Below are 115,343 nucleotides of genomic sequence, written 5' to 3' on the forward strand. Positions count from 1 at the left end.
CCTTAAGCCAGAGCCTAAGCCAGAGCCTAAGCCAGAGCCTAAGCCAGAGCCTAAGCCAGAGCCTAAGCCAGAGCCTAAGCCAGAGCCTAAGCCAGAGCCTAAGCCAGAGCCTAAGCCAGAGCCTAAGCCAGAGCCTAAACCAGAGCCTAAGCCAGAGCCTAAGCCAGAGCCTAAACCAGAGCCTAAACAAGAATACTTTAAGAATTGTACAGAGCTAAGAAAGGTGTACCCTAGTGGAGTTCCTGCTGGACATCCTGCATATCAGCTTAAGATGGATAGAGATAAAGACGATTACGCATGTGAGACATAAACGCATAATCTAAACTAAAAGACCGTCATCTTGATGGTCTTTTTACTATTAACAGGTAGCGAACAAGGGTAGGAGCAGCAAAGAGAATAGGACTATTAAAATAGCAAAATCAATACCACTGTGCAGTTCTTCAAAATTCCTTTTAAAGTAGAAAAAAGGACACATACTTGAAAAGAATGTCTATTAAACTTAGGAGGCATCAAATGAATAGATTAGAGGTATTAGGAGTAAGACTGAAAAAATTAAGGCATGAAAAAGGTATTACACAGGACAAAATTGCTACTAAAATGAATACCCCACGATCTTCTTACTCGAAGTTAGAAACGGGTAAACAAGAACCTTCTGTTGAGCAACTAGTGCAACTATCTCAAATCTTCAGTGTTGATATTAACTATCTCATAGGAAGAAAAGAAGAAGTTGAGCAAAAGAGATATATCGATGTGATGGATGACGAATTAGAATGTTTTTTTCGTGAGCTAAGAGTAGCCTCACAAGAGAGTAGAAAGAAATTAATGAACATCTGGAATATAATAAAAGAGTAATTTAGTTTCATTTGAGTACACCCTAGCTACTTAATATACTGGGGGTAGGTAGGAGAGTCTCATACAATATTTGTTTTAAGACGGTCCAACAAATAGCCTTACAGAGTGTAAAGTAACTTTGAAAGGAAAACATGATAGGAGGCACAACAGAAAAAAAATATTTCCCCGATCTTGTTACGGCTTCCAGTGTTGCTACAGCTCTTCCCCTCTGTACACCCTAATAAGCACTCAAATTTGCTAGTGTTTTATATTATACTTTAATGAAGGGGCTCTAAAGGAATTTACTAATCTCCTTATTGGAGATTATGAGAAATACATTCTGCCAGACACTTTGAAGAAATTTATGTGAAAAAACGAAAACATATGGTGAATTGTTAATTTTGACTTTCAGTTTGTAAACTTCTTGCCTCTTCTTTTGTTCACTATATAAACTTTTTATCATATTATTTTAATATCAATAAGTAAAAGGGGACTGCTAATGTTTAGACGATTAACTTGGCTTGAATTTGCAATTGATTTAGAAAACGATAACTTTAAAAATTATATTGAATTTATGGAAGACAACATACTAAGAGAACAAGAAAAATTAGAACAATCTTTTAGTGAGTCTGTAAAAGATTATCCTCAAGAAGACCATGATCAAATCTTTGAATATTTGTATGAGGAAGATTTTTATAATGTTAGAGAGGTCTTTCCAAAAATAATGAGAACATCAGCATTAATAGCTCAATATTCATACCTTGAAAAAACACTTAATACAATCTCCAAAGAATGCGAAAGAAAATATAATTTATTATTAAGTCCTGAAGATATAAGACATAACGGAGTGAAAAAATATATATTCTACTTGAATAGAGTTGTTGGATTAAATATAAACGAGAACGAAATATTATGGCAAAAAATTTATGCCTATAATCAAATAAGAAATCGTTTCGTACATTCGCCAGATGAAAACTATACGACAAAAGAAAAGAGTACCTTCGAACAAAAAGTAAAGGGGTTGACTTTTGTACAAAACCCACTTCATACAAATAATCACAAATTGAAAACTATTGAAAAAGAAATTAATATAGATTTTTTAAGTTTACTCACTCAAGCACTTCAAGTTGTAAGTGGTGAAATTAAAAAGAAAGATGAAACACTGGGGCAGTAATTTTTACTTATTGAGAGTATTTTTTAGAAAATACGATATTGATTTGTTGTGTGTATTTTGAATAGAATGAAAAAAATGGTAAAATGAAATTACTAGTAGTATAAGCTTGGAGGTGTAGTATGAGCTTAAAGAGAAAACCAACTGTAATTAAATTTAGTCAAGAAGAAGAAAAACAGAAATTCTATAATTGGGCTGTAGGACCGAGCGAACCATCTAAAGGAATTAATAAAGCTAGAGATGCAATGCGTTTAGCACAAAGGAATAACCAATTCAGATCTAAAAGAATAAATAGAGGAAGTTTTGGCAAAAAAGTGGAAATTGAATTACCAGAGAATTTATTAACTAAAATCTCCTCTTCCCCATTGGGTCTGAGGACAATTAAGAAGCAGAAATATATTGTTAAATCATATTTAAAGATAAAGAAAAAAAGGGATGGAGAATAGATGCCTCATTTGATGCCAGTCACTGACGTGGATTCGGAGATTATTAATCAGTTTACTTGCAAATTTGACAAATATGGCGAAGGACAGGAAGAGCTCTTAAACGATCATACAAAAATTGACTATTTTCTAAAAGAGGAAGCATTATCACACCACTTGAATCAATTTGTTAGAACCTATTTACTTGTGAGTGACCAAGAAGACAAAGTAATTGGGTTCTTTTCTTTGTATAATGAAGAAATTGCTATTAGTAATGGTCAAAAGAAAAGGTTTACATTTAAGGGTGTAACGATTTATAAATCAATGGAAGTTGAGGTTTATCCTGCCATTCGTCTTCATCAATTTGCAATTAATAAAGATTTTCAAGGAGTAAATTTTATAGATAACCAAAAGTATAGTGATTATCTTATGGGTACTGTATTTGAGACGGTCAGACAGGTAGCGGAGAAGTCAGGATGCATGTTTATTGGATTAGAAGCAACAGATAACTCAGTTGGTTTTTACGAGGGATATGAATTTAAGACCCTTAAAAAAAAGAATGGGAAAATTCTTCCTTATTTAATATTTAAAGTGGCTGACCTTTTAATAGAAGACTTGGGCTGAACCTTCCATTCTTATGAATGTTAAACCAACTAGTTTAAAAATCTTTTTTTGTAAAAGAAAATCAAATAACCCCTAAAGCCTTAAATTCTATGTATAATTAATAATAAGAACTAGCTGGTCACATCACTCTCTACACAAAGGGTGATGAAGATGTCAAACATAAAAAAAGACAAGCAAACGGGAAGGTATTTCTTTGTTTTAGATGCAGGAAAAGATCAAATAACAGGTAAAAGAAAACAATTGCGTAGAAGAGGTTTTGCAACTAGGAGAGAGGCGCAGATTGCATTAGCAAACCTTCAACTACAATTAAATCAATCAAAGGAAACAAATTTTCACAAAGCTAAGTTTAATGTCATTCTTAACCAGTGGTTTGAAGCTAAAACTATTAAGCTTAAACCAAGCACAAGAAAGAATTACGAAGAACAGATTTATTACAATATCCTTCCGTATCTTGGTGATCGAAAAATGGATGAAATAAGCGGGACGGTTCTTCAGAATTTCATCAATGCATTACATAAGGATAGAGGACTAGCAGCTGCTACAATAAGGACCACATATGGTATTGTTTCAGAAGTATTATACAAAGCCTCACGTAAAGGAATAATCAATGGGGAGATTTTAGATGATGTAGTGCTGCCAAGAGAAAGCTCCAAATGTCGTGTGTGGACTTCAGAACAAATAGAAGCTTTTTTGAAAGCTCCAAGTCAAATATTAAACTTAACTAGACATTTTATTGGCTTTAACATTTCTGTTCAAACAGGCATGAGAATGGGCGAAGTTCTAGGGTTGACATGGGATAATATTGACTTTGAAAATCAGATTATTACTGTAAGCCAGACTCTAAGTAAGATTGAAACAGGAGATGAATATGGGCTTGTTGATGGAGGTAAAACTAAATCAGCTATTAGAACAATTTATATTTCTGATTCATTAGTTGAGAGCCTTAAAGAACACAAACATCTTATTGAAAAAGAGCGGGACATTCAAGGCAGTGGTTATTCTAAATTGAATCTTGTTGTATGTACTCAGAATGGTAATTGGGTACATCCGAACAACTTCAGAAGAGCCTTTAAGGCAACTATCAACCAGTTAGATATACCCAAGATAAGGTTACATGATTTAAGACACACTCATGCAACATTCTTACTTGAGCAAAAAGTAAATCCAAAGATTATTCAGGAGCGGCTGGGACATAAAAATGTTAACATTACTCTAAATACTTACAGTCACTCTTTACCTTCTATGCAACTCGAAGCGGCTCATAAATTTGATGTTTTTTCATAGTTTTGTGACCATTATTGTGACCAATATAGATAAGGGACTGTCTAACCCTTGCTACTATAGGCTTCTCTCATGGAGATTTCCACGAGGACTGCATGAACATCATTATGAACGATTTGATTGAACTGATGGACCCACGTTATATCGAAGTATGGGGTAAATTCACCCCACGCGGTGGAATCTCCATTGATCCTTATACCAACTACGGAAAACCAGGCACGAAATACGAGGAAATGGCACAGTACCGCTTGATGAACCATGACCTATACCCAGAAAAAATCGATAACAGATAATCCATTTAAGCAAACACAGCCCCGGTTGTGTTTGCTTTTTTAGTAGAGAGTATATAACACAGTTCATTTCCGTTCCAGGCGCTTCGCATGCCTGTGGGCGGTGCGTGAGCCTCCACACTCCGTAGGAAGCCACTGAAAATGTAATTGATTTAAGATGTTGCTAAGACACCGCTGTTGATTTCCGCAAACGGCTTCGCTTTCCTAGGGCCCTGCTGGAGCCTCCTCGGCCTGCGGGGTCTCCACCTAGCGCTATCTCCCTCAGGAGTCTTCGCCTTTTGCTCTAATCAACAGCGGCGCTAAACAAACAATTTAAGTTATTAAATTGGATCTAAAAGAACCAAAACTCATACTAAAAACCCTCCAAATTGAAAATAATAACAGTAAAATAGGAGGGGACAAAATGACAAATCATACAACAGAGTGGTCCTGCGCAGAAACCAGCACACTATGGACACTATACCTAAACAATTCCATGTCAGCATGTGTCTTAAGATACTTCCTCGAAACTGTAGAGGACAAGCAAATCCGAGAAATAATCGCTAAAGCATACGACGTAGCATCTACAAATGAAAGTGAACTAAAGGCGGTGTTTTGGAAAGGAAAATATCCTCTACCAATCGCCTTTTCGGAAAATGACATCAACCTTAAAGCACCTAGACTTTTTTCAGACACCTTCCAACTTTCTTACGTACTCCAAATGTCCAAAATCGGAATGGTTACATATAGTGCAAGTTTGAGTGCAGTATCTAGAAAAGAGATCAGAACGCTTTATACAGCATTCCTGCAGCGCACCATCGAAGTATTCGATATGACATCAGATCTGTTACTTGAAAGAGGTTTATATATTCAAAAACCTTATACGGTTATTCCGGATAGAGTTTATTTGGTGGAAGACAAAAAATATTTTAGCGGGTTAAATCCTCTGGTGAACAAACGTACATTAAATACTATCGAAGTAACCCATCTAAGTATGAATATCGAAACCAATCAGATTGGAATGCTGCTGTGTACTGCATTTTCCCAGACAGCTGTCAGTAAGGAAGTTCGGGAATTTATGGTAAAGGCTAAACAGATGGCACATTCTCATATCAAAACTTTCGTAGATATATTGTTAAAGGATGATGTTCAAGCACCTATGGCTGCAGATTATTCCGTAACTGCTTCTCACATTCCTCCGTTTTCAGATAAGCTGATGATGTATCATAACAGTATGATGGTTGCAGCGGGTATAGGAAATTATGCAACGGCATCATCAGCAAGTCAGCGTACAGACCTAGCGATGAAATACGAAAAGCTTTCTTCAGAGTCGGCCTTACTTGCAAAATCCGGTGCAGACATTATGGTTACAAATCGTTGGATGGAACAACCACCTTCCACTGCTGACAGAGAAGAATTGTCTAAAGAGCGTGAATAGTTGTAGGAAAGTGGTAATTCTGTTATAAAGTAAGTAACAAAGGTAGAGGAGAACCAGTCATGAACTCAAATAGAAGCGCTCTTTTAATTGGAGCAACCGGCTTGGTAGGTGCGTACGTAAAAGAAGAAATTTTTCAAAATTCAGATTACAAAAACCTTACGATATTTGTAAGGAACCAAACGAATGAGAATCATCCAAAACTAAAAGAAGTAATAATTGACTTTGATAAAATGTCTGATTATAAGGAACATTTCAAAGTGGATGATCTGTTCATTTGCTTAGGGACAACTAAGAAAAAAGCAGGCTCTCAAGAGAAATTCCGTAAAGTGGACTATGACTATGTAGTGGAGGCAGCCCGCCTTGCCAAAGAAAATGGTGTGTCTAAAATAGCTGTGGTATCAGCAATTGGAGCTGATGAAAATTCTAGATTTTTTTACAATCAGGTAAAAGGTGAGATGGAGCAGGCAGTATCTGCAATTGGTATTACTTCTACGTATTTCTTTAGGCCATCCTTACTTCTCGGAGAAAGAAAGGAATTCAGACTGGGAGAAAGGGCTGGGGAAGTGTTGGGCACTGTCATTCAACCTCTATTGCGCGGAAAGTTGCAAAAATATCGATCTGTTCATGGACAAACAGTTGCAAAAGCAATGGTTAAATTTTTAAAGGATGGTAGAGATGGTGTTCATACTGTGGAATCGGATCTTATTGCTAAAATAGGCGAGCTCTGACAATAATTATATCTTTATAGGGAAAGTTCGTTTTCATTTAAGCGTAGAAGGGAATAAGAAATAAAAAATAGGAGTGTCCACTATGAGCCAAACGAAAGAGCTTAGAAGAATTCGTAAATCTGGCCATTTAACCATTCCCAAGTCAATTAGAGAACAACTTGAAATTTCCGACGGCGATGTCTTGATGATTATGGAACAACCTCTAGGATTAGTAATGAAACCGATAAATGAAGAACATATCTATAATGAATCCATTGTTTCCAATAACGGGAAGGTAAACATTCCTATTGAGATTAGACGAAATCTAAATATTAATGAAGAAACACATTTTTCTGTTCGACTTGACAAAGAAAGGTCGGCCGTTATATTGGAGATTTTAGAAGAGGAAACTGGCTAGCGGCAAAAAGACTTCCCCGCCCCTTTTTTGGGAAGTCTCTTTTTTGATTCTTGAAGAAAAAGCAAGTATATATCCCAAACGTAATTTCTAGCTATGGATTGGAGCAAATGGCGGAGACTCCAGCGGGGGAGTAACGGTAGGTTGAGACCCCTGAAGCGTTGCGAGGAGGCTCAAGCACGGTCCCGCGGAAAGCGAAGTCATTTGCGGAAAGGAATAGCGGGGCATAACCAAACATAAAAAAACCAGACAGCTTTTGCCCGGTTTTTCTTAGCTAATATCTATAAGGCCTTTACAATTTTATAGTTTTTATGATTAACCACTGTTCGTTGTTCCAACTCTAAATCACGATAATTATTCATATAAGTAAGGTCTACTATGACAGAGTTTTCATTTACTTTCTCTACTACCCCTTGAAGACCTTCACGAAATTCTATGATGTTTCCCACTTCTGCTTTTTTCAACGATATCTCCCCCTAAATATAGTTCGCCGTCAGATGCTGACTCTGACTGACTTTTTATTTTTGTGAAATAGTGGATTAAAAAAGTGTTACATACATTTTGCATTATTTTTGCAGAAACGTAAATAGTTTCATGATATTTTTTCTAAATTTTCTTTTAATTTATATCATTTTGCTCTACTTTGTGACCAATACCCTTCAAAGTGCATATATAATCATAGGGCTACCTAATTGCCCCATTCATTTTATTCCTTATCCCCCATGGAATCCCTTCATTCGAAGGGGTTTTTTAGTGGATTATTAACTAATTCGAAGTGTGTATGAATAATTGTTAGAGAAATTCTAAATCTGATCGTCTTGATGAAGACCTCAGTAACGAGGAAAAAGGAGTAGAGAAGTCTTCATAGAGGAGATGAAAACCTCGGTGACAATGATTTTCATTGATTCAGCTAAGGATGAAGTGTTAAGGCAAGATCCGGCCAATATTTCAAAGCATCTGAGACCATTTTTCCATTATGACAGTTATCCGAGGATAAGTGCTTTTTTAAGCTTATTTTCACATCAGATTAATAGTGATAAAATAAACAGTAGTATTTCGACAGATGGAGTGATGATGGTGAACGAAAATTTAGCAGTAGAAATATTGGATAAGCTTAAAAATGGAGAGCTTCATGAATATAGAATTCAAAAAGAGGATTTTATGATTTTTCGTAAAGTCCTGGTTGCCCGCGAAGACTTTAAACACTATAGAGGCATAGCCAAACACAAAGGGGAAGTAGTATATCAATATATGTCAGAAGCAAGAAGCTAGTTGAATACAAAAACCAAGTTGATCGCAGTGGAAGGCACGAAGACTCCTATGGGAGGAAGGGACAGGGGAGACCCCGCAACGAAGTGAGGAGGCTCCCGGACCACCCATGGAAAGCGAAGTGCCTGAAACGAAGATCAACTGTTAAGGCTAATCTTATCGTTACACCGAATTACTATCCGCCTGAGTTTCTTCAACGCCTCTGCCCGCCAAGACTTAACTGCACTCACCGTAACCCCTTCCTGCAGAGCAACTTCATCCAACTTCTTTCCATTAATGATGCACTCTTCCACCCATTTCCGCTGCTTAACCGTTAAATGACGGGTATATTCTTCCAAACGCACATCTACAAAGTCTCCAGTCAAATCCAATGCCTCTTCCGGTATTTCCTCCACAAACGTGTGCGTATTTTCCCACTTCACCTCTTTTTTCAGGTGATTAAGCAATTTTCCACGTATTGATGAATAAGCATAAGAAGTAAATGAACCCTTTCTGCAATCTTGTAAACAGAAGGCTTCCCATAATGCGATAGTTGCTTCATGAACATAACGATCATTCTCTTTGTATATATTTAAAGTCTTTATAATATGGTGTATCATAGGAGTGTATTGATCTAATACTTCTTCAAAAGTTGGTTTCATTAGGAGTTCCTAACGAAAAGCTAGCTTTTCTGTATTCCCGGTATCTTTACTATAAGGGACGGGTATTTAGTTGACATGTCAGGGTATGAGGAATAAACTGTGTAGTAGCAGTGGCATATGACTTATACAATTATGAGTTATGAAGAGTATGGAGGTTACCTGTAAGAGAGTATCAACGATAATGTGAAAAAGGGGTAATTGCCATGGAACATAAGAAAGAGGATAAGTTAGCGAATCAATCCATGTATCTATGGAAAAATGACGCCGACCGGACTGTACAAGGATTTTTATTGTACCCGGAAAACATTCCGGATATTCAATATATAAAAAAATTATTACGTCATATGTATATGGCAAAGGAAATTTTCAAGATGTCCATCTGGTTTGAAGGGGACGTCATCCAAATCACTGGTCGTATACAATCTTTCCGTTATAAAGCAAACAAACTTACCATCAAAGATGTGGATAAGAACATTTATCATATTCGTATTTTTGATGTGGTCGAGATTATTAGAAAACCGCAAAAATAGCAGTAAAAAAAGAGTCCAAATGGGGCTCTTTTTTTTATGTCCATCATTATTACCTCCATTTAACAGTTGGTATATTACATAACTTTATAGGAAAAATAAAAAAAGAATTGTGATTACCATTGTTTCCATAGAGAGGGGGGAGCTCAATGAAAAACCTATTTAAAAAACTGTTTACATCTCGCAACAGTCAAGAATCCCATAAGGTAGAGGATATGTCTGTAACACAATTATTATTACAAATGGAAAAGTCTGTAGATTTTTTGAGATTTACTAATGAGACCAATCATGGAAATAGAAAGGTTTGGATTAACTATTACTATACATTAGTGGATACTGATTTCCTGCATCGTGACATATTACATAGGATTTCTACTAGTCCATGGAGTAATTTGCAAGAATTAAAAAATATTTTACCTATAGAAGTAGTGACCATTAGCTCCGATCCGAAGGAAATAAGAGAAAAGCTATTAACAGGCTTTATTTTTGTTCAAATTGGAGAGAAGGACAAAAAGGGTTTGTTGGTCCGTTCTGAATTTGTTCAGACCCGTGCTGTATCCTTGCCAGAGGTTGAGTTCAGCGTTATCGGACCGAAGGAATCATTTATTGAAAATATAGATTCTAATATGAATCTTATAAGAAGACGTTTAAGCACTCCGATGTTGACGGTTGAACAGAAACTGTTAGGTACCATTTCAAGGACGAGAGTTGCTGTCATGTATTTAGATGGAATTGTGGATAAAGAAAATGTGCAAACAGTCACCCAAAGACTTGATGAAGTGGAGTTTGATCATATTAATGACAGTTCCTATATTACACAACTAATATCGGATAACGGAAACACAATCTTTCCGCTACTCCTAGATACAGAGAGGCCAGACCGGATTGTGTCGGCATTAACGGAAGGAAAGGTAGTAATCATGGTGGACGGATCTCCTCATGGTCTTATTGGTCCTACTACTCTGGTTGAATTCTTCTCTTCCTTTGAAGATTATTATTTAAGCTATTGGCTTTCATCATTTTTTCGTTTAATCCGGTTGTTTGGTGTTGCCTTTTCGATTTTGGTAACTCCAGTTTATGTAGCAGTTCTAAGCTATCATTACGAATTGATTCCTAAAGATCTATTGAGTACGTTGATATCTTCAAGGCGTGAGGTTCCGTTGCCACCTATTCTAGAAGCGATTTTTCTTGAATTGACTATTGAATTGCTTAGGGAAGCTGGAGCAAGACTTCCCACAAAGGTAGGTCAGACTATCGGTATCGTGGGTGGAATTGTTATTGGGACGGCTTCGGTTGAAGCTGGTCTGACGAGTAACGTACTTTTGATTATCGTTGCACTTGCCGCACTCGCATCCTTCACGACACCAGTTTATAAGATGGGTAATACAATCCGACTATTAAGATTCCCTTTTCTATTGTTTGCAGAATTATGGGGATTGCTCGGCATTGTTTTTTGCTTCTGTATTTTGTCCGCGCACTTGTTAAGGCTGACATCTCTCGGAAGGCCATACTTGGAACCAATTTATCCTCCTAGGGTAAAGGACATGAAGGATGCTTTGTTACGTTTGCCGTTCTCCATGCAAACAGAGAGACCTGGTCAATTAAGAACAAATAAACCCCAAAGAACGACAAAAGTTAGATCGAAACCCAAAAAAGATATCGATGAATGATGGCATAAGAAGGGAGGTATGACATTGCAAAAAGTTCCTAAGAAGTTCCAAGTTTCACCTTTTTTAGTGTTTTACTTAATTCATAGCACACAGTTTGGTGTTGGGGCGCTTGGCTATCAACGGGTTATTGCAATGTCTGCCGGCTACGATGCTTGGATGGGTATTATCCTTTTTGCTGGTATTACACATATCGTAATTTATATGATATATAAAATATGTGAAAAAAGCAGCGGAGATCTGGCCAGTGCTCATCGAATGGCGTTCGGTAAATGGTTAGGTAACCTTTTGAACCTGTTTTTTGTAATCTATTTTAGTATGACAGCTGTAACGGTACTCAGAACATATATTGAGGTCGTACAAGTTTGGCTTTTTCCAGATTTGAGCACGTGGTTTTTTGCATTGATATTTCTACTGCTTGTGTATTACATCATTTCTGGTGGCTTTCGAGTAATTACAGGGATAGCCTTTTTAGGTGTCATGCTACCCGCTTATTTGTTCTTAACTATTGTCCTCCCGTTGGAGTATGCAAATTTTCGCAATTTGTTACCAATATTCGACCATTCATTTAAAGATATTTTTCTGTCAGGCAGGGATATGACTTTAAGTATGCTGGGCTTTGAGACGCTTTTAATGTTTTATCCATTTATAAGTAAACCTCAACAATCCAAGAAATGGGCTCATTTAGGAGTGTTTGTCACCTCATCCATCTACCTGATATTTGCGCTGATCACGTTTGCTTATTTCAGTGAGGGAAAGCTGCAAAAGAACATTTGGGCAACGCTTTCCATCTGGAAAATCATTGAGTTGCCATTCGTTGAACGTGTAGAATATATCGGAATTGCCAACTGGTGTCTCATTATCCTCCCTAATGTGTGTCTGTTTCTATGGTGTTCTAGCAGGCTTGCCAAAAGAATGACAAAATTAAAACATAGAACCGCATTATTGTTCATAACAATTGTAGTCTTTACTATCGTGAATCAATTTGAAGATAGAAAATTAATCAATGATTTAAACTCCTATATGGGACAAGTCGGGTTTTATATGGGGTATGTCTATATTCCCTTGTTATTTTTAGTTATTACATTTGTGCATTGGAGAAAGGGGAAAAAAGAAGATGAGAAAACATAAGATCATCGGTGGTATTTCAATCTCAGTCTGTCTCTTTCTTACAGGATGCTTGGAAAAGGAAATTGTGGATGATATTAATATTGAATCAGTAGAAGGTTTTGATTTAATCGGAGAGAAAGAAGTAATGGGTACTTTCGTGGTGCCGGTATATAAAGCAGATAAAACCATTGTAAATGAAACATTCACTGCAACTTCCCATTTGAATAAAGATATTTTAAGAAGTGCACAGAAAGAATCTTCGGCTCCGATTGTGAACGGAAGTTTAGAGTTGGTTCTGTTTAACAAAGCGATGGCAGAAAAAGGAATCATCCAACTTGTTGATGGATTACAAAGGGATGCAAGCATTGGGACAGGTTTATATTTGGCCATTGTGGATGGGGAGACAAAGGAACTTTTAGAGCAAAACCTTGGGACAAGGGGGACCGGGGACCATCTTTTTAACCTACTAAAACACAATATTGAAAGACGGGACGTTCCTAAAACCAACATGCATATTTTCCTATCAGATTATTTTCAAAAAGGAAAGGATTCAAACTTACCTATATTAAAAAAAACTGAAGATAGTGCAGAAATTGTTGGAGTGGCAGTAATGAAAGAAGATAAATATGAAATGACCATTCCAAATGAAAAATTGTTTTATTTTAAAACGCTCGTTGACAAGCATGCGGATGGTACCGTTTCTTTAGGGGTAGACGGGAAAGGGGAATTCGTTTCTATACGCAGCATTAAGACAGGTAGAAAATTCAAGGTGAAATGGGATGGTGACACCCCATCTATTAAAATAATAGTAAGTTTGGATGGTGTGGTGAGAGAGTACACTGGTAACAAAGTAACTCCTAAGGAACTGGAGAAGTTTCAAAAGTTGTTGGTAGAAAAAATAATCATAGAATCAGAATCGATGATAAAAGAATTTCAAGAAAAAGGCGTAGATCCAATTGGCTTAGGATATCAAGCAAAATCTCGAAAAAGAGGCTTTGATTTTAAGAAATGGAAAGATGAGACATATCCAACTTTAAGTGTACAAGTGGAGGCAGAAGTGAGACTTATCAGTACAGGAATTACCGAATAGGTCAGATATCCGTTTGGGTTGAATATAATAGGATAACATCAAATAAGGGGGGCTATATATGCCTCAGAAGATTCTGTTGTATTGTGATCCCGGTATAGATGATTCGTTAGCCATCATTTATGCGTTGTTAAATCCGGAAATTGAAATAGTTGGTATTGTGACAAGCTATGGAAATGTTGATCAAGAACAAGCAACGCAAAATGTGGCCTATCTTCTGGAACTTGGAGGAAAAAAAGATATAGTATTGATTGGCGGCGCGAAAACACCACTATCTGGGGAATTTACTCCCTATTATCCAGAGATCCATGGGGAAGAGGGATTAGGTCCAATAAAACCCCCGGCCACAATAAAAGGCGAATTGTTAAATTTTGATGCAATCTTTAAAATAATTGAGGACTATGGAGAAGACTTAGTAATTGTGGACGTAGGGAGATCCACGTCTCTAGCCATATCCTTTAATCTAGCTGGTGAAGAAACGATGAATGGAATCAAGGGTTTTTACTTAATGGGAGGTGCTTTTCTTACTCCAGGAAATGTAACTGCAGGTGCGGAAGCAAATTTCTATGGAGATCCGATTGCTTCAGGGATTGTAATGGAAAAAGCGAAAAATGCTGTCCTCTATCCATTGAATGTCACAAAAGAAGCGGTCATTACGCCGGCAATGATAGGGGAAATTATTAAGGAAGAAAACAACCCATATCAAAGTATAATCAAAGAGATATTTGATTATTATTTTGAAGCCTACCAGAAACTAGTGCCAGGTATAGAAGGAAGTCCATTACATGATGTCATGACATTGTTTGCAGTGACAACGCCGCAAGCTTTCAAATATGTTGAGAAAGTAGTTACTGTGGGGTTGGACGAAGGGAATTTAAGAGGAGTTAGTATAGCAGATTTTCGGCCAAAACCAGATGAAATAGGGAATAAATTGACCATTGCACTAGAGGTGAATCCAGAGGAATTCGCGCAAAAATTCGTCAAGGTCATGTCCTCTCCTATTTCAAACGATGAGTAATTTTTGAAATATTTGGTATTAGATAGTTCTATATACTCACCACAGTACGTACTATAGGAGTGTATGAAGTTATAGAACTGGAGGAATGATTATGGGAGTTAGGTTGATCAAAATTTCCGTTATCTATTTTTTGATAGGAGTTGGGATCGGTTATTATATGTCAACGTCACATGCATATAATTTGACGCCTGTACACGTTCATATTAACTTGCTTGGATGGACCGCTCTGACACTTGCTGGTATCATTTATATTTTATTTCCTGCAGCTGGAAAAACGAAACTTGCTACATGGCATTTTTGGTTACACAATATAGGATTGCCTATAATGATGGTTGGTTTGGCTTTTATGGTATATGGTAATGAATCGTTATTAATTTTGACAATTGTTGGGGCAAATTTAACAACTCTAGGTGTGTTATTATTTGTGATAAATGTATTAAAGAACGTGAAGCAGCCTGTTGAAAGTGGATGATATAGTACGATAATCCAGTGCACTAATTTGTGTGCTGGATTTTTTTTTGTATTTTGCAACTATTCCATTTAAGATGCTTTTGATATGATGAAATATAAGATTATTTATTAAGAAAGGGATCGATAACATGTCATTTCACCAGTGTCCAAACTGTCAAGAAGATGTAAAATATAAAACCAAGTTAACCTCTGTTTTTTTTGGGTATCGCCCGATTAAGTGTGAGGGGTGCCAAACTGTATACGAAGTAGATGAAAAATTCCGTTTCATCCTATCCCTTTATACAGTACTGATACCGATTCTTATTGCTTATATGCTAAGTGCGATGATGGGGTTTTTACATACAAGATGGAGTCAAGTGCTCATTGTCTTGGTCTTTGGATCAGCAGGGGTGTTCTATGCAGCAACCAAAGTGCGTTATAGAAAATCGTTGCAACAGCCTAATGAGGAAAAGAAAGAAGAAAAGGCTAAATAAAAAACGAGAAGGATTTCGATTCCTTCTCGTTTTTTATTTTGTTTTACACCTGATCTAGTACCCAAATCAGGAAAGCAGCCACAATGACCAGTGAAATAGCATGAAGTACAAAAGAACCGATAAAATCTTTTAAGACAATTAAGTAGTGGAATTGACTTTTCTTGTTATTGCGTACAATTCTTCTCGCTCTCGTATCCATCACTTCACTCCTACACACATGAAGAAATTTGTAAGTATATTATACAAAATATTCTAACAAATAATAAGTAATTAAGTAGAATTTTGTAAAAAAAACTAAATATATGTACACAAGTGTCATTTTACCACATAAAAGAAAAGTGGGTATTTATTTTATCGGAATAATGATAAGGATGTTTAGGGTTAATTCGGTAAACTATATTTTGTAAAATAATTGAAAAAAGATTGACGTTCCAATTTGTCTTAGTGTACTATCTAACTAGAACACTAAAACAGAAAGGGGACTTTTCATGCAAACGAATGCTTTTAAAGGGTTGATTAGAAAAGAATGGCTGCTATCTAAAAACACTTTTGTCCTTCTGCTATGTTTCAAGCTCTTTATTTGGGCTGTTGTATTGGGGGGGAGTGTGTTCACCAAGAACCATGAACTTTTGTATATTGCGACATCCATGATTATCGGTATTCATGTTATATATATCACCATGATGGTAGGTTCAGGACTGAGCTTGGAGGAAAAGTCGCAAATGTGGCTACATAATCCACGTTCCACATCCTTGATTTTAGGGAGCAAACTTCTTACCGGAATATGGCTTCAAATCACTAGTTTATGTATGGCTTTTCTGTTGTTAGGGATAACAGTAATTTTCTTTGATCCGGGGGGAACTACGGTAAACCTCATAACGGCAGAATCTATTTTTCAAATGATTGTCCTAATAACAGTTAGTGGATTAGAACTCGCAATGTTCTATACATTTTATTGGGCAATCTACCATTCAATGGGGAAGTTCAATTATTTAGCAAAGTTTAAAGTAGTCCTTTTCACGTTATTTGTCATTGTTAGCCTCCTTTTGATTCTATTTGTAGAAAAGCAATTGTTGGCAGGGCTCCATTCGATATTACCCTTTCCAATTGAGATGACAAAATTCTTGAATGTCTATATAGGAGAAGATGGCTTATGGATAAGTTCTGGTGGAGAAGAGATTTCTTGGGTAGGTCTGCTTTTCTCTACATTGAAAATAACTGGTCTCTTTTTCCTATCAAGTTGGCTTTTAAATAAGGCGGTGGAAGTTAAATGACGGCAAAATATGATGCTGATAAACCAATTTATCTGCAGATCATTGATCGTATAAGTAAAGAAATCGTTCGCGGTGTGTTAAAACCTGGAGATAAACTACCTTCCGTCCGGGAAATGGCCATTCAGTCAGGTGTAAATCCAAATACCATTCAACGAACATACAGTGAAATGGAGAGGATGGAAATCGTGGAAACCAAGAGAGGTCAGGGAACATTTGTTACAGAAAATGAGGGGATGCTCATGAGTTTAAAAAAAGGCATGGAAACCAGAGTCGTAGAAAGTTTTGTTCAAAGCATGAGAGAGATTGGTGCTTCAGAAAAAGAGATTGTTGAGAGTGTAGAAAGATTTTTGGAGGAGGGGGAGAATCAGAAATGATCAAATTCGAACAAGTTAGTAAAAAATACGGCAAAGATATCGCGGTGGAGAATGGGGATTTGTCCTTTGAAAAAGGAAAAATCATAGGTTTGCTTGGACCAAACGGAAGCGGAAAATCTACCAGTCTGAAAATGATAGCCGGTTTGGTTAGACCAGATAAAGGTAAAGTGACGGTGGATGGCGAGATAGCCACCCGCCAGATTGCCAGAAAGGTAGCCTATATGACGGAACTTGACGTATTTTATGATGCCCTATCGGTAGAGGACATGGTTAAGTTCTATGCATCCCAATTCCGTGATTTCGATAAGGAGAAGGCAGAAGAGCTTTTGGTGTTCATGAAACTTGAGCCATCCAAAAAGATAAGAGCGTTGTCCAAGGGTAATAGAGGGAGACTGAAGCTTGTGCTAGCCCTGTCCAGGCAAGCGGATTACATTCTGCTTGATGAACCGTTTTCAGGATTAGATCCCATGGTGAGGGATTCGATTGTTAAAGGGCTTCTAACCTACCTCGATTTCGGGAAACAGACGATTATCATTGCCACCCATGAAATTGATGAAATTGAATCACTGCTAGATGAAGTGGTGTTAATAAAAAATGGAAACTTTATTGCCCATCAAAACGTAGAACAGATTAGGGAATTGGATGGACTGTCGGTTAAAGACTGGATGATTGCTAATTTACAGGAGTAAGGGGGGAGTAGAATGGGCTATTTCACGGGGCTGTTATTAAAAGATTGGAAGCTTTCTATGAAGGCACAACTGCAGAATTATCTTATTATTTTAGCGTTGTGGATGATAGGTGTAGGTGTATCGTTAAGTGTAGATGAACCAGAAGTTTCTATCGCTGTTGGCCTGACATTAATAAGCATCCATATTTTCTACATGGGAACCGATATGATGATGAGTCTTGTAAAAGAGCACAAACTAAAGATGTGGTTATATAATCCTAATCCTGCTCGTTCTCTGATTTCTAGTAAATTGTTAATCTCGTTGTTCAATTGCTTGCTTTCCATTACTTTTGCTATCGCATTGTATGCCATTTCCTGTTTCATCAGTGGTCAGCCCTTCTTACAAGGCAAGGAATTTATAGAGGCCTTGGCATTAGTAGGTACCATTTTAGGTGTTGGCATGTATCTAGCAATTTGGGCCATTTTTTTCTGGTCCCAATTTGCTGCTGCTAAAGGAAAGCCCTTTGAATATGTGCGCATCTCACTCAGCGGGTTTATTGCCTACTTTATTTTTCAGATACATGAAGGTTTCGTGCTCAGTTCTTTATATGATCGACTTAAGGATGTCGGCAGTTTTCCTTCCGTATCATTAGGTACTTTAGTCACAAATAAAACGAGTGATGGGTATCAGGAAATTTCGATGGGGGTTAGTTTGTCAGAGTTTTCTTTTGGTCTGTTTGCAGTTTTTCTAGCGGTAAGTGTATTTGTGTTTTTCCTTTCAGTCAACAATGTGAAGAAAATAGAAGTATAAAAGGAGCTAGGTAGCATGAATGATGTGGCAGTAAAGCTTACAAATGTTTGTAAGGACATCGGCAGCAAGGAAATCATTAAAGGTGTATCTTTTGAAGTGTATAAGGGAGAAGTATTCGGTTTTCTTGGACCAAACGGCGCCGGGAAAACGACAACTATTCGTATGATGGTTGGATTGATGAGTATTACCTCAGGTGATATACACATCGACGGAGCTAGCATTAAGACCGATTATGAGAAGGCGGTCCGCCAAGTAGGAGCAATAGTCGAGAATCCGGAAATGTATAAGTTTCTGACGGGGTATCAGAACTTAAAACAATATGCCAGGATGATGCCCGGGATAACTTCGGAACGACTGGATGAAGTAATAGAATTGGTCGGACTGACCGGTCGGATTAAGGAAAAAGTGAAGACATATTCTTTGGGGATGAGGCAGCGTTTGGGAATAGCGCAAGCCTTACTACATAAACCTAAAGTATTAATTCTTGACGAGCCAACAAATGGACTGGATCCTGCAGGCATCAGGGAAATACGAGATTACTTAAGAAGTCTTGCTAGAGAAGAAGGAATGGCGATTGTGGTTTCAAGTCATCTTTTATCTGAAATGGAACTGATGTGTGATAGAGTCGGTATCATTCAAAAGGGTGAACTAATTGATATTCAAAGTATCAGGGATTTTATCAACGACGGCGGTAAAACCTTGTATCAGTTGGAGTGTGAACCGGTGGAAGAGGCGATGGCATTGATGCGTGAAATGGATATGCCGCATAATCTTGCAGAGGGCAGATTGCAAGTGGAGATGGATCGTGCAGTTGTTCCAATGTTTATCAAAAGTTTAGTAGAACGAGAGATTGCTGTTTTTGAAGTGAAGGAAGTAACAAAAACCCTTGAAGATAAATTCTTAGAAAAAACGTCACAGGAGCGAGGTGTCTAACTATGAAAAATTTAATTCAAAATGAACTGATTAAATGGTTTAGAAGGCCAAGCTTTTATGTAATGAGTGCGATATTGGTGTTGTTGTCGGCCGTTGGAGTCATTTTTACCATCATGATGGGCTCGATGCTTGACGATGCAAGAAGTGAAGGTGGGATGAATGGTCAAGAGCTTAGCTGGGAGGAATCATTGGAGCAGGAAAATCAGTACCTGGAAACGACTATTAAAGAGTCAGAGGACGGGGATAGAGCCACGCTTGAGCGACAGTTGGCAATTAATGAACATCGCTTAGAAAATGATATGGAACCAACAACTGGCAATACAGTTTGGACTTATATGGATGAAAACCTTGGATTGACGAGTCTAGTTACTTTATTTGTTGTCATCATAGCTGCGGGGATGATAGCGAGTGAATTTACTTGGGGGACCATCAAACTCTTAATGATCAGGCCGATTAGCAGAAGTAAGATCTTGCTAGCAAAATACATCAGCGTACTTTTGTTTATGGTCATTTTTTACACAATTCTTTTTGTGAGTACATTTGTAACGGGTGCAATTGCGTTTGGTTTTGATAGTACGCCATCTCTATTGTATGCTGGTGGTGAAGTGATTGAGGTTCATCCCTTCTTATACTTACTATTGAAACTGGCATTGAGCAGTTTAGGAGTAGTCATGTTTGGTACCATTGCCTTCATGATATCGAGTGTATTCCGGAATAACTCACTTGCAATTGGGATTTCGCTATTTCTTTTATTTACAGGAACCCAAATTACAACGCTTATTGCCATGAAGTTTGAGTGGGCCAAGTATTCTCCGTTTGCCAACATTCACTTTGAAGCATTGCTTGAAGGCGTGCAAATTGTCCCAGGCGTTAGTTTTGGCTTCTCTACTGTCATGTTTTTAATATATTTTGTGTTGCTGCATGTAGTTAGTTTCTGGACATTTGTGAAACGAGATATTGCTGCTTAACTTTTTAGCTTTTGGAACGGAAACTGGTTGAATAGTATAGCCAACAGTTAAAATGGTGTATTTAACGTGTATATGTGGTATTACAACTATAAGTCCCTTTACCTTTAATTCGACCTATCCTTTAAACAAGTAGGTGATGTTAATGGAACTGGTGAATATTTCGTATATGAAAAAAGGGCAGATACAAGGTTTTTTTGATAAGTTTCCGCATTCCAAGGTACTCTTTTCTCCCATCCGCAAGTATTATTTTGTCTCTTATGTGTATTGGGATGAACGGGACCCGGTAGTGTTGCAGGAAGATTTGGAGAAAATGGAACTGCTTTTTAACAGCTATATGGGGAGAGAAGCGTTTTATCGGAAAAGGAAAAGAGCGGATACTGGAGTGGGAGGTGCCTGAGATTATGGGTGCCTCTTTTTTTGAGGGTATAAAGTAAGTACTGTTGATTTCCGTTCCTGTCCCTTCCTCCCGCGGAAAGCGCAGCCATTTGTGGAAAGAAACAGCGGCTATTAAAATACCACGCGCTTTTTTAAATTTTATTTTGAGTAATTTCAGGAAAACACACTGGTTTTAGAGAGGTCTATGCTGGAAAAATGCTGTTTTATCAAAAAATTTACCTCTTTTAGGTGGTGAAAAAATGGTTCGGACACTTTTCTTATTTCTTCGGTCAAATAAACGAAGGAATTGGGGAGGGTTCGGACATAGTATCTGAGGGTTCAGCCAACTTTTAGGGGGTGTTTGGACAATTGATTTTTAGGTTCGGTCAACTACCACAAAACTTCGGCCAACTATTGGAAAACTTCGGTCAACTTTTCGAAATCTTCGGTCAAAAACATGAAATCTTCGGACATTTGGAACTAAACAAGGTATCTCCAACGATTATCCACCTAACAACGCTAGTCAAAACCTGCATCAACAGCATCCAGCGAAAAAGTTCGCTTAATCAATATAGGCCAACACCTCCGCCTTATCAAGCACAATAACTAATTCTTGCATTTGCAAAGGAGATGACCTATAGATCAAGATGGTTTGATAATCATTAGGATAAAGATGAGAAATCCCAGAATGCAGGTTAACCAGTAGAGATTACTGATTTTGTGGAGAGTGGCGTCCTGCTGGGCTGGCAGTTGAGTAGAGGCTCTGTTTTCAGGGTGTAGTAACCAACGCTGAAGTTCACTAAGGGCAGGCGAGATAAATCCAATTACAATAACTTGGATGGAAAGGTAAACAACGAGAGATCCAAAAAGCCAAACTTGGAGAATAGAACCATAGTTGCCAAAGAGTACAAGTAGTATACCAGTTATCACGGCAAGTGTTCCGCAAATTTTAGGGAAGTAATCGAGTTTGTGTTGTAATAGGATGTTGTGTCGAAGATCTGAAATGGTCTGATGCTTTCTAAGGAGTATATTTCCAAAAAATGTGGGACCAATTCCGATGACTGCAACTAAGACATGAATCAGTACAAGCCATTTCATAGGCATCCCCCCAATACTATTGATACTTTAATATATGAGGGGAATGCTGGATTCATGTTCTTAATACCAATATCTGTTACATTTCTTGAGGAGCCTGAATGCCAAGTAAACGCAGAGACTCTTTAATGACGATTGCAGTAGCAGATACCAAGGCTAGTCTAGCACTTTTTTCTGCGTCCTCTTGAAGGAATTTTACATTACCATACCAACTGTTAAAAGCTTGGCATACATCAACAATATGCTTTGCGACCAATGAGGGATCGTAGGCCATATTTGCATTTGCAATAACATCTGGATATTCTTGCAGAAGTTTTGTCACTTCCCACGAATAGTTATCTCCTAATCCTATGTGAATTTCTTCCTCAGTCCAATGGCCTTTTTTCAAAATGGAGTTTGCCCGGGCGTAAGTGTATTGAACATAAGGCCCTGTTTCTCCTTCAAACTTCAACATATCTTCTAGAGAAAATTCCACAGAGTTCACACGGTAGTTTTTTAAATCATGAAAAATGACTGCACCCACACCAACCTGGCGGGCTATTTCCACTTTATCAGGAAGATTTGGATTTTTGGATTCTATATTTCGTTCAGCAAGTTGAATTGCTTCTTGCAGCACTTCTTCTAATAAAACGACCTTCCCTTTACGTGTGGACATTTTCTTGCCATCTTTCAAAAGAAGACCGAATGAAATATGGTGCATTTCAGCTGCCCAGTCAAAGCCGGCTCTTTTCAAAACTTCCTTCACTTGTTGAAAATGGATAGATTGCTCCTGACCAACCACATAAAGTGCCTTAGAGAATTGATACACCTTTTTTCTATAAAGTGCTGCAGCGAGATCACGAGTTGCATAAAGGGTAGCACCATCGGATTTTTTTATTAGGCATGGTGGGAGAGAAGGGTCATCAATGTCCACTACTTGCGCACCATCGGATTCCTTTAACAAATTTTGTTCTTCCAGCATAGTTACGACTGAGTCCATCTTATCGTTATAAAACGCTTCTCCTTGATAGGAATCAAATGTGACGTCAAGAAGCGCGTAAATTTTATTAAATTCTTTTAATGATTCCTCCCTGAACCATTTCCATAAAGAAACTGCTTGCTCATTTCCTTCTTCAAGTTGCTTGAACCATCTGCGTCCTTCATCATTTAGATCAGTGTTTACTGTTGCTTCTTCATGAAATTTAACATAAAGCTTTAACAGTTCAGGAATTGGATTATGGCGGATTTTTTCTTCTTCTCCCCATTTTAAATAGGCGGCAATCAATTTACCGAATTGTGTGCCCCAATCTCCTAGATAATTTATTCGGACGGTCTCAAAGCCTGCCTTTTCCAAGATGTTGGCGATGGCATTCCCAATCACTGTCGAACGTAGATGCCCCATAGAAAAAGGCTTTGCAATATTAGGAGAGGACAGATCTAAGACGATGGTTTCTTTAATCCCTCTATGAAGCGTGCCATATTGACCTTTTTCTTTAAGGATTTTGTGAACTACCTTTTGTTGGATTATGTCCTTTTTGAAAAAAATATTAACGTAAGGACCGACTGCCTCTGTTTTTTCAATCATGGAGTTACTGAGTTTTGTTGCAATGTCTGCTGCTAAAGCGGGAGGGGCGGTTCTTTTAATTTTTGCTAATTCGAAACAAGGGAAAGCCAGGTCCCCGTGTTGTGCATGTTTCGGTTTTTCTAAAAGATTTGTTATTTTATCAAATTGGATTTCAGGGATAACACTATACAGAGCTTCTGCTGCAAGATCAGTCAGTTTCATTTAGATCATCTCCTTGTTAAATAAATATAAAAAAGCCCGCCTCTTCAATATGTTGAAGAGACGAGCTTGTTATCTTGTGCCCGCGGTACCACTCTAATTGCTTTTCTCCTATTAATCTGAAAAGCCGCTTATCATCGTTATAGGGGATGGGCCCTTTTCATTTCAAAAGTGCGCTTCATACCATAGACTTGTATCAGGCTTCCACCGTCCCTGATTCGCTATATTTGCCATCTATAGACTACTCTCTTTTTCATCAATGAATATTTATAGAAGTTTGATGTAATTATACTCAATTTTTAAAATGATGCAACTATAATTTTTTCTTATAATCAAGAGATTTTGAATGTTGTTCTTCAAGATGCGGAGGAATAAAGACATTTAACATTTCATCAAGCTCTTGACTTAGCCTAACGGTTTCAACAGATGTTAGTCCAGTTTTAATGGCAGTCTTCATCATTTGGTTACGCTTTTTCTCTACGGCAAGTTCTACGAGTCTCATCTTTATCACTCCCTCTTCACAATTTCCTATATTATAGTCTAAAAAACTTTGTAAGAAAATAGGTTATGTGTAAAAAGTAGGTATTATCGTGAAAAACTTCGGAATTCGAAAAGTTGCATCTCCTTTACTACTTTAAATTCGAGGTTTTAGTTGTATTTTCGCAAAGATATTTGTTCCATTGGGAAGGGATTAGGTCGAAACTTTTGTAAGTGTGACTTGTTTTGTCGAAGAGAAGGAATTAGCCAATTATCATAGAATAATATAGGCAAAGGTCATATTAGATGTAAAAGCATGCTTTATCGCTTTCACTCATATTAATTAATAAAATGATTCTATAGGAGGAGTACATCATGAATCAGAAGGTAGAAGCTGTGGAGAAGATGAATGTCTATGCTAATGAGTTGGTGAAAATGATTGTGAAAGACGGGAATTCCCTCCAAAACGAAAAGCTTCGTATTGCTTTTGAAAATGTTGTGAGAGCGATGGTGGATATGACAAATATCCAATTAGACAAAGAAAAAGATGCAAATGATACGCTAAAAACCACGTTAAGTCGTATGAAAATCGCACACAATTGCATGAATCAGAACTCCGCTAAACCTGTTAAAAATGATAATAAAACCACTACTATATCATAGTTCTAGTCTAGGGAGTTGATGGACTCCCTTTTGTTTTTTCAACTATCATTTGATTCTGGATAAACTTCTTCATAATCATATTTAACACGGTAGGATGCTTAGTAGGTATTTGATGTCTAGCCCCACTAATGTAGACAACCTTTGTATTGTGATGACTGGTCATAAATTTATACTGATAATGATGAACATAATAATCCCTTTGACCATAGATAAGAACGATCGGACACTTAATAGATGCAAGGCTATTCGTACAATTGTAAGAAAGCCCCTCTACGTACATTTGATGAAGGGTGTCTGCATCTGTATGTAAGTAATAATTAGCCATTTCCTTACCGAAATCCTTGGAATATGCATGTGCGTTTGCAATCACATTTGCTAGCAGATGTTTCAGGTTCATTTTGGATGCTAGTATACCCAATAGAAATTCGCTTCCTAACAAGAATGAATCTACCTCAGAAAAAGCCCCGATTAAAAATAGCCCATCTACTAATTCCGGGTATCTCATTGAAATTTCCATAGCAATGGAGGCCCCGTTTGAATAGCCACATATAAACACCTTATCTATTCCTAATTCATGACATGCATCATAAAGGTCTCGAGCTAAAAGTGAGAACCGAATGGGTACATTTCCTTTGTGACTTTTCCCATTTCCTCTCAAATCTACATAAAGCAGTTGAAAATCTTCGGACAAGGGAAGTTGCTGTTTGAATGTGATATGGCCCATTCCCGGTGGATGAATGAAGAGTATGGTAATAGGTCCTTTGCCGATTAAGCGATAAAAGATCCTTACATTATCTCTTGTAAGAATATGCCTCATCATAATCACCCTCCTTGATCTTGCCTATTAGTGAAAAAAAGTAGTATTCCCTGCACAAGAAAACCGACAGCCAAACCAGGGATGACAAATATCATAGGCATCCAAACAGGACCTACAAGTATGCCAAATAACTTTATTTTTCCTGATAGCATAAGGCCGACTGTAACAAAATAAGCACAACTAACGAAAGGGAGAAAGGAATAAGGAGATTTCCCACCGCCTGCATCTTTAAAAGCATCCCACATTGCAAAAAAATACAAACAAGGATAAAACATGAGCCACAAATAATTTGCTTCTGTTATTGCCCGGTCAATCTCGCCATTAAAGCTATACATGATAATAGAGTTGAAGTTGGCTTGAACATTAATTAAGAACTCTAAGAAGATAAAGGTAAGTCCTTTAATATATCTTTTGTTGAGTAATTGGCCAAATCCAGGAAGCGCTATGCTCCATAGCAAACGCTCAAGGGGATTGTGCATAAAAGAAGGGCCCTTTATTAGTATGTAAGTCCATATGTTGATAGCATTTTTCTTGCATAAAGATTCCTCCAGCCATTACTCTCTCCTTAGCTTGACCTATCAATTGTGAATTATGTTCCATACCCACAAATTCCTCATGAAAAAAACGCAGGGAGATCAGTGCCTGCGTTTAACGGTTGATCTTCGTTCCAGGCGCTTCGCTTTCCATGGGCAGTCCGGGAGCCTTCTGCGAGGTCTCCCCTGTCCCTTCCTCCCATATGAGTCTGCGCCTTCCACTGCGATCAACTTCTTTTTACGTTATATTAACATCTATTTTAATAAGCGTTTTGGTTTTTAGGTTTAATATATATAAGCCGCTCCGATGATGATAAGAAGAATAAATAAGATAATGAAAAGTGTGAAGCCTGCTCCACAGCCTGCGTCTTTGCCCATTTAAACATCTCTCCTTTTAACGTTGATAACATACCTTATGTTACAAACACCCAAAGTGTATAGGCGAATGTCCTGTATCCATGATAAAAGCCTCTAGTGGGTTATAGGACAATTCCGAAAAATCATACAAGTAAATAGAGTCTTTTTGATTGGTTAGAGGAGGGTGAGAGAAGATGTTCTGTCGTACAAATCGATTGCTGATACCGTTGCCGAAACCGAAAAATCCAGATCCCAATGGGGCAGCGGCTGTTCAAGAATTGCTTGGCGGGAAATTTGGGGAAATGTCCACACTCAATAACTATATGTTTCAATCCTTTAATTTTCGCAATAAGAAAAAGTTAAAACCGTTTTTTGATCTGGTGGCAAGCATTACAGCAGAGGAGTTTGGGCATGTTGAACTCGTTACTACGACGATAAACCTGATGCTTGAAGGTGTTACATATCCTGCTCCACCGGATGCGACGCCGTTAAGGGACACCAAAGACTTTCGCAACACGTATCAGTATATTGCGACTGCTCAAACGGCACTTCCAGGAGATTCAATGGGCAGGGCATGGACAGGTGATAATGTATTCAACAGTGGAAACTTGATATTGGATCTGTTGCATAATTTTTTTCTGGAGTGCGGGGCAAGAACCCATAAGATGAGGGTATATCAGATGACAGACAACCCAGTTGCCAGAGAAATGATCGGTTACCTTCTCGTGCGTGGGGGAGTGCATGTGGTGGCATATGCGAAAGCTTTGGAGATTGCAACAGGAGTAGACATTACTAAGCTTGTTCCGATACCAAGCTTGGAAAACAAGGCGTTTGAGACGACCAGAAAGTTTGAAGCAGAAGGAGCGCATCGAAAGCTATACACCTTCAGTCCAAACGATTATAAGGATGTAGCTATGATTTGGAAAGGAAGTCACCCACAAGATGGCGGAAAGCTTGAAGTCATCCAAGGTTCTCCACCTGGTGCCCCGATGCCTGACCTGCAAGGTGTCCCAGAAGAATTTGCACCAGGAATCTCCCAAGAAGACTTCATGGAAATAGCCAAAAGACTCCAACGTTCTGCCGGCATATAAACAAAGAATGTGTTATATGAGGATTTCTAGCGGTTGATTGGAGCAAAAGGCGAAGACTCCTCGAAAATGCTACGCATTTTCTTCGTGCGATGTATCGCTGTCGAAGCCTTCCTTGTCCTGAGGGAGATAGCGCTAGGTGGTGACTCCGCAGGCGAAGCCGAGGAGGCTCTCGTCAGCCCTTAGGAAAGCGAAGCCATTTGCGGAAATCAACAGCGGTGTAGCATCAGACAGCTTGTAGAGACTATAGTCCTGCAAGCTTTTTGTCGTTTTTAAGATAAATGTGAAGAAAATTCTATATTATTGTTGAAAAATTCATGCTACTATAAAATATACATAGAAAAAAGTGACAAAAGAGGAGAATCGAACAATAATGAAAAAGAAAGTAATGGCAGGTGCTCTCGTAACTTCCATCATGTTTTCTGGACAAGCTTATGCTTCCGATTATGTTGTAAAATCTGGTGATTCCTTATGGAAGATAGCTAGCAACAATCAAGTTTCTATTAGTAATATCAAGTCGTGGAATAACCTTAACAGTGATCTTATCTATCCAGGTCAAAAGTTAATTTTAAATGCAGGTGGCTCCACATCTCAACCAGCCCCAGCTCCAGTTCCGAGCCAACCTACATCTATTACGTACACGATTAAAGCAGGAGATTCTTTGTCCATCATTGCAAGGGAACATCAAACTACCTTAGCCAATCTTTTGAAGCTAAATCCCTCCATTAAAGACGTGAACAGAATCTATATAGGCCAGAAAATAAGTGTGGCAGCTCCAAGTAACACGGCACCGATCCAACCTGTTGCACCTACTCCTAGTCCAAGCAACCCTGCGCCTAAGGCTAGTACATACATAATCAAGAGTGGGGATAACCTTTCATCTGTCGCAAACAGGCATGGTGTAACACTTAATGCTTTATTGTCCGCCAATCCTTCTATCCAAAATGCAAACCGTATTTATGTTGGTCAAGTTATCAATATCCCAGGAGATGTAACTGCTAATCCTGGTAATGATGCTTCATGGGAAGCGAAAGCGGATGCAATTATTGAAACAGGAAAAAAATATTTGGGTGCTAAATACTTGTACGGTGCTTCCACAAACCGAACCGATGCATTCGATTGTTCTTCTTATACAGTAAAAGTATTTGCTGAAAACGGGATTAATCTACCAAGAACTTCTGCCCAACAAGCGAATGTAGGGAACGAAATACCATTAAGTGATATCCGTAAAGGGGACTTGGTATTTTTTGATACAGATGGAGATGGTGTCATCAACCATGTTTCCATCGTGACGGATTCAAACACGCTGCTTCATGCTGCAACAAGTACAGGAGTTGCTTTCACTTCTTATAATACTTATTGGAAACCGAGAGCGGTCAAGGCGGTTCGTGTTCTTTAAGTTTTACAAAATGTTAATACTACCAACAAATCAATTTAACATTTGAGTAATATAATTACTACTGTAAGGTTGTTTCACACTTTTAGCCGTAACAAGCTGTTGCTTTGTCTGACATGTCATGAATTACTCCCCTTTTTCATAATGAATAGATGCAACGGAACAACCTTTACCCTTTACCCTTTATCATTAAAATTAGGCTACTTTCCCAAACTTGATGCCAGGAAGAAAGAGATGAGTCGGATACATCTCTTTTTTTCGTGGGCTTTTTTATAGAGATAAGAAAGTTTATAATGCGGTTGATTTCCGTTCCAGCAGCGCCCCTAGGAAAGCGAAGCCATTTGCGGAAATCAACAGCGGAGCATAACTAAGCAAGCTCATCTCCTCCTCAAGACTTAGTATCATTCGGTATAAAGCTGGAAATGACTGTAGGTAAAAGAATGAAACAAAACCATTCTGCAGTATGTTATCGAAAACAGCGTAGAAATCTATACTAAGAGTGAGAACAATACAAAGGAATGATGGAGGATGAAAACAATGTTAACATTACTATTCGGAAGAAAAAATGAGGATTTAGCAAAAAGGCATGAAGCATCTATGGATGAAAGAAGAATAGAAATATACCTAAAAAGTGATTTTGTTCGAAGATTTTAATGGGAGCTACTGAAAATGGTGGCTTCTTTTTTTATGTACATGTGCTTGAATACATTCATTTTTCTGAAAATATACCTTTTAAATGGTATAATTGTAGATATAAGACAAAAGATTCATAAAAAGGGTGAAAAAGGATTTGGTTGAAGAAAGTATAGAAATCAAAGAGATATTAGCTGGCAACAAAGATAAATATTTTCAAATAATTGATTGCTATAAGGACAAGCTTTTTGCAGTAGCCTTTCAAATGTCTGCAAGTGAAGCAGAAGCAGAAAAATTAATAGAAAAAGGTTTCATTGAGGTATATCAAAACCTAGAAAAGTACAATGATTCCGTGTTTTTTTCTGATTGGCTTTATGAACAATTTATTCCAATAATAGGTGTCAAGAGAGCTGACGAAAGTGCAAGACATGCTAAACTGCCCTTTCATAATCCTCATTACATCGAGATGGAAGAAGCCCTTCATTCTTTAGCACCAGAAGCGAAATTTCAATTCCTGCTAATCAAGTTATTGGATACCGCACCTGTTAGACTATCCGAATTAATTGGCAAAAGCAAGGAAGAAATAGAAGAGAATTATTCCAACTCTTTAAATCAAATCAGACGATCCACTTTATCAAATGATATCAAAAACGAAGGTGACGACTGTCATAGTGAGGAAGAACTTTCTTTATATTTTGATGAGAAAGTAAGTGATGAAAAGGAACAAAAGATGAATGATCATTTAGAATTCTGCCCGGATTGTAGAGAAGTATTACATTTTCTTAAACAAGAGGAATCTACTTTAGAGAAGGTGTTGGAGTATCCAAAACTCAATGAATCATTTAATGAGAAAGTATTGAGGAAGCTAGACCCCTATGTACCGGCAAAACCAAAGCACCGCACATGGAAATATCAACTTAGTGCAGTAGGAATATTAGGAGCAATCTTTTTATTCAGTGTCGTTATTTTACCAACTCTTAAGCCTCTTGCGTCCATGGTTTCCACTTATATGGAGCATGGGACCATTTATAATGTTTGGACGGAAGGTACATATGCAATAACTGATGAAGAAATCACGTTAGAGATCACAAAAGTGGAAATCGATTCCGTATTTATGGCAGTTTACTATGAGATTAGTAGAGAAGGGAAAAAACCACCTAAGACATTTCCTTTTGAAGAAGTGGATTTTTATAACTATAACCCACTCAAGATAGTAGATGAAGAGGGAAAGCAATATCCTATTGAAGCAACATTTCCAGATCATCTAAGATACGAGAGACATGACAAAGAGGAAGGGCAGGGAAAAGAAAGGCCCTATTATCTTGTGAAGATGCCTGAAGACTTGCCTGACCAATTTAATTTAGAAATAAAATTTGCAAAACTTCAAGGACAACTTGGGAAATGGAACCTAGAAATACCGATAAGATACGACAAAGTAGAGGATACAGCTGTGACGGTTAATCTAAACAAAAAAATGAACATTGACGATAAAGCAGTCGTTGAAATAATGGATGCCACCTTTAGTGAAATCGGCAGCAGAATAAGGTATAAAGTCAACCATACAGAAGAAGAGAAAGCTAGATTAAGGAAGCTCCTGAAAGAACATGATCAGGAATATAGGATGGAAGAAATACTTCAGGGACGTCATGTAGGTCTGCATGTAACAACGGAAGAAGAACATTTGGTGTTGCCTATCTACTTTAATTATATGGATCCTTATAATCCGAATAAACCGATAGAATTATATTTTTCAAATTATTATCTTGGCAATGAGGAACAGATACAAATGGGGGGGCATCAAATAGAGGGTAAAATAGAAAACCCTAAGGAAGAACTTTATATAAAAATGTTGGGAGCTTCTTTTCAAGAGCCGACATTCTTTTCTATGGAAGTACCACTTGAAGAAACAGAGACTACTCCTTTAGAGGGTAACATCAGTAACTACAAGTTATTGGATTACAGTTTAACTCCTGTTAAAGACGGAGAAGGGAATATTACGAAGTATGCGCTAATCATAAATGGAGAGAACCAACAAAAGGGAGCAAGTGGAGATATTGGTTGGGAACTATCCGATCAAACTGGTAATTACATTCCAACAGAAGGCTGGTATCATTATGAAGACATGCAAAAAGAAGGTCCAAAAAAGTTGCTGCATGTTGATATCGTCACGCATAATACTGAAGATGAATTTCCTGAAACTTTGGTGATAAAAGCGGACTACATTTATTCGCATTACGATGAAAGTACGTGGGAAAAGCTTTCTTTGTTTGATAAAGGCGAGAAGAATGACAGTGAGTCAGAATGATGGATGAAAAAATATATATTGAGAAAGTGCTGGCTGGTGACTTGGAAGCTTTTGATCCAATCATTGAAAAATATAAGAACAGTGTTTATAGAGTGGGATATTGGCTATCAGGTAGTCTGGAACTTGCAGAAGAATTTACAAATAAATCCTTTGTAAAAGTGTTTGGGAATCTACCAAGCTATGATGAAAAGGCACTGTTCTCGTTTTGGTTGTATCAGGAGGTAATACCTCTCCTGAAAGAGTTGCCAATATTGGAGGACGGAAATGACATTGAAAACTGGCTTTCTGACAAACCACATTATATGCATTTGCAAGAAGAGATCCTTTCTTTAAGGAAGGAAACGAGAGTTCCCCTGTTGTATTATTATTTACTCATCGAATTGACTGATGAACAGAAATCGGCTCTTTCCGATAATAGTTTGGGAGAATTCACTGGATATCTTTTGAAAGCGAAAAATATAATCCTGCAGAACTTTGTTTCTCGAAGTGACAAGCCTACTGAAGCATGCTTTAGTGTGGAAGATCTAGTTGCCTATCAGGGAGAAGTACTGGAAAGTCCGAAAAAGATGCGGATGAACGACCACCTGGAATTTTGCCCAGTATGCAGAGATTTGCTTCATCTAATAGAGAAAGAAGAGGGCATGCTACAGCAAGTGCTACAAGCTCCGTCACTAGATACTGACTTTAATGTAAAGGTCTTAGAACAGTTGACGCCATATACAGTCAAGAGACCGAAACAACGTAGCATCGCATATCAGTTCGGGGTTATTGGTGTGATGATTGCTGTAATTGTTGGTGGGTTTGTAGTTCTGCCAACTATTATCCCTTGGACCAAAATGGCAAGTAATTATCTAATGTACGGAAGTTTTTATAATGTGTGGGCAGAGGGGACTTATACAGCAGAGGACAATGATATAACTGTTGAAATAACAGGCGTTGATGTAGATCCCTTGCATATGGTGGTTCACTATGAAGTTTCAAGCTATAAAAAGGAATCTGGTGCAGGTGGAGTTGACAGGTATACCGTTTATGCCGTAGATGAAGAAGGTAAAACGTATCCGATGGAGGCTACCTCCGCGAAGGATAGTCTTATGGGAGATACCGGAGCAAGCCAGGAAAGTTTAGTCGATGCAAATTTTTATGTAAGAGCACTGAACGAAACAGCACTGCCGGATAACTTTACGCTTATCATCCGATTCCATATGTTGGAAAGTAGGGGAGGAGATTGGGAGATTGAGGTTCCAATAGAATATGATAAAGCAATGGGAGAAGTTGAAGTGCTGGAATTGAATGAAATAATAGTTGTTGATGATAAAATTGAACTTGAAATCCTTTCTATAGAGAAAGGAAAGTATGGCAGCAGATTGAAATATGATGTAAGGCTGAAGGAAGAGGAAATTAAACGAATTGATACGAATTTGAAACGGACAAATCAGAAGTATGATGAACAGTTTTTTATGAGTTATCACGATGTGTTTGCCTCTGTGGTACTGGTCAATAATGAAAATGAGTACCTGATTCCTATCGGTTATCCGTCTCTAAATAATTTGAGTTCCATAAGTCAAATTGATTTTTCAAATGTTTACGCTGATCAGGACTTAATGGGAATTAAAGGTGTAGGTACAGGGGATGAAGAGCTGTTTGCAGAAATTAAGGCCATTTACTATCATGAACCGGGGTTTTATTCTCTTACCGTTCCGCTGGATGAAACAATGAAGCAACCATTGGATATTGATCTAGATGGATACACATTGGATGAGCTTTCTGTAAAAAGGCAGGAAGGTGAACTGACCAACGTGCTAATTACAGGTCAACGAACACAAAATTATAAATCTCGGACCTTCCATTGGGAGTTTTTTGATGATAACGGACAAAGGATGAATGTATACAATATACCTGACTATGATTGGTATGATCGACAGAAAGTTAACAGTCAAATAGAATTGATAAACGTGGATATAGATGCTGATGAAACACAACTAATGATACAAGCCACTCAAATCTCCAATGATTATTTTTTTGAAAAAAAGGAACATAGAATTCCACTAAATTAATGTGTTGGGGTATGAATGTCCCAATTCTTCTACTTTCTTGGTATAATGGGGAAAAGATGAAGTGGACGATGAAGGAGTATTTTTTATGAATGATAAAGCGATCCAAACATTTCGAGATTGTATCCCGTTATTCCAAGTACTGGCGGATGAAGCAAGACAGGATATAATTCTGCTATTGGCAGAAAAAGAAGCGTTGACTGTAACAGAAATCGCAGAAACATCCAGGCTTTCAAGGCCAGCCATTTCCCACCACCTGAAAATTTTACGTGATAATAAATTGGTGGAAATTGAGCAAAAAGGGACCCAACGAATCTATTCGCTAAGTTTGGAACCATCCGTTGCCATGCTTAAGGATTTGATTGGGATTGTAGAGAGTGAGTGTTTATAGTTTTTAGGGGAAGCAGCCATCAGAGTGTGGCTGTTTTTTCTTAGGGTTTCATTCGTTACAACGCAAATAGTAAACGGTATAATAGAAGTATTATGGAAGGAAGGGCGTGGAGTTTGGTGGATATGAACCTTAAAGGAAAAACGGCTTTAGTTTTGGCTTCTAGTCAAGGTCTTGGAAGGGCGATTGCCTCTTCTCTCATTGGTGAAGGTGTCAATGTTGTTCTTGCGAGCAGAAATGAGGAAAAGTTAGCTGATGTTCAACGTGAATTAGCTGGAAAAGAAGGTGGTCAAGCTACTTATATTCCAACGGATATAACAGACCCTACTCAAATTAAACGTGCCGTTCAACATGCGGTGGATACATATGGTCAACTAGACATTTTGGTGAACAATGCTGGAGGTCCTCCTGCCGGCTCCTTTGAACAGATAACAGATGAGCAATGGCAGCAGGCTTTTGAATTAAATCTATTAAGTTATATTAGAACCATCCGGGAAGCACTTCCTCACCTAAAGAAAAACGGAGGGAAAATTATCAATATCGCATCTTCCTCCATCAAGGAACCAATTCCTGGTTTACTTTTATCCAATACATTCCGCACAGGTATTGTTGGATTGACCAAGACGCTGGCTAGTGAACTTGCGGGAGATAATATTTTAATTAATACGGTCGCACCGGGTAGAATTGCTACAGACAGAGTGGCGTTTTTGGATGAAGTCAATGCAGAGAAACAGGGTATCACGAAAACGGAGATGGAAGAGAAAGTAAAAACGGGAATACCGCTTGGTCGTTACGGTGAGCCGGAGGAATTTGCCAAAGTAGTAACATTTCTTGTGTCAGATGCAAACAGCTATATGACGGGTAGCTCGTTTTTAGTGGATGGCGGGATGGTCAAATCTATATAATATTCTGGTTATTGTTAGAGAGAAGGGAAGCTAGGGAGTTATGAAGAATTTATTGTTGTTAATACTTGGAGGATTTGCAATAGGCATAATCTTGGGCGTTTTGAATGTCCAATTTAACTTTTGGATCTTTGTTGGCCTCCTGGTTTTAGCATTTATCGCCTTATCCTACAGGGATGTTAAATATATGTTTTTATCCCGGGATGTGGAGAAAATAGAAAAATATTTAGAAAAAAAGCGTCATGAGCCGTACTATGGGTTTGTTTTAGAATTGGCCGATGGGAACCTGACTGGTGCCAAAAAAGAGTTGGAGGAGCTTGAACGGAAGTGGAAGGGGAAAAAGACCGCAGTTTTTTGGGCTCAGTATTACTTAAGAGTCGGCAATTACACAAAGGCGAAAGAGCAAGTTGTAAAAGTCGATCAGCCGGAAATTAAGACGTATATAACGGCTGGAATTGCAGTAGCAGAAAAAGATTACAAGAAGGCGGAAGAGCTTAGAGGCGAAGTGAGAAAAGATTGGATGAAGTTTGCCATCGATACGGAGCTTGCGCTAAGTCGCAAAAACTATACGCTCGCTAAGGAAAAGAAGGAACAGGCATTAGCGTCCACAAAGGGTTTGCAATATTATATGATGTCCAAGGAGTTTCAAGAAATATAAAAGAAGAAACTCCTTGACAGAAAGGCACGGACAAATTTACACTTGAGGTAGACATTAGTTATTAGAAAATTTTTAGTATTGAGGTAATGCATATGGTACTAGCGATAGATCGACGAATTGGCAAATATGCAATACTTCTTGCGATGAACGGCGACCAGGAAGAATTTCCGGTGGCAACACCGCCACAATGGATAAGCTGTATGGGGAAAGTCGGTTCCATGGATTCGCAAAAAGTGGTAGCAGCCATTGAAACTGCCGCCAAGCGGGAAGGTATCATCAAATCCGATGGTTACCGGGAAACACATGCACTATATCATGCCATCATGGATGCCCTAAGTGGAGTGACACGCGGTCAAGTACAACTCGGGTCTGTTATGAGAACCGTAGGATTGCGTTTTGCCGTCGTAAGGGGAAATCCTTATGAAGATCTAGAAGAAGGCGACTGGATTGCAGTTGCGCTGTATGGGACGATTGGCGCTCCTGTCAGGGGATCGGAGCATGAAACTATCGGTCTCGGAATCAATCACATTTAAATATTTTTGCCCATAGTTGCTGATAAATAGGGGGCTGTACTTTGAACATATTACATGGTCGAAGTATGGCCTCTTTTTGTGTGGGAAAAGGAGGAAACCGTCTATGGAGAAACAGCGGGAAAAGGGGAGAGTCGCAATGATTACATTAAACGGAGAATCGTTGACGCTTGAAAAATTGAATGGAATTTTATTTAAAAATGATCAAGTAGACGCGTGTAAGGATGCAATGGTGAAGGTAGTCGCTAGTCGGGCAGCGGTAGAGAATATTGTGCATAAGGGGGAAGTGGTTTATGGGATTACAACTGGTTTTGGGAAATTCAGCGATGTGTTGATTCCATTTGATGAGACGGCAGATTTGCAACGAAATCTCATTCACTCTCATGCCTGTGGAGTGGGTGATGCATTTGCTGAGGTGATAGGCCGTGCGATGTTGGTATTACGTGCCAATGCCCTTTTGAAAGGCTATTCCGGTGTCCGTCCAATAGTTATTGAACGGCTTTTACAATATGTAAATGAGAGAATACATCCTGTTGTTCCACAACAAGGTTCGCTTGGAGCAAGCGGAGATCTTGCACCGTTATCCCATTTAGTATTGACCTTGCTTGGCGAGGGTGAGGTCTTTTATGAAGGGAAAAGACGAGATACTGCAAGTGTTCTAGCGGAAAAAGGGATTACCCCGATTGAATTGAAAGCTAAAGAAGGTCTTGCATTAATAAATGGTACACAGGCAATGACGGCTGTAGGGGTAGTCGCATACCTAGAAGCGGAGAAGATGGCTTTTCAAGCGGAATCAATTGCAGCGATGACCTTTGAAGGGCTTGAGGGGATTGTGGATGCACTGGACCATGATGTCCACAGTGTTCGCGGGTACAAGGAGCAAGTGGAAGTCGCGGAGCGGTTCCGGAAGTTGTTGGATGGAAGCAAGCTTGTGACAAGGCAGGGAGAGAAGCGTGTACAGGATGCCTATTCATTAAGGTGCATTCCACAAGTGCATGGGGCGTCTTGGCAGGTGCTGGGTTATGTAAAAGAAAAGCTGGAAATAGAGATCAATGCGGCGACAGACAATCCATTGATTTTCGATGATGGAGGCAAGGTTATTTCTGGAGGCAATTTCCACGGCCAGCCTATTGCCTTTGCGATGGATTTTCTGAAGCTTGGTGTTGCGGAACTTGCAAATATTTCAGAGCGCAGAATCGAACGGTTGGTTAATCCACAGCTGAATGATTTGCCCCCTTTCTTAAGTCCAAAGCCAGGCCTTCAGTCAGGTGCGATGATTATGCAATATTGTGCGGCATCACTAGTTTCTGAGAATAAGACGTTGGCGCATCCGGCAAGTGTAGATTCCATTCCGTCCTCTGCCAACCAAGAGGATCATGTGAGTATGGGAACGATTGGTGCAAGGCATGCCTATCAAATAGTGGCCAATGTACGAAGGGTACTTGCCATCGAATGGATGTGTGCGATGCAAGCCCTTGAATTCCGCGGAGTCTTCCTATCCGCACCACTCATGCAAAAATGGTACCAAGAAGGACGCACCATCGTCCCAAGCATCACCGAAGACCGCATCTTCTCCAAAGACATCGAAGCTTTGGCCGCGTGGATGAAGGATGAGGGCAGCGTTCTATGTAGAGCGTGAAATTCCTAGGGGGGTCTGACCCCCCTCAGAAATTTAATATTCACGCAACAATTCTGTAACATTATCAAAAACCAAAAATTTATGATTCTATCAAAGGGGATGAATGGATATGGAAAAGGAAATGGTGAAGGTTATTCGTGCTCCAAGGGGCAGTGAGTTAAATACGAAGGGGTGGGTGCAGGAGGCTGCATTGCGTATGTTGATGAACAATTTAGACCCGGAAGTGGCAGAAATTCCAGAAGAGTTGGTGGTGTACGGCGGAATCGGGAAAGCAGCGAGAAACTGGGAGAGCTTTGATGCCATTGTGGAATCTCTTAAAAACTTGGAAGAAGATGAAACATTACTTGTTCAATCAGGTAAGCCGGTTGCAGTGTTCCGCAGTCATGCAGATGCGCCACGTGTATTATTGGCAAACTCCAATCTAGTGCCAAAATGGGCAAATTGGGACCATTTCCATGAGTTAGATCAAAAAGGACTGATGATGTATGGCCAAATGACTGCAGGATCTTGGATTTATATTGGCACTCAAGGTATTTTACAGGGGACTTATGAAACGTTTGCGGAAGCAGCAAAACAATCCTTTAACAATACACTGAAGGGCACAATTACTGTTACGGCTGGACTTGGAGGTATGGGTGGTGCACAGCCCCTTGCTGTTACCATGAACGGCGGGGTGTGTATTGCCATTGAAGTGGATGAACATCGTATTGACCGCCGCATTGAAACGAGATATTGCGACGTGAAGGTCAAAACTGTAGACGAAGCCATTGAAAAAGCGGAGGAATACAAGAAACTAGGAAAACCTTTATCTATCGGACTTTTAGGAAATGCTGCCGAGATCCTTCCGCAGCTGGTTGAAAGAGGATTTACACCGGACCTTTTAACAGACCAAACTTCTGCACATGATCCATTGAACGGTTATATTCCGATTGGAATGAAACTTGAAGAAGCCGCAAAACTCAGAAAAGAAGAACCGGCACAATATGTGAAGCTGGCAAAAGAAAGCATGGCAGAGCATGTGAAAGCAATGCTTCAACTGCAACTAAAAGGTGCTATCACCTTTGATTACGGTAACAACATCCGCCAAGTAGCTCTTGATGAGGGAGTGGAAAATGCTTTTGATTTTCCTGGATTTGTTCCAGCATTCATCCGTCCACAATTTTGCGAAGGGAAAGGACCTTTCCGTTGGGTAGCACTATCGGGTGATCCAGAAGATATTTATAAAACAGACGAAGTTATCTTAAGAGAGTTTTCCGATAACAAGCATCTTTGCAATTGGATCAAGATGGCAAGAGAGAAAGTAGCATTCCAAGGGTTGCCTTCAAGAATCTGCTGGCTCGGTTATGGCGAACGTGCCCGTTTCGGAAAAATTATCAATGAAATGGTTGCAAGTGGGGAATTATCTGCACCAATCGTTATCGGTCGTGATCATCTGGACTGTGGATCTGTAGCATCTCCTAATCGTGAGACAGAAGCAATGCTCGATGGAAGCGATGCGGTAGCTGATTGGCCGATTCTGAATGCCTTGATCAATGGTGTGAATGGTGCGAGCTGGGTTTCTGTTCACCACGGTGGAGGTGTTGGTATGGGGTACTCCCTTCACGCTGGTATGGTCATCGTTGCTGATGGAACTGAAGCAGCTGGAAAGCGGTTGGAGCGAGTGCTGACTTCAGACCCTGGAATGGGTGTAGTTAGACATGCGGATGCAGGCTATGACCTTGCAAAGAAAGTGGCCAAAGAAAAAGGCGTGCACATTCCTTTACTAAAGGAGAGTGAGTAAACCTTGCAATTGGATACTTTACTGATCAACTGCGGGCAACTACTTACGATGGATCATGAAACAGAAATGGTGAAAGGCGAGCAAATGAAAGTTCTTCCGCATATAGAAGATGGAGCTATCGGCTGGAAGAACGGAGTAATTACGTTTATTGGCACCACGGAAGAAGCGAAGAATTTACCATGCGACAATGTGATAGATTGCAAAGGAAAGCTTGTGACACCAGGACTCGTAGACCCTCATACCCACCTTGTTTTTGGTGGGTCCAGGGAACATGAAATCGCGTTAAAACAACAAGGTGTCCCGTATCTAGAAATTTTGAAACAAGGTGGAGGCATCCATTCGACTGTTAAAGCGACACAAGAAGCAAGTTTTGAAGAACTTTTGGAAAAAGCCGAGTTCCATCTAAAACGTATTCTCAGTTATGGAGTGACTGCAGTTGAGGCGAAAAGTGGCTACGGATTAAACTCGGAAACCGAACTGAAACAATTAAGAGTGGTCAAGGAACTCCAGAATAAGTATCCCATGACTATGGCATCGACTTTCTTGGGTGCCCATGCAATCCCAAAGGATTTTGAGGCGGATTCCGATCGATTCTTAGAAGAAATGGCAGATTTATTTTCCACGCTAAAAGAAGAAAATTTGGCAGAGTTTGTGGACATTTTCTGTGAAGAAGGTGTCTTTACGATAGAACAATCGAAGGACTATTTAATAAAAGCAAAAGAAGCGGGATTTGCGGTGAAGATCCATGCTGATGAAATTGTTTCTTTAGGAGGAACAGAGCTTGCCATGGTACTTGGAGCTGCATCTGCTGACCATCTCATTGCAGCGTCAGATGAAGCGGTCCATATGTTCGGTTCTTCCGATACGATTGCGGTTCTTTTACCTGGAACGACCTTTTATTTAAACAAAGAAACCTATGCAAATGCGCGCGGAATGATTGACGGGGGCGGAGCAGTGGCCCTTGCAACGGATTTCAATCCGGGTAGTTCGCCAACAGAGAACATCCAATTTATTATGAACCTGGCCATGTTAAAGCTGAAAATGACTTGTGAAGAGATCTGGAATGCAGTTACAGTCAACTCTGCAAAAGCCATTCATAAGGAGGAAGTTAGCGGAAGACTTCAAATTGGCCGTCAAGCAGATGTGGTCATCTGGGATGCGCCTAATTATCAGTACGTTCCATATCATTACGGTGTAAATCATGTGCACAGTGTATTTTTAAAAGGGGAGAAAGTGGCAAAAGGGGGAGCTTTTCTTGAGTAAACCGCCCTTTTTGCAAACTTCCGGCGCTCCTCCCTTTGTAGACAGACATTATCCAAAGGCAACTGAGCTTTTGCAACTTTGGGACGGGGAGAAGAAACTCGGTGGGACGACCATTATAGGCGTCCCTCTTTCCAAACCCTCCATTAGTCATTCCGGAGCGAGTTTTACTCCCGGCGTTGTCAGGAAACTCATGCAATCCTACTCCACTTATGCTGTGGAAGTAGAGGTGGATTTAAGAGATTCGACGGTGCTTTTGGATGCCGGGGATATTCATATGCATGCAACAGATATAAAGGAATCTTATCGGAGGATTGAAGAGACGGTAACGACTATTTTAAGGGAAAATAAAGAGTGCATCCCCCTTTTCATCGGTGGCGATCATTCTATCTCCTATTCAACTTTGAAGGCAATGAATGAAGTGAAATCTGGTGAAATTGGCGTCATTCAATTTGATGCTCATCATGACTTAAGGAACACAGAAGACGGCGGCCCAACGAATGGGACTCCTTTTCGCAGGCTCCTTGAGGCTGGTGTGTTAAAAGGCGAGCATCTCGTTCAAGTGGGAATTCGAAACTACTCGAACAGTGCCTACTATCATCAATATGCAATGGAAAATGGCATCAAGGTTTATACGATGGCTGATGTAAAGAAACAGGGGATTGTGGAGGTTATTCGTGAGACTGTTGAATATTTAAAAGATAAGGTGGAGCATATTTATCTTTCCATTGATATCGATGTTCTAGATCAGGCTTATGCCCCAGGTTGTCCTGCGATCGGACCTGGTGGAATGACAAGTGAGCAACTTCTTGAAGCTATCTTCTTGTTAGGGAAAGAGCACTCGGTATGCGGGTTGGACATTGTCGAAATAGATCCAACGATTGATTTCCGAGACATGACGAGTAGGGTGGCCGTGCATTGTCTATTGGAGTTTTTAAGGGGTAGAAGTATGCTTAACAGGTGATGCGAAAATAAAGGGGACTGCAGTTTTTGAATGCAGTCCCCTTTTTGTTTTATTCAGCTGGATGTTTTTGAAAAAGCTTATAAAGTGCTTGCGTTCCGCTATTTTCCTCTCCACTTGCAGAAAGCTTCACATACATTTCACGGGCCAAGGAGAGACCTGGAACTTCAAGTCCCATTTTGTCCGCTTCATCAAGAGCGATTTCCATATCTTTAATGAAATGTTTAACGAAAAAGCCAGGTTCATAGTTTCCTGCGATAATGCGAGGAGCTAGATTTGATAGAGACCAGCTTCCGGCCGCTCCGCTCGAAATACTTTTTAGGACATCTTCAGGATCAAGTCCTGCTGTCTCTGCGTAAGCCAAAGCCTCGCAAACACCAATCATGTTAGTGGCAATTGCAATCTGGTTGCACATTTTCGTGTGCTGTCCGGCTCCTGCTTCACCTTGATAAATGACATTTGTTCCTAATGTTTGAAAGATAGGCTGGCATGCTTGGAAAGCTTCTTTGTCACCGCCGACCATTATTGTTAGGCGAGCTTCCCGTGCTCCTATATCGCCACCAGAAACAGGGGCATCCAAGCTATGTAAGCCGCGTTCCTTTGCTTGCAGGTGAATTTGTTTGGCAAGTGTCGGAGTGGAGGTGGTCATATCAATCAGATATGTACCTTTTTCAGCATTGGTTATTATGCCGTTGTCTCCCATATAAATTTCTTCCACATCTTTAGGGTAACCGACCATGGTGATCACAACATCCGCACCGCGAGCTGCCTCACCAGCACTGGCCTTCCACACCGCACCGCGCGACACCAACCCCTCAGCCTTCTCCCGCGTCCGCGTATACACACTTACCTCAAACCCCTGGTCCAACAAATGCCCAGCCATACTACTGCCCATCACACCCGTACCAACAAAAGCAACCTTATGTAATTCTCTATTCATGTGTAAATACCTCCTGGGGTCTGACCCCTTTTCTTAATTTTTTTCTTTTATTCTTTCTTTCTCTTTTTTATTCCCCTATTATACAGGTTTCTTTTGTGTGTTGGTAGATTAGGAGGTGGTTAGGAGGGAATCTATTATTTTGAAGGAAAGAACTAGGGTAATTAGTTATAATATTTAGAAAAATAAAGAAATTTGTAGTATAATAGGGGATATTGGAAGTTAAGGACGATTGCTTATATAAAAGTATGCTGATAGATAAAAGATCACGATAGATTACGAAGGGAGGAACGTGTAATGAGTACCCCTGACTCTTTGTTAAAGAAGGAGAACGCACAATCTGTTGAATCCATTTCTAAGATCCAGCTTATCATTGTCGTTTCCGATGAAGGAGATATACAATATGTCTCTTCCACATGCCAAGCGTTATTAGGATATGCCAAGAAAGACTTGATAGATACGAGGCTAGAGAACTGGATTAATTCGGAAGACCTATATTTAATAGAGAGCTTAATCTACCAGCCCTCCCATCAAACTCACTGTTATTTTCGCATGAAAAGGAAGGATGGAGCTCTTGTTTGGATGGAAGCGGTACTGTCTGAAGTCAAATCATCTACAGGAGAAGAAAAAGAAATCATTTTAATGCTCTCCCCAACAGCGGATTATCAGAATTCCACTAACCAAGATAGAGGGACGGCCATCAATATGCCTACTAGCGAAAGAAGAAAAAATCAAGAACTGCAAGTAGACGAGGATTATTCTGCCTATGACCTTATCGAATACCTCCCGAACGGGGTGTTCATTTTCGTTAATGGAGTTATTAAGTATGTTAATGAAGCAGGGATATCTATGCTTGGGGCATGCCAGAAAGAACAAATTCTCGAAACCTCTGTTTATGAATACATAGAAGAAAATTACCATGAAATTGTGAAAAAAAGAATCAAGTCAGTTCAAGAAGGATACCGAGTGGGCCAAATGGAACAACGATGGAAGAGGTTTGACGGCCGGGCCATCGATGTGGAGATTACTTCAAATTATACTACTTTCCAGGGGAAACCTGCTTCTTTTGTCATGCTGGTGGATATTTCGCATCGAAAGAGCTTTCATAAAATTTTGCAAAACAGTCGAGAACGGTTTCGAAAGCTGGTGCAAAATTCAATTGATACAATCGGCGTAATTTGTGAAGAAAAATGGACATTTATTAATGAATCCGGACTAAAAATGCTTGAAGTCGAAAATTATGGGGAGATATTTGGGAAAAGCATATATGACAATCTTCCTAAAGAAGATTTCGAAAAAATATGGCAAGAAGTGCATGAACAACAAAATGGAACGAAATTGCCGACATTTGAACAAGAATGGAAGACGATGAAAGGGAATGCCATTCATACCGAGCTCGTTGGTATACCAACGACATATCTAGGAAAAGACGCCATGCAAGTCATTATCCGTGACATAACTGAACGGAAGCAAGCAGAAGTGTTGATGCTGCAATCGGAAAAGCTTACCGTCGCAGGTCAGTTGGCTGCCGGTATTGCGCATGAAATCCGCAATCCTCTTACGGCTATAAAGGGCTTTTTCAAACTCCTAGAAAGGGAGATGGAAGAAAAGAAAGAGTACTTTGACATTATTGAGTCGGAACTAAGCAGAATTGAACTTATTCTTAGTGAGTTACTTTTGCTTGCAAAACCGCACCAAGTATATGTTCATCCGGTTTCCGTTCAATCCTTGCTTAAGGATGTGACGACCCTTTTAGAAACACAGGCAATCATGAACAATGTATGGTTTGATTTGAAATTAAAGGCAAATTCTCCAATCATAAATTGCGACGAAAATCAGATGAAACAGGTGTTTATCAATTTAATTAAAAATGGAATAGAAGCTATGCCAAGTGGAGGAACTATTTATATTGATACAGAGGATTCTGGTGACGAAGTACTCATTACGCTTCGGGATGAAGGGACAGGCATATCCGAAGATGTCATCAAGAGGCTTGGTGAACCATTTTTTACTACCAAAACAACTGGAACTGGCTTGGGATTGATGATTACGTTTAATATCATTAAAAATCACCATGGAACGATAAACGTAACAAGTGAAGTTAATAGAGGCACCAAAATAGAAGTTCGATTTCAAAAGTCGTCAAATTTAACATTAACTTGAGGTAAAGGAATATCCTGTGCCGAAAGTGAGAATCCTTACAATGTATAAAGTTAGACAATGTTGCACTTTACAGAAAATTCCCTATACAATTTTTGAAAAGGATAGTATTATAGGAGACTAATCTTGAAATAGGAGTTTAAGTATATGAAACAGCATGAGCAATGGACGTCAAAGATTGGCTTTATTTTAGCAGCTGCAGGGTCCGCTATCGGTCTTGGAGCGATATGGAAATTTCCGTATATGGCAGGGACAAATGGTGGAGGGATTTTCTTCTTGTTGTTTATTCTCTTCACGCTCGTTATTGCTACACCAATGTTATTAGCTGAGTTTATCATAGGAAGGTCTACACAAAAGGATGCGATCACAGCTTATAAGACCTTGGCAAAGGGGTCTAAATGGCACTATATCGGAATCCTTGGAGTCGTTGCCTCCTTCATTCTATTATCCTTTTACAGTGTGGTAGGAGGATGGATTGTTACTTACTTAGGTAAAAGTATTACAGGAGGACTTTCACAATTTTCACTTGAGGAGTACGGTGGACTTTTTGAACAGACAATAGCTAATCCTACTCAAGTCTTAATTGCCCAGTTTATCTTCCTTGCCATCACGATATGGGTGGTACAGGCCGGGGTGCAGAGTGGAATCGAAAAAGCCAGCAAAGTATTAATGCCTTTATTATTTATTATTTTTATAGTTTTGCTGGTAAGATCGCTGACACTAGAAGGTGCATCAGAAGGGATACTTTACTTCTTACAACCGGATATTTCTCTTATCACCCCCAACACATTATTAATGGCGCTGGGACAGGCACTGTTTTCATTAAGTGTGGGGATATCCATCATGGTGACCTATAGTTCTTATTTAGAAAAAGGTGAAAATCTTGTTCGGTCTGCGGGTTCAGTGGTTTGGTTGAATATCATTATCTCTCTTTTATCAGGTCTAGTTATTTTCCCGGCGGTATTTGCTTTAGGGCTACAACCTGATGAAGGGCCAGGTCTTGTATTTGTCGTATTGCCGGCAGTTTTTGATCAGTTGCCACTTGGTGGAATCTTCTTGACTATGTTCTTGATTTTGTTATTATTTGCAACCTTAACATCTGCTTTTTCGATATTGGAGATAATAGTTGCAGTTATTGTAAAAGACAATCAGGAGAAGAGAAGAAAGATTGCAGTTATAGGTGGTATGATCATTTTCATTCTAGGCATACCTTCCGCCTTGTCATTTGGTGTCCTATCTGGTATTACCATAGGAGACCTTATCATATTTGATGTAGCGGATTTTCTCGTCAGTAATATTGCCTTGCCCGTAGGTGCGTTCCTTATTTCCATTTTTGTTGGATACCGAATCCCTAAAAACATCTTGGAAGATGAATTTTTCCAAGGATCTACTGTAAAAAAAGGGTTATTCCAAGGTTGGTACTTTCTTATCAGATACGTAATTCCATTTGGAATATTACTTGTCTTTTTACAGTCATTTGGACTTTTCGGTTAATTTAATTACCTTTGAAAACACACTCGACTTTCGTGGTCGGTGTGTTTTTTTGCCTTCCACTTACAACTTACAGGGGAAACAAGGAAACTATGACAGATATTCCTATTGGGAAAATAGGACGCGTTTTTCGATTTTAATAACACTTTCCGTCTCTCGTTTTCCCAATAGGAAATCAGGCTGACAGATGATAAACTGTCCATAATGATTCTTAATAGTGAGAATTGTTAAAAAACTTTTTAAGGAGTGAATTTATTGAAAAAGTGGACGAAAGGTTTATCGGTCATACTTATCGCAATACTTGCTTTCTCTTTAGCTTTTGGATCTGCACAAGCAGCAGCTTCAGATTCGAGTGCTAATGTGAAGAAAGAGTACTTAGTAGGATTTGTAAAAGGCAATAAAGCAAGTGCGCAGTCTTCCAAGAATCTAATTTCTGCAGCTGGGGGCGATATTCAACATACATTTAAGTACATGGATGTTGTGGAAGTCAGCTTAAATGAAAATGCTGCAGCTGCATTAATGAAAAACCCTAAAATTGCATTTGTAGAGGAAAATGCAGAATTCCATGCTACTGCACAAACTGTGCCATGGGGAATTCCTCACATTAAAGCAGACAAAGCACACGCTTCAGGTGTAACAGGAAGTGGAGTGAAAGTTGCGGTCCTTGATACTGGTATCGATGCAAATCATGCTGACCTGAATGTAAAAGGTGGAGCAAGCTTTGTTTCTGGTGAGCCTAATGCACTTCAAGATGGAAACGGCCACGGAACTCACGTAGCAGGAACAGTTGCTGCTTTGAATAATACTACTGGTGTACTTGGTGTTGCATACAATGCTGATCTTTACGCAGTTAAAGTTCTTAACGCTTCTGGAAGTGGAACATTAAGTGGAATTGCTCAAGGAATTGAGTGGTCCATTGCAAATGATATGGATGTTATCAATATGAGTCTTGGTGGAAGTTCTGGTTCCGCAGCCCTTCAGCAAGCTTGTGATAATGCTTATGCAAGTGGAATTGTTGTAATTGCAGCTGCTGGGAACTCCGGTTCTAAAGGTAAAAGAAACACAATGGGTTACCCTGCTAAATACAGTTCTGTAATTGCAGTTGGTGCGGTGGACAGCAGTAATAACCGTGCATCTTTCTCCAGTGTTGGTGAAGAGCTTGAAGTAATGGCTCCGGGTGTAAGTATCCTTAGCACGACTCCTGGGAACAACTACTCTTCCTTCAATGGTACGTCTATGGCTTCTCCACATGTAGCAGGAGCAGCAGCTTTAATTAAAGCGAAATATCCTAACATGACGAATGTACAAATTCGTGAAAAACTAAAAAATACAGCCACTAATCTTGGCGATCCGTTCTATTATGGACATGGTGTAATTAACGTGGAAAGTGCTTTGCAATAATTAAGTTATCCCACTTTGAATAAAAGCACCAGGATCAACTCTTAATTAGAGAAGACACTGGTGCTTTATAAATTTTTTATAGGAGAGTGAGTTATATGAATAAGTCTTTAAGAAAATTAGTTACTTTATTCTTAGCAGTAGTTATGGTCCTATCCTTCTCATTCACGCCATCAGATGCAGGTGCACAAGGAAAGCCGTTAATGAAAGAATATCTGATTGGTTTAAAAAGTGGTCCGTCTATTGCCAAAGCGGACAAGTTAGTATCCACTCTGGGCGGTTCGGTCGAGCATCAATTTAAGCATATGAATGTGTTACATATCACGTTGCCGGAAGTGGCAGCTGCAGCACTTGAGAAAAATCCGTTAGTAGCATATGTAGAAGAAAATGTGGAGATGCATACGACAGCACAAACAGTGCCTTACGGGCTCCCTCACATCAAAGCAGATGTTGCACATGCGCAAGGCGTAACAGGATCTGGTGTAAAAGTGGCAGTGCTTGATACAGGGATCGATGCAAGTCATGAGGATCTGAATGTAGCAGGCGGTGCAAGTTTTGTTTCTGAAGAACCCGATGCCCTGACAGATGGCAATGGCCATGGTACTCACGTGGCAGGGACTATTGCTGCAGTAAATAATAACACTGGAGTACTGGGTGTTTCTTATGATGTAGATCTTTATGCGGTAAAAGTATTAAGTGCTGGTGGAAGCGGTACACTTGCTGGAATCGCACAAGGAATTGAATGGGCAATTGATAACGATATGGATGTTATCAATATGAGTTTAGGTGGCAGCACAGGTTCAAGTACGTTGAAACAGGCAAGCGACAATGCCTATAACAGTGGTATCGTTGTTGTAGCTGCAGCTGGAAATAGCGGTTCTTTCTTTGGATTAATTAACACAATTGGATATCCTGCAAGATATGACTCTGTAATTGCGGTTGGTGCGGTAGATTCCAATAATAACCGTGCTTCCTTCTCAAGTGTGGGCAGTCAGCTGGAAGTGATGGCTCCTGGAGTTTCCATCAACAGTACGTTACCAGGTAATCAATATGGGGAATTGAATGGAACATCCATGGCATCTCCACATGTAGCAGGTGCTGCGGCATTATTATTGGCGCAAAATCCAAATCTGACAAATGTAGAAGTTCGTGAAAGATTACGCAGTACGGCAACTAACCTAGGATCGACGTTCAATTACGGTTACGGTGTCATTAACCTCGAAGCGGCTTTGCAATAATTCCATTAAGTGAAGATCCTCCCTTGTGAGATAAAGGGAGGATCATTTTTTTAGAATTTCCCATAAACCGGTTGATTTTCGTTCAAGGCGCTTCGCTTGCCTGCGGGCGGTCCGTAAGCCTCCTCACTCCGTTGCGGGGTTCTTACCTGTCCCTTCCTCCCGCGGGTGTCTGCGCGCCTTCCACTACAATCAACCAAGTGCCTTCATTCACATAATTAATAAAAACCACTAGACTCCCCAGCTTTATGCTACGTTAATATATATCTACCAAAAAAACAATTTTTTGCAAAAAGTTGAAACTATTTCTGATGAGCCTGCATCTTAAGTATATACCTCAAAAGGAAAGGGGGGTGAGTGAGCTTGCACCTAGTGAATCGATTAAAAAATAAAGAGGAATCCGCCCTTAAAGAATTGATGAACGTTTATGGGGACTATCTTTTGCGAACGGCGTATTTACTGGTGAAAGATAAACAACTTGCTGAAGAAGTGGTACAGGATACGTTTATCACAGCTTATCAAAAGATTCATCAACTAGATGAAGAAGACAAATTAAAAAGCTGGCTCACCACCATTACAGTCAACCTTTGCAAAATGCAAATGCGTAAATGGAGCTTTAAGAGTATCCTATCAAACTTTGAATTTGCCGAACGGGTTACAGAGAGCGAACAGGCAGATGGTCCCGAGGCACAATTACTACTTGATTTTCAAAATCAATCTTTAAGTGAATCCATACAAAAATTGGATTATAAATACAGAGAAGTAATTATTCTCTACTATTTTAATGAGATGAAAATAAGCGAAATGGCAATGGTGTTGGCTATTGCAGAAAATACCGTTAAAACAAGATTAAAACGAGGACGCTCTTATTTAAAGGAAATTATCGAGAAAGGGGAGGATGAAAGTGCAACACAAAGAAAAACAAGCGGTTAAAGAAAGGCTTGATCATGAATTAAAGGACTTCCATTTTACCGGATGTGAAAAAGTTATACAGAAAACGCATGCGAAAAGTTTTACTGAAAAACTTTCATCCTTCTGGAATAAAGAAATTGAAGTACCTGTCGTTCCAATAGTAGTGGCCGCAGTTTTACTCTTCTCGACCATTTCATTAAGGGATGATTTAAATGGTGAGGTCAGAACAACCCAGGGTGAACGTGAAATAATCCAAATAGCTGGGTACGCCTATTGGAAGGATGACTATGAAAGAGCGGTGAAAGAGTATGAAAATAAAAGTGAAAATTAAACACATAGTGTTAACTGGAGTAGCATTCATTTTATTCCTTCCAATGGTCTTCTATCTCATACAACCACAGTTCACGATATACATGGCAAAGCAACAGATGGGAAATGGGGAGCAAATGGGAAAAGAGAAAATATTGGACCTTCTAGATGATGGAAAAGTTTTTCGTGAACAGAGATTTGCACTTATCAGGGAGTACTTGATTGAGGGTGCTAATGCCATGGAATATGATGTCTATGTTGGAACGACCTCAACCTTTTGGTCTGATCCCAACCAGGCTAAAGTGAAATTCTCTTTTGAAGAACGTCTTCCTTACCTGTTGGAGTATGTGGAAGAAGGACCGATTGATGGATATATGGAGACAGCGGCCAGTGAACTAGCGGGTTATTATAGCCGGGAGGGAGCTTGGAAAAAAGGAAACAAAGTGCTGCAAACAGCTTTGGACAGAGGAAATAAAACATATTTCAGATCAGACTTGGCAACAAAGCAAATCGATTTAGCAGTTCAAAATGGACAATACGAACTTGCCTTAAAATATATAGAAGATTTCAATGCAAATGTTTCAGAAGGAGACACCTATACAAAAGCAAGGGCGGTTAAATCCCATGCAGATATCCTTATGAGCCAAGGAGAGCATAAGAAGCTACTCGCCTTAGTAGAAGAGGCTTTGGCAGACATAAAAAGGGTGAAAGAGGAAAGCGATGATAAGGACAATGTAGTATACCATGAAGAGGAGCAACTTAAAGAAATATTGGATAGGATTAAAAACGGGCTATACTCAGTTAATACCGTTCGAGGAAAAGTACTTGTCAACTCCAGTGGCCAAACACCTATGGAAGGGGTAGGGGTTTACCTCCGTGATAAAAACAATTTAAATTATAGTATAGGATCCGAAGAAACATACCAATCAGTGACGAACAATAATGGAGAATACGTCTTCAAGAATGTTCCATCCGGCAGTTATCAGTTGCGATTCGGATTTACCTTCGATCAGATAGACGGTTTTACACTTGCCATGCCTGCGAATCCTTGGATTGAAGTTAAAGACGAGGATGTTGTTGCACAAGACACCCTCATTAATCCGTTGATTGAAATTCATCAGCCAGTTAATTCTGAGAAAATTACTGATGACCAGCTTCATTTTTCATGGGAACCTGTCGAAGGTGCGGCTTACTACAGTATCAGTGTAGGCAGGGAAGTTGAAGGTGGCTCCGTATCGCATGGGTTAAAAAGCGGTATTAAGAATACAGAACATACTGTTTCCGTAGAAGACCTTTACTTTTCGCAAGGTGTGATTCAGTATACGGAAGACAGTGACTGGAAAGGAATTGATTATTCTTCTGTACTTGGTTTCGCAGATCCTAGAGGTCGCTTTTTCTGGAATGTAGAGGCCTATAATGAAAAAGGTGATTTGATTACGCAAAGCCAAGGTTACAGATTAGGAGACGATACATTTGGAAACCTGCCGACTTTTTATTTGAAGAACAGAGAATTATCAAAAGCGGATAAAGTATTGTTAAAAAATAAGCCGGAAGAAGCATTGGAGATGTATAAGCAAAATTATGCGGAGGATCCAGACGACTTGCATAGTCTGTTAATGATTAGCAAGATTATCGGTGTCGAGGAAACGGTGTTGAACAAATCATCTAAAGATTTGGCGATCACTTACGTAGAGAAGTTGGCTGAAAAAGCCCCTAATGAGATTCTATTCCTTGATATTCTCCAATACTATTATGAGAAAGAGAATTGGCAAGCCTATGAAAAATGGTATGAAAGGTTTAAGGCTATAAAGGGAAATATCTTAAACGAATATATTGAGGGGAACCACGCAATGGCTCTCTTAAAACAAGAAAAGTATGAAGAGGCAAGGTTACAGTTTCAACTGGTAATGGAGCAGGGATATCGCCATGAATATATCAGCGACTGGATTGCATTAGAACTGCTTTCAGGTAAGCCTTTTGATAAAGCGGCTGAATTGGCACAAGAACATCCAGAGCAAGGTATTTATGATGCGAGGGTTGATTGGGAGCTTTTAATTAAAAATCTCCAGCAAGAAGAAGTTCAGTTTGATGGATATATGGAAGAACTTGAAGCGGTATTGGAGTGGCACTTTAAAGAAGAAAATGAAAGAATGGCAGATTGGTTGAATACCACAGATAAGATTGAATTGAAACGGTTTATTGAAGAGTTGAGAAAATAAAACCGGAAAAGGAACGACTCCTTGAGATTAGAGTCGCTCCTTTTTTCATTTTTGCTTATAAGTTTTTCAAAAAACGTTCCATCCGGTCCATTGCTTTCTCAAGTGTTTGCATATCATAAGCATAGGAAAGCCTTACATATCCTTCCCCTAGCTCGGAAAAGGCACTACCTGGTACAACTGCGACACCTGCTTCTTCTACAAGCTTTAATGCAAAATCAAATGACTTTATGTTATATTTTTGAATCGAAGGGAAAAGGTAAAATGCTCCATTTGGCTTCACTACCTCAAGCCCCATATCGACAAGGCGTCCATAAACATAGTTCATTCTCTCTTGATACTGTACTTTCATTTCCTCTGCATCATTTATCCCTGCTGTTAATGCCTGTAATGCGGCATATTGTGAGACCGAACTTGCGCAGGAAACATTGTACTGATGTACTTTTAACATCTGTTTCATTACATATTCAGGACCAAATACAAGGCCAATTCTCCAGCCTGTCATGGAATGGGATTTGGATACTCCGTTGATGACAATGGTTTTCTCTCTCATGCCTGGGAGGATGGCGATGGATTGATGCTTGCCCTCAAAAACCAGTTCACTATATATTTCATCTGACAAAATAAAAATATCTTTGTCTTGCAACAAGTCTGCAATTTTTCTTAATTCCGTTTCAGGTAAAGCTGCACCGGTTGGGTTGGATGGATAAGGTAGAATGATACAACGGGTTTTTCCGGTAATATTCTTTTCTATTAATTCTGCCGTTAATTGAAAAGCTGTTTCCCTTGTATCAATATGAACAGGAGTTGCGCCGCATAATTTAATAATAGGTTCGTAACCTGGATAGACTGGGCCAGGTAGAATCACTTCGGTTCCGGGTTCTAATATGGTACGAAAAGCAATATCAATTCCTTGGCTTGCGCCTATAGATACGATCACCTCAGAATCTGGATTATACTCCATATTGTATTTCTTTTTAACAAAGTCACTTGCAGCCTTCCTTAGTTCAGGGATGCCTGCGTTTGGTGTATATACTGTTTTATTCATATCAATGGCGGCTTTTCCCGCTTCTTTTACATGCGTGGGAGTGGGAAAATCGGGTTGCCCGATTGTAAGCGAAAGTACATCATCATATTTTGCTACAAGGTTGAAAAACTTGCGAATACCTGAAATTTCAATATCTCGAACATTGGAGTTGATTAGGTGTTCCATATAAATTGCCCCTTTATGTATTTAAGCTTTTTAAGTTAGTGTAACTGACTTTTTTCCCCTTGTCCAAGAGATTATTGCCATTAAATGAGTAGGTATGAAGAGGGGTTTCTTGATACCTAGAAAGAGAAGGGAAACGTTTGTTTGGTCATTAGTGTACTAGGGAAGACCTATAAAAATAAGAAGCTAGTAGGATAGGAAAAAACTTACATAAGATTTATAATAATTATAAACACAGAATATTCACATAATTTTAGTTGCCGTCTCCATTGCCTTTGGATGCACTCCTTTCACCTTTGTATTACTGGGATTTGGTGTCTGTTGGATTCCGTCTGAAAGGGGATTGTGTAATGGATATTGTGCTACAAATCTGGGTTACTTTGTTGGAGAGGTATGCAGAGGAGTTATTTTTTCAAGATTCATCATCAGGGGTCTTTTCGTTTATGATTATTGGGGTGCTCGCTTACTTGTACAAGCAGGAAAAAGAGACAAAGAAAAAATGTTCTTGCTGCCAAACAGAAGCGAAAACAGAGGAGAAAAAGCTCCCCGAAAAGCAAGAAGAAGCGGAATGAGTTTCCGCTTCTTTTTTGTGAGACATGGTAAGCTCCGCTGTTGATTTCTGCAAATGGCTTCGCTTTCCGCGGGGCGACCTTGAGCCTCCTCACTACGCTTCAGGGGTCTCTACATTGTCGCTATTCCCCGCCGGAGTCTTCGCCTTTTGCTCCAATCAACAGCTTTAAATACTCAACAATTATTCATGTAACTTTAACTTGGCTTTACTGTAAGTGAGAGAACTGTTCTAATAGGGTGTTATATTCGTTTGATAGTATTTTGAATTTTTGGCGGTTGCCTTCTCCTAATGCTTGATCTATTTCGTTCATCAGCCTGTTTTTATGGAATTGAAAGACAGAAGAGTCGACGATGATTTGGGCGACTTTCTCCTCTCTGGTCATATCAAAGCTTTTGAAATTGGAAACAGATTGTTCAGGTTGAAAAGAAAAATGCTTATTCATAATTTCTACCCCCTGTGCGGAATTTTGGAATGCGTATTGATGGGTGAATCATGAAAAGGATGTAATAGTGAACTTTCTCATCCTTTTTCCTATTATCTGATATTTTGTACTGTTTGTGAAGTATAATTTTTAGAAAATTTAGATATATCAGAAAAAATAGTGGAAACTTTGTAAAAGAGTGACAGTTTATTCAATGATTTAGTTTAGTTACTTATTTTTGAATATACCCAAAATTTTAATGTAGAAAACAAGTAGAGAGTATTTAGCTGAAAGATGAATAAAGGATAGTTAATTTATGAAAATAATAGTGATTCGGAAAAATAATAAAGTGTTGAATAGTAATTTTCGATTTTCTCTTGAAAAATTAATAGAAAACGAATATTATTAGTAAGGTTTTAATAATACATTCGTTTTTGGGGGATTTATAAGTTGGAAAACTATTTTGATTTTAAAAAGTTTAATACGTCAATTAAACAAGAGGTATTAGCGGGAATAACGACTTTCCTTACAATGGTTTATATAATTTTTGTAAATCCTGCTATTCTTTCAGCGGCTGGTATTCCGTTTGAACAGGTGTTTATGGCAACGATCATCGCTGCTGTGATCGGGACTGTAACAATGGGGCTATTTGCAAAATATCCAATAGCGGTTGCTCCCGGGATGGGACTTAATGCATATTTCACAAGTGTTGTAGCAACACAAGGTCTTACTTATCAAGCTGTGTTGGGAACAGTGTTTTTAGCTGGACTAGTTATCATTATTTTAAGTTTGACCAATCTAAGAAAAGCCCTTATTGAAGCGATTCCTGCGCCTTTAAAGTATGGAATTACAGCGGGTATTGGCTTATTCATTGCGTTTCTTGGTTTAAAGATGGCTGGTATAGTAGTTCCGAGTGAAGCAACGATGATTTCACTAGGTGACCTTACAAGTCCCGTTACGGCACTTGCTATCGGTGGGCTGTTCATCACACTCATTCTTATGGCGAAGCGGGTATCCGGTGCGTTATTTTATGGGATGGTATTAACGGCAATTGCAGGCTATTTCTTTAATATGCTTTCATTTAACGGCATTGTGGATATGCCTCCTGCACCTCAATTCATCCATGTTGGAGATGCTCTTAGTGGTGTGGTTACAAACGGTTTATATACGGTGGTTTTTGCATTTATTCTGGTTACAATTTTTGATTCTACAGGAACGCTTGTAGGAGTTTCAGAACAAGCTGGATTTATGAAGGATGGCAAATTGCCAAGAACAAAGCCCGCGACACTTTCCGATGCGATAGCAACGACAGCTGGTGCAACCTTGGGGACAAGTCCTTCTTGTGCTTATATTGAATCTTCTGCTGGGGTTGCCGCGGGTGGTAGAACTGGATTGACTTCTATTGTGGTAGCTGGATTGTTTCTATTATCCATGTTCTTTTCCCCGGCAATTTCCGCAATATCAAGCTTACCGGCAATCACTGCGCCGATATTGATTATTGTCGGATCTTTTATGATGGAAGGTTTAGCGAAGATACAATGGAGAAATTTTGATGAAGCGTTCCCTGCATTCGCCATTATTTTGACGATGCCATTGACTTCTAGCATCGCTACAGGAATTGCGGTAGGTTTCATTACGTACCCAATCATGAAAGTTGTAAATGGAAAGTGGAAAGATGTTCATCCACTCATTTATGTATTTGCAGTTATTTTCTTAATACAAATGATTTATTTTCCGGCACACTAATAGATAAAAAAACGACGCACCCAACTTAATCGGGTGCGTCGTTTCTTATTTAATTTAGGAAAGTATGAATTCCAGTTGATTTCCGTTCCAGGCGCTTCGCTTGCCTGCGGGCGGCCCGTGAGCCTCCTCGGCTTGCAGCCTGTGGGGTCTCACCTGTCCCTTCCTCCCGCGGGCGTCTTCGCGACTTCCACTCCAATCAACAAGATGTTTTCATTTACCATGAGGTCAAAGAAGCTAACTAACCGAGTTACTGGAAACCAATAACCGTTCTTTAAAGTAATTTCCAGCTGTGGATTGGAGCAAATGGTGGAGACTCCAGCGGGGGAATAACGGTAGATTGAGACCCCTGAAACGTTGGGAGGAGGCTCAAACACCGTCCCGCGGAAAGCGAAGCCATTTGCGGAAAGGAAAAGCGGATTAACCTAAATCTTATAATTAAAAGGGGATAGAGGATCCGCTACTTCTTAGCATTCCTGATTAAATAACCCTTCTTCTGCATCTTCCTGAAGCTTTTGTAGCCATTTTAATTCTACTTTGCAGAGTTCATGGGCATTTTCCATGATCGCTTGTGACCCTTTAGGGGCATGAACACCAAATTGTTTATATACTCTTTCCAACATTTCAAGTTGCATTTTCGTATGGGAGATTCTTTCTGCCAAGGCCTCTCTAATATGACTTGCATCTCCAAGGTGAATAAAGGCAAGTGCGGTATACATTGGATGAAAGTGCGTGCTTTCTGCTTGTAGCTGCTTTTTTAGTAATTGTTGAAACGCTTCTTTCCCTTCATGAGTAATGCTATATATCGTCTTATCTGGACGTGTCTGGTCTGTTACAACTTGCTTGACTCTAATTAACTTTTTATTGAGGAGTTGCTCTACAGCATAATAGAGTGATCCTTTTGCCATTTTGATATATTGATCCATGTTACGGTCATGCATCACTTGTTGGATTTCATAGGGATGCTTGTCTCCTTCCATGAGAAGACCAAGTATTACAAGTTTTATTGCCAAAATCGTTCACACCTTTTATGTAAAGAGTGGTTTATCAATTATTATAAAGGAAAGATGAAATGTCGGATACTAATAATAGGTTTCGCGAAATATTCAGACGCTATATGAAATCCGACTATACAGGTGAGTTTTTAAGAAAATGTCATGTGCTCCTAGACGAACTCTTACAAGAAGCCTATAATGGATGAGGTGCTGAATTATAAAATTTAACACTTTACCCATTAATTTGAGTTGAGTGGGTAATATAGTAATCGTGTTATTAATTGGAGGATTTGTTTTGCATGATTTACCTAATTAAACCGCTAATTGTTAATATAACCATCATCTTCTCTTTGATGTTCAATGCGAATCTATTTTTTCCCTTCAGTAAAAGAAAACCCCTGAATTTTAAACAGCAGACCATACTCGGGCTGTTTAGCGCTTTTTCTGCAAAGCTTTGTATGCTTTACCCCATTGAAACACTTGAAGACACCAATTTTGACTTTAGGATGATCCCTATCCTTATTGTTACGCTATATGGAGGCTGGTATCCCGGTCTGCTTTGTACAGCTATTGTGGTGATGCTAAGATACTTGATTGGTGGAGAGTATGTTTATGTTGGTATTGCGGTCTCTATTCTTGCTTTAGGAATCGGTGTTTTGTTCCGTTCTGGGTTTCTAAAGAGCGCCAATAAAGTCCTATATAGTGTAATTGTCATATCCTTTTACTACTTGGTATACATTTTCATTTTGTTTAGTACGGTATCATTTTTAGATATTTATTTTTATATTGTTTATTTTCTTGCATTCAGCTTAACTTTTATTGCTTTGATTTATACAGTAGAAAAGTTAATTATCGCGAATCAACAGTTTGATGAGACATTGTACCTTGATAAGCTTTCAACCGTCAGCCAAATGGCAGCTGCATTTGCTCATGAAATCAGAAATCCCATTACCACTGTCAGAGGCTTTATTCAATTTATTAACTCCGACACCAAAGATGAAAATCTAAAGCAATTTGCTCCACTAATTCTTGATGAATTGGATCGGACCAATAAGATAATCACGAATTATTTGACTGTGGCACGGCCGACAAACTTCACTTTATCTTATATCGATGTTAATAAAGCTCTGCAAGATTCCGTAGATTTGCTCAGGCCATTCGGGTCATACCGGAATGTTTCCATAGATCTTAAATTAGAGGGGGAGCATTATATTTACAGTGATGAACAACATTTGAAGCAGGCATTAATGAACATTATTAAAAATGGAATTGAGGCAGCGGAAGAGGAACAAGGTGGATATGTGAAGATCCTGAAGAAGCCCGCAGATGAAAAGGGACAAATTGCAATTACCTTTGTGGACAATGGTATAGGGATGAGCGAGGAGCAGTTACAGAAGCTCGGTTTACCTTATTATACGACAAAAACAAAGGGTACAGGTTTAGGTAGCATGATAACGAACAGGTTGATTCATGAGATGAAAGGTAAGATTCATTATGAAAGCAAGGTTCATAATGGCACCAAGGTCACGGTCATATTGCCAACTGTAAGCAAAGAATAAGTATTTATAAGAGGCTGGCGTTGAATTCAAATTCAACGCCAGCCTCTTTTCTATTTTTTCCAAAGAGAAACTTCACCAGTATCTCTATTGACCTTGTACCATCCCCGTGATAATTTTTCCGGTTGATTATTAAAATGGACCAGATCAGATACATGGAATAAATAAAATTCCCCATTGATGCCTTCGTAAGAAACATCTGTACTATCATGCCTTGTAAGCTCTAAATACTTCATTAAACTGGATCTTGCCTCTTGTTTAGAGATAGTTACTTGATTGTTATTGCCGTTGGTGTTGTCTACGTTAATTAATACTTCATTTCGAGAATCTCTAATTAATTCATCATTGGACATCAAACCAGGTTGTTTTCTTTCTTCTGTTATAGTTGGCCCTTTTGCGCTTTCTTCTTTACTTTGATTGGCACAACCACAAAGAAGGACAAATACTAATGGAATAATCAGCAGTTTTTGATGCATACATGACACCCTCCTTAAAAGACTCTACATGTCGATTATTAATAGTATGAAGTAGAAAGAAAGATTTCATGCAAGTTAGCGCTTTTGGTAAAGCGGAGCAGCATATAATGGGTAAAGATAGGCGTCGTGTAAATATTACGTAAAAAATAAGGGAGAAAGGAGGAGTGAGGGGTTTATTAGAGAATAGTCTTCTTATAACATTAAATGATGGAGGAAGTTTCAATGGCAAATTTGGAACCAAAAGTGGAACAAGGAAGCAATCAAACAAAACCAAGATCTCCTTTAGCCTTATATTTTTCGCTGCCTATTATTTCTTGGGCTCTTTATGATTTTGCCAATACTATTTTTTCATCCAATATCATTACGATCTTTTTCCCTTTTTATCTCCAGGAAGTGATAGGGACAAATGAAAGAATGGATCAAATTGCAAGTACATTCCTATCGTATGCAAACGCAACGGCCAGTTTTTTTCTCGTCTTGTTTTCCCCGCTTTTCGGGGTAATGATTGACCGAACCGGCAAAAGGAAAAAATTCATCATTCCATTTACCTTAATAGCCGTTTTCTCCACTATCTTCATGGGCGTTTTTGCATCCCTTCAAACTTCGCAAACTTTATTTGGATTGCCGGTCAGTTTCATCCTGGTTCTCCTGTTGTTTGTCGTAGCTAAATTTTTCTTCCATTCCTCGCTTATTTTTTATGATACGATGCTCCCTGACCTAGGGACAAAAAAAGAATTGCCGCTAATATCAGGGTTTGGAATCGCAGTAGGGTATATGGGGACATTGCTCGGACTAACGGTATACTTATATGTGGGGGATAGTGATTTTCATCGTGCATTTATCCCGACCGGAGTGCTATTTCTTTTATTCTCTTTGCCATTGTTTTTTATTTTTAAGGAAAAGCCTAAAGAAGTACAAGAAAAAAAGTCATTTTTCAGTGGCTATAAAGAGATCTATCAGACGTTTAAAGAAATGCGTTTGTATCGCCCTGTCTTTCTCTTTATGATTGCGTATTTCTTTATAAATGACGCCATTGCAACGGCGATTGCGATGATGGCTATCTATGCGAGGGCAATCGGTGGCTTTTCGGCAACTGAATTTATTTTGCTTTATCTTGTTTCGACTGTTTCGAGTATCATTGGGTCATTTGTCTATGGTTATATCTCAAGAAATATCGGATCGAAGCTTGCGGTAGCATCAGTCGCCGGGCTCTTGATAGTGGCATTGTGTTTCGCTGTCTTTGCCATCACTCCTTGGATGCTTTGGCTTGCAGGAAGTTTATTTGGAGTCGCTCTTGGTGCAACATGGGTAACGTCCAGAACATTTATCATCGAACTGACACCAGAAGGGAAAAGAGGACAGTTCTTTGGACTCTTTGCCTTTTCCGGTAAAGTTTCATCCATTGTCGGGCCGCTGTTATACGGAACCATCACCTTAGTTCTTGCAGGATACGGAAACCTCGCAAGCCGAACTGCACTTGGCTCCCTAATCATCCTAGCTTTCATCGGCTTAATCATCACCCTAAAAGTACCATACAAAAAAGAAGCCTAAGTAAGCTTAGTTTTTAAAAAATATGAAGGTGTAAAATTCTGTTGATTACCGTTTCAGGCGCTTCGCTTGCCTGCGGGCATCTTCGCGCCTTCCACTGCAATCAACAAGATGTCTTATTAACCTTTAGGATTTCGGAAGAGGTATGATATTTCCTTGAGTTAACTTTATAAAATATCGTTTCGTTCTAGTAATCTAGAGCTGTTGATTGGAGCAAAAGGCGAAGACTCCTGAGGGAGATAGTGCTAGGTGGTGACCCCGCAGGCAAAGCCGAGGAGGCTCCAGCAGCGCCCCTAGGAAAGCGAGACCATTTGCGGAAATCAACAGCGGAGCTTAACCAATTACTTAAAAAAGGCCGTGCAGTTTTGCTTGGTTTTTTTTTTATGTCTCAAAGCATTTTATTTTAATTATTTAATTATAATAAGTATAATCTAGTTGACAGCAAATAATGATATGAATATAATATAGAATGTATTAAATAATAATAATTATTAAAAGATAACCTATATAAAAAGGGGAGAGATAGAATGAAATTAAGAGAACAAATGCCCGAACTTACAGGCGCCACGGAATGGATCAATGAAGAAATAACAATGGACGAGCTACAAGGGAAAGCGACCCTAATCCACTTCTGGTCCGTCAGCTGCCATCTTTGTAAAGAAGCAATGCCTGAAATCAATGAACTACGTGACGAATATGACGACGACTTGAATGTAATAGCAGTACACATGCCACGTTCTGAAGATGACCTTGATATTGGCGTAATTCGCTCCATGGCAATGGGTCATGATATCACACAACCAATTTTTGTGGACAGTGAACACAAACTAACAGAAGCATTCGAAAACAAATATGTACCAGCGTACTATGTGTTTGACGAGGAAGGAAAACTTCGCCACTTCCAAGCAGGCGGAAGTGGAATGAAAATGCTAAAAAAACGTATCAACCGTGTTTTAGGTATTGAAGAAAAATAATGAGATATCAACATTCAAAGAGAAACCATAGAATACGGTTTCTCTTTTTTGTCTGAATAAAAGCATGAACTTCCCACATATACATAGCTATAGAGTGTTATCGAGATTATAACTGGGGAGGAGGCTCATGAAGAAAAAGCATACAAACCCATGGGAAACAATGAACGATAAAATTGACGAAGTATTAGGAGATAAGTTTTGGAAAGATATGCTTCCGGTCATGCCAAAGAGAATCCCACTTATCGACATCATGGAAACAGAAGACAAAGGACTAATAATAATGGAACTTCCCGGATTAAAATCTGCTGAAGACATCCATATATCAGTCAAAAACAATCAGTTATTCATTAAAGGCAGCATCGCGTACCCATATCCCATTCAACGAGAAAACCTGCTGCAGGGAGAAAGGTTCTTTGGTGACTTTCAGCGTGTAGTTCAGATACCCTTTTCGTTTGTACCAGAGAAATTGACGGCACAATACAAACAAGGTTTACTTACGCTCATTTTTCAAAAGAATGCACAAGATATATCGGTTGAGATAGATTTTATAGAATAATTTTTCTTTGTAAGGAGGGGGCAGGTTGAAATTTGAGTTCAAGGATTTCAAAGTGGATATACTAATGAACGCATCCTCTTTAAATAAAGGCAAAAACGTCAGTTGGAATACGAAGTCAACCCAGAAGGAAAATCAAGGTTTCGGAATACTTTCAGGTGAAAAAAACTCAATTCGACAATCAAGTAATACAGTAAGAAGCCAAAGTGGCGGCAACGAACAAACTTCTTCCTAATTGGTTGTGATCATGTATGTCTACTAATGATGAAATGAAAATAAGGCTTCAAGACTTGGAGTCAAAAATAGATCAACTCACCGTACTCTTTAATAAAATTAATGATACAAGGCAGCAGGTTGTCCACTATCATATTAAAACGCTGGAGATTAAAAATGCACAAATTGACAAACTTGACTATCATCTTGATAGTATCGGAATAGAACAACTCAGCGGTACGTTAAATATAGGAAATAATTTTGATGCTAAACAGACGACCCCAATAGACAATCCCACTTTAAAAAATGATAAAGATCAAGTAAAGAAGGTAAGACCGGCATATCGTCCATTAAAAAAGAAAACTAACGAAAGCAAGGAAGGCCAACACATAAGTGTTTCTAATAGAAAAAAAGGATTTTCCGTTAGTATCAGGGCAAAGGAGGAGAGCTGATGAGTGATTATTCTCCCAATTTTTTTATAGGAAGCATCCGGATTGGTGTGGTGGAAAGTGCTTCTTGTATTAACATGGGTAACAATTACCCATCTCAGTTTCAAAGTCATAAAAAGCATAACCAAGGGGTAGGAAACATAAGTGGCGATGAAAATGATATTCATGGAACAAAAAGCCAGGTTAGTGACTCTTCCTTTATTGATATGTTTGAGCAAACAGATACTCAAGAATTGCCGCAATGGCTACAAAATGTGATAAAAGAAAAGGAGGATATGCAAGCCGAAGAAAAAACCGATTAATTGCTAGGTTTATTCTGTACCGGCATATCAACTACATCAGGATCGTGGACGATATTTAGATTGGAATCGGAATCATTATATTCCCCTGCCACCATGCCAAACCCCATATTTGTTTTTTGGTAGGTCCTCCAATTGGCCTGCATGTTTTCTCCTGTAAATATTCCGGAACAGTTCATAATGGACATGACTTCAATCTTATCAAGCAGTATATGAATTTGAGACGGATGCTTCTTGTTCAATCTAAAGCCCCCTTTAGAATTGTGCGGTCGGTTGCGGGTTGTTGATTTCTGGATTCGCGATGGAAGTATCAACACCGTCTGCATCGAACACTACGTTGCAAATATTGGTAACTGCTACGGCTCCTATTTCAATACCATTCCCTATGTTTATTTTCCCTTGTGTTGTCCAATCAGGCTGGTTGTTCTGACCTGTGGAAACGGACGAACTCTTGCTGATGCTATTAACATTAATCTGATTGAATATGATGGAAACTGGCAATATGAACCCTCCAATCCATGGCCTTATCGGACTTATATAATGTAGAGTATTCCTACAAAATGTATAACGTGAGGAAAGTGATGAATTATCTGAAATAAAAAATAAAAAAGATGTAGGCAAAAGTACTATTTTACTAAAATTATTCATGAAGTCATTTCCCCTCACATACCATATATAAATTTGGTAATGTGGGGGATATTTTATGGTATCTAAGCAAATAACAGTCGCACTTGAAAATGGACTTCATTCAAAACCAGCTCACTTTTTTGTTGAGAAGGCAAGTAGTTTTGTTTCAGATATACGTGTTGTCAGGCACACTAAGGTCATTGATGCCAAGAGCTTCCTCGGTTTATTGTCGCTTGGAATATCTAATGGCAGCGTTGTAACAGTGAAAGCGGAAGGGTCGGATGAAAAGGAAGCTGTAGAGTGGCTGACCAGGTTTTTAAAAGGAGAAGAAGTGCTGTACTGAGGAGAACAGGTGGATGCGGGAGTCCATCTGTTTTTTAATTTTTGAAAGGAAATTTTTACATTCCTCCAACGGACAAGTTCATGTTATACTCTTCGAATGAATATATGTCCATGTTTAAGTTTTTTATAAATGTGGGTAAATACCTTCGTATAACTGGAAATGGAGGAGAACACCATGAAAACTCGCGATTCCTTCTTTGATAATGCGAAGTTTATCTTAATTTTTCTTGTTGTATTTGGACATATTATTTCACCCTATCGTGCAAATGATGAGTGGCTCGTGTCCATTTACCATTTTATCTTTATTTTTCATATGCCGGCATTTATTCTATTGGCCGGGCATTTCAGTACCAACTTTCATAAAAAAGGCTATTATGTAAAAATTATTACGAGATTATTAGTACCATATTTAATTTTGCAAACCATCTATACGCTGTTTTACAGTCAGCTTTATGCAGACCCATCTATGACCTTGGAATACTTCACTCCAAGATGGGCGATGTGGTTCTTATTAAGTATGATTGCTTGGAAGCTGATGTTGCCACTCTTTGGAAAATTACAGGCGAGATACAGTATTCCTTTGGCAATACTACTGGGTATTGGAATTGGTTTTGTAGATATCCCGGAAAGATTCCTAAGCTTGGATCGAACGTTTTATTTCTTCCCATTCTTCTTGATAGGGTATTATTTAACGAAAACAGACTTATTTGAGAAATTGAAAAATGGTGCGTATCGTGTACATGCAACTGCGTTCCTTGTAGCGTTGTTTGCTGGAATCTATGTTTGGTTAGGTGGAATTGACGGAGCAAGTATCCTTTATGGAACATACACCTTCTCTTCTGTAAGCGATATGTTGATACGCATTGGCATTTATGCAGGAAGCATGCTTGTCACGATTGCATTTTTCGCACTTGTGCCTAAAGACAAGTATATCTTTACAGGAATTGGCCGTAGATCGTTTTATGTGTATATCCTCCATGGCTTTATCATCAAGTGGTTCTTTGAAACAAGCTTTGGTGAAGCTGTCAACTCACCGGCGGGATATATGTTGCTTCTGTTATTGAGTATCTTGGTGACAGTGGTAACAGGTAATAAATATGTGGTAAAAGCTATTCAAACACCTTTTGGGTATTTGAAGGAGAGCTTGTCGTTGAAGAATGGTTAATAATTTTGAGCCGCTCCGGTGACCTTTATGGTTGTCGGGGCGGTTTTTTACATTAAAGTGGTTTCTACGGGTTCCTGTTGGTGCTACTTTTTAGACAATAGTAGACTCTTAAAAGCTTAGAGTGTGCAGTTTGTATGAAATGTTGTATTTTTAAGGAAAATAGCTGTTATTTTGATATGAAAAAATGGTTCGGACAAAAATCATCATGCATCGGACATTTAAACCTTGAAAAACTGGAAGGTTCGGTCAATTCACTGTAATGTTCGGTCAACTTTTACCGGGGATTCGGTCATTTCAATTTTTGGTTCGGTCAAATATCGGAAAACTTTGATCAACTTTTCAAAAACTTCGGTCAACTTCGCGAAAACTTCGGTCAACTTCCAAAAATCTTCGGACATTTGCGTTGGACAACCCCAAAAATAACAACGAAGTAAATCCTTATTACTGAAAAGTCTTTTCCCACTCGCTCAAATGTAAGACGCCTAATTCAGGTTTGGGGTCCTGGTCAAGTAGAGCAATATACTCCAAGCTATTGCCGTCTGGATCTGAGAAATAAAAACATGCGGCGGGCATCCATGCGTGGACAACAGGTTCACTTGCGTTCAATCCAAAGCTTGAGGAAAGCTTGATACCTTTTTCAGCCAAAAATGTTGGGACGCACCGCAACTGTTCAAGTGTTACCTTAAAGGCAAAATGGGAGCGAACAAACTCATGCTCATTTACTTCCTAAACTCCCAGCATCTGTTGTTTTTTTTCTGCATCACCTAAAAGGAAAAATGCAACCCTTCGCTCCTCCAAAAAATATGCAAGCTCCAGTCCCAGACATTTATAGAAAGCTACCGCCGACTGCAAATTTATCGTTTTCACATGCGTTTCATATAATTCAGCATTTTTCATGGAAAGTTACCTCCTGTTATTTATTAACTACTTTTATTGTAATAGGAGGTTGGAGCCCTGACCTCTGAAATAAGTTTGAAGATCCCATACAACTTTAGACGGAAAAAACACACAACCAACTGAGGTTATGTGCTTGGGTTACTCTATTTTATGGAGTTTGTTTATCTAGTTCTTTCGGAGCCATTTTGATACTACGATAGTTGTTCACCACCCATATCCCTAACAGCGAGAGAACGGTGGACATTGTAATGATGGCAGGTAGCCAGTCGGTGATTCTTGCAATCAAACTATATAAGATTCCAAAACTGACCATGGTAAGAATCACACTGACAAAATGAACTTTTTTGTTCAGATATGCCATTAAACTACCACCAGAAAAAACAAGCATACCTAACAAGAATAGCGCAATCATTGGAAAAAAATATTCCATGCCTTGCATAACCTCCGTTATGATGGTTTCTGTTTCTTAATGTATAGTATATCATAAAAATGAGAAAAGATTCAGATAATGGAGAGGAGGCCGCTTATGGAGGTTAGACAAGCGGTTGGTGCTATTGTAACAATAGGCAAGGAATACATACTAATACTAAAAACAAAGATAAATACCACAGAAGGAAAAAAAGAAATCCAGGGGGAATGGGATTTTATCAAAGGCGGGGTGGAGAAAACAGATTCCTCCCTTTATGAGGCCATACTAAGAGAACTGAAGGAAGAAACCGGAAAGAACACCTTTTATGTTATAAAAGAATTTGAAGAAAAAATAAGTTTTAAATTTCCCCAAGGCGTTGCAAAAAAGATCGGTTATCATTCCCAAGAGACAACCATGTTTCTTGTTGAATATAAAGGGGAGAACAAAGACTTGCTGCCACAAGATGACGAGGTCAGTGAGATAGGTTTTTTCAAAAAAGAAGAGGTTCAAAGAAAGCTTGCTCACGAGGAAACAAGGCAATACTTCAAAAAGCATTGTTTGAATTAGGATTGACAATATGTAAAAGGGAAAATATACTAATAGTGCAAGACTATACGAGAAAAGGAAGGTACTAGGTGCGATGTGGAATTAATCTATTTTTTTAGGAGTGAACTCATGTGATTAATAAAATGAGAACCCTGGAGAATTGGATTAGTCTGCCCATTTTTACCTGCCATAAGTATCGATGTATAGTTGTTTCGCTATCCGTAATGGATTAGTGTTATTTTGTGATACTTACTTGTAGAATAGGCGTTGTTTGCATATGCAATCGACTTTTCTTTTAGACCTCTCCAGGTTTCTGGGGAGGTTTTTTGTAATGATTGATACTATGGCTGCTCATCTATAATTAAAAAAACAATAATGAGGTGCATATGTATGACAGTGATACTACAAGTTAAAAAAGTAAATAAAAGTTTTTGGGAACGGGATATTTTGAAGGATATCTCTTTTGATATAAGAAATGGTGAAAAAATTGGGTTAGTTGGATGGAACGGCGCAGGCAAAACGACTTTGATGAAGTTATTGATGGGATCTATTCAACCTGATTCAGGAAGTATATCTAAACTACCTGCTACAATAAAGGTCGGGTATCTGCCGCAAAGTACTGATTATACCATTCATACAGATCAAGAAATGATGGAGGAAGCCAAAGACCTTTTACGTACGACAAGTGAGCTGGGTTTGGGTAAGTCCATTACCAGGGAGGAAGTCTCCAGTGACACTTTAAGTGGTGGAGAAAGACTTAAGCTAGCTTTGGCAAAAATATGGTCCCAAACCCCCCAGCTTCTTTGTCTGGATGAGCCAACAAACCATATGGATATGAAGGGTGTAAACTGGCTAGTATCAGAACTGAAGAAGTTTGCTGGTGCAGCCATCATCATCTCCCATGATAGATATTTCTTAGATAAGACAGTTTCTAAGATATACGAAATAGAAGACTGTAAGATAGTGGAGTATGAAGGTAATTACTCAGCGTATCGTGAAGAAAAACAGCGTCGTCACGATCAGCAAACGCGTGACTATGGAAAGCAACAACGTAAAATAAAAATGATTGAAGATCAAGTTGCCAACTTGAAGCAATGGTCAGAAAAGGCACATAGGGAGGCAGGGAAAAGAGATAACCCTGGTGAACGTAAACAGATGGGGTTAAAGGAATTCGAGCGGGTAAAAGCGAAGAAAAAGGATAATCAAATTAAATCAAAGACAAAAAGACTGGAGCTTGAACTGTCCAAACATAAAGTGGAAAAACCGAAGGAAGAAGTACAGGTGAAATTTGAATTTGAAACGGATGGTAAAAGAGGGAAAAGAATTCTGGAGGCGAAAGGGCTAACTAAACAATTTGGTACTAGACTTCTGTTTGAAAAAAGTCATTTTTACGTGAAACATGGAGAGAGAATTGGGTTAGTTGGTGAAAATGGGGCAGGGAAAACCACTTTTATCAAAATGCTATTGGAGCAGGAACCTACTACAAAAGGTTCCCTGTGGAAAAGTGCGTCATTGAAAATTGCCTATCTAAGCCAGGAAGTCAGTGATTTACCTGTGAATCAAACCGCTATGGAATATTTAGAACTGAATGGGTGGGAAAGTGTTTCCAAGGCTCGGACGATTTTTGCAAATATGGGGATGCAGGAAGAAAAACTGACGAAACCTCTTGATACCCTGAGCCTTGGCGAAAAGACAAGGGTCAAATTGGTCCACATGATCATGCAGGAGTACGATGTTTTAATCCTTGATGAACCGACCAATCACCTGGACTTACCAAGCAGGGAACAGATGGAGGCTACCTTGTCTACGTTCAATGGTACGCTCATCGTTATCTCCCATGACCGCTATTTTATTGAGAAACTGTGCGACAAGCTGCTTGTGATTGAAAATAAAAGAATCAAACGGGTGGAAACAGGTCTACAGGAGTATGAAGAGAGTAGGAAGAAGGAGGCTTCATCTTCTGTAAAAGAAACCAGAGAAAAGATTGCCGTATTAGAGGCAAGAATTACGGAATTGCTAGGGAAAATCAGCATGGTAGATAGGGACAGTGACGAATATTCATCCATGGATAATGAGTTGTTACAATTGATGCAATTAAAAAAGGAATTAGCATAAAAAAAGAGGCAGTTGAGAGGTGGAAACGGACCTTTCTACTGCCTCTTTTCATATAGATTTATGTGGCAGTAGAGTTGTTTTGTGATTGCCTTCTTTTCTGAATAGCATTCATCCCCATTACTACTGCGACCAGTTCCTCGGTCTCAAGATCTGGAGTGTAATCTGACAATTGAAAGGCAGGGGACTCAAAAAAGCTATCTATTCTTTTGAATTCCGCAGCCAATTCATCGTTTTCGTCAAATAAAGTGTACTCCCTTGAAAAGGCGGGACTTTCTAATCGATAAATTCCTCTCCCGTGTGCTTTGTATTCATAGATGGACTTAAAGAAAGCAAAGCGCTCGCGAAGTTCCCCAAGCTCGTTTTCCTGATGGTCTTTTACAAACCATTTGTTGGAGAAGAAGCCAAAACTTCCGCTTACTATAGTATCGCCTGCTGGAGTTTTCACATCAACGGCAGCAGAAAAAGCACTCCTTAAATCTAACTTTCCAATAATTATTTGAGTCCCATCATAAATTTCTGTTTCTCCAGAAGAGAAGAAGTTATCTGAAAAATAGACAGTCTTTTTCATTCGCTGTCCCTCCTTTTTTTATATCTAATAATACGAATAAGAGTAGAATGAGTTTCATAATTATTTAGTTTAGTCTCAATTTTTGTCCTGAATAAATGGTATTGGAGCTTAGTTTATTAAGATCTTTCAAAGCAGTAACTGATATGCCATATTTCTTAGATAACGAATACAAGGTATCTCCCTTTTTTACTGTGATGGTGAAGCTCTCTGGAGAAGGGGAAAGGTAGATTTGTTGGCCAATTTTTATGGTGTGATTAGGTAGATTGTTCCAGTTTTTCAGTTGCTCCACAGAGGTGCCAGCTTTTTTGGCTAAAGAGTATAGAGTATCTCCTTTTTTGACTTCAATAATGACAGGAGCTTTCACTAAAAGTTTTTGACCGGTATAAATTTTATCATAGGTTAACAGATTCCATTTTTTTAACTTCTTTACGGTAGTTCCGTGAGTTTTGGCAAGGGAGTAGAGGGTGTCACCTTTTGCTACAACAATATCTGTTGCTTCTCTAATAATGAGTTTCTCCCCAACGATGATCTTGGAACCTGTTAGATCATTCATCTTTTTGATCTCATCAATAGTGACATCGTATTTCTTTGAAAGACTGTAAAGGGTATCCCCTTTTTTAATGGTGATCACTTCATCAGTGTTTGAAGCAAAAACAGGTTCAAAGGATGAGAACCCAAGTGCCCCCGATAGGCCAAGGGTAATAGCTAATGCAAGAATGGCTTTTTGATGTTTTTTCATGTTGAACACTCCAATTTAGGAATTTTGATTACACTTACTTTGACGTAGTTGGTTGAAATTTGTCGCTTGTACATGAAAAATAGTTAAGCCCTTTTTTTAGGAGTTGTAGGGAAAATGAAAAGCCCGCGATAATAATCGCAGGCTTTTCTAAACTTGATCTAAGCTCTCGTTTTCCAAGCATTCAACACATTCTGTTCTTTTTCTCTATGAATGCCCGCTTTTCTTTCTTCATCTTTTCTGGAAATTTCAAAATGAAGAACATCTTGAACTGTATCTTCTACTGATCGCACTTCCAATCGGTGTTGCAAGGCCTTCTCTATACTTATGGAACTTGCACCACGCCAAGGTTCACTGCCCTCTACAAGTGGATGCTCTTCGGGAATCCAAAGCGGCATTTCTGTCCAAGGAGCAACATGTTGTTCCAATAAGAAACTCTCATCTGCCCAGACGAATTCCGCATCAGATCCTGATACCCGTTTACATGTGGTCAGGAAATCTTCCATTGTGAGAGGTGTTGTTGGTCCAGTTACGTTAAAAGTGCCGGTTATTTTTTCATCTGCCATTTTAAGTATCCACAGTGCTATGTCTCTAGCATCAATATATTGGACTTTTCTATCTTTTCTGCCAGGTGCTAAAACCTCACCACCTTCAGCAACCCGATTGACCCAATAGCTGAAACGATCCGAATAATCATAAGGGCCGACTAGTAGCCCAGAACGGACATGCAGGACCTTGTTAGGCATATTTTCTTCTGCGGCGAGTTCACTCTCTGCTTTCAAAGCTCCATAATGGGCATTGATTTGCTCTTGTGTTCCGTAACCGATTTCTTCTATTTCTTTTTCTGTAAGGGATTGAACGGGATAATCCTCTTTTATACCAGATGGAATCCAATCTTTGTAAACCGAAATGCTCGAAATGAAGGTATAATGGTCGACTTTATCAGCAAGTACCCTGGTGGATTCAGCTAAAGCTTTTGGGGTAAACCCGCACGTATCTATTGCCACATCCCATTTACCAGCTTCAAGTAAGGAGAGGTCTTTGTTTCGATCTCCTACAATACATTCAACCTGAGGAAATACATCTACATGATTGCCACGATTAAACATCGTTACTTCATGGCCTTGCTTTAACGCTTCTTCTACGATAAATCTTCCTAAAAACCGCGTACCGCCAATCACTAAAATTTTCATATGTAGGCCTCCTGAATAGGTTATAGTATGCTAATTCTCTTTAACAGACAAATAATCCTCTTTTTTGACTTTTACACAATCTTTTCTTTAGAAATCCTCGTGAAATACCACTTAAGAAGAGGCGGGACAACAATAATAATGAATAACAGACGTATTAATTGCAAAGAGCTGACAACAGCAGGATTTCCTCCGACAGAGGTTGCCGTCAACACCATTTTAATAAGCCCGCCTGGTGCGACGCTTAGAATGGCAGTCGGCAAATCCAAGCTGGTTATCGCTGCGAGAATCATGCCAAGTCCAAAAGACACCAAGATTAACGTTACGGTCAAACCAAAATAAACAACGCAATATTTGCCCCCAAGCTTCAAATCTGCAAAGGCTATTCCTTTTCCCATACCTAATCCTACAGTTATTTGCGCGATTATCAATAATAAAGGAGGAAGAGTTGCCATTTCCATCAGGGTTATGTTAAATAGGGCCGTCAAGGCAAGTGGAATGATGACAATACCTGCTGGAATTTTATTTTTGAGCATAACCCCGCCAATTATGGCTGGAAGGAACCAAAGATAGTGCCATCCACCGAATTCATATGTACGCCCTATTGCAGCCGTAACATCTTGCCCAATCCCGTTAGATGAAAAAGCATGGACGACAATAAAAGGAACCATGAACAACACAGTAAGCAACCGTACTGTTTGGAAAATGACTACCAAGGAACTTTTCGCATTAAGCGATTCACTTGCAACCACCATTTCGGAAAGCCCTCCAGGAATAGATCCAAATACACTCGTAATTTTATCTACAGATATCCATCTCGTAACTAAAATGCTGTTCATAATACTTACAGCAACCAAAGCAATGGTGGATAAAACATAAGGCAGTATGTACGGTGCGACTGTCAATAAGGTGTCTTTTGTAAAATAAAGGCCGAAAAATAATCCGAGAATCAAAAAACCACTTTGCTTTAAAGGATCCGGACAGTACACCTTCCGCTTAGAAAAACCTTGATAAAGCAAAATGGAAGATAGTGCTCCGAGAACCCAAGGCAGAGGCAGGTTAGCAAGGTAAAACACATATCCCCCAAGTCCGCCTATCATATATGCTTCTATTAATATTAGAATAGGTATATTTCTCATGTTAAAGGCTCCTTTATTTGAATAAAGCAAGTGTAGCAGATTTTGGGTGGGCTGATGATGTAGATGGAACTCTTAATCGCCCGATTTTGTTTGAGAATCGCCCGTATTTCTAAATTATCGCCCGATACTTTGGAAAAATCGCCCGATTCACATTTATTGTAAATCCGATAAGGGAATACTTCTTCCATTGACACCAGCCTTCAAAAGTCATAAAATACTAAAGTTGATTTAGTAAGAGGCACGAAATAAATAATAGGAAGAAGTGACATAATGGCACCTGAACAACGTAAGAAAATGATTATTTTAATGATAAATATGTTCATTGCAGTAGGGAGTTTCGGGATAATCATTCCTATTCTTCCGGCATACCTTGATTCCATCGGTGAAGGCGGATTGGCTGCAGGGTTAATGATTGCTATTTTTGCCGGTGCACAGTTTGTCATGTCACCATTGGCTGGAAAATGGGCCGATCAATATGGACGAAGAATCATGATTATCCTCGGCTTAGCCGGTTTGACCTTGTCCATGTTTGTGTTTTATGGATTTGATTCTGTGTGGATGCTCTATTTTTCTCGCGTTATTGGTGGAATAGGAGCAGCGCTGTTAATACCTGCCCTTTTTGCTTATGTAGCAGATATTACCACGGTGGAACAACGTGCAAAAGGGAACAGTTACATTTCCGCTGCCATGTCGCTTGGTATCGTGATAGGCCCTGGAATTGGGGGATTCTTAGCTGACTTCGGATTAAAAACTCCTTTGTTGGTTTCTGCTTTGATCTCACTTGTGGCAACTATTTTTTCTATCCTTGTGTTAAAAGAAAGCAGAGAGAAAGAGACTGTAATGGCACACGAAGAAAACCCAGAACCGATGATCAAAAAGCTGGCACTTTCGGTAAACAAACCTTATTTTATCCCACTAATTATAACGCTTGTAATGAGCTTTGGATTGATGGCGTATGAGTCTGTTTTAGGGTTATTTATAGATAATCAGTTTGGTGCAACCCCGCAAGAAATTGCTGTAATGATCACAGCAACAGGAATAATCAGTGTGATCGTGCAGCTTTTTGTAGTAGATCGGATTGTGCGTGCGATTGGGGAAGGCAATGTATTAAATATCTTCTTATGCGTAGCGGCAATCGGATTCTTGGTTTCGTTATTTGCTTCAAGCTATGGCGTGTTCTTTGGAATCACCTTGATTATCTTCTTGGCAACATCTATTTTAAGACCTGTCATCAATACGCTGATCTCTAAATTGGCAGGCAATGAGCAAGGATTTGCGATGGGGATGAACAATGCGTATATGAGTATTGGAAACGTATTAGGCCCAACACTTGCCGGATTATTATACGATGTGAACATCATCTTCCCGTTTGTATTGGGACTGTTAGTTTTAAGTGTGACAATCCTTATTTCTTTTACATGGCAATCGAAGCAAAAGAAAACATTGGCTCGAGTGGAAGCAAATTAATTTCTTTCAAGAAAATTCAGATAGCCTATTTACTTTTAGATAAAAATACCATATTATTATGATTGTATAAAAAACGAATGGAAGCGAGGGATGTTTTATGAAAAAGTTAATTGTCTTAAAAGCCAATCAATTAAATAATGAAGCACAGCCCTTGCATAGAAATCGTTAAAATTAATCAGTTCTTTTTCTGATGAGATGGTAGATTTCCATGGGCTGTGCATAACGTCTCATGGTTTATAAATGTTATTGCAAAAGACCGTGCGAGCGGTCTTTTTTGTTTTGCAAAAAAAATTATCTACTTTCCATTAGGAGGAAAACACATTGAAAAGAAATCAATTAGGTTGGAATGAATTTTTAAATAATGCTTTTATTGAATATGAAGAACAAGGATACACAGTGGGCAGAGTGATGCTTGAACATAAAAGGTTGTACAGAGTGGAAACAGATCAAGGTGAGTGCCTTGCTGAAGTATCCGGAAAGTATCGGTTTGAATCAGTAACTCGTGAAGATTACCCAGCTGTTGGGGATTGGGTTGTATTGAGCGAGCGTCAGGAGGAAGGAAAAGCAACCATCCACGCTTTGTTACCAAGGTTCAGTAAATTTTCAAGGAAAGCAGCTGGTCTTACGACTGAAGAACAAATTGTTGCAGCGAATGTGGATACCGTTTTTCTTGTACAATCCTTAAACTATGATTTTAATCCAAGGCGATTAGAAAGATACCTTGTGATGGCGTGGGAAAGTGGCTCCAATCCTGTGGTGGTCTTAACTAAGTCTGATTTGTGTGAAAATATTCCCGGGAAAATTGCCGAGGTGGAAGCAGTTGCCTTTGGTGTTCCGATTTATGCGGTAAGTGTGAAGGAAGAAACGGGATTAGAAGAACTGGAAACATATTTTGCTGAGGGAAAAACAGTGGCATTATTAGGTTCATCAGGTGCTGGAAAATCCACGTTGACGAATTATCTTCTTGGGGAAGAGAAGCAACTTATTCAAGAAGTTCGTAGTGATGATGATAAAGGAAAACACACGACGACATACCGAGAGCTGTATATGTTGCCTACTGGTGGTCTTGTACTGGATACTCCTGGTATGAGGGAGCTTCAATTGTGGGAAGCAGATGGCGCGATCAGTCACAGTTTCCAAGATATCGAAGACCTGGCAGAGCAGTGCTACTTCAGGGATTGTAAGCATGCTAATGAGCCAAAATGTGCTGTTCAAGGCGCGATTGAAGATGGTACGTTAGAGGCAGCAAGATACCAAAGCTATGTAAAGTTGCAGAGGGAACTAGCATTCCTTGAAAGAAAAAATGACAAACGTGCCCAACTTGCAGAAAAAGAGAAGTGGAAGAAAATTACGTCTGGAGTACGCGGCGGGAAAAAGAAATAAGGTAGAGAAGCCACAAGGTGCGTGATTGGTGCCTTGTGGTTTTTTGAAATATAAAAAAACTAGAGAGTAGTCACCCTCCAGTTTTTAAGCCGTAATTCTAATCTTATCCACCCTTTTCATAAAAGAAACGGCAAGATCATTAAATTTGTCACTTTCTTCAATGTTACAAACATGCCCACATTTCTCAATAACTTCTAAAGTGGAGTTTTCTTCCTGCTTAACATATTCCTTCGTATTGCTTAAAAACATATGATCTTCAGACCCGGAAATATATAGCTTTGGAATTTTGTTGTTTATTGTTTTTAACCGATCGTAAGTGGTGTACCCGTTCAAACCAGAGAGTACCCACCCTAGATAGGTTTCTTTGGAAAGTTTATAAGCCTCTTTAATGAAAGCTTTTCTTGAATCTGAGTGATTCTTCTTTGGTAGTAGAACTCGTGCAAAGATACGATAAGGTACCATGTGTGGCAGTATTTTTCTTAGAGGATAGAAAACGGACAGTCGGCAAAGAAACTCTCCCCATTTTTTCAGCTTTGGAGTTGCACCGCCAAGGACCATAGATTTAATGACAGCTGGTTTACGGAGGGCAATTTCCTGCATGATAATGGTTCCGAGTGAAATACCAACAAAGTGAGCGGATTCAATATTCAGTTTGTTCATAATCCCTATTGTCTGTTCAGAGGAATACTCAAAAAGATCCGCGCCCTTCGGGTATGGAGACTTTCCATGACCAGGCAGATCTAATAAAAGAATATTATATTCAGCGCGGAAAGCTTTCAGCTGCTTATAAAAAATGGAAGAATTCCCCCCAAACCCATGAAACAGCACAATCCACTCTTTCGATGAAGAATGAGTAAGCGTTTTATAATACATAATAGTCCTCACTTAATTTGCATATTTCAAATCAACAATCAATACCCAAAAAAACAAATAAAAAAACTTGTAATACCAAGTATACACATACCACACCAAGATTCTCAACCCGCAAATTCTTACTATTTTGTGAAGAATGAAAAAAGGGGTCTGACCCCTTTTATTCATTTTTTGCATAAATATTCTTATTCTAGTAAAGCTTTTGTATTTTTAGAGGTTTCTGGAAAGTTATAGAAGTTTTGTAGGTTCGTTTGGTAGAATAGTAGGTATATTGGTTGTTAATGGAGGTTGGGGTAATGATGGTACCAGAAAGACTTAAGAAGGGGGATGAAGTAAGGGTTATTGCACCTTCTACTTCTCATTCTATCCTGTCAAAGGAAAATATTGAGTTGTCGAGACATAGACTTGAACAATTGGGACTAAAAGTAACCTTTGGGAAGCATATCAATGAATCTAACAGTTTATTAACGTCCTCTATTGAATCTCGAATTGCGGATCTACATGACGCATTTGGTGATGAAAATGTGAAGGCTATACTCACCACTATAGGGGGATACCAGGCAAATCAACTATTATCCTATATTGATTATGATCTTATTAGAGAAAATCCAAAGATCTTTTGCGGGTATTCTGACATCACTGCATTAGGTAACGCAATTTATGCAAAAACTGGCCTTGTCACTTATTCTGGGATTCACTTTTCTTCTTTTGGTATGCTAAAGGGATTTGAATATTCTTTAGAATACTTTAAGAAAGTGTTACTTGATGATACAACATACGTTGAAATTGCTCCTTCTAGAGAATGGAGTAATGATGCGTGGTATATGGATCAGGAGAATAGAAAATTTTATCCAAATGAGGGCTATTTAATCATCAATGAAGGTGAGTGTGAGGGTATTGCAGTTGGTGGGAACCTTTGTACCTTGAATCTTCTTCAAGGTACCGAATTTATGCCAAGTCTTAAAAATTCCGTACTCTTCCTTGAGGATGATAAATTAACGTGCCCGAAGACATTTGACCGTGATTTGCAATCTCTGATCCACCAACCAGGCTTTAGTGATGTGAAAGGAATTGTAATAGGGCGCTTTGAGAAAGTGTCCAATGTTACAAATGAATTGATTCAAACGATCATTCACACAAAAAGGGAGCTTTTCCATATTCCAATTGTGGCAAACGCTGATTTCGGTCATACCAGTCCGATGTTCACTTTTCCAATAGGAGGGAAAGTAAAACTACAAGTGAAGCAAAACGCCGTGAAAATTACATTATTTAAATAGACAAGTATTTAGATACGAAAGGAGGTCCTGTGCAGATGTTTAGTACTTATACCGATCCGGAAGCTTATATGGAAGGATCACTCCTTTTTTCAGCTTCCCACTTAATAAGTTTATGCCTAACCCTAGCACTCCTTCTTTTTCTATTTTTATTTAGAAATAAACCATGGATGAAGCGGGGAGGCAGATGGTTACTCCTTTTGGGACTGGCTGGCTCTGAGATATGGCTAAACTATTGGTATTTATCCACGAACATGTGGGATATCCGATACACCTTACCATTCCAGTTGTGTTCTATAAGTCTATATCTTTGTGTATGGATGCTTTTGATGAGGCAGAAATGGGTATTTGAAGTGGTTTACTTTCTGGGTGTCGGCGGTGCTCTCCAGGCTTTGCTTACTCCGGAGTTGTTTTATGACTTTCCACATTTTCGTTTCTTGCATTTCTTCATCGCGCACATATCTATTATTTTGGCTGTATTTTATATGCTTTGGGTTGAAAAGTTTCAGGTGAAGTTCAAGTCGGTTTGGAAAGCATTTGCTGCTTTGAATGTCATAGCGTTAGTGGTGTTTTTGGTGAACCGCCTGACGGGTGGAAATTACATGTTCCTCGCACAGAAGCCTACTAATGCTAGCCTCATTGACTTCTTGGGTCCTTATCCTTGGTATATTCTTACACTGGAACTGGTCGTACTGATAATCTTTTTACTCTTATATGCTCCATTTTTCATTAAAGAAAAAACGAAAACGAAAAGCCGAGCAAATGCCAAGCTTTAGTATAAAACCGCCCCCAGGGTTGGGAGCGGTTCTTTTAATATTTTCTAATCGTCTTCATTACGTATTTATATACACCAAAAAAGATTAGAGAAAAAACGACAACAATTAAGACATCAATTAAAATTCCCATCTAAACAATAGCCCTCCCGCACAAACACTTTTACTACAATTCTATCTGCATTACCACCAAGTTGCAAACCATTATGTTACAGTATAAATATTTGTGATTTGTAATTTCTAATTTGTAATAGTCCTGTCACATTCCCGTTTTTCGTCATAGTATGTAGATAAACGAAGGGAAGATACAGATGGGAAGCGTAAAGAAGTTTTTACTATTGTATACAATGATTATGGGGTTGTTTTATGGAATGTTTGCTATGTTGAGCTATAATAGCATTCAATTAAAAATAGAAAAGCTTGAAGTATTGGAAGAGCAATATATAAAAAAAGAGGCAGATGGCGAAGTACCTTATTCTATCAAACAACAATACGCAAAGGAATATCATGAATATGATCGCCTGCAAAATAGACTACAATCCTTTTGGATGAAGTGGGTATTCTACTTCCCGGAGTTCAAGAAACCTTAAGAGTTAAAAATGGTACATTATTCCTATAATCTTCTTGTCAGCCCTGCTATGAAAGAGTTTAGTGATAAGTTTGTCGGCTTTTAGGAAAAAATTAGTAACGGATGTATGTTACAATATAGCTAAGTCGAATATTTGGAGGTGTCATCTTGAAAATTAACGTATTTCTTGATGATAGTCGCACATGTCCTGATGGGTATATACTCGCAGAAGACATTGACCAGTGCCTCACCTTGTTAGAGAACCATGCGATTGGGCATCTCTCTTTGGACCATGATTTGTTGAACAAACATCGAAATGGTCTGCTTCTCGTTCATAAGATGGTGGAGAACGAGCTGTATGCGGATAGAATTACCATTCATTCTGCAAACTCGGTTGGCAGTAAAGCAATGTATCGATATCTCAAGCAAGCGCAAGAAGATATGAAAATGCCGCCAAACATTAAAGTGCTACTAAGACCTCTTCCGCTTTTTTAGGCGTCGCCCCTACTTCTACGTTCCATTCATTTCCATGATACCGCAAAAGGGTTCGTACTACACATAAATCGGATCTTTCAACTAGAGTAATAATCAGATAAAGCAAAGCAAATCGGAAATTTATGCTTTAATGATAGATAATGAAAAGACTAGGCGGGAAGCTTCCGTTTGGTCTTTTTTAGAATAGTTGATAAAATAAAGTAAAGAAATGAGGTGAAAAGAGTGGAGGCGATTTACGACCATATTGCCCATAATCTAGATATTCTTTTTGTTGGCTACAATCCAAGTATCCGCTCTGGTGAAACTGGCCATCATTATGCAAACCCAACCAACAGGTTTTGGAGCATTCTTTTTGAATCAGGGCTCACTCCAAGAAAGTACGCCCCAACTGAGGATTTTAAGTTAGTAGAGCTACATTATGGTTTAACAAATATTGTTGCGAAGCCGACTGTTGGAGCAGCGGATATAACTAAAGAAGAATACCGACTAGGTAGATTGGAGTTGAGAAAGAAGATAGAACACTTTCAACCTAAAATCGTTTGCTTTGTAGGTAAAGGAGTGTATCAGGAATATAGCGGAGTACGTCAAGTTGAGTGGGGAAAACAGGATAAAAGCATGGTAGAAGGGACAATAGATTTTGTAGCGCCATCATCCAGTGGGCTTGTCAGAATGAAAAAAGAGGAGATCGTAGACATATACCGGAATCTAAATTCATTAAAAAATAGTATGGCGGCTAAAAAAATAAATTAAAAAAACACTTCCTCCATCTCTGAGCGAAGTGTTTTCTATTTTTGGGCGAATTACTTTGGAATAACAGGTGACTTTTTTTCTTGTTCTAAAGACCTTAACGCATTTCTTATTTCTAACATATTTTCAATTTGAAGAGTGAGTGTGTGTTTAATTAATGTATTCTTCTCTTGTTGCCCATCCTTCAAATTGGTAACATCTCTTTTTAAAACAGCACTATTTTGTTTTAGGGCTTCTTGTTCTTGCAAAAGGGCTAATTGAGCTGCCTTTATTTCTTTTAATTCAACTAGTATTTCATTTAATATTTTTTCCATCTTTTCACTCCTTTTATAAGAAGGAATATCTTCTTATTTTTTCATATACCCTACATACATAGATATATATAGTTTAAATACTCTTTCTGGAAAGACTTTAAACACAATAAGGCAAACTTGCCTGATTTAAAAAACGAGGGAAAAGAAAAAACCCGACAAGTTAACGTCGGGTATCAGGTAAATTTGGTAAAGTCAGTGCACCTGCCAATGTAGGCTTTATAGAGATATTATTAAAAGATATTCCAAGCTGTACGGTTGTTTGCGCAATTTCAGGTCTGATTCCGGATAGTGTTGTTTTTACTCCAATCAGGTTTAATGCCTTTATTAGATTGAAAATTTGGTCTGCAACAAGTGTATCTATAATTACCACGCCTGAAAGGTCAATATACAAATGATTAATTCCCTTATCCCCGCATTGCTGCAAGGTATTTTCAAGTATGAATTTTGCCCGGCTAGTATCAATATCCCCGACTAAAGGCAAGAGGGCTCGATTATTATCAAGAGCAATGACTGGCGAACTTAATTCTTTGATCATATCCTGCTGGGCTTGCAGTCGCTCTTCCGAATACTTTTGATTCTCTTCGACGAATTTAAGTACCACATTATCAAATGCCTTCGTTATCATATGCATCCACAATAATTGATTCTCTTTCTCCTCTTGGTGCATTGCAACAAACTCGTCAATAAAATTCAAATACTGACCTCGAACACGAAAGAATTCCTGCAAAATATGGTGGATTGGGGTTTTTAAATGTTGTTCATCCTGTGCGATAGACAAAATCCAATCCTCAAAGTCTTTGAAGAACTTTTCTTCTTCTTCAATAAAAATTTTGCATAATTGAAGGTGGAAATCGTAATTCTGCTTTTTTAAAGTGGCGACCACATCAGGATTTGTGGAAGCATACACTCCTTTGGTATTTTCTTTATCTAATGATTCGTACCATTCCTCTGTTAAAACTCTTGCTTTTTCTAATAAGAATGTATGTAGTTCGCTATTTCGATGCATGTTTAGTTCCCCCTAACTCTCTCCGTGTTTACCCTATATACTTGATAGTTAAACCATTTAATAGCCTTTTTTATAATCAACCAAATTTATTGAAGGTTTTTCATTCTTTAGATAGTGTTTCAGGTTTGGAATGAAAATATCCTCTATTACGCGTTTAGTATAATGCTCTGTTGAACCTGAAGTGTGAGGAGTAATGATGACATTGTCCATGTTCCATAATGGGCTATCTTCTTGTAAGGGCTCTTTGATAAAAACATCTAGACCGGCTCCGGCAATTGAGTTTTCTTGTAAGGCTTGTATTAGTTCATACTCCACGATTACTTCCCCGCGTCCTATATTAATGAAGAAAGCGGACTTTTTCATCTTTCTAAACTCTTTTAAGCCAAACATTCCATCCGTTTCATCTGTTAAAGGAAGCGTGACCACGACATAGTCGCATTTTGGCAATACTTCATGCAATTTGTCAGGAGTGAACATTTCATCTACATTGTCAGTAGGTTTACCTGAATGACGAACTCCCATCACATGCATTCGAAAAGCTTTAGCTATTTTAGCGGCTTCTTTTCCAATCTCACCTACACCAATAATACCAATAGTCTTCCCGTGGATTTCAAGGTTCATCTGTGCATGATGCCACTCTTTCTGCTGCTGTTGCTTCACATAAGTATGTATCTTTCTGGTCAAACCTAACATGAGAGCAAAAATTGTCTCAGAAATTGGATAGGCATGAACACCGTTCGCACTGGTTAAAACAATCCCGTTCTTAGAAAGTGTTGGTAGCGGTATACTGTTGACACCTGCACTCCACGCTTGTATCCAGCGAAGATTAGAACCTTCGACCAGTGAAAGCTTTTCTAGATCCTTTTTCCATCCAACAACTATTTCTGCCTCGTGTGCATAAGGTTCCCATATTTTTTTATCTTTTCCCACTATAACTTCAAATTGTGGGGCAAGCTCTCTTATTTGTTGCGTATAATTTTCTCCGATATTTTGCGTGATAAGCATAAGTCGTTTAGACATGTGTATGTACTCCTTCAATTGAGGTCTTTACTTTATTTTAACAGATAATAGATAATTATTAGAAATTTGAAGGGTATTTTCGAGGGTTTAGGGTCGAAATGTCGAATAATAGTAGTAGAATGTGAGAAAGTAGTAAGTGAGAAAGCAATTAATTTAAGGAAGGTAGGGCAATAAGGTGAAGAGAGTATTAACTACTTTGTTAATTTTGATTGCAGGGCTATTTTTATCATTGTTTCCTTACAATATGTATCAAGAAAAAAAGAACCTAGATTCTTTAAATAAAATGAAGGAAATATTCTAGAACGGTTTGGGGACAAATGATTGGCTACACACCTGTTAAGAAAAACAACAGGTGCTTTTTTATTTTGTTAAAACTTTTCACCAGATTAATAGGTCTAATGAGTATAAAACAGCAAAAGAGCTTTTAGGAGCGTGAGATTTTGGAAAAGAAATGGTTGGTGGAGAAAGCGAAAAAGGGAGATGAAGAGGCTTTTTTTACCCTGATTTCAACACATAAGGAACAACTCTATAGAATTGCTTATTCTTATTTGAAAAATGAAGCAGATTCACTAGAGGCCATTCAAGAGGTGACATATCGAGCATTTAAGGGGATAAAAAAACTGAAACAAGCAGACTATTTTTCGACCTGGCTTGTAAGGATTATGATCAACTACTGCAGGGATGAATGGAAGAAGAAAAAACGGGAGCCTAACATGCAAATGAAGATGGAAGAGCCTTTTACAGAAGATAATGATCTACAACTGGAAGTTCAAGAGGCTATTTCACTGTTAGGTGATCCATACCAGACAGTCATTCAACTCCGTTATATGGAAGACTTTATGATTAAAGATATCGCAAAGGTAATGGATTCTTCAGAGAATACCGTGAAAACTTGGTTGAGAAAAGGCTTGGAAAAATTACGTCTGTATTGGGATGAGAAGGGAGGAAGCAAGCATGTTTGAAAAAGAAGAAAAGAAACTGCAGGAGTTAAAAAAGGAGTACGGAAATGTGGAAATTCCTAATGATATTGATGATTACATTAGAAGCGGCATCAGAAAAGGGAAAAAGACTGCAATACCTCCATTCTGGAGAATCGGCATGGTTGCTGCAAGCATTCTCCTAATCATTTTCTTTACGACTATAAGGGTATCCCCTGCCTTCGCAAATTACGTCAGCAATATTCCAGGGATGGAGAGGATAGTGGAGCTGATTCGTCATAATAAAGGAATTATGTCGGCTGTAGAAAACGACTACCTTCAGGAAGTGGGAATCAGAAAAGAGGAAGATGGCGTGTCAATGACGATAGATGCCATCATCGTGGATGAAACGCAGATGTTGGTGTTTTATACATTTGAAAGTGATAAAAATTATTCCACCATGAATCTTAGTAATATCGAATTAAAATCGCGGTCAGGTGAAGAGCTTGATGTTGATGGAATGTTCTATGGTAGCCACTCGGAAATCAAGAAAGGGGAAAAGGTTTCAGGTCAATTAAAAGTCATTTATTCAGACAAAGAGATCATTCCTGAAAAATTTAACTTAGAAACTAGTATAAATATTAATGAACTAGAGAGTATTAAGGGCCTGAATTTTCCAATCGAAGTGGATACACAGAAATTTTCAGCAATGACGAAAGAAATAGCAATTGATAAGTCCGTAGAAGCAGGCGGGCAGTCCATCTATCTTAAAAAGATGGAAATCCATCCAACTCGGATTGCGTTATTCTTAGAGTATGACGAGTCTAACACACACGAGATCTTCCGTTTTGATGATATAGCGCTTGAAGATGAAAAAGGTAATAGGTGGACATCAGACGGTGGCTCTTCAATGGATGATAACAAAATAGTTATGTATTTTGAGAGTAATTACTTTTCTGAACCTAAGCAACTTGATTTGGTCTTTTCCTCATTAACTGCTCTTCCTAAGGATGAATTAGAAGTTATTGTGGATCTAGAAAAAGAGAATATTATTAAAGCGCCAAGTGATAAAAAGTTAAAAAAGGTTTGGTTAGAAGATGGAGAAAAAGACGTGAAAGGGATATATTTTCAGATTGAGGTCGACCTAAAAGACCATAATTACTTCTTTAGTCTATTCGATAGCAACATTATCGACGCGAGTGGAACTGTTCACGAATATACTACAAGAACCTATTCAAGTATGGATGGAACAAATTTGTATGAACAAGGATTGATAGTCGATACAGATAAGATGGTAAGCCCTATTACATTGAACATTGCAGAATACCCAGCAAGAATTACAGAAGAAGTCAAATTGAAAATAAAATGACACCAGTAGAAGGACACATCTTGGAGAGTGATGTGTCCCTTTATTTTTGTGGTTATCATACAGTTTGTACAGATTCCGTACACTTTTCATTGTAAAACTACCAACATTACTGGCATGCTTTTTGCATTAAGCATTAATAGGACATAAAAAGGAGGTAGTTTACTATGAACATTCAAAACTGTGTAGCCCTTGTAACAGGGGGAGCGTCTGGACTTGGTGAGGCAACCGTTAGAAATATAGTTTCTAAAGGGGGGAAGGCAGTAGTTGCAGATCTATCAGAAGAAAGAGGAAGAGTCTTAAAGAAAGAACTAGGGGAGTCCCTTCTTTTTATAAAGACAGACGTTACAAAAGAAGAAGATGTTTGCAACGCCTTAGATTATGGAATTGAAACGTTTGGATACATAAATACGGTGGTGAATTGTGCTGGAATTGGAGTGGCACAAAAAGTATTGAACCGAAAAGGGCCCCATTCGCTTGACGACTTTTCCAAAGTCATCTCTATTAACCTTATTGGTTCATTTAATGTAATTAGGCTGGCAGCTGAACGAATGAAAGAGAACGAACCGAATGCAGAAGGGGAACGGGGAGTCGTCGTAAATACTGCTTCTGTAGCTGCTTTTGATGGTCAAATCGGCCAGGCAGCCTATTCTGCTTCCAAAGGCGGGATAGTCGGAATGACCCTGCCGATTGCTAGGGAATTCGCGTCATTTGGAGTCCGAGTGATGACCATTGCCCCCGGGCTCTTTCACACCCCAATGTTTGATTCCTTACCAGCTGAAGCAAGGGATTCCCTAGGGAAGATGGTGCCATTTCCTTCTCGACTGGGGTATCCTGAAGAATATGCCCAACTGGTTCAAAGTATCATAGAAAATCCAATGTTAAATGGTGATACTATTCGGCTGGATGGAGCAATTAGGATGCAGCCGAAATAAAGAAGTTAATAGTTAGAGCTTAAGACGGATTTCGTTGATGAGATCCGTTTTATTGCGTGATTTAGGTAAATATCTATGAGTCTCAAGTCCTTAATTTGTTGAGGGATATGTTAAAAAGTAACAGAGAAGAAGTCTCAAGACCCGAAGAAGTGGAAGGGGAGGTCAAACGTTAAGAGAGAAGGCGTCTCAAGGCCCGAAGAAGTGGAAGCGAAGGTCAAACGGTAAGAGAGAGGCCGTCTCAAGACAAGTAGTACAAAAGTAAGATTTTATTTTTTGCATTAAGTGATGAATTCACCAAGGATTTCATTAAAATGGCAAATTGTTCTTCAATTTAATTAAGTAAAGTGTTTAAACCTGCCAAACGTAAAAAGATTAAAAAATGATTCTAAGTACCTGACTGTGAACTTTTCGAGTGAAATATTGTGGTTATGAAATAAGAATTAAATAATTATTAAATAAAACATACTCCTTATGGACTATAAATTCTTCAAATAGGAACTTCCTTTTTAGTGCCTTACTAACAGACAGGATTCGACAAACGTTTCAGTCAAATTGACTACTTTTAAATCACGTGGTAATTATTATATAGCTATAAAAAAGACTGGAAAAATTTTTGCTAAATTTTATATTATTTTTTGTTAAAAGGGATTATTTGTATAACGTATAGGGAATAAGTCTTTTAGAAAATACATATTATGCCACTTCGATGGCGTTGCCTAGGGGGAAGGGCTATGAAGAAATCAATGCTTCTAGGATTGATAAGTTCGGTACTTTTTTTAGGGGGTTGTGGGATGAATACAGAAATCGATGGAAATGGCTCTGATAAGAATGGTGGAAGTGACACTTTAGCTTTAAGCGATGATTTTACTAAAAGTTTTTTGAATAATGATACTGAAACAGAAGATGGATATTACCTTTATGAATCTGCAACTAAAGGCTACACGATGCTTTTTCCTGTCAACGGTAAAATAGAAGGGGAAAGTTACGAAAGGAATAAAAATGGATTTGAGTCCGTAAGTTTTCTTGAAAAAGAAGAGGAGAATATTTCCTCTTTTTATAAAGTTATTTATGAAAGTAGAGAGAGAACTAACAATATAGAATTAAACAAAGAATTATTGTCATCATATGTTAGCTATGATGGAGAATATGAAGAGTACAGCAAAAATGATAAATCATATTATTATGGGGAATCAATATACGATTTTGATGATGGTAATAAAAGCTATCAATACTTCGCATATATTAAGGCTAATAATGAAAGTAAGGGTGCAAGTTTCATCGCAAGTATATCATGTAGTGACAAAGAGAAGGCTTGTGAGGCTAATAGCGAAGTAGTAAAAAAGAAAGTAACAAAAATTTTGGATTCGATTAATTTTGAATCAAGGTGATTAAAATGAATGATGGAGAAATTTTGTTTTCAGAAGTCTTAAAAGCTAGAATTGCTCAATTAGAGTACGATCAATTAACTGTTGAGAATATCAGGAGGATTTACATTGAAGAAACAGGTAATGAACCTCCAGGGAAAATCACTTTGTATCATTCTGATGATTATATAGATAATGAAGAATTGGATTCTGGCTTTGACGGGACTGTTATTCATTTTTTTGATCCAAAAGTAGGAATCAATCAATCTTATACAATTACCAGAGGCAGCGAACCGCTTGAAGATAATGGATTAGGGGGACCTAATGACTGGTTATATAACCTTTTTGGCATTTTTGTAGGCAAAGTACAGAATCAATATGTAGATGCTAGAGATTTCGATCTTGTTGTTACTAATGAGATAAACAGTTTAGTAGAAAAAGAATTATCAACTTATAGGGCTAGAGGTTATGATATTTCGTCTATGGATTTAGTGAAAAGGGGAATTGGTCACTCCCTTGGAGGAAATTTGATACAAACCCTACAATTAATGAATGCTTCCTATGTTGATGTATTTACAATAAATGATGCACCACCAAGTGTATACCAACTAGCATTGATAGATGTCAAATTCAGACAACAAATCAATAATCATTTTAATACAGATGAAATGTCTGAAATTTATAATATTAATCCTGAAAGCCTTAAAAATTTTGGAGAAGAATATTATGGAGAAAAAGGTCAAAACATACATCACTTAACTATTAAAGAGGAATTTTTATATTCCATCATTGGTTTTAGAGGATTCCTTGATTTAGGGACAAGAACGGTACTTAATACCTCCAACCATACAGGTGGAATTAATAAATATATGAATAAAATATCAGATGAAAATTTGCAAAACATCCAACAATTCGTCGCAAAACACGCCCCAGCCTATGAAAAAGCAGGAGTAGACGGCCTTAACAGAAGCATGTTCGGTATCGACCAGGAACTCTTCACTCTAATTGATGATATTAAACAAGATTGGAAGAAAATATTTGAACCGCCGAAGTGGAAGCGTGGAGCGGTTCCGATGACGATTGGTGTCATTGGATTTGGAAGCTTTACAGTGGATATGCCGTTTGCGTATCCAGTTAAAGAATTTCCAAGTGATTTCTTTTCAAATCAACAAGAGTTTATTTCAAGAGCGATGGAGATTAAAGCTAAGTTGGAAGATTTGACAAAAGTTCTTCCTTCCTTACTTGCCTTGGTTGGAGAGATCAGTGAGGACCTGTTAAAGCTGATTCAGGTTCATGTAGAGGAAATGCTCGGTAGCATACAGCGTATGATTCAAGCAATTGGCAGTGCTGCTTTAGATATTGGAAAGAACCTTGTAAAAGGCTCCTTTACCCATAATCTGTCCCAACATGAGAATATCTTGACGTTAATTGAGCTTTCGGAAACCATAGAGCTGGAAAGCGGGAAGATACAAAACAACTACCAAGCGATCATAGACGACACGAATGATTTTGTTGGCGAGTTTGGGGATGCTGCTCATGCACATGGAATGGAGCATGTAGTAAACTCACTGAATCAAGTAGAAGGACGACGTTACGAAGGATCTGATTTAATTCGTTATAAAAACGCTACAGATGGAAGGACCATTGAGGTCAACCTATCTTCTGCAGTAAGGATTTATCAGCTTGGTCTGGATAAATGCATGGAAAAAGAAGAGGCACTCACTGCTTGGAGGAGACTGTATTACACAGAATACGTTGATGATCTGGAATTCAGAAAGAAGCGGGTGATGAATGCCATTCACCAGATGGAAGCAAATCCGAGGAATTACACTCATCTTCTTCCGGTTTCAAGTAGTGATGTAAAAGTTACCAAGATTAATGTTCATGAGTTTATCAGACCGCTAGATCCTATGTTTCAAGATTCTTTTGAAGGTATGTATCATTACCTTAGAGAGGAAATTGAAAAAGCAAAGGCCATGATTAGCAGGGTGAGAAAGTCAATTGAAGACCTATTTGAAGAAGATCAAAATATTTCGAAGTTGTTTGAATTACGGTAAAGGGGGTGGTAAGAATAGGACAGTATAAAACTTCGTATGTTTTTGCACCATATGAAGATTTACGATTTAAGCATCTTATTTTTAATGCGGAGCTTGGAAAAGTCCGTGAGATCAGTAATGAGTTGGCAAGTATCATCAACGCGGAGCTCGAACTGAGTAAAGGTAAAGTTATTGAACAATCATTACTGGAATTTAATAAGAATCACCGGCTGTTTACGATTATCACCAATGATCAGTCAAGACTGATGACAACCCTTTCCAACAAATACCACGAACATGTGGATGAGATGAACAGGCAAGAGTTGACAATCTTCTATGAAGAGGTCAATGAAACCATTAGTTGATATAGTCGAAATACCTAGAAAAATATCAATTTGTGAAAAAAATACTATATTTTGAGGTTTCATATTCTAGAAGCATGGGTATTAGTGGGTATATATTACTCATTTTCCTATAATTCCTATTTGAGAATTGACCTCTTAGTTGTGTATTTTTTACAATAAAAGTAACTTACTAAAGAAATGGAGAGATGTTAAATGTCAGGAATTATTCGCGTTACCCCTGCAGAGTTAGTTGGAATGTCCACACGTTACAGAAGTGAAAGCAGTCAGGTTGGAGATCAAATCAACCGTTTGGACAACATGATTCGTGAGCTTGAAAGTGTTTGGGAAGGTGAATCAAGCCGAGCATTCAGTGATCAATATCAGTCTTTGAAACCTTCTATCATTCAAATGCAACAACTACTTGAGGATATCTCCGTTCAGCTTAGTAACACAGCTAGAGCCCTTGAAGATGCTGATACTCAAATTGCAAGCCAGATCCGCGGGTAATTTTGTTCTTATAGAAATAGCTCCCTCTTAAAGGGCAGCCAAAAAGAAAGAAGGAGCGCCATTCTTTAACAGTGGGATGCGTTCCTTCTTTTATGAGGTGAAAAACATTGTACATAGAAATAACCATCGATCTAAAAAACTATCAAAAGGATTCTTTTGACCTTCGACTCTCTAATTACCATACAGTAAAAAAAGTAGTCGATATCGTTTGGCAGGCCGCTTCCCCCGCATCACCTCCAAGGGATGGGGATTGGGTAAAGGTTGTGAACAAACACTTGATACTATCAGGTTCAGACAAGCTTGTAGACCACGGCATAACGTCTGGTGACCGTCTGGAAATTTTATAAAGGAGCAATCTATCATGGCAGATCAAAGTCGAACATATCTGGAAGAAGAAATAGGGGCTACACTTTCCAAAGAAGGTGAAACGATTAAGCTTGTCTTTCAAAAAGAGAAAATAAAATTGGAAGAAGCTGCTGAAATTCGGATGCTTCAAGAAATAAATCCAGCCATACATAAAAAAATTAAAGAAACAGAAGACGAGTTAACACTTATCTATCATCCCCCTCCGGCCTTTTCATCTTTCGCTAAAATGAAAAGAAAAGATGAGAAAAGCAGATGGATTTTTGCCTCTCAATTAATTAAGAGTGTTAGGACTCACTCTCTTTCAAGATTACATCTTCTTATATGTCCCGAGAATATGGTGGTGGATGAAAGTTTGACCCCATATTTTTTTCACTATGGCGTGATGGAAAGTCTACCACCCTATGAAAAAGAGACAGAAAAGCTATGGCAGGAAACGAAAGCGGTCATTGCTGCTGCCATTGACGGGAAACACACCTTCAAAGAGTATCTCAAACTATATCAAACATTAGAACTATCATCTACTGCCAAATCTATTATGAATGCCAAGGATGAAGAGGAACTATTGACGTTTATTCGCAATGGGATAAAAGGGTTGGAAGAGAAAGAAAAACACTTTATCCGACTTCCAGAAAAGCGATGGAAAATCACCAAATATGTCACCATCAGTCTCTCTGTACTTTTGTTACCAGCACTTGTATTAGCGATATATTCCTTTCTTTTCGTTCAACCGAAACAGGCCGCATATGTACAGAGCTCCGAACATTTTCTAAAAAGTGAATACAGTCAAGTGGTTACTACGTTGAATGGTTATGAAGCGAAAGAGATGCCAAGAGTGGTGCAATATAAATTGGCAACTTCCTATATTATTAATGAATCTTTAAATGAAGTCCAAAAAGATGCCTTACAGAATAGAATAACTCTGCAATCTGATCCACAGTACTATCAGTATTGGATCCACATTGGTCGCGGCGAAGCACAAGAGGCGCTTGATATCGCAAGGTCATTAGAGGATTCAGAGATTATTCTTTATGCCTTATTAAAGTATAAAGAACAAATCCGAGCACAGGACGACCTTTCAGGTGAAGAGAAACAAAATCAACTAGAAGAAGTTCAAGATGAGATCGATGAGTATGCAGAGGCAATTGAAGCTTTAGAAGAAGAGCAAGATGAGCAATCAAATTAACTGTAAGGTTGAAATGAGGTGAGTGTATGAATAATTTCTGGTTGTTCTATGAAAACAACTATCAAAAGATATCTTTAGAGACTGGTACGATTACTGTAAGTTCTGAAGTAGAGGACCAGCTTACTGTCCGTAATTTCCCATTTACAGATGGTTCTTTGCTTGTCGATATTCAAAATGACAAATTCACAGTCAAACAACAAACCGGGATAATAGGAAGCGGCACATACACCAAACCATTAGAATGGAAAGACAAAGGGAATGAATTAAAGATGGTACTTACTCCCCGTCCTTCGCATTCCCAAACCTATTACACAGGAAGCAGAGAACAAGTATCTTTTTCCATGAAAGATGATAAAAAAAGGGAAACGATTACCTTTACCAGAAACTTCTCTAGAAAATGGGTCGTAAATATTTGTGATGAAAATTGTTACATGAATGGCCATAAACTCCAAAAAGGAACGGTCCTTGAAGTTGGAGATTTGTTGCTTTGGTCCTTTATGGAAATCAGATTGGTAGAAGAGGATATCTTAGAGGTTGCAAGTCATACGGAGTATGTAACAGACCTCTCTGACATACAACTACCTCAGTCAGAAATGAAGAAGAAGTATCCAAGCTATCGTAGAACACCACGGATGGTTTATGAGCTACCTGCTGAAAAAGTATCTCTGCAATTTCCTACACAGGAATCGGATGATAATAATAAGGGGCTTTGGCTAATTATCATGCCTCCTCTTATTATGTTAATTGTCATGGGAGTGGTAGCGCTCGTTGCACCGAGAGGAATTTTCATCATTATTTCCATGGTTATGTTTATGACCACACTTATTACATCAACGGTACAATTTTTTAAAGAAAAAGCAAATCGTAAAAGAAGTGAAGAGCGCAGAAGAAGAGTTTATTCCCTTTACCTTGAAAATAAGCGAAGAGAGCTGCAAGAATTAGCGGACAAACAGACGAATGTACTCACATTTCATTTCCCTTCTTTTGAGAGGATGAAATACCTTACAGGACAAGTTTCCGACCGGATTTGGGAAAGATCACTAGAAAGCCACGACTTTTTACAATTCCGCTTAGGACGTGGAAAAGTCCCTTCCAGTTATGAAATATCCATCAATTCCGGTGATATGGCCAATAGAGAGATTGATGATCTTCTTGAGCAGTCACAGCACTTGGAAAAAGTATATAGGGAAATCGACCATGTTCCGGTTGTAGCGGATTTATCCAAAGGTGCAATCGGATTAATAGGTAAAGAATCCGTCATGAAAAACGAAATTCATCAAATCATCGGTCAGCTTTCCTTTTTTCATAGCTACCATGACCTTAGATTTGTATTCATTTTTAATGAAAAAGAGTATGAACAATGGGAATGGGTGAAGTGGCTTCCACATTTCCAGATCCCGCAATCATTTGCTAAGGGTCTCATCTATAATGACCAGACAAGAGATCAATTGCTTTCTTCCATTTATGAAATGCTCAGAGAAAGAGACTTGATGGAAGAAAAAGAAAAGGTAATTTATTCTCCTCATATCGTCTTTATTATTACAGAACAGCAGTTGATAGCCGATCATGTCATCCTTGAATATTTAGAGGGAGACCATAAAGACCTCGGCATTTCGGTCATTTTTGCAGCGGATTCTAAAGAGAGTTTGTCTGATAATATTGAAACCCTTGTGAGGTATATCAATACCCAAGAGGGAGACATTCTAATCCAAGAGAAAAAAGCAGTTTCCATTCCCTTTAGACTGGATTCGCACAAAAGAGAAGGAAACGAAGACTTCTCGAGAATGCTTAGAACCCTTGATCATCAGGTGGGTATGACAAATTCCATCCCAAACAGTATTTCTTTTTTAGAAATGATGAAAGTAAAAGACGTCGGAATGCTACCGATACAAGAAAACTGGGTTACAAGAGAATCTTCTAAATCCTTGGCAGTTCCTATCGGGTTAAAGGGTAAAGAGGACATTTCCGTACTGAATTTACACGAAAAAGCACATGGTCCACATGGTCTTTTGGCAGGTACAACCGGATCTGGGAAAAGTGAATTTTTGCAGACTTATATTCTATCACTTGCTATTCACTACCACCCGCATGAAGTTGCGTTTCTTCTTATTGATTACAAAGGTGGGGGAATGGCTCAGCCTTTTGAAAACATGCCTCATTTATTAGGAGTTATTACTAATATAGAAGGAAGCAAAAACTTCAGTGCGAGGGCGCTTGCTTCGATCAAAAGTGAGTTGAAAAGGCGTCAGCGATTGTTTGACCAATACAAAGTCAATCATATTAATGCTTATACCGATCTTTATAAACAAAATAAAGCGGGAGAACCGCTGCCGCATTTATTCCTTATTTCCGATGAATTTGCAGAATTGAAAGCAGAAGAACCGGAGTTCATCCGCGAATTGGTTAGTGCGGCACGTATAGGAAGAAGTTTAGGTGTCCACTTAATTCTTGCGACCCAGAAACCTGGCGGAGTCATTGATGAACAGATTTGGAGTAACGCCCGCTTTAAAGTGGCATTAAAAGTCCAGGATGCAGATGACAGTAGAGAGATTTTAAAAAATGGAGATGCAGCATCCATTACCGTTACAGGCCGGGGTTATCTCCAGGTAGGGAATAATGAAGTTTATGAATTATTCCAATCAGCTTGGAGTGGGGCACCTTATCTTGAAGATACATCTGAATCTGAGGATGAGGTGGCTTTTGTTACCGACCTCGGGCTTGTTCCATTGTCAGATGTATCAACATCTAAAAAGAAAAAGAAAAGTGCACAAACGGAGATAGGCGCAGTGGTGGAAGAGATCCATTCCGTACAGCAACATATGGGTATTAAACAACTTAACAGCCCATGGCTCCCTCCTTTAGAAGGAAGACTTTCACGCAAAAAGTATGTTGCAGAAGAGCAAGGTTTCATTCCGCTTGCATTGATGGATGAGCCTGAGAAACAATCGCAAAGGGTTTATGAATATGAACTTGTGGAAGATGGCAATATCGGGATATTCGGTTCATCTGGTTATGGTAAGTCCCATACCATACTGATGCTGTTGCTAAGCATGGCAGAAAAGTATACACCAGAAGAGTTGCACTATTATATCTTTGATTTTGGGAATGGAACCTTGCTGCCAATGCGTCAGCTTCCACATACGGCAGATTTCTTCTTGATGGATGAGGAACGGAAGATTGAGAAGTTCATGCGTATCTTGAAGGATGAAATGGCTAGACGTAAGAACCTGTTCCAACAGCAAGAAGTAAGTTCTATCAAGATGTTCAATTCTCTGAGTGAAGAAAAATTACCTATCATATTTATGACGATCGATAATTTTGATCTTATCAAAGAGGAAATGCAAGATCTTGAAATGCAAATCAACCAGTTTGTCCGAGATGGTCAGTCACTGGGAATCTATATGATATTCACTGCCACAAGGGTCAACTCTATCAGACAATCATTGATGAACAATTTGAAAACTAAAATAGTACACTATCTGATGGATAATAGTGAAGCTTTCACTATTTTAGGGAGGGTACCGTATAATCCTGAACCAATTCCAGGTAGAGCCATAATAAAGAAGGATGAAGCGTTCTTCTCGCAAGTCTTCCTGCCTGGCGAAGGAAAAGATGATTTTGAAATACTAGATTCCATTCGAAGTGATATCGCATCTATTAAAGAAAAGTATCGAGATCACAAGGAACCGCAAGCAGTTCCAATGCTCCCTTCAGATCTTAATGTCATCAATTTTGCAAAATATACAGAAGGTAAGCTTAAAAAAGGCCTTGTTCCTATTGGACTGGATGAAGAATTTGTCCAACCTGTATTTATCAATTTTGAAAAATATAAGCATTGCATGGTCGTAGGACAAGCACAAAAAGGCAAGACAAATGTCATGAAAGTGATATTGAATACGGCGCTAGATCAAGGTGCTGAATCTATTGGACTCTTTGATTCCTTTGACAGAAGCCTATCCAATTATACGGAAGAAGACAATGTCACCTACTTAGAAACAAAAGAGCAAATTGCAAAATGGGTGGAAGAAGTAGAGCAGAAGTTGTTTGCTAGAGAAAGTGACTATCTTAAGAAAGTTCAATTTGGGGACACATCCATGGATTACCCACCAATTTTCCTTGTTATAGACGGCTATGCAAGGTTTATTCAGACACTCGACCCGATGCTGCAAGACAAGTTTGCAAGGCTGATTAAAAATTATAGCCACCTAGGATTTAATATTGTTGCCTCAGGCAGTAACAATGATCTGTCAAAAGGTTATGACACACTTACGATGGAAGTAAAGCAGATTCGACAAGCACTAGTGTTAATGAAAAAGTCAGAGCAGAATATTTTCACTCTGCCATATGAGAGAAACGAAGACGAAATTCATCCTGGATATGGTTATTATGTAATCAACGGGAAGGAAATGAAAATTCAGATTCCGCTTTGCACTACGGAAAGGAAGGTATTTACATGACGGGAAAAACCACCTATCTAATAAAAATGGTGTTGGTTATTCTCCTAATCCTAGTGACACCTGCATTATTCTTTGGATCTGTCGGGGAGAACCCAATGGAAGTAGAAAGAACGGCTTCAAGAGTTATTGCAGTAGTAAATGAAGACACTGGAATGGAAAAGGATGATAAAGCCCTTGAGTTTGGAAAGGAGATCTCCTCTATTTTTGAGGAGGACTCCAGATATGAATGGACGGTAATCGGTCGGAGTGCGGCAGTAAATGGCCTGAAAGATTCCAAATATGATGCAGTTGTTTATATCCCTTCCAATTTTTCAACCAACATCATGACCTATGAAAGTAATCAGCCGGTAAAGGCGAACTTTGAATACAATGTTCAAGACCAATTGAATGTCATTGACAGAGAAAAAGTTTTACGGGAAATTGAAAAAGCGACAAGTAAAGTAAACAGCAGAATTTCTACTCTTTACTGGACCTATGTATCCCAGGACTTAGAAAACGTCCGAGCTCATTTTGATACAATTTTGCAAAAGGAAATAGATTTTCAAAATGCCATGTTAGCATTCTATAAACCTACTTCCTTAAATCTAGCATCTGAAATTGAAAGACAGCGTTCGATGCTAGAAAACCTTCAATCAACTGTTGCAACTGTTAGTCAAGATGCACCTGGGAGGGAAAGCACGGTTCAACAGTTTGAGGACAACTTAACGTCTTTTGTACAATTTGTAGAAGAGTTTAAAGAATACCAAGATAGCCAGCAACTGGTGCTTCAAGAACTCCAGGATGAGAGCATGGGAAGTATTCAGCTCTTAGCATCCACTCAGCCTTCCCGATATTCTCAAGTGCAAGATTATTTATCTCAAGAAGGAACAGAGATAAATAACGGGTTGGAGACTATTAATAGCAGCATGGAGAGAAACAATACCGCACTTGCTGAGCTTTCCGAATTAAGGAAGGCCGAAGTAGGCAGGCAAACAGGTGATATGGAAGCATTTTTTGCACAGCAAGAACAGATTGCCATCTCACAAAAGAATGCGGACCTTACTAAATTAGAAGAAACAATAGAGAACCTTAAAGGAGAGCTTGAAAAAGAGGGCGAAAAAGAACCTGGAAAACCGGAAGATCCAAAACCTCCTGTAACAACTTCGTCTAAGAATGAAGTGAAGGATGATGAATCGGAGGTAGAGGTTCCAGAAAACAGAAGTTTTGAGAATGAAATAAAGGAATTAAATGCTATAGCTACCGATATTAATTCTATCAAAACAAATGTTAATAACCTGCGAGAACTAGTTCCAGAAGAAGTAATGACTGTTCTAAGTCCTTTAGAAAGTTTATCCACAAGGATATCAGCAGTAGAAGAAAGCCTTAAAGGTGTAGAAGAAGAAAACCCATTATTGAAAATAATTGAACAGTTAGAAGCAGAAAAGCAAGCATTAGAAGAAGAAATAGTGGGATATCTGGAACAGATTTCCGAGTTGGAAGAAGTTATTGAGTCCTTAGAAGGGGACAAGGAATCCTTATCTAACAATCTTCAGACAGTTATCAATGAAATTGAAAAGCAAGAACAAGGAATTCTCGATCAGATTGAGAGTGAAGAAGTAAAAACACGATTAGATACCATTTTTAAACCGGAAATCAAAAATAATAACACCAAAGATTTATTAAATTATCATGCTTCTCTTGTTCAATACGAACAAACGTTGAACCGGGATGTCAATGAAGATGTGGAAGCGCTCCTTGAAGATATCCAAACCATTTTGGATGTGTCCGACCCAGAAGAAGAAGGATGGAACAATATTGCAGCTGCTCTGCCATCTACTATGGAACAGATGCAGGCACTACAAGATAATTTCTCCGTCTTCATGAAAGAATACAGAGCAAATATTGAAGAGCAGCAAACAGCAATCATGAATGACATCTCTTCCCTTGAAGAAAGTGCAAACAATGTGATGGAGCAGGTTCAATTATTTGCAAATAACGAACCGACTCCAACTAACGGCAATGATGGCAATACGGTAGTATCAAGACAGCAGACCATTAGCCAAGAACTATTGACTCTGAACGAACTAGTCACTTCCGTAGGGGAAAGTCAGTCAAACATTGTCTCTTATACCACGCAACTGCAAACAAATGTAGAGAATGTACAAAATGATGCGGATACACTCAATGCCAAATGGGCAGAAAACATAGATACAACTAGAATGTATAGAGATGATATCTTTAATGTCCTAAGAAATGCTTATGTAGACGGACAGAAGAATGGCCCTGTCTATGAGCATCTTTCCAATCCATTGCAAATTAGCGGAGATGGTGCAAGCGGTACGGAGGATAATAGAATTCCTCCTGTGGTAGTACTTGCGATTATCTTGATTAGCAGTTTATTAATCGGATATTTCAGCCACTATTTCAACAGTGCGCCAATGCTCGTGCAAGGCTCCATGTTTATTTTGTTAAATATCATTGTTGGATTGATCATCAGTTTGTATGGGTTAAACATATACCCATTGGCTGAAGATCGTGCGATACAGTGGTCCATATTTACTATTCTTTTACTTACTGTTGCTTCAGCGGTTGTACTTGCAGGATTCAGCATGGGCAAATTAGTCGGGTGGATTGCAAGTGTCGGACTGGTTATTTTCTTCATCAGCCCATTCCTTACACTAACAGCACCAAACATAAATTACGAAGACCCGATGTCACGTGTTTATATGTCCATCCAATATGGCTCAAGCTCCCTCTTTATGACAGCAGTTATCGCCTTGATTGTCATTCTCTTGTTGCTTCTTGTTTTGCCGCAAATGGTAAAACTATTTAAGAATAGTAACGATAAAAAGAATGAAGATGAAGCATATGAAGGCTAAGGTTGTTTTATTTTTACTAGCTCTATACGTTTTGGTTGCTTTACTGCCGTTAAACGGAACAGTAACATCGGCTGATTCTGATATAGAATCTCTCGAGCCGAACAGCTACGAGAAAGAGGATTTTAAAGAAAATACCAATTTCCTACGTGAAAATAACCTTAATGAACGAAAAGAATCTGTTCCAGAAGAACAAAAGCTACTCACATTTAAGAAACGAGAAAAGAAAGCGGAAGAGGACTTTATCGGAACTTTATTTATGACTGGTGAAAAAAAGTCCACCACCATTCAAGCTACCTCACAAGAGTTGAAACTGTTTATAGAAAAAGACAACTCAAGGTATCAAGCGGTGGTTGCCTCCGAAAACTCGTCCAAAACCAATAGCATCACTATTCTTCTATACGGATTCCTGGCCATAGCATTAATACTATTACTGGCAATAATCCTACCAAGAATGGCAAAAGGAAAAGAATAACCTGCCCCCCTCTCCAATGAGAGGGGGTATTTTGTCTTAATGTCGACCTATCTGTATTAGTAGCATAGCTGAACGTAGTGGAAGGCGCGCAGACTCCTATGGGAGGAAGGGACAGGGGAGACCCCGGAAGGCGAAGCCTGAGGAGGCTCCCGGACCGCCCATGGAAAGCGAAGCGCATGCAACGGAGTTCAGCGGATATAACTATTAAATAGATAAAATATTCTAAAAAATAGTAAACTAAGCTACAATAGAGATACATTGTGACAAGAAGGTGGAAATTCAGTGATTTCATTAAAAGAAATGATAACGCCAATTCCATATCAAATAAAAGAAAATACAATACTCGCAGAAGCATTAAATATTATGAAAGAAGAGAAATATGGTCTCTTACCTGTAGTGGATGAAGATCAAAAATTAATTGGTGTTTTTACGCGAAGCAGATTATTTCAAATGGTTAAACAGGAAAAGTCACTCACCACTCCAATTAAGGATTTTGTCAAAAGAGATGTTTATTCATTAAAGGAAGATACCCCATTTAAAGAATTGGAGGAAATTGTTCGAAACAGTTCAGTCGGAACAGGTGTCGTTGTCGATGTTGAAAACAGAGTCATTGGTTTATTTACCAAAGCGGATATGGTGATGGGCCTTCTCGATGTAACTAGAACATTAAATTTAAAACAATCGCTGCAGACAGCAATGGATCATGCGTATGATGGGATATTGTTGGCAGATGAAACACAAACCATTCAAATGGTTAGCCCCTCCCTGTTGGAATTGTTCAACATGGATTATCAAGATGTTTTACATAAAAAAACGAATCAAGTATTTCCGCATTTTCAAATTTCAAAGATTTATGAATCGGAAGAGGCGGATATTAGTGATTTCCATGAGATAAATGGAATCAAGTATATTATCCACCGAATTCCCGTCATACAAGAAGGTCGGGTCGTCGGAGCGATTGTGAAAATAATGTATAGACAGTTGAATGAAGTCAATGAACTTTTCAAAAGACTTCAAAAGGCCGAAAACAAAGCATGCTTTTATCATACTGAACTGAAAAAATCTGAGAATGCAAGATTTACTTGGGATCATATCATAACCGAACATCCAGTGATGGAAAAAATAAAAAAGAGTGCTGCAAAAGCTGCAAAAGGCCGTTCTACCATATTAATCCGAGGGGAAAGCGGGACTGGTAAGGAACTTTTTGCACATGCCGCTCATAACAGTTCTGCTAGGAAAGATGGGAAGTTTGTTGTAGTGAATTGTGCGGCAATACCAGAAGACCTGTTAGAATCAGAGTTTTTCGGCTATGAGGATGGTGCTTTTACAGGGGCCAGATCACGAGGAAAAATCGGAAAGTTCGACTTAGCGAATGGAGGATCGTTATTTTTAGATGAAATAGGGGACATGTCTTTGAACCTTCAGGCCAAGCTTTTAAGGGTGTTACAAGAAAGGGAATTCTATCGAGTGGGCGGTACGAAAAGAATTCAAGTGGATGTAAGAATAATCGCAGCTACCAATCGCAACTTGGAAGAAATGGTGAAAGAAGGGACATTCCGTGAAGACCTTTACTACCGATTGAATGTCATTTCTTTATTCATTCCGCCACTTCGTGAAAGAATGATGGACATACAAATTCTTTCGGAAAAAATAATGAGCGAACTTAACCGCGTTATTGGGACAAGTATTACCGGCTTTGAGCCACGGGCAAAACAAATACTCATGTCCTATCATTGGCCAGGAAATGTCAGGGAACTTCGAAATGTGATGGAGCGGGCGATGACATTTGCAGAACATGGGAAAATTAAGGTGGAGGATCTACCTGACTATATGCTCGGAAATGCACAGGTGTTAGTTGATGAAACGGCGGTAACGCATGAAGAGTCGATGGTCGAGAATGCAGAGCGTCTTGCAATTGAAACAGCTTTGACAAAAACAAAAGGCAATAAAGCAAAAGCGGCTAAGATGCTCGGAATTAGCAGATCGAGCTTATATGATAAATTGAGGAAGTACCAGATGAATTAGGAGTGAATGAGTAAAAGGCGGATTCTTTATTCTTTAAGGAATTCGCCTTTTTTCTTTGGAAACCTATTTTCTTGTAAGGTCGTTGTTGTTGTTTCTTGTGGTAATTGATGAAATAAAGCTGTAGTTTTGAAGGGAAAAGGCGAAATTTTATTGTGATTTTTTTGTTCGGACACATTTGTCGCTCCTTCGGACAATATATGATGGAAAAATGGAGGGTTTCGGACAACTTACATTAGTAGTTCGGTCAACTTTTTCTGTTTGTAAGTAGATGTTCGGTCAACTTTGGAAAAACTTCGGACATTTGCATAAATGTTTTAAAACTGCCAACAACATTTTCTAAATTACTTAACAATTCTTTCAAGAAAACTCCTCTTTAATCATAACGCCATCCTGCCACTTTTGAAAAAGGTAAATGAGGAGAGCAATAATGGTAGTGAGAAACAGTACACCAAACTCATTCATTTTTACAAGCTCATAAATACCAAGGTATTCATACCATTTACTTAATCCAAAGGAAAGAAAGCTGTCCACAATGAGGTTGGTTACAAAGAACACAATAAATCGTTCATATGTAAAGTATAGGATGATAACAGTACCAACCAAAAAGACACCATAAACAAATGGTGTAATGTTATCTAAAAGGATAATATTCTGTTTGATCTCCCACCAATCAAATTTTTCTGCTATTTGAAAGACAAAAGTTAACACTAACGCCCCAAATAAACCACCTGGAAAATAACGTTTAACTTTAGATTTATTCAGTGGAATCAGCAAAAGCCAAGGCAGTATTAAAAATGACCACATTACAAGTTGTACGAACATATTAATCACCTTCTAGGTCGACTTGTAGTTAGTTTGTACATTCTCATTCACCATATACAGTGTAAACGAAGAAGTGTCCAGATATTGGACGGTTTTTTTCAATCCATGCTAATGGGGAAGTAGGCAGCCCTTTATAAACAACCTACCAGTCTTGGCATACTTCTTGCATAAATACAGCTGTATGTAATAAGAGGGAGGAATGTGTATGAACATTGGAATGTATCTGTCTCAAAATGCCAGAAAGGTGCCGGAAAAGCTTGCGGTTGATTGTGAAGGAAGACAGTATAATTATGATCAGTTCAACAAGGAAGTAAATAAACTTGCTCATGGTTTGTTAGACCTTGGTGTCACAAAAGGTGACAAAGTGGCTTTCATGATGAAAAACTCGGATACTTTTGTTTTCTCTTATTTTGCAGGAGCAAAGATTGGTACTGTCATTGTACCGATGAATTTCCGTTTAACCTCCTCTGAAGTTCAATATATTTTAGAGCAGTCAGAAGCGAAAGTAGTTATCTGTGATGAAGAATTTGAAGGAATCATTGTAAACGCTAGAGCAGGCAGTAAAGTAGAAAAAGTTATTGTGGTGGGGACACCGACTATTGCTGAAAATAGATCATACACGGAAGTGCTATCTTCTAATGAACAAGAACCAGGCGTGGAAGTCTTTGAAACAGACGATTTGGAGATCTTGTACACTTCCGGAACGACCGGCCGGCCGAAAGGTGCTTTGTTCGATCACAGACGAATTTTCAATGTTGGCCTTTCTATGATGATAAGTATGGGCATCAATCAGCAAGAGCGCTTTTTACATATTGCACCGTTGTTCCATTCTGCACAACTGAATTTATTCCTTGTATCGGGAACAGTGCTTGGGGCGACTCACTTCATTCATCGTGATTTTCATCCAGTTTATACACTTCAAGCGATTCAGGAACATAAGATTACTCATTTCTTTGGAGTGCCAGCCATGTTCAATTTTCTTTTACAAGTACCAAATGCTGATAGCTATGATCTCTCCTCCATCAAGCGTTGTGGATATGGAGCAGCACCAATGGCACCAGAGCTTGTGAAAAAAAGTATGAATTTATTTAAAAATGATCAATTTTTCAATCTCTGCGGTTTAACGGAAGCTGGTCCAAACGGAATCTTATTAGATCCAAATGGTCACAAAAAACATCTCGGGAAAAATGGAAAACCTTCGTTTTTAACGGAAGCAAGAGTCGTCGATGAAACGGGCCGTGATATTGAAGTAGGCGCAGTGGGGGAATTTGTTCTAAAAGGTGAATCAATCATGAAGGAATATTATAAAAAACCGGAAGAAACAAAAGCTACTTTAAAAGATGGATGGTTATATACAGGAGATTTGGCCACCGTTGACGAAGAAGGTAATATCACCTTGGTAGACCGAAAAAAAGACATGATTATCTCGGGAGGAGAAAACGTTTATTCCATTGAGGTGGAGGAAGTGTTGTACGAACATCCTCAAGTTCTTGAGGCGGCCATTATTGGACTGCCAGATGAGGTATGGGGAGAAGCGGTATGTGCAGTTGTCGTTCCTCATAAGGATCAAGTGGTCAATGAAGAGGAACTAAAACAGTTCTGCCGTCAGAAGCTTGCGGGTTACAAGGTTCCACGAAGAATTTTTGTGGAAGAGATATTGCCGAGAAATGCATCCGGAAAAATACTGAAATACCAGCTGAGACAGCAATTGAATCAAGTAAAAGCATAGGGGTGGAGTAATTTGAAATCGCTTTCAATGAAAAGAGAACCAAGAAAACATCCATACTTAACAGAGGACCATCAACAATTCAGAAAGTCTTTGCGCAAGTTTTTAGAAAGAGAGGCAGTTCCTTTTTATGATGAATGGGAAAGTGATCGCATCATTCCTCGTTCATTTTGGACGAAGATGGGGGAACAGGGCTATCTCTGCCCTGATATTGATGAAAAGTATGGCGGAAGTGAGACAGATTGGGGTTATTCCGTCGTCATTAACGAAGAGCTAGAGCGTGTGGGGACAGGACTAATTGGTGTAGCGCTACACAATGATATCGTAGTCCCTTATATCACAAGCTTCGGAACAGAGGAGCAGAAGCAGAGATGGTTGCCTTCTTGTGTGTCTGGCAGAACGATTACGGCTATTGCGATGACAGAGCCGGGGACAGGATCGGATCTTGCGAATATCAAAACTACGGCAAGACTCGAAGGGGACCATTATATCGTTAATGGAGCAAAAACATTCATTACAAACGGCATCCATGCAGATCTCGTAATCGTGGCAGTAAAGACCGACACAGAAATTCAACCGCAACATAGAGGAGTCAGTTTGCTTGTCGTTGAAAGAGGACATCCGGGCTTTTCTAGAGGCAGGAAGCTAGACAAAGTGGGATTACATTCGCAAGATACAGCTGAGTTATTTTTTGAGGATTGTAAGGTTCCTAAGGAGAATCTACTCGGGGAAGAAGGTCGCGGGTTCTTATACTTAATGGATAAACTGCAGCAAGAAAGGCTATTAGTGGGCATTGGAGCACAAATTGCCTCAGAAGAAATGCTGCAATCCACGATTGACTATGTGAAAAGCAGGGAAGCGTTCGGAAAGCCTGTCAGTAAATTTCAGAATACTCAGTTTAAAATTGCTGAAATGGCAACCGAAGTGGAAATGGGAAGAGCTTTTCTAGACCAGCTCATCGCGGATCATATTGCCGGAGAAGATGTGGTGACAAAAGTATCAATGGCAAAATGGAAGCTTACGGAGACTGCAAGGAACATTGCGACTCAGTGCATGCAGCTTCATGGCGGATACGGTTATATGGAAGAATACAAGATTGCAAGAAGGTATCGTGATATACCAGTTGCCAGTATTTACGCAGGGACCAATGACATTATGAAAACAATCATTGCCAAAAATTTAGGGTTGTAGGAAGGGAGATTTTTCACCATGAGAGAAGTTGTCATTGTAGAAGGAGTTCGAACACCAGTCGGGAGAAGGAAGGGTTTATTGAAGGATTACAGGCCAGATGATTTGGCTGGGGAAGTATTGAAGGAACTTGTGAATCGTGCCGGGATTGAGGCAGGACTTGTAGAGGACGTCATCCTGGGGTGTGTGACACAGTCTGGTGAACAGGCAGGGGACATTGCAAGGGTGGCCGCTTTGATTGCAGGTTTTCCAATAGAAGTGCCAGGTACGACGCTTGACCGTCAATGTGGCTCCAGTCAACAGGCTGTCCACTTTGCAGCACAAGCTATTCTTTCAGGGGACATGGATGTGGTCATTGCCGGTGGAGTCGAGAATATGACAAGAGTGCCGATGGGATCCAACTATCAAAAGGCACCGTTCAGTGACAGGCTGCAGGATAAATATGAAATCATCAATCAAGGGCTATCCGCGGAAAGGATTGCGGAGAAGTATGGATTTACACGTGAGGAGTTAGATACCTTCTCTTATGAAAGCCACCAAAAAGCATTAAAAGCGCAAGCAGAGGGTTATTTTACAAAAGAGATCATGCCGGTTGAAGTGACATTAGAAGATGGCTCGACATTTATGATGAAGGAAGATTCCGGTCCTCGCACGGAAACATCGGTGGAGGCACTTGGTGGATTAAAAACCGTGTTCAAAGAAGATGGCGTTATCCATGCAGGGAATGCAAGCCAGATTAGTGATGGAGCTGCGGCTCTCCTATTGATGACAAAGGAAAGGGCATTGGAGCTTGGATTAAAGCCGCGATTCAAAGTGCATACAAGAGTAGTGGTCGGGTCCGATCCTACTTTGATGCTGACAGGTCCGATACCAGCAACAGAAAAAGTATTGAAAAAATCAGGCTTGTCCATTGATGAGATTGATGTGTTTGAAGTCAATGAAGCCTTTGCTCCAGTACCAATGGCTTGGCTGAAGGAAACAGGAGCAGATCCGGTAAAACTCAATCCAAATGGGGGAGCAATTGCGTTAGGTCACCCGCTTGGAGCAAGTGGTGCGAGGATTATGATTAGCATGATGCATGAACTTGAACGTACTGGTGGTAGATACGGCCTGCAAACAATGTGTGAGGGACATGGAATGGCAAACGCGACTATCATTGAAAGGCTTGATTGATACTTAACGAAAAGTAGGAGGATGAAAGATGTCGATAACGATTGGAAAAATCTTTGATCTTACAGTACAAAAGTTTCCAGATAAAGAAGCGCTTTATGATGTGAAGAAAAATGTACGTTATACCTACAAGGAATGGAATTTGGAAGTGAACCGGTTAGCCAATGCCCTAAAAGATGAAGGAGTGAAGAAAGGGGACAGGGTCTCCACGCTACTTTTTAACACAGAAGAACTGGCAACCACGATGCTTGCTTGTGCAAAAATCGGAGCCGTCTTCAATCCAATCAATTTCCGTTTGCAGCCGGAGGAAGTTGCATTCATTCTAAATGACGCAAAGCCAAAAGTTGTAATGTATGAAAAAGCATTGGAGCCTGTAGTTGCTTCCATTGTTGGCCGCTTCGAGAATACAGGTTTCTGGATTATAGATGGGGAAGAAACCAGTTATTCCACCTCTTATCATGGAAAGCTAAAGTCATCTTCTGCTGAGGAAGTCTCAATCAGTGTCTTAGAAAACGACACATATGCCATTATGTACACAAGCGGAACGACAGGAAGGCCAAAAGGAGTCGTTCATCGCCATAGAGACATGGCAGAGCAGAGTTTAATTGTTATATCTGCCACGAAGCTTGAAGCGGAGGACATTGGACTCGTAACGGCCCCAATGTTCCATTGCGCAGAACTGCACTGTGCCGTCATTCCAAGAATTCATGTAGGTGGGAAGAATGTCATCCTGCATCATTTCGAACCAAAAAAGGTACTTCAGCTGATCCAAGAGGAAAAGGTGACAAAGTTTTTTGCCGCACCTACCATGTGGAATATGCTCTTACAAGAAAACTTTAATGAGTATGACTTGAGCAGCCTAAACCTTGGTTTATACGGTGCTGCACCAATGGCACCAGCACTTGTTAGGGCTTGTCACGACTTGTTCGGAATCTCCCTTGTCCAAGCATATGGTATGACCGAAATGGGACCAGCCATTACTTTTCTATCTGAAAAAGATCAGCTCAGGAAAGCAGGTTCCGCAGGTCAGGCCTGCTTGAATCATGAGATTCGAATTGTACGGCCGAACGAAGATGGACCAAGTGACCCAGATGATATGTTGCCAGCAGGAGAAGCGGGAGAAATTCTTGTAAAAGGCCCATGTATTATGAGCGCTTATTTCAACAGGGAAGAAGCGACGGCTGCTGCGATGTACAAAGGTTGGTACCATTCAGGGGACATTGGTTATCTGGATGAAGAAGGATTTTTATATGTAAAAGACCGTGTGGATGACATGATCATCAGCGGCGGGGAGAACATTTATCCACGGGAAGTTGAGGATGTACTATATGAACACCCTGCTGTTCTGGAAGTAGCGATTGTCGGTCTACCTGATGACCGTTGGGGGGAGACGGTGACGGCGTTTATTGTGAAAAAGAATGATAGTGTGACAGAGGAAGAACTGGATGCTTTCTGCTTGAACAGTTCAGAGCTTGCTCGATATAAACGTCCTCGTAAATATATGTTTGTAGATGCTCTCCCTCGAAATGCAAGCGGAAAAATTCAAAAGTTTGTGTTGAGGAAGCAGATGGAAGAGCTAGTGACAGGGGAAACACCATTCCGATGATTGAAAAATTGCTCGAAGGCATTAGAATATTAGATTTTACCAACTATCTACCAGGTCCATATGCTACGCAACGGCTCGCAGATCTTGGAGCAGAGGTAATTAAAGTGGAACCATTGGCAGGAGACCCCGCCCGTCACACAGGGGTGAAACGTGATGGTACTGGTGTGGTGTATCTCGCAAATAATCATGGGAAGATGAGTGTTTCCGTCGATTTGAAAGATGAAGGTGACAGGGATAGAATCATGAGTTTGGTTGAAGGCTGCGATGTTATTATTGAGAGTTTCAGGCCAGGTGTAATGGCCCGGTTTGGATTAGACTATGAAACTGTTAAACTTCATAAACCTGACATCATCTATGGTTCTATTACAGGTTACGGGAACCATGGTAGATGGAGTAAGCTCGGAAGCCATGATATCAACTATATGGCGTTGAGTGGGATGCTGGCACAATTAAAGGATACAACCGGCCGCCCCATTCACCCTTCCATCACCATAGCAGACTACTTTGGCAGTATGGCTGCTTGTGAGATGGTGCTTGCACTTTTATTGAAAAAGGAGCGGTCAGGTCTTGGGAGCTACCAATCTATCAGTCTGACGGACATTGCCGCTTCTTTCATGGGGACACATCTTTTGATTCATCAAGAGGTGGGTGAGGAGCAGGGTATTACGTTACTAAATGGGGAACTTATCAGTTATGGAATCTATGAAACAAAGGACGGGAGGTTTATGGCCCTCGGTGCACTGGAATATAAGTTCTGGCAGAATTTCTGCGAAGCGGTGGACAGGGAAGAATGGCTTGGAGCGCACTTTTCCGTTAGAAGAGACAGTAATCCTGTTTCAAAAGGGCTGGAAGAGTTGTTTGCTAGTCGGACTTTTGAAGAGTGGACAACCTTTAGCCAGGAGGTCGATTGCTGCTTAACACCGGTTTTGGAAGTTGGGGAACTTTCAAGTTATCCTTATTTTAAAGAGAATAATAGTATTTTTCATGATAAAGAAGGAAATGTGAAGGTTGCCATGCATAGTGGGAGTTACAAGGGTGTTAAGCCTGCACCATCTGTTGGGGAACATACTGTGAGATTGCTGGACAAGCTTTAATGTAAGCTATATTCATTTAATTGAGAGGGGTAATGTTAGATGATGAATGTACCAATGACCGTCAGTTCCATGCTGGAGAGAGCGGAGAGATTTTTCCCGAATAAAGAGGTTGTTTCTAGAACTCTATCAGGTGTACAGCGTTTGTCCTATCGGAAAATTGGGGAGCGGACACGCCGATTATCCAGTGCGCTAGAAAAGCTAGGGGTAAAAAAAGGCGATAGAGTCGGAACGTTTGCTTGGAATCATCACCGCCATTTAGAAACCTACTTTGGCATTCCAGGAATGGGGGCAGTGCTTCATACAATTAATATCAGGCTGGCTCCCGAGCATGTGTCTTATATCGTCAATCATGCAGAAGATGTGGTGCTTTTTGTGGATGAAGATTTGCTTCCGTTAGTGGAGCGGGTAAAGGACCAGTTGGGAACAGTAAAAGCATTCATCATTATGACAGATAAAGAAGAGCTCCCTGCGACTTCCTTACATCCAGTTTTCTCTTATGAAGATTTACTAGAAGAAGGGGACCCGAACTTCTCCTTTGTAAAAGATATTGATGAAAACGACGCAGCTGGAATTTGTTACACTTCCGCCACCACGGGTAATCCAAAAGGTGTCGTGTACTCCCATCGCTCATTGGTGCTTCATAGTTATGCACTTGGATTGGCGGATACTGCAGGGTTGTCAGAGTATGATACATGCATGCCGGTAGTACCAATGTTCCATGCAAATGCTTGGGGATTGCCTTTTGCCGCAACTTGGTTTGGAACGACACAGGTGCTTCCTGGACCACAGTTTACACCGCAACTTTTGGCAGAGTTAATAGAGAGCGAGAATATCACTTTGACTGCCGGTGTTCCGACCATCTGGCTTGGTTTATTGAATGAGTTGGAAAAAGGATCGTATGACACATCAAGCCTGCGGGCAATATTGTGTGGCGGGTCGGCTGCACCTCGCGGAATGATTAAGGCATTTGAAACCAAATACGGTATACCTTTCTTACATGCTTATGGCATGACTGAAACGACGCCACTTGCGACAGTTTCCAGGCTAAAAAGTCATCAAACAGATTTAGATGAAGAGAAAATGCTGGATATCCGTTCCATGCAAGGCTTGTTGGTTCCTGGACTTGAGATGAAAATTGTTGGTGCAGAAGGGGAAGTAGAATGGAACGGCGTGGAAATGGGAGAACTTTGCCTCCGCGGCCCATGGATTGCAGATGAGTATTACAAGGACGAACGTTCAGCAGATGCCTTCATTGATGGCTGGCTGCACACAGGTGACGTCGTTACAGTCGATTCAGAAGGAGTCGTTAAAATCGTCGACCGTACAAAAGATTTAATAAAGAGCGGTGGCGAATGGATTTCCTCTGTCGACCTGGAAAATGCCATCATGGCACATGAGGCGGTTTTCGAAGCAAGCGTAGTTGCCATTCCACATGACGAGTGGCAGGAAAGACCTATTGCGTGCGTCGTACTGAAAGAAGCTTATGCTGGAAAAGTAGACAAGCAAGAGATTATTGATTTCATCTCCCCTCAGTTCGCCAAATGGTGGTTGCCAGATGAAGTAATCTTCATGGAAGAAATACCAAAAACATCGGTAGGGAAATTTCTGAAACGTGCTTTAAGGGATATTGTGGAGAAAGAGATGAAGAGTACGGTGGAATAAGAGTTTTCTAAGGATAAGGAGAGAATGGGCCTTTCTTTTATTGGAAGGCCTGTTTTTTTGTTGGAGAGGATGGCAACAGTATTCTACAAACGGGTAATTTTGAAGTTGTAGTTTAGCACTACACAAGTAACGGTGAAGTAATTGTTATGGTACAATTGTAAGCATTAGGACGGATAAAGAATATTTAGACATTAGTGCTTTATTGAGGAGTTGTGTCAAATGAGTAATAATAAGAGCACAGAAATTAAACGCTCATCAAAAGCAGATAACATTCTTACTCAGATCAATAGTAAAACTAAGCTAGGCGACTTACGAAAAATCGCGAAGGACATTAAAAAAGATCACCAATTAGCTATGGAACTTTGGACAACCAGAGAGTTTTTGCCCAGACTATTGGCAATCTTAATTATGGACAAAAAACTTCTTTCACAAGATGTACTAAATGAGCTTGATAAGGAGATGCAGACTCACACATTTGATGAGCGAAATAACTTGATGGATTGGTTAATGGCTAATCAGCTCACCAAAGACAAGAAAAACATTGCATTAATGGAGTCATGGGAAAACAGTCCTTCTGCTCTTCAAAGGCGAGCTTTCTGGTATTATCAAGCGCGATTAAGATGGACTGGGCAAACACCGCCTGATAACACCGCAGACTTACTAGCTGCAATTGAAGCTGGTATTACGAAGGAAGAACCCGAAGTTCAATGGGCTATGAATTTTACCGCAGGTTGGATAGGCGTTTATGAAGAAAAGTATCGAGCACGTTGTATTAACGTTGGTGAAAAAACGGGTCTTTATAAAGATGAAATGGTATCAAAAGGATGTACTCCTAATTATTTGCCAGGGTTCATTGAGATTGAAGTTAACAAACGCATTAATAAGTAGTTATCACTTTATCTAAAAAAGAATTACCCATCCCAATAGATTGGTAATTCTTTTTCAATATTATTGATTCTTTCGGTCACGTTCCTGCATTTTTCTAACATTATCTGAATGGTAAGGGGAGCCATCGACTTCATTTACCACACTAAATGGGTTGCCATCTAAGTCAAAGAAATCAAAAAACTTCATTCCGCCAAAATCATCAATTTCAGAGGTTACGATACCCTTGCTTTTAAAATGTTGATGGGTTGCTGCAATATCATCAACAACAAAATTGAAATAGCCATTTTTCTGATTACCATTGGTTCTGAACTCAGTGGGCTGTGGGGATTCCACCTTTACCAAGGCTATTTGTGTTGGTCCTGATGGTAGATAAAATCCAATTCCATCTCCCCAACTTTCAATCATCTTTGCACCAAGAAATTTTTCATACCATTCTGTTGATTTTTCAATATCTGTAACTGGAATGAAAATACTACCTACTCTAAACATTATCTTCCTCCTCCAAATGAAATTCTTACTATTAACGTTAATTATAGTGTAAAAGTTACATCAAAAATAAAAATAAACGAAAAGGTGCTAGAAAATGTTTCTAGAAGATATAGAGTATGAGATTAATAAACTTTATAAGTATTGCTTAAAACTGTCAGGATCTCCTTGGACAGCTGAAGATTTAGTACAAGAAACGTTTCTAAAGGTGTATAAAATTAAAAAGACCGAACCGAGTAGGGAGTTTACATTTTCTTTTATGTGTACGGTGGCTAAAAACATGTTTATCGATGAGAAAAGGAAGTATAGAGAAAATATTCATTTAAATGAAGACTTATTGGGAAAAGAGTACGATTTTATAGAATTTTACGGTCTTATTGAATTTTTACTTACAAGTTTACCATTAAAGCAGTCCATGTTAATTACCTTAAAGGATGTATACGGATACAGTTCAAAAGAAATAGCGTCTATGTTAAGAGTGAGTGATGAGTCAATAAAAACAGCGCTTCATCGTTCTAGAAAGAAATTAAAATTAATACATACAACAACTATGGAAAAGAGAATTCAAATCCCAAATCATCAAATAATCATGGCGCTCTCAAAATCAATACGAGAATCTAAGCCTAAAGAGATATTCTATTATTATCGACTGTTAGAATCACAAAACTTTCAAGTGAAAAGAAGTTCTCATCATTCAGTATTCCATGTTATAGATCCCGATGGAAATATTTTAGAAATTGTATCTTAGTAATTTCACCTAATATCATTGGTTACGAAAGTGAGGGTACGCTGATGTTCAAATCTATTATTGCCAAAATATTACGCCTCTTACCTAATAAAGCATTAAAAACACCAATGATTCCTCTGCAACATGTAAAAATGAAAAAAGACGTGTTGATTGAAACATCTGTTCAACGTACTAAAATATCTCTTTATTATCCTCTAAAAACTAACCAGAAGAAGCTTCCTGTCTATATCAATTTCCATGGTGGCGCGTTTATCATGAATGATAAGGAGATGGATGATCCTTATTGTCGCTTCCTATCCAATAAGGCAGAATGTGTGGTTCTTAATGTCGATTATGTGAAAGCACCGGAACATCGTTTTCCTAAACCGATTGAACAGGGATTTGACATAATTCAATGGCTTAGAAGTAGGGCAGATGAGTTAGATATTGATGTGGAAAAAATGATGCTTGGCGGACAAAGTTCAGGTGCAAACATTGCAGCTGCCCTATGCCTGTACCTGGAAGAGAAAGGGGACAATCAGCCACTTCTCCAAGTGCTATCTTGTCCTATGCTGGATTTTGTTACTCCTCATGCAGATAAACCAGAACCAGATAAGTGGCGTTCGCGATATCCTCAAGTAGCAAATTTTATTAACATGTGTTATTTACCTGACAAAGAACATGCCGGACATCCACTTGCATCCCCTGTTCTAGCTAAGGTTAGTGAGCACTTAGCTCCTGCACTTATTCTAAATGCCGAGTATGATGCATTTAGACCTGAGGCTGAAAGTTATGCTGAGAAATTAAAAACCGCAGGGGTAACCGTTCATTACGAACTATTTAAAGACTGTTTCCATGCGTTTACCCATCTAGGCCCGAAAGAAAGAGCAGAAGAGGCTTGGGAGTTGATAGCAAGGAAAATGAGAGAAGTTGTAGAATCTTAATATGTAGATCACATTAGGAATTAGTGCTCTTTGTGTTTGTAACCGTTATAATATACTAAAATAAAAAAGTTAAGGAGATTTTTATGGAAAAGAACGTGGCATTACATGATTTTATTGTAAATAATACGGATTCCTTGACTAACGCTTGGTTCCAGTCAAAAAAAGCGAAGGAAGGTAGTATTTATTCGAGTACTGCTCCTACTATTGGTGAGAAATTACGTGTGCAAAACAAGAAGTTCATTACTACTATCGCCCAGATTTTTATCAACCCTGATACGGATTCAAATTATGATGCTATTAAACAATGGGCTTCTGATGTTGCGAAAGATAGAGTTTCCACCAATACGGAATTAAATGAAATCATTCCTCAGTTTAAAGTGTTTCGTCAAATTTACTGGAATAAAATTAATGAATTTGCAACAGAACCTACCAATTTGATAACTCCTGAGAAGCTGTTAACCTGGTCTAATCTATTCCATTATGCTTTTGATAACGTTATCGAGGAATTCGTGGCAACCTATACAGCTTATCACCGAGCAACACTCTTGGCACAACAAGAAATGATATCAGAGTTAAGCTCGCCAATTATTAAATTGACGAATGAAATTAGTGTTCTGCCATTGATAGGAAGCATTGATACACAAAGAGCGAAAGTTATCACAGAAACAAGCCTTAAACAGTGTCAGGAAAAGAATGTCGATTGTCTTGTCATCGATTTATCTGGTGTACCTATTGTAGATACAATGGTAGCCAATCAGTTAT

General features: G+C 39.0%; 116 protein-coding genes and 2 pseudogenes (1 of these 118 running past the window's edge). 89 read left to right on the top strand and 29 right to left on the bottom strand.

Going from position 1 to position 115,343, the window contains the following annotated elements; translation table 11 throughout:
• From LC091_RS04825 to LC091_RS04870, 10 genes and pseudogenes are all read left to right on the top strand, one after another.
• Positions 1 to 310 (top strand): excalibur calcium-binding domain-containing protein (locus LC091_RS04825; RefSeq protein WP_226680723.1); only part of this gene is annotated, 310 nt, incomplete at its 5' end.
• 203 nt (positions 311 to 513) lie between these two features.
• Positions 514 to 852, top strand: coding sequence for a helix-turn-helix domain-containing protein (locus LC091_RS04830; RefSeq protein ID WP_226680724.1), 339 nt, complete (start codon positions 514 to 516; stop codon positions 850 to 852).
• Positions 853 to 1,330: 478 nt separating this feature from the next.
• A complete protein-coding gene (locus tag LC091_RS04835; RefSeq protein WP_226680726.1) occupies positions 1,331 to 2,005 on the top strand; it encodes a hypothetical protein in 675 nt (224 codons plus the stop codon).
• A 119-nt stretch (positions 2,006 to 2,124) separates the two neighbouring features.
• On the top strand, positions 2,125 to 2,448 hold the full coding sequence (locus tag LC091_RS04840; RefSeq protein WP_226680727.1) for a hypothetical protein: 324 nt from the start codon (positions 2,125 to 2,127) through the stop codon (positions 2,446 to 2,448).
• A gap of 12 nt (positions 2,449 to 2,460) precedes the next feature.
• Entirely contained in the window at positions 2,461 to 3,048 is a 588-nt protein-coding gene (locus tag LC091_RS04845; RefSeq protein WP_226680730.1) for a hypothetical protein, read from the top strand.
• Between the two features lie 150 nt (positions 3,049 to 3,198).
• Positions 3,199 to 4,332, top strand: a complete 1,134-nt coding sequence (locus tag LC091_RS04850; RefSeq protein ID WP_226680733.1) for a site-specific integrase — start codon at positions 3,199 to 3,201, stop codon at positions 4,330 to 4,332.
• 65 nt (positions 4,333 to 4,397) lie between these two features.
• A pseudogene (locus LC091_RS04855) lies at positions 4,398 to 4,622 on the top strand (preQ(1) synthase); the annotation flags it as partial.
• A 400-nt stretch (positions 4,623 to 5,022) separates the two neighbouring features.
• The gene (locus tag LC091_RS04860) at positions 5,023 to 6,036 is read left to right on the top strand and encodes a DUF3231 family protein (RefSeq protein WP_226680735.1); all 1,014 of its coding nucleotides are present in this window, start codon (positions 5,023 to 5,025) and stop codon (positions 6,034 to 6,036) included.
• Between the two features lie 59 nt (positions 6,037 to 6,095).
• A complete protein-coding gene (locus LC091_RS04865; protein ID WP_226680736.1) occupies positions 6,096 to 6,764 on the top strand; it encodes an oxidoreductase in 669 nt (222 codons plus the stop codon).
• A gap of 82 nt (positions 6,765 to 6,846) precedes the next feature.
• Positions 6,847 to 7,161: an AbrB/MazE/SpoVT family DNA-binding domain-containing protein gene (locus tag LC091_RS04870; protein ID WP_226680737.1), complete on the top strand. Its 315-nt coding sequence runs from the start codon at positions 6,847 to 6,849 to the stop codon at positions 7,159 to 7,161.
• 278 nt (positions 7,162 to 7,439) lie between these two features.
• Here LC091_RS04870 and LC091_RS04875 read toward each other — a convergent pair whose 3' ends face one another.
• The gene (locus LC091_RS04875) at positions 7,440 to 7,622 is read right to left on the bottom strand and encodes a YkvS family protein (protein WP_226680739.1); all 183 of its coding nucleotides are present in this window, start codon (positions 7,620 to 7,622) and stop codon (positions 7,440 to 7,442) included.
• A 409-nt stretch (positions 7,623 to 8,031) separates the two neighbouring features.
• Here LC091_RS04875 and LC091_RS20550 point away from each other — a divergent pair, with 409 nt between their 5' ends.
• Positions 8,032 to 8,430 carry a hypothetical protein gene (locus LC091_RS20550; protein ID WP_404819657.1) on the top strand — a complete coding sequence of 133 codons (399 nt, stop codon included), beginning with the start codon at positions 8,032 to 8,034 and terminating at the stop codon, positions 8,428 to 8,430.
• Between the two features lie 134 nt (positions 8,431 to 8,564).
• Here the strand turns inward: LC091_RS20550 and LC091_RS04885 are convergent, their stop codons facing one another.
• Positions 8,565 to 9,068 (bottom strand): sigma-70 family RNA polymerase sigma factor, encoded by a 504-nt coding sequence (locus LC091_RS04885; RefSeq protein ID WP_226680740.1) that lies wholly within the window; start codon positions 9,066 to 9,068, stop codon positions 8,565 to 8,567.
• A gap of 203 nt (positions 9,069 to 9,271) precedes the next feature.
• On the opposite strand from LC091_RS04885, the gene LC091_RS04890 reads away from it, so the two are divergent.
• The 7 genes from LC091_RS04890 (at position 9,272) to LC091_RS04920 (ending at position 15,421) form a co-directional block, all read left to right on the top strand.
• Positions 9,272 to 9,598, top strand: coding sequence for a hypothetical protein (locus LC091_RS04890; RefSeq protein WP_226680742.1), 327 nt, complete (start codon positions 9,272 to 9,274; stop codon positions 9,596 to 9,598).
• A 146-nt stretch (positions 9,599 to 9,744) separates the two neighbouring features.
• Positions 9,745 to 11,265, top strand: a complete 1,521-nt coding sequence (locus LC091_RS04895) for a spore germination protein (protein WP_226680744.1) — start codon at positions 9,745 to 9,747, stop codon at positions 11,263 to 11,265.
• A gap of 18 nt (positions 11,266 to 11,283) precedes the next feature.
• Complete coding sequence (locus tag LC091_RS04900) at positions 11,284 to 12,393, top strand: GerAB/ArcD/ProY family transporter (protein WP_319003640.1); 1,110 nt, start codon at positions 11,284 to 11,286, stop codon at positions 12,391 to 12,393.
• Positions 12,380 to 13,462, top strand: a complete 1,083-nt coding sequence (locus tag LC091_RS04905; protein ID WP_226680746.1) for a Ger(x)C family spore germination protein — start codon at positions 12,380 to 12,382, stop codon at positions 13,460 to 13,462. Before LC091_RS04900 ends, LC091_RS04905 begins: the two co-directional genes overlap by 14 nt.
• Before the next feature lie 58 nt (positions 13,463 to 13,520).
• Positions 13,521 to 14,477: a nucleoside hydrolase gene (locus tag LC091_RS04910; RefSeq protein WP_226680747.1), complete on the top strand. Its 957-nt coding sequence runs from the start codon at positions 13,521 to 13,523 to the stop codon at positions 14,475 to 14,477.
• A gap of 91 nt (positions 14,478 to 14,568) precedes the next feature.
• Entirely contained in the window at positions 14,569 to 14,949 is a 381-nt protein-coding gene (locus tag LC091_RS04915) for a cytochrome-c oxidase (protein ID WP_226680749.1), read from the top strand.
• A 127-nt stretch (positions 14,950 to 15,076) separates the two neighbouring features.
• Complete coding sequence (locus LC091_RS04920) at positions 15,077 to 15,421, top strand: TIGR04104 family putative zinc finger protein (RefSeq protein ID WP_226680750.1); 345 nt, start codon at positions 15,077 to 15,079, stop codon at positions 15,419 to 15,421.
• 43 nt (positions 15,422 to 15,464) lie between these two features.
• Here the strand turns inward: LC091_RS04920 and LC091_RS04925 are convergent, their stop codons facing one another.
• Positions 15,465 to 15,620 carry a hypothetical protein gene (locus LC091_RS04925; RefSeq protein WP_010193242.1) on the bottom strand — a complete coding sequence of 52 codons (156 nt, stop codon included), beginning with the start codon at positions 15,618 to 15,620 and terminating at the stop codon, positions 15,465 to 15,467.
• A gap of 289 nt (positions 15,621 to 15,909) precedes the next feature.
• Here LC091_RS04925 and LC091_RS04930 point away from each other — a divergent pair, with 289 nt between their 5' ends.
• From LC091_RS04930 to LC091_RS04965, 8 genes are all read left to right on the top strand, one after another.
• Positions 15,910 to 16,695, top strand: coding sequence for a hypothetical protein (locus LC091_RS04930; RefSeq protein ID WP_226680752.1), 786 nt, complete (start codon positions 15,910 to 15,912; stop codon positions 16,693 to 16,695).
• On the top strand, positions 16,692 to 17,069 hold the full coding sequence (locus LC091_RS04935; RefSeq protein ID WP_226680754.1) for a GntR family transcriptional regulator: 378 nt from the start codon (positions 16,692 to 16,694) through the stop codon (positions 17,067 to 17,069). The genes LC091_RS04930 and LC091_RS04935 overlap by 4 nt, the downstream gene beginning before the upstream one ends.
• Positions 17,066 to 17,758: an ABC transporter ATP-binding protein gene (locus LC091_RS04940; RefSeq protein ID WP_226680755.1), complete on the top strand. Its 693-nt coding sequence runs from the start codon at positions 17,066 to 17,068 to the stop codon at positions 17,756 to 17,758. Before LC091_RS04935 ends, LC091_RS04940 begins: the two co-directional genes overlap by 4 nt.
• 12 nt (positions 17,759 to 17,770) lie before the next feature.
• Entirely contained in the window at positions 17,771 to 18,547 is a 777-nt protein-coding gene (locus LC091_RS04945) for a hypothetical protein (RefSeq protein ID WP_226680757.1), read from the top strand.
• 15 nt (positions 18,548 to 18,562) lie between these two features.
• Positions 18,563 to 19,480 (top strand): ABC transporter ATP-binding protein, encoded by a 918-nt coding sequence (locus LC091_RS04950; RefSeq protein WP_226680759.1) that lies wholly within the window; start codon positions 18,563 to 18,565, stop codon positions 19,478 to 19,480.
• 2 nt (positions 19,481 to 19,482) lie between these two features.
• Entirely contained in the window at positions 19,483 to 20,448 is a 966-nt protein-coding gene (locus LC091_RS04955; protein WP_226680760.1) for an ABC transporter permease, read from the top strand.
• 142 nt (positions 20,449 to 20,590) lie between these two features.
• Complete coding sequence (locus LC091_RS04960; protein WP_226680762.1) at positions 20,591 to 20,845, top strand: hypothetical protein; 255 nt, start codon at positions 20,591 to 20,593, stop codon at positions 20,843 to 20,845.
• A 347-nt stretch (positions 20,846 to 21,192) separates the two neighbouring features.
• Positions 21,193 to 21,429, top strand: a complete 237-nt coding sequence (locus LC091_RS04965) for a hypothetical protein (RefSeq protein WP_226680763.1) — start codon at positions 21,193 to 21,195, stop codon at positions 21,427 to 21,429.
• 36 nt (positions 21,430 to 21,465) lie between these two features.
• On the opposite strand, the gene LC091_RS04970 is transcribed toward LC091_RS04965, so the two are convergent.
• The 3 genes from LC091_RS04970 to LC091_RS04980 all read right to left on the bottom strand — a co-directional run bounded on the left by LC091_RS04970 (position 21,466) and on the right by LC091_RS04980 (position 24,182).
• Complete coding sequence (locus LC091_RS04970; protein WP_226680765.1) at positions 21,466 to 21,921, bottom strand: DUF2269 family protein; 456 nt, start codon at positions 21,919 to 21,921, stop codon at positions 21,466 to 21,468.
• Between the two features lie 76 nt (positions 21,922 to 21,997).
• The gene (argS, locus tag LC091_RS04975; protein WP_226680767.1) at positions 21,998 to 23,683 is read right to left on the bottom strand and encodes an arginine--tRNA ligase; all 1,686 of its coding nucleotides are present in this window, start codon (positions 23,681 to 23,683) and stop codon (positions 21,998 to 22,000) included.
• Positions 23,684 to 23,993: 310 nt separating this feature from the next.
• Positions 23,994 to 24,182: an aspartyl-phosphate phosphatase Spo0E family protein gene (locus LC091_RS04980; protein WP_226680768.1), complete on the bottom strand. Its 189-nt coding sequence runs from the start codon at positions 24,180 to 24,182 to the stop codon at positions 23,994 to 23,996.
• A gap of 350 nt (positions 24,183 to 24,532) precedes the next feature.
• Here LC091_RS04980 and LC091_RS04985 point away from each other — a divergent pair, with 350 nt between their 5' ends.
• The gene (locus LC091_RS04985; RefSeq protein WP_226680770.1) at positions 24,533 to 24,820 is read left to right on the top strand and encodes a hypothetical protein; all 288 of its coding nucleotides are present in this window, start codon (positions 24,533 to 24,535) and stop codon (positions 24,818 to 24,820) included.
• A gap of 7 nt (positions 24,821 to 24,827) precedes the next feature.
• Here LC091_RS04985 and LC091_RS04990 read toward each other — a convergent pair whose 3' ends face one another.
• The 3 genes from LC091_RS04990 to LC091_RS05000 all read right to left on the bottom strand — a co-directional run bounded on the left by LC091_RS04990 (position 24,828) and on the right by LC091_RS05000 (position 26,548).
• Complete coding sequence (locus LC091_RS04990) at positions 24,828 to 25,640, bottom strand: alpha/beta fold hydrolase (RefSeq protein WP_226680771.1); 813 nt, start codon at positions 25,638 to 25,640, stop codon at positions 24,828 to 24,830.
• A 2-nt stretch (positions 25,641 to 25,642) separates the two neighbouring features.
• A complete protein-coding gene (locus LC091_RS04995; RefSeq protein ID WP_226680773.1) occupies positions 25,643 to 26,116 on the bottom strand; it encodes a hypothetical protein in 474 nt (157 codons plus the stop codon).
• 339 nt (positions 26,117 to 26,455) lie between these two features.
• Complete coding sequence (locus LC091_RS05000) at positions 26,456 to 26,548, bottom strand: YjcZ family sporulation protein (protein WP_010192368.1); 93 nt, start codon at positions 26,546 to 26,548, stop codon at positions 26,456 to 26,458.
• 173 nt (positions 26,549 to 26,721) lie between these two features.
• Here LC091_RS05000 and LC091_RS05005 point away from each other — a divergent pair, with 173 nt between their 5' ends.
• The 12 genes from LC091_RS05005 (at position 26,722) to hutG (ending at position 42,121) form a co-directional block, all read left to right on the top strand.
• Positions 26,722 to 27,618 (top strand): manganese catalase family protein, encoded by an 897-nt coding sequence (locus LC091_RS05005; RefSeq protein ID WP_226680775.1) that lies wholly within the window; start codon positions 26,722 to 26,724, stop codon positions 27,616 to 27,618.
• A gap of 370 nt (positions 27,619 to 27,988) precedes the next feature.
• Positions 27,989 to 29,014, top strand: a complete 1,026-nt coding sequence (locus LC091_RS05010) for a C40 family peptidase (protein WP_226680776.1) — start codon at positions 27,989 to 27,991, stop codon at positions 29,012 to 29,014.
• A gap of 775 nt (positions 29,015 to 29,789) precedes the next feature.
• Positions 29,790 to 31,949, top strand: coding sequence for a sigma factor (locus tag LC091_RS05015; RefSeq protein WP_226680777.1), 2,160 nt, complete (start codon positions 29,790 to 29,792; stop codon positions 31,947 to 31,949).
• The gene (locus tag LC091_RS05020) at positions 31,946 to 34,003 is read left to right on the top strand and encodes a hypothetical protein (protein WP_226680778.1); all 2,058 of its coding nucleotides are present in this window, start codon (positions 31,946 to 31,948) and stop codon (positions 34,001 to 34,003) included. The genes LC091_RS05015 and LC091_RS05020 overlap by 4 nt, the downstream gene beginning before the upstream one ends.
• 85 nt (positions 34,004 to 34,088) lie before the next feature.
• Complete coding sequence (locus tag LC091_RS05025) at positions 34,089 to 34,391, top strand: ArsR/SmtB family transcription factor (protein WP_226680779.1); 303 nt, start codon at positions 34,089 to 34,091, stop codon at positions 34,389 to 34,391.
• Positions 34,392 to 34,513: 122 nt separating this feature from the next.
• Positions 34,514 to 35,293, top strand: a complete 780-nt coding sequence (locus LC091_RS05030; RefSeq protein ID WP_264179229.1) for an SDR family oxidoreductase — start codon at positions 34,514 to 34,516, stop codon at positions 35,291 to 35,293.
• 40 nt (positions 35,294 to 35,333) lie between these two features.
• Positions 35,334 to 35,948 (top strand): hypothetical protein, encoded by a 615-nt coding sequence (locus LC091_RS05035; RefSeq protein ID WP_226680780.1) that lies wholly within the window; start codon positions 35,334 to 35,336, stop codon positions 35,946 to 35,948.
• A gap of 92 nt (positions 35,949 to 36,040) precedes the next feature.
• Positions 36,041 to 36,481 (top strand): hut operon transcriptional regulator HutP, encoded by a 441-nt coding sequence (gene hutP, locus LC091_RS05040; protein ID WP_226681316.1) that lies wholly within the window; start codon positions 36,041 to 36,043, stop codon positions 36,479 to 36,481.
• A gap of 136 nt (positions 36,482 to 36,617) precedes the next feature.
• On the top strand, positions 36,618 to 38,117 hold the full coding sequence (gene hutH / locus LC091_RS05045) for a histidine ammonia-lyase (protein ID WP_226681317.1): 1,500 nt from the start codon (positions 36,618 to 36,620) through the stop codon (positions 38,115 to 38,117).
• Between the two features lie 121 nt (positions 38,118 to 38,238).
• A complete protein-coding gene (gene hutU / locus LC091_RS05050; RefSeq protein WP_404819668.1) occupies positions 38,239 to 39,897 on the top strand; it encodes a urocanate hydratase in 1,659 nt (552 codons plus the stop codon).
• Positions 39,898 to 39,945: 48 nt separating this feature from the next.
• On the top strand, positions 39,946 to 41,160 hold the full coding sequence (gene hutI / locus LC091_RS05055; RefSeq protein WP_226681318.1) for an imidazolonepropionase: 1,215 nt from the start codon (positions 39,946 to 39,948) through the stop codon (positions 41,158 to 41,160).
• A complete protein-coding gene (hutG, locus tag LC091_RS05060) occupies positions 41,153 to 42,121 on the top strand; it encodes a formimidoylglutamase (protein WP_226680782.1) in 969 nt (322 codons plus the stop codon). The genes hutI and hutG overlap by 8 nt, the downstream gene beginning before the upstream one ends.
• A 49-nt stretch (positions 42,122 to 42,170) precedes the next feature.
• Here the strand turns inward: hutG and LC091_RS05065 are convergent, their stop codons facing one another.
• The gene (locus LC091_RS05065) at positions 42,171 to 43,058 is read right to left on the bottom strand and encodes an NAD(P)-dependent oxidoreductase (protein WP_226680783.1); all 888 of its coding nucleotides are present in this window, start codon (positions 43,056 to 43,058) and stop codon (positions 42,171 to 42,173) included.
• Between the two features lie 294 nt (positions 43,059 to 43,352).
• Here LC091_RS05065 and LC091_RS05070 point away from each other — a divergent pair, with 294 nt between their 5' ends.
• From LC091_RS05070 to LC091_RS05100, 7 genes are all read left to right on the top strand, one after another.
• A complete protein-coding gene (locus tag LC091_RS05070) occupies positions 43,353 to 45,218 on the top strand; it encodes a PAS domain S-box protein (protein ID WP_226680784.1) in 1,866 nt (621 codons plus the stop codon).
• A 144-nt stretch (positions 45,219 to 45,362) separates the two neighbouring features.
• The gene (locus tag LC091_RS05075) at positions 45,363 to 46,709 is read left to right on the top strand and encodes a sodium-dependent transporter (protein WP_226680785.1); all 1,347 of its coding nucleotides are present in this window, start codon (positions 45,363 to 45,365) and stop codon (positions 46,707 to 46,709) included.
• A gap of 252 nt (positions 46,710 to 46,961) precedes the next feature.
• The gene (locus tag LC091_RS05080) at positions 46,962 to 48,107 is read left to right on the top strand and encodes a S8 family peptidase (RefSeq protein WP_226680786.1); all 1,146 of its coding nucleotides are present in this window, start codon (positions 46,962 to 46,964) and stop codon (positions 48,105 to 48,107) included.
• A 95-nt stretch (positions 48,108 to 48,202) separates the two neighbouring features.
• Complete coding sequence (locus LC091_RS05085; RefSeq protein WP_226680787.1) at positions 48,203 to 49,342, top strand: S8 family peptidase; 1,140 nt, start codon at positions 48,203 to 48,205, stop codon at positions 49,340 to 49,342.
• Between the two features lie 369 nt (positions 49,343 to 49,711).
• A complete protein-coding gene (locus LC091_RS05090; RefSeq protein WP_319003641.1) occupies positions 49,712 to 50,272 on the top strand; it encodes an RNA polymerase sigma factor in 561 nt (186 codons plus the stop codon).
• Entirely contained in the window at positions 50,238 to 50,582 is a 345-nt protein-coding gene (locus LC091_RS05095) for a hypothetical protein (RefSeq protein WP_226680788.1), read from the top strand. Before LC091_RS05090 ends, LC091_RS05095 begins: the two co-directional genes overlap by 35 nt.
• Positions 50,560 to 52,779, top strand: coding sequence for a carboxypeptidase-like regulatory domain-containing protein (locus LC091_RS05100; RefSeq protein WP_226680789.1), 2,220 nt, complete (start codon positions 50,560 to 50,562; stop codon positions 52,777 to 52,779). The genes LC091_RS05095 and LC091_RS05100 overlap by 23 nt, the downstream gene beginning before the upstream one ends.
• Before the next feature lie 55 nt (positions 52,780 to 52,834).
• Here the strand turns inward: LC091_RS05100 and LC091_RS05105 are convergent, their stop codons facing one another.
• Positions 52,835 to 53,989: an aminotransferase A gene (locus LC091_RS05105; RefSeq protein ID WP_226680790.1), complete on the bottom strand. Its 1,155-nt coding sequence runs from the start codon at positions 53,987 to 53,989 to the stop codon at positions 52,835 to 52,837.
• Between the two features lie 347 nt (positions 53,990 to 54,336).
• Between LC091_RS05105 and LC091_RS05110 the strand changes: the two genes are divergently transcribed.
• On the top strand, positions 54,337 to 54,558 hold the full coding sequence (locus LC091_RS05110) for a hypothetical protein (RefSeq protein WP_226680792.1): 222 nt from the start codon (positions 54,337 to 54,339) through the stop codon (positions 54,556 to 54,558).
• A 204-nt stretch (positions 54,559 to 54,762) separates the two neighbouring features.
• Here the strand turns inward: LC091_RS05110 and LC091_RS05115 are convergent, their stop codons facing one another.
• Entirely contained in the window at positions 54,763 to 54,999 is a 237-nt protein-coding gene (locus tag LC091_RS05115; protein WP_226680794.1) for an IDEAL domain-containing protein, read from the bottom strand.
• A gap of 429 nt (positions 55,000 to 55,428) precedes the next feature.
• On the opposite strand from LC091_RS05115, the gene LC091_RS05120 reads away from it, so the two are divergent.
• A complete protein-coding gene (locus LC091_RS05120; protein ID WP_226680796.1) occupies positions 55,429 to 56,724 on the top strand; it encodes an NCS2 family permease in 1,296 nt (431 codons plus the stop codon).
• 464 nt (positions 56,725 to 57,188) lie between these two features.
• Here LC091_RS05120 and LC091_RS05125 read toward each other — a convergent pair whose 3' ends face one another.
• Positions 57,189 to 57,734 carry a PadR family transcriptional regulator gene (locus tag LC091_RS05125; protein WP_226680799.1) on the bottom strand — a complete coding sequence of 182 codons (546 nt, stop codon included), beginning with the start codon at positions 57,732 to 57,734 and terminating at the stop codon, positions 57,189 to 57,191.
• A 281-nt stretch (positions 57,735 to 58,015) separates the two neighbouring features.
• On the opposite strand from LC091_RS05125, the gene LC091_RS05130 reads away from it, so the two are divergent.
• Positions 58,016 to 59,275 carry an ATP-binding protein gene (locus LC091_RS05130; protein ID WP_226680802.1) on the top strand — a complete coding sequence of 420 codons (1,260 nt, stop codon included), beginning with the start codon at positions 58,016 to 58,018 and terminating at the stop codon, positions 59,273 to 59,275.
• Positions 59,276 to 59,325: 50 nt separating this feature from the next.
• On the opposite strand, the gene LC091_RS05135 is transcribed toward LC091_RS05130, so the two are convergent.
• A complete protein-coding gene (locus LC091_RS05135) occupies positions 59,326 to 59,748 on the bottom strand; it encodes a hypothetical protein (protein ID WP_226680803.1) in 423 nt (140 codons plus the stop codon).
• Between the two features lie 222 nt (positions 59,749 to 59,970).
• On the opposite strand from LC091_RS05135, the gene LC091_RS05140 reads away from it, so the two are divergent.
• The 6 genes from LC091_RS05140 to LC091_RS05165 all read left to right on the top strand — a co-directional run bounded on the left by LC091_RS05140 (position 59,971) and on the right by LC091_RS05165 (position 63,787).
• Entirely contained in the window at positions 59,971 to 61,299 is a 1,329-nt protein-coding gene (locus LC091_RS05140; protein WP_226680804.1) for an MFS transporter, read from the top strand.
• Between the two features lie 524 nt (positions 61,300 to 61,823).
• On the top strand, positions 61,824 to 62,270 hold the full coding sequence (locus LC091_RS05145; protein ID WP_226680806.1) for a redoxin domain-containing protein: 447 nt from the start codon (positions 61,824 to 61,826) through the stop codon (positions 62,268 to 62,270).
• Positions 62,271 to 62,397: 127 nt separating this feature from the next.
• Complete coding sequence (locus tag LC091_RS05150) at positions 62,398 to 62,826, top strand: Hsp20/alpha crystallin family protein (RefSeq protein ID WP_226680808.1); 429 nt, start codon at positions 62,398 to 62,400, stop codon at positions 62,824 to 62,826.
• Between the two features lie 25 nt (positions 62,827 to 62,851).
• Positions 62,852 to 63,058, top strand: a complete 207-nt coding sequence (locus LC091_RS05155) for a hypothetical protein (RefSeq protein ID WP_226680809.1) — start codon at positions 62,852 to 62,854, stop codon at positions 63,056 to 63,058.
• Positions 63,059 to 63,074: 16 nt separating this feature from the next.
• Positions 63,075 to 63,488 carry a spore germination protein GerPC gene (gerPC, locus tag LC091_RS05160; RefSeq protein ID WP_226680812.1) on the top strand — a complete coding sequence of 138 codons (414 nt, stop codon included), beginning with the start codon at positions 63,075 to 63,077 and terminating at the stop codon, positions 63,486 to 63,488.
• The gene (locus LC091_RS05165) at positions 63,488 to 63,787 is read left to right on the top strand and encodes a hypothetical protein (RefSeq protein WP_226680815.1); all 300 of its coding nucleotides are present in this window, start codon (positions 63,488 to 63,490) and stop codon (positions 63,785 to 63,787) included. The genes gerPC and LC091_RS05165 overlap by 1 nt, the downstream gene beginning before the upstream one ends.
• On the opposite strand, the gene LC091_RS05170 is transcribed toward LC091_RS05165, so the two are convergent.
• Positions 63,784 to 64,026, bottom strand: a complete 243-nt coding sequence (locus tag LC091_RS05170; protein WP_226680816.1) for a hypothetical protein — start codon at positions 64,024 to 64,026, stop codon at positions 63,784 to 63,786. The genes LC091_RS05165 and LC091_RS05170 overlap by 4 nt on opposite strands.
• Positions 64,027 to 64,039: 13 nt before the next feature.
• The gene (locus LC091_RS05175) at positions 64,040 to 64,285 is read right to left on the bottom strand and encodes a hypothetical protein (protein ID WP_226680818.1); all 246 of its coding nucleotides are present in this window, start codon (positions 64,283 to 64,285) and stop codon (positions 64,040 to 64,042) included.
• Between the two features lie 202 nt (positions 64,286 to 64,487).
• Here LC091_RS05175 and LC091_RS05180 point away from each other — a divergent pair, with 202 nt between their 5' ends.
• Positions 64,488 to 64,754, top strand: coding sequence for an HPr family phosphocarrier protein (locus tag LC091_RS05180; RefSeq protein ID WP_226680820.1), 267 nt, complete (start codon positions 64,488 to 64,490; stop codon positions 64,752 to 64,754).
• A gap of 174 nt (positions 64,755 to 64,928) precedes the next feature.
• The gene (locus LC091_RS05185; protein ID WP_226680823.1) at positions 64,929 to 65,918 is read left to right on the top strand and encodes an acyltransferase family protein; all 990 of its coding nucleotides are present in this window, start codon (positions 64,929 to 64,931) and stop codon (positions 65,916 to 65,918) included.
• A 441-nt stretch (positions 65,919 to 66,359) separates the two neighbouring features.
• On the opposite strand, the pseudogene LC091_RS05190 reads toward LC091_RS05185, so the two are convergent.
• Both LC091_RS05190 and LC091_RS05195 read right to left on the bottom strand, forming a co-directional pair.
• A pseudogene (locus tag LC091_RS05190) lies at positions 66,360 to 66,815 on the bottom strand (VOC family protein).
• 148 nt (positions 66,816 to 66,963) lie between these two features.
• Positions 66,964 to 67,245, bottom strand: coding sequence for a hypothetical protein (locus tag LC091_RS05195; RefSeq protein WP_226680825.1), 282 nt, complete (start codon positions 67,243 to 67,245; stop codon positions 66,964 to 66,966).
• 96 nt (positions 67,246 to 67,341) lie between these two features.
• Between LC091_RS05195 and LC091_RS05200 the strand changes: the two genes are divergently transcribed.
• Positions 67,342 to 67,791 (top strand): NUDIX domain-containing protein, encoded by a 450-nt coding sequence (locus LC091_RS05200; protein WP_226680827.1) that lies wholly within the window; start codon positions 67,342 to 67,344, stop codon positions 67,789 to 67,791.
• 369 nt (positions 67,792 to 68,160) lie between these two features.
• Complete coding sequence (gene abc-f, locus LC091_RS05205) at positions 68,161 to 69,885, top strand: ribosomal protection-like ABC-F family protein (RefSeq protein ID WP_226680829.1); 1,725 nt, start codon at positions 68,161 to 68,163, stop codon at positions 69,883 to 69,885.
• A gap of 58 nt (positions 69,886 to 69,943) precedes the next feature.
• On the opposite strand, the gene LC091_RS05210 is transcribed toward abc-f, so the two are convergent.
• From LC091_RS05210 to LC091_RS05225, 4 genes are all read right to left on the bottom strand, one after another.
• Positions 69,944 to 70,453, bottom strand: a complete 510-nt coding sequence (locus LC091_RS05210) for a hypothetical protein (protein ID WP_226680831.1) — start codon at positions 70,451 to 70,453, stop codon at positions 69,944 to 69,946.
• 64 nt (positions 70,454 to 70,517) lie between these two features.
• Entirely contained in the window at positions 70,518 to 71,192 is a 675-nt protein-coding gene (locus LC091_RS05215) for a LysM peptidoglycan-binding domain-containing protein (protein WP_226680833.1), read from the bottom strand.
• A gap of 158 nt (positions 71,193 to 71,350) precedes the next feature.
• Positions 71,351 to 72,382, bottom strand: coding sequence for a Rossmann-fold NAD(P)-binding domain-containing protein (locus LC091_RS05220; RefSeq protein ID WP_226680835.1), 1,032 nt, complete (start codon positions 72,380 to 72,382; stop codon positions 71,351 to 71,353).
• A 71-nt stretch (positions 72,383 to 72,453) separates the two neighbouring features.
• Positions 72,454 to 73,518 (bottom strand): AbrB family transcriptional regulator, encoded by a 1,065-nt coding sequence (locus LC091_RS05225; RefSeq protein ID WP_226680837.1) that lies wholly within the window; start codon positions 73,516 to 73,518, stop codon positions 72,454 to 72,456.
• 270 nt (positions 73,519 to 73,788) lie between these two features.
• Between LC091_RS05225 and LC091_RS05230 the strand changes: the two genes are divergently transcribed.
• A complete protein-coding gene (locus tag LC091_RS05230) occupies positions 73,789 to 74,985 on the top strand; it encodes an MFS transporter (RefSeq protein WP_226680839.1) in 1,197 nt (398 codons plus the stop codon).
• A 321-nt stretch (positions 74,986 to 75,306) separates the two neighbouring features.
• On the top strand, positions 75,307 to 76,368 hold the full coding sequence (rsgA, locus tag LC091_RS05235) for a ribosome small subunit-dependent GTPase A (protein WP_226680841.1): 1,062 nt from the start codon (positions 75,307 to 75,309) through the stop codon (positions 76,366 to 76,368).
• Between the two features lie 84 nt (positions 76,369 to 76,452).
• Here the strand turns inward: rsgA and LC091_RS05240 are convergent, their stop codons facing one another.
• A complete protein-coding gene (locus LC091_RS05240) occupies positions 76,453 to 77,241 on the bottom strand; it encodes an alpha/beta fold hydrolase (protein ID WP_226680842.1) in 789 nt (262 codons plus the stop codon).
• Positions 77,242 to 77,540: 299 nt separating this feature from the next.
• Between LC091_RS05240 and LC091_RS05245 the strand changes: the two genes are divergently transcribed.
• The 5 genes from LC091_RS05245 (at position 77,541) to LC091_RS05265 (ending at position 81,101) form a co-directional block, all read left to right on the top strand.
• Positions 77,541 to 78,518, top strand: a complete 978-nt coding sequence (locus tag LC091_RS05245) for a S66 family peptidase (protein ID WP_226681320.1) — start codon at positions 77,541 to 77,543, stop codon at positions 78,516 to 78,518.
• A gap of 68 nt (positions 78,519 to 78,586) precedes the next feature.
• The gene (locus LC091_RS05250) at positions 78,587 to 79,291 is read left to right on the top strand and encodes a YwaF family protein (RefSeq protein ID WP_319003642.1); all 705 of its coding nucleotides are present in this window, start codon (positions 78,587 to 78,589) and stop codon (positions 79,289 to 79,291) included.
• A gap of 335 nt (positions 79,292 to 79,626) precedes the next feature.
• Positions 79,627 to 79,878: a hypothetical protein gene (locus LC091_RS05255; protein ID WP_226680847.1), complete on the top strand. Its 252-nt coding sequence runs from the start codon at positions 79,627 to 79,629 to the stop codon at positions 79,876 to 79,878.
• A 146-nt stretch (positions 79,879 to 80,024) separates the two neighbouring features.
• Positions 80,025 to 80,351: a cyclic-phosphate processing receiver domain-containing protein gene (locus LC091_RS05260; protein ID WP_226680849.1), complete on the top strand. Its 327-nt coding sequence runs from the start codon at positions 80,025 to 80,027 to the stop codon at positions 80,349 to 80,351.
• Between the two features lie 222 nt (positions 80,352 to 80,573).
• Entirely contained in the window at positions 80,574 to 81,101 is a 528-nt protein-coding gene (locus tag LC091_RS05265) for a mismatch-specific DNA-glycosylase (RefSeq protein WP_226680851.1), read from the top strand.
• Between the two features lie 50 nt (positions 81,102 to 81,151).
• Here the strand turns inward: LC091_RS05265 and LC091_RS05270 are convergent, their stop codons facing one another.
• The 3 genes from LC091_RS05270 to LC091_RS05280 form a co-directional block, all read right to left on the bottom strand.
• Entirely contained in the window at positions 81,152 to 81,412 is a 261-nt protein-coding gene (locus LC091_RS05270; RefSeq protein ID WP_226680853.1) for a hypothetical protein, read from the bottom strand.
• 160 nt (positions 81,413 to 81,572) lie between these two features.
• The gene (locus tag LC091_RS05275; RefSeq protein WP_226680855.1) at positions 81,573 to 82,418 is read right to left on the bottom strand and encodes an STAS domain-containing protein; all 846 of its coding nucleotides are present in this window, start codon (positions 82,416 to 82,418) and stop codon (positions 81,573 to 81,575) included.
• A gap of 57 nt (positions 82,419 to 82,475) precedes the next feature.
• Positions 82,476 to 83,438, bottom strand: a complete 963-nt coding sequence (locus LC091_RS05280) for a D-2-hydroxyacid dehydrogenase (RefSeq protein ID WP_226680862.1) — start codon at positions 83,436 to 83,438, stop codon at positions 82,476 to 82,478.
• A 440-nt stretch (positions 83,439 to 83,878) separates the two neighbouring features.
• On the opposite strand from LC091_RS05280, the gene LC091_RS05285 reads away from it, so the two are divergent.
• The 13 genes from LC091_RS05285 to LC091_RS05345 all read left to right on the top strand — a co-directional run bounded on the left by LC091_RS05285 (position 83,879) and on the right by LC091_RS05345 (position 102,268).
• The gene (locus LC091_RS05285; RefSeq protein WP_226680863.1) at positions 83,879 to 84,400 is read left to right on the top strand and encodes a sigma-70 family RNA polymerase sigma factor; all 522 of its coding nucleotides are present in this window, start codon (positions 83,879 to 83,881) and stop codon (positions 84,398 to 84,400) included.
• Positions 84,393 to 85,724, top strand: a complete 1,332-nt coding sequence (locus LC091_RS05290; RefSeq protein WP_226680866.1) for a DUF4179 domain-containing protein — start codon at positions 84,393 to 84,395, stop codon at positions 85,722 to 85,724. Before LC091_RS05285 ends, LC091_RS05290 begins: the two co-directional genes overlap by 8 nt.
• A gap of 164 nt (positions 85,725 to 85,888) precedes the next feature.
• Positions 85,889 to 86,656: a 3-hydroxyacyl-CoA dehydrogenase gene (locus LC091_RS05295; RefSeq protein WP_226680868.1), complete on the top strand. Its 768-nt coding sequence runs from the start codon at positions 85,889 to 85,891 to the stop codon at positions 86,654 to 86,656.
• 731 nt (positions 86,657 to 87,387) lie between these two features.
• Positions 87,388 to 88,044 carry a hypothetical protein gene (locus LC091_RS05300; protein ID WP_226680870.1) on the top strand — a complete coding sequence of 219 codons (657 nt, stop codon included), beginning with the start codon at positions 87,388 to 87,390 and terminating at the stop codon, positions 88,042 to 88,044.
• Positions 88,045 to 88,049: 5 nt separating this feature from the next.
• A complete protein-coding gene (locus LC091_RS05305; protein WP_226680871.1) occupies positions 88,050 to 90,077 on the top strand; it encodes a DUF6792 domain-containing protein in 2,028 nt (675 codons plus the stop codon).
• 5 nt (positions 90,078 to 90,082) lie between these two features.
• Positions 90,083 to 90,421: a hypothetical protein gene (locus tag LC091_RS05310; RefSeq protein WP_226680873.1), complete on the top strand. Its 339-nt coding sequence runs from the start codon at positions 90,083 to 90,085 to the stop codon at positions 90,419 to 90,421.
• Positions 90,422 to 90,613: 192 nt separating this feature from the next.
• Positions 90,614 to 90,907: a WXG100 family type VII secretion target gene (locus LC091_RS05315; protein ID WP_010192515.1), complete on the top strand. Its 294-nt coding sequence runs from the start codon at positions 90,614 to 90,616 to the stop codon at positions 90,905 to 90,907.
• 107 nt (positions 90,908 to 91,014) lie between these two features.
• Positions 91,015 to 91,254 (top strand): EsaB/YukD family protein, encoded by a 240-nt coding sequence (locus LC091_RS05320; RefSeq protein WP_226680874.1) that lies wholly within the window; start codon positions 91,015 to 91,017, stop codon positions 91,252 to 91,254.
• A 14-nt stretch (positions 91,255 to 91,268) separates the two neighbouring features.
• A complete protein-coding gene (gene essB, locus LC091_RS05325; protein ID WP_226680876.1) occupies positions 91,269 to 92,456 on the top strand; it encodes a type VII secretion protein EssB in 1,188 nt (395 codons plus the stop codon).
• A 26-nt stretch (positions 92,457 to 92,482) separates the two neighbouring features.
• A complete protein-coding gene (gene essC, locus LC091_RS05330) occupies positions 92,483 to 96,913 on the top strand; it encodes a type VII secretion protein EssC (RefSeq protein ID WP_226680878.1) in 4,431 nt (1,476 codons plus the stop codon).
• On the top strand, positions 96,910 to 99,771 hold the full coding sequence (gene esaA / locus LC091_RS05335; RefSeq protein WP_226680880.1) for a type VII secretion protein EsaA: 2,862 nt from the start codon (positions 96,910 to 96,912) through the stop codon (positions 99,769 to 99,771). The genes essC and esaA overlap by 4 nt, the downstream gene beginning before the upstream one ends.
• Positions 99,752 to 100,243 (top strand): type VII secretion protein EssA, encoded by a 492-nt coding sequence (gene essA, locus LC091_RS05340; protein WP_226680882.1) that lies wholly within the window; start codon positions 99,752 to 99,754, stop codon positions 100,241 to 100,243. Before esaA ends, essA begins: the two co-directional genes overlap by 20 nt.
• Positions 100,244 to 100,525: 282 nt before the next feature.
• Positions 100,526 to 102,268 (top strand): sigma 54-interacting transcriptional regulator, encoded by a 1,743-nt coding sequence (locus LC091_RS05345; RefSeq protein WP_226680884.1) that lies wholly within the window; start codon positions 100,526 to 100,528, stop codon positions 102,266 to 102,268.
• A gap of 26 nt (positions 102,269 to 102,294) precedes the next feature.
• Here the strand turns inward: LC091_RS05345 and LC091_RS05350 are convergent, their stop codons facing one another.
• Both LC091_RS05350 and LC091_RS05355 read right to left on the bottom strand, forming a co-directional pair.
• A complete protein-coding gene (locus LC091_RS05350; RefSeq protein WP_226680887.1) occupies positions 102,295 to 102,441 on the bottom strand; it encodes a hypothetical protein in 147 nt (48 codons plus the stop codon).
• 184 nt (positions 102,442 to 102,625) lie between these two features.
• Positions 102,626 to 103,090 carry a hypothetical protein gene (locus tag LC091_RS05355; RefSeq protein WP_226681321.1) on the bottom strand — a complete coding sequence of 155 codons (465 nt, stop codon included), beginning with the start codon at positions 103,088 to 103,090 and terminating at the stop codon, positions 102,626 to 102,628.
• Between the two features lie 205 nt (positions 103,091 to 103,295).
• Between LC091_RS05355 and LC091_RS05360 the strand changes: the two genes are divergently transcribed.
• From LC091_RS05360 to LC091_RS05390, 7 genes are all read left to right on the top strand, one after another.
• On the top strand, positions 103,296 to 104,819 hold the full coding sequence (locus LC091_RS05360) for a long-chain-fatty-acid--CoA ligase (protein ID WP_226680889.1): 1,524 nt from the start codon (positions 103,296 to 103,298) through the stop codon (positions 104,817 to 104,819).
• 27 nt (positions 104,820 to 104,846) lie between these two features.
• The gene (locus LC091_RS05365; RefSeq protein ID WP_226680890.1) at positions 104,847 to 106,007 is read left to right on the top strand and encodes an acyl-CoA dehydrogenase family protein; all 1,161 of its coding nucleotides are present in this window, start codon (positions 104,847 to 104,849) and stop codon (positions 106,005 to 106,007) included.
• Between the two features lie 18 nt (positions 106,008 to 106,025).
• Entirely contained in the window at positions 106,026 to 107,177 is a 1,152-nt protein-coding gene (locus LC091_RS05370; RefSeq protein ID WP_226680892.1) for a thiolase family protein, read from the top strand.
• A 28-nt stretch (positions 107,178 to 107,205) separates the two neighbouring features.
• Positions 107,206 to 108,780, top strand: coding sequence for a fatty acid--CoA ligase (locus LC091_RS05375; protein WP_226680894.1), 1,575 nt, complete (start codon positions 107,206 to 107,208; stop codon positions 108,778 to 108,780).
• Positions 108,777 to 109,874: a CaiB/BaiF CoA transferase family protein gene (locus LC091_RS05380; protein WP_226680895.1), complete on the top strand. Its 1,098-nt coding sequence runs from the start codon at positions 108,777 to 108,779 to the stop codon at positions 109,872 to 109,874. The genes LC091_RS05375 and LC091_RS05380 overlap by 4 nt, the downstream gene beginning before the upstream one ends.
• A gap of 39 nt (positions 109,875 to 109,913) precedes the next feature.
• Positions 109,914 to 111,536, top strand: a complete 1,623-nt coding sequence (locus LC091_RS05385) for a long-chain fatty acid--CoA ligase (protein ID WP_226680897.1) — start codon at positions 109,914 to 109,916, stop codon at positions 111,534 to 111,536.
• A gap of 219 nt (positions 111,537 to 111,755) precedes the next feature.
• Positions 111,756 to 112,424, top strand: coding sequence for a DNA alkylation repair protein (locus LC091_RS05390; protein WP_226680899.1), 669 nt, complete (start codon positions 111,756 to 111,758; stop codon positions 112,422 to 112,424).
• A gap of 60 nt (positions 112,425 to 112,484) precedes the next feature.
• On the opposite strand, the gene LC091_RS05395 is transcribed toward LC091_RS05390, so the two are convergent.
• Positions 112,485 to 112,913 carry a VOC family protein gene (locus LC091_RS05395; protein WP_226680901.1) on the bottom strand — a complete coding sequence of 143 codons (429 nt, stop codon included), beginning with the start codon at positions 112,911 to 112,913 and terminating at the stop codon, positions 112,485 to 112,487.
• A 94-nt stretch (positions 112,914 to 113,007) separates the two neighbouring features.
• Here LC091_RS05395 and LC091_RS05400 point away from each other — a divergent pair, with 94 nt between their 5' ends.
• The 3 genes from LC091_RS05400 to LC091_RS05410 all read left to right on the top strand — a co-directional run.
• Entirely contained in the window at positions 113,008 to 113,658 is a 651-nt protein-coding gene (locus LC091_RS05400; protein WP_226680903.1) for an RNA polymerase sigma factor, read from the top strand.
• 44 nt (positions 113,659 to 113,702) lie between these two features.
• Complete coding sequence (locus LC091_RS05405; protein ID WP_226680905.1) at positions 113,703 to 114,581, top strand: alpha/beta hydrolase; 879 nt, start codon at positions 113,703 to 113,705, stop codon at positions 114,579 to 114,581.
• An 83-nt stretch (positions 114,582 to 114,664) separates the two neighbouring features.
• Positions 114,665 to 115,343 carry the 5' portion of an STAS domain-containing protein gene (locus LC091_RS05410; protein ID WP_226680907.1) on the top strand. Its footprint extends 179 nt past the window's final position, so the window shows 679 of its 858 coding nt (coding positions 1-679); the start codon lies at positions 114,665 to 114,667; its stop codon lies beyond the right edge, outside the window.

The organism is Sutcliffiella horikoshii, assembly GCF_020524325.1.
GTDB classification, from domain to species: Bacteria; Bacillota; Bacilli; order Bacillales; family Bacillaceae_I; genus Sutcliffiella_A; species Sutcliffiella_A horikoshii_D.

Coding starts and splice junctions, on each gene's coding strand:
- LC091_RS04830 (WP_226680724.1), top strand. CDS start 514: ATGAATAGATTAGAGGTATTAGGAGTAAGACTGAAAAAATTAAGGCAT.
- LC091_RS04835 (WP_226680726.1), top strand. CDS start 1,331: ATGTTTAGACGATTAACTTGGCTTGAATTTGCAATTGATTTAGAAAAC.
- LC091_RS04840 (WP_226680727.1), top strand. CDS start 2,125: ATGAGCTTAAAGAGAAAACCAACTGTAATTAAATTTAGTCAAGAAGAA.
- LC091_RS04845 (WP_226680730.1), top strand. CDS start 2,461: ATGCCAGTCACTGACGTGGATTCGGAGATTATTAATCAGTTTACTTGC.
- LC091_RS04850 (WP_226680733.1), top strand. CDS start 3,199: ATGTCAAACATAAAAAAAGACAAGCAAACGGGAAGGTATTTCTTTGTT.
- LC091_RS04860 (WP_226680735.1), top strand. CDS start 5,023: ATGACAAATCATACAACAGAGTGGTCCTGCGCAGAAACCAGCACACTA.
- LC091_RS04865 (WP_226680736.1), top strand. CDS start 6,096: ATGAACTCAAATAGAAGCGCTCTTTTAATTGGAGCAACCGGCTTGGTA.
- LC091_RS04870 (WP_226680737.1), top strand. CDS start 6,847: ATGAGCCAAACGAAAGAGCTTAGAAGAATTCGTAAATCTGGCCATTTA.
- LC091_RS20550 (WP_404819657.1), top strand. CDS start 8,032: ATGAAAACCTCGGTGACAATGATTTTCATTGATTCAGCTAAGGATGAA.
- LC091_RS04885 (WP_226680740.1), bottom strand. CDS start 9,068: ATGAAACCAACTTTTGAAGAAGTATTAGATCAATACACTCCTATGATA.
- LC091_RS04890 (WP_226680742.1), top strand. CDS start 9,272: ATGGAACATAAGAAAGAGGATAAGTTAGCGAATCAATCCATGTATCTA.
- LC091_RS04895 (WP_226680744.1), top strand. CDS start 9,745: ATGAAAAACCTATTTAAAAAACTGTTTACATCTCGCAACAGTCAAGAA.
- LC091_RS04900 (WP_319003640.1), top strand. CDS start 11,284: ATGACATTGCAAAAAGTTCCTAAGAAGTTCCAAGTTTCACCTTTTTTA.
- LC091_RS04905 (WP_226680746.1), top strand. CDS start 12,380: ATGAGAAAACATAAGATCATCGGTGGTATTTCAATCTCAGTCTGTCTC.
- LC091_RS04910 (WP_226680747.1), top strand. CDS start 13,521: ATGCCTCAGAAGATTCTGTTGTATTGTGATCCCGGTATAGATGATTCG.
- LC091_RS04915 (WP_226680749.1), top strand. CDS start 14,569: ATGGGAGTTAGGTTGATCAAAATTTCCGTTATCTATTTTTTGATAGGA.
- LC091_RS04920 (WP_226680750.1), top strand. CDS start 15,077: ATGTCATTTCACCAGTGTCCAAACTGTCAAGAAGATGTAAAATATAAA.
- LC091_RS04925 (WP_010193242.1), bottom strand. CDS start 15,620: ATGGATACGAGAGCGAGAAGAATTGTACGCAATAACAAGAAAAGTCAA.
- LC091_RS04930 (WP_226680752.1), top strand. CDS start 15,910: ATGCAAACGAATGCTTTTAAAGGGTTGATTAGAAAAGAATGGCTGCTA.
- LC091_RS04935 (WP_226680754.1), top strand. CDS start 16,692: ATGACGGCAAAATATGATGCTGATAAACCAATTTATCTGCAGATCATT.
- LC091_RS04940 (WP_226680755.1), top strand. CDS start 17,066: ATGATCAAATTCGAACAAGTTAGTAAAAAATACGGCAAAGATATCGCG.
- LC091_RS04945 (WP_226680757.1), top strand. CDS start 17,771: ATGGGCTATTTCACGGGGCTGTTATTAAAAGATTGGAAGCTTTCTATG.
- LC091_RS04950 (WP_226680759.1), top strand. CDS start 18,563: ATGAATGATGTGGCAGTAAAGCTTACAAATGTTTGTAAGGACATCGGC.
- LC091_RS04955 (WP_226680760.1), top strand. CDS start 19,483: ATGAAAAATTTAATTCAAAATGAACTGATTAAATGGTTTAGAAGGCCA.
- LC091_RS04960 (WP_226680762.1), top strand. CDS start 20,591: ATGGAACTGGTGAATATTTCGTATATGAAAAAAGGGCAGATACAAGGT.
- LC091_RS04970 (WP_226680765.1), bottom strand. CDS start 21,921: ATGAAATGGCTTGTACTGATTCATGTCTTAGTTGCAGTCATCGGAATT.
- argS (WP_226680767.1), bottom strand. CDS start 23,683: ATGAAACTGACTGATCTTGCAGCAGAAGCTCTGTATAGTGTTATCCCT.
- LC091_RS04980 (WP_226680768.1), bottom strand. CDS start 24,182: ATGAGACTCGTAGAACTTGCCGTAGAGAAAAAGCGTAACCAAATGATG.
- LC091_RS04985 (WP_226680770.1), top strand. CDS start 24,533: ATGAATCAGAAGGTAGAAGCTGTGGAGAAGATGAATGTCTATGCTAAT.
- LC091_RS04990 (WP_226680771.1), bottom strand. CDS start 25,640: ATGATGAGGCATATTCTTACAAGAGATAATGTAAGGATCTTTTATCGC.
- LC091_RS04995 (WP_226680773.1), bottom strand. CDS start 26,116: ATGCACAATCCCCTTGAGCGTTTGCTATGGAGCATAGCGCTTCCTGGA.
- LC091_RS05000 (WP_010192368.1), bottom strand. CDS start 26,548: ATGGGCAAAGACGCAGGCTGTGGAGCAGGCTTCACACTTTTCATTATC.
- LC091_RS05005 (WP_226680775.1), top strand. CDS start 26,722: ATGTTCTGTCGTACAAATCGATTGCTGATACCGTTGCCGAAACCGAAA.
- LC091_RS05010 (WP_226680776.1), top strand. CDS start 27,989: ATGAAAAAGAAAGTAATGGCAGGTGCTCTCGTAACTTCCATCATGTTT.
- LC091_RS05020 (WP_226680778.1), top strand. CDS start 31,946: ATGATGGATGAAAAAATATATATTGAGAAAGTGCTGGCTGGTGACTTG.
- LC091_RS05025 (WP_226680779.1), top strand. CDS start 34,089: ATGAATGATAAAGCGATCCAAACATTTCGAGATTGTATCCCGTTATTC.
- LC091_RS05030 (WP_264179229.1), top strand. CDS start 34,514: ATGAACCTTAAAGGAAAAACGGCTTTAGTTTTGGCTTCTAGTCAAGGT.
- LC091_RS05035 (WP_226680780.1), top strand. CDS start 35,334: ATGAAGAATTTATTGTTGTTAATACTTGGAGGATTTGCAATAGGCATA.
- hutP (WP_226681316.1), top strand. CDS start 36,041: ATGGTACTAGCGATAGATCGACGAATTGGCAAATATGCAATACTTCTT.
- hutH (WP_226681317.1), top strand. CDS start 36,618: ATGATTACATTAAACGGAGAATCGTTGACGCTTGAAAAATTGAATGGA.
- hutU (WP_404819668.1), top strand. CDS start 38,239: ATGGTGAAGGTTATTCGTGCTCCAAGGGGCAGTGAGTTAAATACGAAG.
- hutI (WP_226681318.1), top strand. CDS start 39,946: ATGGATCATGAAACAGAAATGGTGAAAGGCGAGCAAATGAAAGTTCTT.
- LC091_RS05065 (WP_226680783.1), bottom strand. CDS start 43,058: ATGAATAGAGAATTACATAAGGTTGCTTTTGTTGGTACGGGTGTGATG.
- LC091_RS05070 (WP_226680784.1), top strand. CDS start 43,353: ATGAGTACCCCTGACTCTTTGTTAAAGAAGGAGAACGCACAATCTGTT.
- LC091_RS05075 (WP_226680785.1), top strand. CDS start 45,363: ATGAAACAGCATGAGCAATGGACGTCAAAGATTGGCTTTATTTTAGCA.
- LC091_RS05085 (WP_226680787.1), top strand. CDS start 48,203: ATGAATAAGTCTTTAAGAAAATTAGTTACTTTATTCTTAGCAGTAGTT.
- LC091_RS05095 (WP_226680788.1), top strand. CDS start 50,238: ATGAAAGTGCAACACAAAGAAAAACAAGCGGTTAAAGAAAGGCTTGAT.
- LC091_RS05100 (WP_226680789.1), top strand. CDS start 50,560: ATGAAAATAAAAGTGAAAATTAAACACATAGTGTTAACTGGAGTAGCA.
- LC091_RS05105 (WP_226680790.1), bottom strand. CDS start 53,989: ATGGAACACCTAATCAACTCCAATGTTCGAGATATTGAAATTTCAGGT.
- LC091_RS05110 (WP_226680792.1), top strand. CDS start 54,337: ATGGATATTGTGCTACAAATCTGGGTTACTTTGTTGGAGAGGTATGCA.
- LC091_RS05115 (WP_226680794.1), bottom strand. CDS start 54,999: ATGAATAAGCATTTTTCTTTTCAACCTGAACAATCTGTTTCCAATTTC.
- LC091_RS05130 (WP_226680802.1), top strand. CDS start 58,016: ATGATTTACCTAATTAAACCGCTAATTGTTAATATAACCATCATCTTC.
- LC091_RS05135 (WP_226680803.1), bottom strand. CDS start 59,748: ATGCATCAAAAACTGCTGATTATTCCATTAGTATTTGTCCTTCTTTGT.
- LC091_RS05140 (WP_226680804.1), top strand. CDS start 59,971: ATGGCAAATTTGGAACCAAAAGTGGAACAAGGAAGCAATCAAACAAAA.
- LC091_RS05145 (WP_226680806.1), top strand. CDS start 61,824: ATGAAATTAAGAGAACAAATGCCCGAACTTACAGGCGCCACGGAATGG.
- LC091_RS05150 (WP_226680808.1), top strand. CDS start 62,398: ATGAAGAAAAAGCATACAAACCCATGGGAAACAATGAACGATAAAATT.
- gerPC (WP_226680812.1), top strand. CDS start 63,075: ATGTCTACTAATGATGAAATGAAAATAAGGCTTCAAGACTTGGAGTCA.
- LC091_RS05165 (WP_226680815.1), top strand. CDS start 63,488: ATGAGTGATTATTCTCCCAATTTTTTTATAGGAAGCATCCGGATTGGT.
- LC091_RS05180 (WP_226680820.1), top strand. CDS start 64,488: ATGGTATCTAAGCAAATAACAGTCGCACTTGAAAATGGACTTCATTCA.
- LC091_RS05185 (WP_226680823.1), top strand. CDS start 64,929: ATGAAAACTCGCGATTCCTTCTTTGATAATGCGAAGTTTATCTTAATT.
- LC091_RS05195 (WP_226680825.1), bottom strand. CDS start 67,245: ATGGAATATTTTTTTCCAATGATTGCGCTATTCTTGTTAGGTATGCTT.
- LC091_RS05200 (WP_226680827.1), top strand. CDS start 67,342: ATGGAGGTTAGACAAGCGGTTGGTGCTATTGTAACAATAGGCAAGGAA.
- abc-f (WP_226680829.1), top strand. CDS start 68,161: ATGACAGTGATACTACAAGTTAAAAAAGTAAATAAAAGTTTTTGGGAA.
- LC091_RS05210 (WP_226680831.1), bottom strand. CDS start 70,453: ATGAAAAAGACTGTCTATTTTTCAGATAACTTCTTCTCTTCTGGAGAA.
- LC091_RS05215 (WP_226680833.1), bottom strand. CDS start 71,192: ATGAAAAAACATCAAAAAGCCATTCTTGCATTAGCTATTACCCTTGGC.
- LC091_RS05220 (WP_226680835.1), bottom strand. CDS start 72,382: ATGAAAATTTTAGTGATTGGCGGTACGCGGTTTTTAGGAAGATTTATC.
- LC091_RS05225 (WP_226680837.1), bottom strand. CDS start 73,518: ATGAGAAATATACCTATTCTAATATTAATAGAAGCATATATGATAGGC.
- LC091_RS05230 (WP_226680839.1), top strand. CDS start 73,789: ATGGCACCTGAACAACGTAAGAAAATGATTATTTTAATGATAAATATG.
- LC091_RS05240 (WP_226680842.1), bottom strand. CDS start 77,241: ATGTATTATAAAACGCTTACTCATTCTTCATCGAAAGAGTGGATTGTG.
- LC091_RS05245 (WP_226681320.1), top strand. CDS start 77,541: ATGGTACCAGAAAGACTTAAGAAGGGGGATGAAGTAAGGGTTATTGCA.
- LC091_RS05250 (WP_319003642.1), top strand. CDS start 78,587: ATGGAAGGATCACTCCTTTTTTCAGCTTCCCACTTAATAAGTTTATGC.
- LC091_RS05270 (WP_226680853.1), bottom strand. CDS start 81,412: ATGGAAAAAATATTAAATGAAATACTAGTTGAATTAAAAGAAATAAAG.
- LC091_RS05275 (WP_226680855.1), bottom strand. CDS start 82,418: ATGCATCGAAATAGCGAACTACATACATTCTTATTAGAAAAAGCAAGA.
- LC091_RS05280 (WP_226680862.1), bottom strand. CDS start 83,438: ATGTCTAAACGACTTATGCTTATCACGCAAAATATCGGAGAAAATTAT.
- LC091_RS05290 (WP_226680866.1), top strand. CDS start 84,393: ATGTTTGAAAAAGAAGAAAAGAAACTGCAGGAGTTAAAAAAGGAGTAC.
- LC091_RS05295 (WP_226680868.1), top strand. CDS start 85,889: ATGAACATTCAAAACTGTGTAGCCCTTGTAACAGGGGGAGCGTCTGGA.
- LC091_RS05300 (WP_226680870.1), top strand. CDS start 87,388: ATGAAGAAATCAATGCTTCTAGGATTGATAAGTTCGGTACTTTTTTTA.
- LC091_RS05305 (WP_226680871.1), top strand. CDS start 88,050: ATGAATGATGGAGAAATTTTGTTTTCAGAAGTCTTAAAAGCTAGAATT.
- LC091_RS05315 (WP_010192515.1), top strand. CDS start 90,614: ATGTCAGGAATTATTCGCGTTACCCCTGCAGAGTTAGTTGGAATGTCC.
- essB (WP_226680876.1), top strand. CDS start 91,269: ATGGCAGATCAAAGTCGAACATATCTGGAAGAAGAAATAGGGGCTACA.
- essC (WP_226680878.1), top strand. CDS start 92,483: ATGAATAATTTCTGGTTGTTCTATGAAAACAACTATCAAAAGATATCT.
- esaA (WP_226680880.1), top strand. CDS start 96,910: ATGACGGGAAAAACCACCTATCTAATAAAAATGGTGTTGGTTATTCTC.
- essA (WP_226680882.1), top strand. CDS start 99,752: ATGAAGCATATGAAGGCTAAGGTTGTTTTATTTTTACTAGCTCTATAC.
- LC091_RS05355 (WP_226681321.1), bottom strand. CDS start 103,090: ATGTTCGTACAACTTGTAATGTGGTCATTTTTAATACTGCCTTGGCTT.
- LC091_RS05360 (WP_226680889.1), top strand. CDS start 103,296: ATGAACATTGGAATGTATCTGTCTCAAAATGCCAGAAAGGTGCCGGAA.
- LC091_RS05365 (WP_226680890.1), top strand. CDS start 104,847: ATGAAAAGAGAACCAAGAAAACATCCATACTTAACAGAGGACCATCAA.
- LC091_RS05370 (WP_226680892.1), top strand. CDS start 106,026: ATGAGAGAAGTTGTCATTGTAGAAGGAGTTCGAACACCAGTCGGGAGA.
- LC091_RS05375 (WP_226680894.1), top strand. CDS start 107,206: ATGTCGATAACGATTGGAAAAATCTTTGATCTTACAGTACAAAAGTTT.
- LC091_RS05380 (WP_226680895.1), top strand. CDS start 108,777: ATGATTGAAAAATTGCTCGAAGGCATTAGAATATTAGATTTTACCAAC.
- LC091_RS05385 (WP_226680897.1), top strand. CDS start 109,914: ATGATGAATGTACCAATGACCGTCAGTTCCATGCTGGAGAGAGCGGAG.
- LC091_RS05390 (WP_226680899.1), top strand. CDS start 111,756: ATGAGTAATAATAAGAGCACAGAAATTAAACGCTCATCAAAAGCAGAT.
- LC091_RS05395 (WP_226680901.1), bottom strand. CDS start 112,913: ATGTTTAGAGTAGGTAGTATTTTCATTCCAGTTACAGATATTGAAAAA.
- LC091_RS05400 (WP_226680903.1), top strand. CDS start 113,008: ATGTTTCTAGAAGATATAGAGTATGAGATTAATAAACTTTATAAGTAT.
- LC091_RS05405 (WP_226680905.1), top strand. CDS start 113,703: ATGTTCAAATCTATTATTGCCAAAATATTACGCCTCTTACCTAATAAA.